The following is an 84,923-nucleotide window of genomic DNA, read 5'->3' on the forward strand; positions in this document are numbered from 1 at the left end:
AAATACAGGGATTGCACGTTTAGAACCTTTATTGATTGGTGGTATTTATCCGCAACATAATGAAGACCGCGTTCTCATTAAATTGAATAAAGTACCAAAAACCCTGATCGAAGCTCTGATCTCGACGGAAGATCGTAACTTCTATCATCATCATGGTCTTTCGATTCGTGGTACTGCCCGTGCTGTCGTGAGTAATGTGACAGGTGGCCGTCGTCAAGGTGGTTCAACCTTAACGCAGCAGTTGGTCAAGAACTTCTATCTTTCACCTGAAAAAACGCTGAAACGTAAAGTCAATGAAGCACTTATGGCGCTATTGATTGAATTACATTACAGCAAAGATGAGATTCTGGAAGCTTACTTAAATGAAGTGAATTTAGGTCAAAATGGTAGCTATTCTATTAATGGTTACGGCTTGGCTTCACAGTTTTACTTCGGTCTGCCATTGCGTGAATTGAATATTTCACAACAGGCATTTCTGGTTGGCCTAGTTCAAGGCCCTTCTCTTTATAATCCATGGCGTAATCCAGAATCGGCGAAGAAACGTCGTGATGTTGTACTAAACAACATGAAAGTGATGGGTTATTTGACCGATGCAGAATATGAAGATGAAATTGCCCGTCCTTTAAATGTGGTCAGCAAGCCAACTTTAGGCCCTGCAAAATTCCCTGATTTCTTGGATATTGTGCGTCGTCAATTACGCACGGAATATCAGGAAAGTGATATTACCAATCAAGGTTTAAGAATTTTCACAACCCTTGATCCAATCGCACAAACTCAGGTACAGAATGCATTTAAGAGTACCGTCAGCCGTTTAGCCAATGCTAACCCGGGCCGTTTAAGAAACCTGCAAGGTGCTGTGCTGGTTGCCCACCCTGAAAATGGTGAACTGGTTGCAGCCGTAGGTTCAACACAGGACTTTACTGGTTTTAACCGTGCGCTTGATGCAAAACGTCAAGTGGGTTCTTTGCTTAAACCGATCATTTACTTGAACGCAATCGAGTCAGGCCGATACACATGGGCAAGCCCGATTGAAGATAGCGCAGTCAATATTCCAATTGATGGTGATAAGAGCTGGACACCGAAAAACTATAGCGGTGGTGAGCATGGTGTTATACCAATGCAACAAGCTTTGGCAAACTCATACAACTTATCCACTGTCCGTTTAGGAAATGAATTTGGTTTATCTGCATTTAGCAATAAATTAAGACAGTTTGGTGTGACATCAGATATTCCTGCCTACCCTTCGATCTATCTGGGCGCAGTAAATATGTCACCGATGGAAGTATTAAGCATCTATAGCAACTTTGCGACAGGTGGCTTTAAATATCCGCCTCGCTCTATCCGTACTGTGGTGGATGCCAAAGGACATTTACTGGAGCGTTATGGCTTAAATGTACAACAGACCATTGACCCTGCTGCAGCCTATATCCTGAACTTTGGCTTACAACAAGTAATGCGTTCTGGTACAGGTCGCTCTGCCTATAACAGCTTACCTGAATCATTAAATCTGGCGGGTAAATCTGGTACCACCAACGACACCCGAGATTCATGGTTCGCGGGTTATTCAGGCAATCATGTTGCAGTGGTGTGGTTAGGTCTCGATGACAATAAAGTCACAGGTTTAACAGGTTCATCAGGTGCACTTCCTGTCTGGACCAATGTGATGAAACAGCTTCGTCAAGAGCCTGTTAATCTGCGCCAGACCGATAATGTGCAATGGCAATGGATTGATAGCGCGAGTGGTGATTTATCTGCACAAGGCTGTGATGGTGCGATGTATATTCCATTACTCCGTCAAACCGTGCCACGTCGTGCAACCTTATGTGGTCAATCTCATTATGAAGTGGAACCAACCTATATTCCACAAACAGATGACACACAGAATGATGAGCATGAAGATAGCATTGGTAACTATATTCGTGAGAGTGAAAACCAGATGGATACAGATTTATCCAATCGTAGCCCTGCACGCGTTATTTCCAGCGGCAGCTATAACGGTAACGGTGAGAACTAAGCCTCAAAAGGATGATTGGACATGATGAAGAAAACAGCAGCGATTATCGGAATGCTTATACTGGCGGGTTGTACGACGGCACCTGAAAAAGCGCCAACCAAGACTTCGCCAACTCACCCACCGAAGAAAGTGACTCAACCTTCTTCTGGGGTGAAAATTACACCTTATGATCAAAAAGAGATTAAGCGTCAAAGCGTTCCTGTGGTTGTGCCTCAACAAAAGGTTCAGCAGAAGTTTAATGATGGTAGTCAGCTACCTGCATTTAAAACCTTGATGCAAAAAACGCAGGTCGCTTATAAACAGCAGCAACTTGCGGAAGCTGAACGTTATGCGCTTCAGGCGCAACGTATCGCACCACAAGCCACCGAAACTTATTTGTATTTGGCAATGATTGCTGATCAACGTAAAGAATATGCCAATGCAGAAGCATTGGCACGCCGTGGCCTCAGTTACGCGCAAAGCAATGCCATGAAAAAGCAGTTGTGGTTAATTATTCTTAAAGCCAGTGAAGCCCGCAATCATTCGGTGAAGGCCCAAGAAGCTCGTAGAGCCCTTCAGGCACTCTAATCCTAGTCAATTGCACTAAACTGACGAATCCCGGCAAGCCCATAAGCATGATGTTTTTGGGCTTGTTTTAATTCAGCAGGTGCAACACCACCTAAAGCAAACACAGGAATATCGCTTGTTCGAGCGAGTTCTTCAAAACCTTCCCAGCCCAATTCTTTCGCATTAGGATGCGTTTCTGTCGCCTGTACTGGACTTAACAAAACAGCATCACAACCAATATGATGGGCATGTTGCAAAGAGACAGCATCATGACAAGCGGCGACAAAGCGCTTCCCAATAACCAAGCCAGCTTTACTTAAATTCATCAACTGTGATTGCTTCAAGTGGATGGTTGAGATCTTATCGCGTAATTCAGCATCCAGTTCCTGCCACAGATCGATATTGATCATCAATTTCTGTAATTGCGCATCGCTCAACCTTAAAAGCTGCTGCTGGATCTGTCCAATATCAGCACAATCAGTACGCCAATATAAGAGCGCCTCTTGTTGCGGCAAAGCATCAATTTGTTCATTAATCTTGATCAGATGAGGCCAGATCAAACGTTGTAGAATGGCATCATTGGCCTTTGGAAAATTTAAATCTGCCAGTTGTTCACGTTTATACCATCCCCACGGTTGATGAATCAGATCAAGCAATTCATCGGGCACATAGGCATGGAATAAATGCAGATTCACAATAATGTCGTCATATTCATGACGGATCACATCAAAAACATGCCAGTCTTTTATACCAATCCCTACTTCTTCATAAATCTCACGGCGACAAGTCTGCTCTGGTGTTTCACCTGCTTCAACTTTTCCACCTGGAAACTCATGTTTATTGCCCTGATGCTGGTTGGCCTGTCGCCAGCCGACCAATACTTTGGTTTTGTGTAATAAAATTGCGATTGCAACATCAACAGTAGCTTTGGTCATAACAGACTAAAATCTCTCATCTTTTATCCCGATTCTAAGGAATTTAAACACGAATTCACATGACCAAAAACAAAATTAATCACTGATTTTGTAAATTCTTAAAATTTCCGTTGACAGGTCTATTCGATAATGATTATCATTTAAAACATTAAAGAACACACCACGGAGCATAACAAATGAACGCACCATTCAACCTATTTACTCGTAGTACAGATGCAGCTCAATCATTGCCAATGTTGCATTCAAACAACCTTTTTGCCTTGGGGCGCGAAATCCGCATTATGCATGCGGGCGAAGAATATCGTTTACGTCTAACGCGTAATAATCGTCTGATTTTAACGAAGTAATATAATAACAACCGCATAATAATAAACGTGGGAATAAGCAGTATGTCAGCGCATGCTGCTTTTTTTTATTTTTACTCATTCGAAAAATTTATGCAGGTAGCTGGATACTCACCTTGAGTCCGCCATAGCTGGATTGAGAAAACTTGATTTTGCCCTGATGCAGTTCAACAATTTTTTTACAAATCGATAAGCCTAATCCCGAACCTTGGGTTTTAGTTCCTAAGGCACGATAAAAACGCTCTCCCAATCGCTCTAGTATGTCGTTGTCCACGCCTTGTCCTTCATTTTCAATCACCAGCGCTATAGCATCTTGTTGCTGCTCCAAACTGATATAAATCTGTCCTTGCTCAATGCTATATCGGATCGCATTATCAATTATGTTTCGGATGCAGGTAAATATGAGTTGTTGATTGGCATGCAGCATATTTGATTGCTCTGTGATGTCTACATGGATTTGAATACGCTTTTCCTTAGCAAATAATGCCAATGCTTGTGTTGCTTCCTGCACCACCTCTTGTAAATCAAAATAAGTTTTGGGTAGATTTTCTGCATGCTCAGGATCTAGACGCGCCAACAGTAATAAATTTTCCAGTGTTTGAATTCCACGGTTCACATCTTGCTGCATCTGAACAAAATCACCAGCCCGTTCAGGATATTTACGCTGTAGTAACTGCAATCGCAATTGAATCGCTGATAAAGGTGAACGCAATTCATGCGATGCATCAGCAGTAAAACGCTGCTCTGCTAGTAAGGATTGTTTGAGACGCTGTAACAGTCGATTGAGCTGCCCCAACATTGGTTGCAATTCTTTGAGTTCGACATCTCCCGCTTGTATCGGGCTCAAATCATCTGCATTTTTTTCTGATATTTCTGAAGATAACTGATGAATCACTTTAAATTGTCGTTTAATCAGGAAATGTAGCATGATCCATTGCATCAGCCACACCAGCATTAAAATCAGTGCATAGCCTGCGAAACTATTCAGCAAGTCTTTAAAACGTTCTCCGAGCGGCTGTAAAATCAGTACTTGCATATGTGCATGCTCATCTTCGCCCGCATAACTCCGCCATAGCTGGCCTTGCTGCCAAATGATGCCATAGTCGCCATGAGTTGCTGCAATCAAGGTGTGATGCTGTGAATCAAGCTGAAAATCCGAGGACTGGGTTAAAACTTGCTGCGAATTGCTCAACTGGTATTGGATATCAAATTCATCACTCAGTTCATCGATTTGTTGCCCAGAGGTTTGGGTTAAATCCGTAATCAGCAACATATCTGAAATCTCGTCCATGATTTCATCTTGTACCTGCATGGTTTGATATACCGAAATCACGGCGAACAAAAGTAATGCCACACATCCAGCAATCATTGAACTTACTAAAGAAGTTTTAACCAGCTTGGTTTGTAATGACACCACTTTCATTCTATTCCCCTTGATGCATGCGATAGCCTAGACCACGAATGGTCTTGATATATTGCCCACCAATCTTTTTACGAATCTGATAAATAAACACCTCGATGGCATTACTTTCAATTTCATCGCCCCATGCATAGAGAGATTCTTCCAGTTGCTCCCGTGTCACAATATGCTCAGGTTTCTGCATCAGCTTATATAGAATCTGGAACTCTTTAGCGGTGAGATTGACGGCTTTACCGTCCTGAATCAAGGTCTTGGCTTGAGGATCAAGTTGTAAATTGGCAAAATGAAGATATTGACCCACTTGAGTCTGATGTTGACGTAATTGAGAACGAACCCGAGCTGATAATTCCTCCAGATTAAATGGCTTGACCAGATAATCATTGGCCCCCAGATCCAGTCCTTCTACCCGATCATGGATGTGATCTTTGGCAGTAATAAAAATAACGGGAGTTTTGGTGTTTTGTCGGCGAATGGTTTTAAGGATTTCATCGCCTGAAGCTTGTGGTAAGCCCCGATCCAGCAGGATACAGTCATATTGATGCTGTTCGGCTGCCAGAATCGCATGATCCCCCCGTTCCACCCAGTCAACGCTATAACCGTCCATTTCCAGCCAGGCTTTGATACTCTCCGCCTGTGAGGCATCATCTTCAGCCAATAAAATTCGCATAAAACAGCCCACTCTGTTGATCTTTCCCATAATCTTAAAATAAATCATAAACAAAAAACCACATGATGATCATGTGGTTTTTTTATTCGTCCATCAATCTTTAGAATTGAACCTGATCAACATCAACTTCAACACGTTTCGCTGGCTTATAGTCAATGTCGATTTCACCAATTAAGGTCACTGGTGTTTTTGCTGATACTGGCTTACCTTGCCATAAATCATCATCAATATCGACTGTCATTGAACCTGTCTGGTCACTAAACTGATATTTCTCATCACCTGTTGCTTTTACCACATAACCTTTCAATTTAACTGGCGTATCATCTTTCAGTGTCAAAGCCTGTTTGACTGTGGTGATTTGAGCTGGTGCCAATGCTTGCTGATTTACGGCAGTAGTATTCGCTACGGCAAAAGTAGTTGCTCCAACCAAGCCAGCAACAACTGCAAATTTAGATAATACGTTCATATGGTTTCCCCTCATCGTGGTTTCATCATTTCGATGGAGTTATTAAAACAAACCAAGATGAGGTGAATCTGAAGATGACGCTGTAGCTTAATTTAATGGCACCACGCGCAATACTTCTTCTAACGTGGTCACACCTTCAATCACTTTACGTGCACCCGCAATCCGCAATGGCTCAATTCCCTCTTTTTTCGCTTGCCCTTTCAAATCATTGAGTGTGCCATGCGCACTGATGATCGACTTGAGCTCCAGACTGACAGGCATAAATTCGTAAATACCGACACGGCCCTTATATCCGGTATGACGACATGCTTCACACCCCACCGCTTTATACATGCTGGTTGGCATATCCATCATATAATCAAAGGTTAGATGTTCCCATTCTTGCTCATTGATTGGCGTTTCCTGTTTACAATGTGGACAAAGACGACGAACTAGACGTTGAGCTAATACTCCCAGAATGGTTGCAGCGGTTAGGAATGGTTGCACGCCTAGATCATGTAAACGCGTCAGGCTCGACGGTGCATCATTGGTATGTAAGGTGGATAACACCAGATGCCCTGTTAATGCAGCCTGAATCGCCATATTTGCGGTGTCATGGTCACGAATCTCACCGACCATGATAATGTCAGGATCTTGACGCATTAAAGCCCGCACGCCATCTGCAAAGCCTAACTCAATATTTGGATTGACCTGCATCTGGTTAAAACTGGGTTCCAGCATTTCAATTGGATCTTCAATGGTACAGACATTGACCTGTTCGGTTGCCAGTTGCTTTAAAGATGAATACAAGGTGGTGGTCTTACCTGAACCTGTTGGCCCTGTAACCAAAATGATGCCATGACTGTGTTGCGTCAACTGCTGCCAGCTCTGTAATAAATGACCTTCAAAACCCAGTTGTTGGAAACTACGCACCAATACTTCTGGATCGAAAATACGCATCACTAGCTTTTCACCGAAAGCAGTCGGCAGAGTCGAAAGACGTAATTCAGTTTCCTGTCCTTTCGGCGTACGGGTTTTTAAACGTCCATCCTGCGGTTTACGCTTTTCCGCCACATTCATGCGACCTAAAATTTTAATACGGGAAATCACCGCCGTTAGTGTATTGGCAGGCATGTTATAGATAGTATGCAACACACCGTCGATACGGAAACGCACCTTACCTTTGTCTTTTCGTGGTTCCAGATGAATATCACTGGCACCTTGCTCAAACGCAAATTGCAGCACCCAGTCCACCAGTTTGACAATATGCTGGTCATTGGCATCAGGATTTTGTGTATCGCCTAACTGTAATAAAGCTTCAACGCCTTTATTTTCCCGGTCATAGATACTGGCATTTTGTGAGGAACTGACCGCACGGCTAACTTGATAATACTCAACAATATAGCGCTGTAACTGTTCAGGATTTAACAGCACCTTTTCAATCTTTCTAGGTGCCAGACTACGTTCCAGATTGTTCAACCATTCGGTGGTAAAAGGCTGATCGGTTCCGATCAAAATTCGGTCTGCCTGTACCTCCACCGCCAGAATATGATTTCTGACTGCAAATTCTTGCGACATGACACTGGTCAAGGCAGCTACATCGGCTTTAAGCGGATCAATGATAAATAAGGGAAGATCGGCTTTTTCAGCCAGCCATTGACACAAACGATTCAACGATAAGGTCATACCCGCATTCAGTTGGTCTTTTAAACTAAAATTGGCAATCCACTGCAAAGGATGCCATTTCAACTGATCTTTTTGGCGATGTGTAGTCTGAACCAGCAATTTATCCCGTTCAGTAATCCGACCATCTTTCAGTAGCTGTTCCAGACACCACGTCACATCAATCGTAAAAGAAAAGTTTGCGAATTTTGCCTGAGCTTGCATAACCGTTCATTCCCCAAATTTTTTAACGAAATTTATATTTTTAAAGTTTTAACTTTGTTCAACTGCAATAACGATGACATCCTGTTCATCGACCGTAAAACGCACATTCAACACTGCAAAGCACATTCCATACACGCGTTCAGCATCATTTTGATACGCAGGTCGAGGATCTAAAGATAACACTTGTTCAAGTTCATCGAATATCTTTTTATCCAAAATTCCCTGCTTTAATAACTGCTGCTGTTGCTGTTGTGCATTTTCCGACCAAACAACCGTTTTACGCTGCGGCTCTTCTTGTGCATATCCACTGATGGAATCAGCAATTGCATCCGAATATTGAATATACGGTTTGATGTCTAAAATTGGCGTCCCATCCAGTAAATCACTTCCCGTGACATAGACACGCACCGCTTTACCATGCTTTTCAACGCGTAAAAATTGCACGACCGATAAACCAATCGGAGATGGACGATACATACTTCGCGTCGCAAAAACGCCTATTTTCTGGTTACCTCCAAGTCTCGGAGGGCGTACTTGTGCACGAAATTTAGGCATTTGATTCAAGGTGTTATCCGATTTTTTATTCTCATGGAACTGCCACAGCAGCCATAAGTGGCTAAAATCTTCGATCCCCTCAAATGCCAGAATATCGCTATAAGCCTCCGTCATCTCTATATAAGACTCGACCTGCACCAGATTTGGCTGGCGTGGGATGCCGAATTTCTCACGGTAAGGCGAACGCATATGGCCAATAATTGGCATCACTACAGAATTGTTCATCACTTTTTCTTATAAACACAATTAAATATATTCAGTTTATCGAGAATGATTTTAGATTAGAATAGCGATCTGTTTCTTTTAACTGTGATCGAGACCTTTAATGGCTGCTTTTAACGTTGAACGCATTACTCATGTTCACCACTGGAATGACACACTTTTCAGTTTTAAAACTACACGCGACGTCAGCTTACGTTTTAAAAATGGTCAGTTTGTAATGATCGGCCTTGAAGTGAATGGTAAGCCTTTGATGCGTGCTTATTCGATCGCCAGTGCGAATTATGAAGAAGAGCTTGAATTCTTCTCTATTAAAGTACAAGACGGTCCATTAACTTCTATTTTACAAAAAGTACAAGTGGGCGACGAAATCCTTATTTCTAAAAAGCCTACAGGCACTTTAGTACACGACGATTTATTACCAGGTAAAAATTTATATCTTTTATCTTCTGGTACAGGCCTTGCACCATTCCTTTCTTTACTTCGTGATCCAGAAACTTACGAAAAATTTGAAAAAGTGATTATGGTTCACGGTACACGTTATGTGTCTGAACTTGCATACCAAGATTTAATCTTGAATGAACTTCCTAACCATGAATTCTTTGAAGAATTAGGAATCAAAGATAAGTTGATCTACTACCCAACCGTGACACGTGAACCGTTCCACACCCAAGGTCGTGTAACTACGGCAATTGAGACAGGCGAACTATTTGAAAAAATTGGTTTACCACGTTTTAACCGTGAAACTGACCGTGCCATGCTCTGTGGTAGCCCTGCGTTCTTGAAAGACGTTGCTGCATTGCTTGACCAACATGGTTTAGTTGAATCACCACGTATGGGCGTTATGGGTGATTATGTAATTGAACGCGCATTTGTTGAAAAATAATTTGAATAAATGCAAAAAGAACCGAGGCTAAAACCTCGGTTTTTTATTTTTAAGTTTTATAAAAATGTAATTTTATTTATATATACGTAATGATTGAAAAACTAAAATAATGAGTGATTATGCAGCATCTAAATGTATCAATCGCTCAATATAATACCAACACTCTTCAATCTCAGCATGATCTTTATTAACCTTTGCATAGGAAGTCATTCCATCCAGAATATTAATATACATGGCAGTTAATACATGAGGCTGATAGACCTGAGCCTTTACAAACAACCCCTCAACCAATGCCATTAACCATTCACGATACTCCATGATTGGTCGAATAATTGAAGGATATTGTTGTAATATTTCTAATGAAGCTTTTTGAAACATACAGCCGTGAAAATCATCTGAATTAAACCAGCCCAAATGCCAAAAATAGACTGCTTTAATTTTACCCAAATAGTCATCTTCTTGTTTGAGGTTAATTTCTGTTTCAATAGCTTCTTGAATGCTTTTGTTCCTTCGAGACAGACACTCTTCAATCAGGTTCTCTTTAGAGGGAAAGTATTTGTAGAAAGTCATTTTGGCAACACCTGACTCACTAATAATTCGATCCACACCTACAGAACTGTAGTTATGACGGTTAAAAAGGTCTAGAGCCGTTACAATAATATCTTCTTTTTTTGACATTTTATTATCCTTTTAGAATTCTATCAAAAAACTTAACGTATTATTAAGACATAGTTTACATGCTGGAAATTTCTGGCCACTATGTATGTTTATCTTATTTTAAGAGCATTATAGAAAAGTCGAATTTTCTTTATTGTTCCTCTTATAGGGTATGAAAAAAAAGGCTTATACACAAGATCATTTGTAAAAAAATCTTTCTATTTTTTAAATAAAAGAATATACCGTGAATCATTTCACCTTTTATTTACAGTTAAGTTAAATAATAAACTTTATTGCCATTTTTTAGCCGTCTTAATAAATTGATTTCACAAAAAAATCATTTTATATTTAAATCATCCAATAAAAAGATGTTTGGTTGTACCAATAGTTATATCCATAATCAACCAAAGAAAATCTAACTAAATAATTGGAAAAGCAATAATATTATTAATTCATCGAGTACAAGACTATGCCAAAAAAATTTGAAAACTTTGATAACCCAAGACAGAAAGCTATTGAAGGAATGAAGAATAGTATTTCTACAGACGTATGGAACAAGAATTTGAACTTTCTGAACAAATTAAGAGCAGAAATTTCAAATCATCCTGTTTCGAGACATCCTGCCATTCAACTTTTAAATGACGGTGTAATTGACAAAGAGGCACTAAAACATATTCATCTCGAATATCGACATGCCATTGTTCAGGTATTTACTGATGCTTTGCTGATGGCACAATTCCAAACTAAACAATTAGAACCACGCTTATTATCGGGTTCAAAAATGTTTCCACGGTTTTTATTAAACCTGAATATTCTGGATGAATTTGGTTTCCGACCTGGTCTGGATCAGGAAGGCTATTATTCTGGTAACCCTGAATACGCGCATTATCCATTGTTCGAAGAGGTTCTCAATGACTTCGAATTGAGCCAGTCTGAACGCAATGACTATCAACCTTCGCTAATCGCTCAACGTGTGCGTAACTATCTGGAGAACTCGTTTAACAGCTATCAAGCCGTTTCTGCTTTGCTTGCTGTGGCAGAAGAAGAAGTGATTTTATTCAGTCCTGCTTTACGTCAAGCGACCAAAGCGGTTGGTTTTGACGTGGATAGCGGCTATTACTATGTTCATGGTGTTTCACATGATGCGACCGCAGAAGCAGCTGATGATGACCATGAAGATGATTTGTGGTTTGTTCTGGCACAAGCCTGCGTTGAGTCTGAATATGATTCAATCCGTCAAATCTGTCTTGAATACTGTGATTTATGGGAACAGTTCTGGGATGAACAAATTGCATACTACGGAAGCTTTAAAAAACTGGCCTAACTTTCTCAGGAAAAGCCATTTCTAATTTTGGAAATGGCTTCCTTTATTTTAATAAATTTCAACTATTTACATTATTAAAACTCAATCATAAGAGAAGAAAAAAGCCCTTTTTAAAATAAACCTCGATAAATTACGATATAATTCAACTTTATTTCCCTCTCCATGCCCTGCGATGTTCTCACAATTCGATATTAATTTAGTGGTTCTGCTTGTCTTATTAGGTTGCGGTATCTTTAGCCAAAACACGGCAGTCACGGTAGCAGCCGCTTGCCTGATCTTGGTCAAACTGACACCTTTAAACCAGTTTTTTCCTTATATTCAGAATCATGGTTTAAATATCGGTATCATTATCCTCACTATTGGCGTACTCGCTCCGATTGCAAGTGGCAAGATCAGTGGTGAAAGCATCCTTAAATCATTTATCAGTATTAAATCTTTGGCTGCAATTGCCGTTGGCTTATTGGTTGCATGGCTAGGAGGCCGCGGAGTCAAGTTGATGAGTAATCAGCCTGATGTCGTCGCAGGGCTTCTGATCGGTACCGTTGCAGGTGTTGCCTTATTGAGAGGTGTTCCCGTCGGCCCACTGATTGCCGCAGGTATTTTGTCTTTGCTGATTGGGAAATCTTAGAACATTTATGATCTGCTTAATCGCCTCATAAAAATAAAGGTAGCCGATTGCTACCTTTATTTTTTAAATTAACTTTAATTAATTTTCGTAATACACAGCACGCATCTTGGAAAATTTTTCAAGCTGCTTGATGAAACCTTCAAAATAATTCTTCTCTTTATCCTCTACCCGATAGCCCGCATACAAAGTACGTCTTAGACCTTCTGGTGCTACACAGTCTAGACGGCGGCTTACCACCCAGCCTTTTTGCTCATATTCATTCACCACCCAATCTGGTAAAGCTGCAATACCACGCCCACTTGCCACCAGTTGAATCAGCATTTGAGTCAGATCCGTGGTACGAATGTGCTTCGGATATACATTGGCAGGAATAAACAGATGCGCCATGATGTCTAAACGATGCTTATCAACAGGATAAGTGATCAGGGTTTCTTCGGCCAGATCCTGCACGCTCACCTGCTCGGCACGTGCCAAAGGATGCGTACTAGAAAGAACCAAGCGTGATTCATATTTGAAAATTGGAAAATATTCAATTCCCTTCAAGGCAATTGGATCGGCTGTGATCAATAAATCAAACTCGGAATTTTGCAACAGCTCATGTGGATTAGACTCAAAACCAGCGGCAAAATCCAAATCTACATCTGGATATTGATGACGATATTGATTCAACAACGGCATCAGCCAGTCAAAACAGCTATGGCATTCCGAAGAGAAAATAATTCGTCCCGTCTGCCCATGCACGATACGGGTAATATCGGTCTGTGCAATCTGAACTTGCGGCAAAACGTCATCTGCCAGTTTAAGCAAACGCTCCCCGACATTGGAAAAGCTGACAGGGCGACTACGGCGATTCACCACTTCTACCCCATACCAATGATCAAGTTCTTTTAATTGATGAGAAATTGCAGACGGTGTCAGGCATAAATCAGTTGCCGCAGCGACCAATGAACCATGTTCTCTTAACGCAAGTAATGTTTTTAAATGACGGAGTTCTAGCACAGCAACAACCAAAATTGAATTTATTTCATCTTAACATAAAATTAATTAGCAAGTCTCAACATGAATTTAATTTCAATCATTTCCTATACAATGAAATTTTCTAATTTAAACAATGTATATTTTTTAATAAAATTAATAATCCTAATCTCAAGGAAAAAATTTATATGACCCCTCATCCTAAGTCTCCCTAAGGGAGAAGGAACTTTGGACACCAATTTTTTGCCAATTATTGATTATTTTTCGACTTTTGAAAAAGCTCTACTCAACCTTAAATGATGAAACAAGGAAAAAGGTTTTAGGCTTTAAAAATTTTCAGCTTGAACTGAGAATATTTCAGTTAATTCAAACGTTTTACCCATTTAAAACTTTTACAATATAAAATTATTTTTATAGACCATGTCGCCTATGACCCGTCAAAGTCAAAAGACGCTTGAACGCCAAAAACTCAGCTTACCCGAAGGACATGACAAGTTACTGCTGCACTCATGCTGTGCGCCATGTTCGGGGGAAGTCATGGAAACCCTGATTGAATCAGGTATCGACTTTTCGATCTTTTTTTATAATCCCAATATCCATCCGGTGAAAGAATATTTGATTCGTAAAGAAGAAAATATCCGTTTTGCCGAGAAGCATAATATTCCCTTCATCGACTGTGACTACGATACCGACAACTGGTTTGCACGCGCTAAAGGCATGGAAAATGAACCTGAAAAAGGCATTCGTTGCACCATGTGTTTTGATATGCGTTTTGAACGGACTGCCCTCTACGCATATGAACACGGTTTTAGTTTGATCAGTAGCTCTCTTGGGATTTCCCGTTGGAAAAACATGCAGCAAATTAATGATTGTGGGCTACGTGCTGCTGCACATTATCCAGATATTCAATATTGGGATTATAACTGGCGCAAACACGGTGGCGCAGTGCGTATGCTGGAAATCAGTAAACGTGAAGAGTTTTATCAACAGGAATATTGTGGTTGCGTCTATTCACTCAGAGATACCAATCGCTGGCGTATGAGCAATGGTCGTGACCGAATTCAACTGGGTGTGAAATTTTATAGCAATGCAATGGATGATGAGTCCAATTAATAAAAATGAAATCGAAATAAAAAGGCTAATTCTAGTGAATTAGCCTTTTCACATCTTAATTTACAGCAACACTGATAATGCTATAGAACTGATTGCTTGGCTTTTGTTTCACATCCACCGTTTCACTCACTTCAATCAAATACTCAGCAGCTTTTGGAAATAACAATTCAGCACTGCCATCCGCCGCCGTTTTCAAGCTGATTCCTTGCTTATCAGTCGCACCTTTAGCACGAATCACCACCTCGGCATTTGCTAAAGCTTTATTGGCTTTCGATACTTTAATTTTTACTGCCTGATTGGCCTTCAACTCGTTTGGATGCGTTAAAAACTCAACCTGAATCGGTGCTGTACTCGCTTGAACGGGAGTATGTTTTTCTTTACTTACATAAGTCAATAACGTCCATTCGCGCGTGATTTCTACTGGGCTAATTTTTTTAGTTTTTAGATCCGCAGGAATTACAAAATCACGCTCAGCTTTTGCAGGTGCTTTATCTGCTGGCATATCAAAGAACATTTTCCATTCTTTTTGATCTTGTACGTATTTCAATGGGTAAGATGCCTTGGTCTGGATGAGATAAGTGCCCGCTTCTGGCAATTTCAAATCAAACACTGTCGCTGAACCAAGTTTGGAATCAGCTTGAATGCTGGTTTTGGTCTTATTCGGCGCAGTGATCTCAAACTTTGCATCTTTCAACGCATATTCACTGTTTAAGGCTTCTTCTGCATAACCAGAAATAATCGCCACTTGTGTTTGTTCAGTTGTATAGGCAATTGGTGCAACATACGGTTCATGTGCAGCGCTATAGCCAGAAACAAGTAGCAATGAACTGATTAATAATTTTTTCACTTTTCCACCCTGAAAGTTGTCATCTAAATATGTATGTTTTGCATTATACATAAATGAAAATAATTATCATTACATAATATCTTTTTTGACCTGAACTTATGCAGAGAATGAGATAAAAATTATGTGCTGTTTCACTTTTCTGAATGCGACTCGAATATAATACGGCGGTACTTTTAGACTCGAGATATTATGTCCTCGCCAAGCTCTCCCTTGCACACATCTCCCTCACACAATTATTCCCTATTTCTGGTTATTTTTTCATTGGCTGTCGGTAGTTTCTGTATTGGAACAACTGAATTCGTCGCTATGGGTCTGATTCAGGAAATCGCCACGGACTTAAATGTCAGTGTTCCTCATGCAGGTTATTTCATCAGTGCTTATGCGCTTGGGGTCATGGTCGGTGCGCCGATTATTGCCATCCTTGGCGCAAAAGTTCCGCGTAAGACATTATTGCTATGCCTGATGCTTTTTTATGGCTTAGCCAATGCAGCGACAGCTTTTGCCACAACGCCAGAAACCATGCTGGTATCCCGTTTTATTGCAGGTTTTCCACATGGCGCTTACTTTGGTGTAGCGGCGCTGGTTGCTGCTGAACTGGCAGGCAAACAACGTCGTGCTACTGCGATTGCCCAAGTGATGATGGGCTTAACTATTGCCAATGTAATTGGTGTACCCATTGCCACATGGCTCGGTCAGCAATTTGGCTGGAAAGCAGGATTCGAATTTTCTGCGGTGATTGCGTTTATTACCCTGATTGGTGTTGGCTTATTTGTTCCGAATATTCCTTTGCAAAAGAGTGCAAGTATCAAGGCTGAATTGGCAGGTCTAAAAAATATCAATATGTGGCTAACACTTGCGGTCGGCGCAATCGGTTTTGGTGGCATGTTCTCGGTGTATAGCTATGTTTCACCGATTCTGACGGAATATACTCATGCCAATATCAGTGTCGTGCCGATTGCTTTAGCAATTTGGGGCATAGGCATGGTCATTGGTGGTCTGGTTGCAGGTTGGCTGGCCGATAAGAATTTGTTTAAAACCATTATCGGAATTCTGATCAGCTCTGCGCTCGCCTTTGTCGCAGCCAGCTTTATGATGTCCAATCTTTATACCGCGATTGCAGCTTTATTCCTGATTGGTTTTACCGTGATTGGTTTAGGCGGTGCCTTACAGACACATCTCATGGATATTGCTGGCGATGCACAAACTCTGGCAGCGTCTCTCAATCATTCAGCATTTAACTTGGCTAATGCTCTGGGTGCATTCTTAGGTGGATGGGTACTCAGTCATAATATGGGCTGGTTAGCACCAATCTGGGTTGGTTTTGTCTTAAGTTTGGGTGGTTTGGCTATTTTATTAATTGCGCTGGCTTATGCCAAATATTCACAAAAAAATGAAATTGCTGCGTCTTAATAGCAGTTTCATTTACTCATCTTCATGCATTAAATTTGCAATCTGTCGATCATGCCACTTTGATAACAATAATAAAGCCATGATCGACCCAATCAAGGCAAAAAACATATCTGATTGCGTATCCCACTCATCCCCTTGAGTTCCGAGGAATTCTTCTGTTCCCTGTCCCAATAACAATGCTGCAGCCCACTCGATCAATTCATAGGTCGCACTAATTGCCAACACAATACAAATTACAATAAAGCTCAGCATTTTGCCTTTGGCTAAAATATGGTTTCGAATCAATATTTCACGAGCTACCATTGCTGGCACAAAACCCTGCATAAAATGCCCAATCTTGTCGTAAGGATTACGATCCAAACCAAACCATTCTGCAATTTCAAAACCGAAAGGCACACGCGCATAGCTATACGCTCCACCAACAATGAGTACAATGGCATGACAGAAAATAAGTACGTACAGCAAATGGGTGAGTGGAAAAGTTTTATAAGTGACAAATAATAACGGTATCGCAATCAGCACGGGCGTGACTTCAAGCCACCAAGTGGTACGATCAAAAGGCTGGATCCCTGAAATGACCAATAGAATGGCTAGAATCGCAGTACCCAAGCTTAATAAAGAAATACGCATCATTTTATAAAAGTATTGATCTCATTATTTATATCATCATATAAAAAACCCGCGGAAAGTCCTGCGGGTTTTTGTTATAAAATCGGCAAATTAGATTTTATTTCACGGCATCCGCAACTTCTTTAAGCATGGCTTTCATGCCGCCCAAGCCATTATTCATCAAATACCAATTACTCGAATCCAGATAAACAATATTGCCGTTTTTCGCAGCTTTGGACTCATTAATAATCTTGTTATTCAATACGCGCTTTGCACCTTCCTGATTTTCAGTAATTGCTGCACCACGATCAATCACAAACAGATAATCTGGATTTTTCTGGGCAATAAACTCATGCGATACCGCCATACCATGCAATCCCACCTTGATTGAAGGATCGGCTGGGGTAAATCCATACAGGTCATGAATATTACCGAAACGCGAACCTGGACCATAGGCAGCAATCTTGCTGTTATTCACCAGAATTACCAAAGCCGTTTTACCTTTGGTCTTATCTTTTAATGCAGCAATATCTTTTTCCAAGCTTTGTAATTGCTGTTCTGCCTCAGGCTTCTTGTCCACCATTTCAGCAATATTCAAGGTTTGCTGTTTAAAAGAATTGAACTGATCGTTGTAATCCACATCGACAAAGTAAGTTGGCGCGATCTGCTTGATTTGACCCACCAGATTTTCCATGCGGCCACTCATCAAGATCAGTTCAGGCTGACTGGCTGCAATTTTTTCCAGATTCGGTTCTTTCACAGTCCCTACATCCAGATATTTACCTTCACTGAAATTTTGTAAAACTTTCGGTAACGGCGTTCCTTTTGGTAAGGCAACCACTTTATCGTCCGCGCCCAAAGCATGAATGGTATTTAAAGCACTGGTATCCAGTACAGCAATACGCGATAAATTCGCTGGAATGGTAATCTGCCCTGCCTTGCTGTTAAAACTTAAGGTTTCATGTGTAGCAGTAGTATTACTGTCCTGATTTGCCGAAGGTGTGTTGGAATTACCACATGCAGCCAATGCCACACTCAGCATCATGACTGGCAATGTTTTTTTGAAACGCATAACGAACTCCTAACTAATAAAATACAAACCTAATTTATGTTGTTGAACCTGCTGGATCGGAATATGGAAATCGAAAATATCTTGCAGAATATGTTCATCCATCAACTGTTGTGGATGCCCTTGATACACCAATTCACCTTCTTTCATAGCAATGATGTGATTGGCATAGACAGAAGCAAAGTTAATGTCGTGAATCACTACAATGATAGATTTGCCATGATTCTCGGCCAAATCTTTTAAGACCCGCATAATCTGTGAAGAATGCTTCATATCCAGATTATTTAAGGGTTCATCGAGCAAGATATATTCGGTGTCCTGTGCCAGAATCATGGCGATATAGGCGCGTTGTCGCTGCCCACCCGACAATTCGCTGATTTGTCGGTGGCGTAAGGCTTCCAGATCCATATAGGCAATTGAGCGATCAATTACCTCACGGTCTTCTTGAGTTAGGCGACCTTGTGAATAGGGAAAACGACCGAAAGCAACCAGATCCTCAATACTGAGGCGCAGCTCGGTGTGGTTAGATTGCTTTAAAATCGCCAGTTTTTTGGCAATGTCAGCACTTTTCATCTGTTGCAGATCTTGCCCATCCAGCAAAACTTGGCCTTGATCTGCTTCAATTAAGCGGCTCATCATCGAAAGTACTGTACTTTTACCTGCACCGTTTGGGCCAATAAACGCCGTAAACTGTCCTTTGGCAATCGTCAGCGAAAGCGCATTTACTACACGCTGCTGTTGATAGCTTTTACTTAAATTCTTAAGCTCTATTGCCATTTTTTATTTTCCTTCAATAAGATCCAGAAGAAATAAATTCCACCGACAAAGTTAATAATCACACTGAGCGTTGTTTTGAAATTCAGTACATGCAGAACCATGAATTGCCCAAGCATCAGACAAAGAATACTGACCAAAATAATGCCAATCAGTAAGATGTGATGTTGATGAGTCTTGAACAGTTCTAAGGTAATGTTGAGAACCAATAAACCGAGGAACATCATTGGGCCAGCTAACGCTGTTGCAGAAGCCAGTGCCAATACCACAAGGATTAACAGCAAGCGGCTGGTCTTGTCATAATCCAGCCCTAAATTCAGCGCATGATCACGCCCCAGTGCCATCACATCGAGCTTGTGATAATGCTTCAGGCTGTAAAATAAAATTGGCACAATGGTCAGCAAGGATAGCCCCACTGTTTCCATTTTCACGACATTAAAACTGGCAAAACCAGCGTAGGCTGCAATCTGAAATTCGTCGGGATCCAACAAAACCTGAAAGAACGTAGTCATGTTGTCGAATAAAGTCGAGCAAATCAGACCAACGAGCAGGAGGAAATAGATATTTTGCTGTGCGACTTTCTGGAAAATAAACCGATACAGCAGCAAGGCAAAGGTCACCATTAACAGCAAACTGATCAGATAATCAGTGACAAAGTTCAGTGACAATAACGTACTGGCACCAAAGAAATAGATAATCGCCGTCTTGGAGAGTTCGTATAACTTATCTAATCCTAGCGCCTGTGGTGTCACTACCCGATTATTCACAATAGTATGGAAAACCAAAGTCGAAACACCGACCGCCACACCCGCCACGATAATGGCAGCAACCGTTTTTAAGCGTAGATTCAAGGCATATTGCCATGCCACACCTAAATTCCAGCCGAGGTACAGTGCAATCGTTGCAATTACCAACACAGCCAAAACAATCAGCTTGGTTTTATGAGGCATAACGATATCTCCTGAGTAGCAACCACAGGAAAATCACGCTTCCCACTACACCCATAATCAGGCTCACAGACACCTCATAAGGGAAAATTACCACTCTGCCAAATACATCACAGAGCAGAACCAGCAAAGCACCTAACAATGCTGTATGCGAAAGCGTTCTACGGATATTGTCGCCCAGATACAGGCTCACCAGATTCGGTACAATCAAACCAAGAAATGGAATCGCACCCACAGTGACAATCACCACACCCGTAATAACCGAGACCAGTAACAGGCCAATAAAAAGAGTCTGCTTATAATTCAGTCCAAGATTCGTCGCAAAATCCTGCCCTAATCCAGCCAAAACAAAACGATTGGCAAAGATATAAATCAGAATCAGAACGGGCACGCTGAGATAAATCAGCTCATATTGACCATTTAAAATGGTGGAAAAGTCCCCTTGCAACCAGCCTGCCAAGTTCTGTAATAAATCCAGTTGCAGCGCAATAAAGGTGGTAAATGCTGAAATGATACTGCCAAAAATCATCCCCACCAGTGGAACAAAAACCGTATCACGATGCTTTAAAGTCGCCAGAATACTCATAAATGCCATCGCACCAATGAGCGTTACGACAATCGCAAAACCAGTTTTAATAAAGATCGAAGCACTTGGCAGTAAAATAATCGAAACCAGTACGCCTAAACGTGCACAGTCATATAAACCTGCAGTAGTTGGAGAGACAAAGCGGTTACGACTTAGCGACTGCATAATCAAACCACAGACACTCAGACCTGCACCCGCCACAATAATCGCCATCAAACGGGGTAAACGACTGGTCCAGAACAACTGCCAGTCTTGAGGATTGCCGACCCAGAGACCAGCAAGGCTCATCTCTCCCACACCGACAAATAAGGAAATAAATGCCAGCGGAAGCAATAATAAAATCAGGTAACGCCGCTTAATCATGTTGGGAGAACTTCATAGGATGCGTAAACTTAAAATAAGCTTAAAAAATACAAAACAGATAATAAGAAACTATCACAAACGAGAAAGATTATTGTTAACTTTTTTAAATGGATTTTAATCTCTGTTAAGTAAAACTTAACACTTAAAGAATTTTCTTTTGGGGTATAAAAAGCGCTAAGTACTAACACACCTCAGTTATAGCGCTCCAAAATTGTTCAGATTTGAAAATGATTAGGAACTTGAGCTTAACCCTGCTCTACATTTTTATAATAAATCTTTGAATTATTCAGATAATTTCTCACCGCAATGTGGACAGAAGCGATAATGCTTTTTTTCCTGCTCTTGGTCTTCAAGTAATTTTTCTCGAACCAGCTGAATGATAATTTCATGGGTTTGTTCCTTAGGCAAACCGACTTTCTTGCGAATCCGTTCAATTTCCACTTGGTCATGTAATAGATCCAGTCCTTTCGCTTGTAGAACTTCACGAAACTCCTGTTCAAGACGCTGATTTCGCATATTCAATTCATTGGCTAGACCTGAGGCCAAAATACCTGCTGGTAAAGCAGCAATCCCCACCCCGAGAATGGTAATGAATGCTCCTAATATCCGCCCCAAATTAGTTACAGGTGTCACATCTCCATAGCCCACTGTGGTCAGCGTTACTACCGCCCACCACATCGCTTGAGGGATTGAACTAAAGGCGTCAGGCTGCGCTTTATTCTCAACCACATAGATTGCAGATGCTGTCATCACGATCATAATCACCAAGATAAAAATAACAGCTTGGAACGAGCCTTTTTCTCGTTGAATGACCCGTAAAAGAATTTGTAGTGACACAAAATAGCGTGTCAATTTCAATAAACGGAATAGTCGTAATACCCGTAAGAAACGTAGATCGAGATGTACGAAGAAGTTTAGATAAGCAGGTAAAATTGCCATTAAGTCAATAATTGCACCGCCACTTCTCATCCAGCGGAGACGCTGTTTCCAAGCGCTCTCTTGAGGGTTTTTCTCAACAATACTCCATAACCGTAATAGATATTCACCACTAAAAATTATGATCGAGAGATTTTCAAAAAAATCGAAATAGACACGATATAGCTTATAAAACTCATTCACCGACTCAAGCAATACCGCTGCAACATTGCCAATGATCAATGCGATTAAGAGATAATTCACACAAGTACTGACGCTACTTTTATAGTCATCGTTATGTAGGTTGTTATAAACAAATCGTCTTAATTGTTGCCATGAAAATTGAGTCATACCGTATTTATTTTTCGATCAAGCAGTTTAAAAATGTAGCACGTTGACTGTGTTTTTAATAAGAAATTTTGTTGGGAACCTCATTTTTACTGCATAAAATAAAATCATTTGCCAAATCATTGACCTATCTCACGCGGTTTCAACAAAACTCTCTTTGAATTTTGTGGCCTCATTCACCGATAATAAAAGCTTAGTGGTTATTTCTTTAACGATTCATTCATAAAGAACTATAAATTTTATTAAACCCGTGACAACAAGGGGAATTTACATGGGATTTAAAGCTCTCCCTACGCTTATCTCTTTATTTATTGCATTAATCATCTGGTTCGTGATTCCTGTACCTGCTGGAGTCGACCCTGATGCATGGCATTTATTGGCAATGTTTGTCGGTGTCATTGCCGCGATTATTGGTAAAGCTATGCCGATTGGTGCAATTGCCATTATTGCCATTACCTTAGTCGCCGTGACAGGTGTCACCAATGACACACCAAGTGGCGCCATTCAAGACGCGCTGAGCAGCTTTGCCAATCCGCTGATCTGGCTGATTGGTATTTCGATCATGATCTCCAAAGGTTTGCAAAAAACTGGATTGGGCGCACGCTTAGGCTATTTATTTATCGCAGTGTGGGGCAAGAAAACCATAGGTATCGGTTATAGCATGGTGCTGTCTGAACTGATTCTTGCACCTGTTACTCCAAGTAATACCGCACGTGGTGGCGGGATTATTCACCCAATTGTCCGTGCAATTTCCACGAGCTATGACTCTGACCCTGCCAAAGGCACCGAAGGACGTATGGGGAAATATTTAGCATTGGTGAATTATCAAGCTAACCCGATTACCTCTGCTATGTTTATTACCGCGACCGCTCCTAACCCATTGGTGGTCGATCTGGTGGCGAAGGCAACCAATAGCCAGATTTCATTGAGTTGGAGTACTTGGGCACTGGCAATGTTATTACCAGGTTTGATTGCCTTGATCATCATGCCATTGATTATGTACTGGATGTATCCACCTGAAGTCAAAGAAACTCCGAATGCAGCTCAGTTTGCCAAAACTAAATTGCAGGAAATGGGGCCTGTCAGCAAAAATGAAATCATCATGCTGGGTATATTTGGGATTTTACTGCTGTTATGGGCAGGCATCCCTGCCATGATTTTTGGCTCAGCTTGGGCAGTTGATCCAACTACAACAGCCTTTATTGGCTTAGGATTATTGCTCATTACTGGCGTACTGACTTGGGAAGATATCCTGACGCAAAAAAGCGCATGGGATACCATTACTTGGTTCGCAGCTTTGGTAATGATGGCGACATATTTAAATAAACTGGGTTTAATCACGTGGTTCTCAGGTGTACTAGAAACTGGTATTGGCCATTTAGGCTTGAGTTGGATGCCTGCCTGTTTATTATTGATGCTTGCTTATCTATATGCACATTATATGTTTGCCAGTACTACGGCACATATCACTGCCATGTTTGCGGCTTTCTATACGGCTGGGCTAGCGTTGGGTGCACCACCAATGCTGTTTGCCTTAATGATGGCGGCGGCTTCGAGCATCATGATGACCTTAACCCATTATGCAACGGGTACATCGCCTGTGGTATTCGGTTCAGGTTACACCACGCTGGGTGAATGGTGGAAAGCTGGCTTTGTCATGAGTGTCGTTAACATCATCATCTTTGTGATGATTGGCGGACTTTGGTGGAAAGTATTGGGTTATTGGTAGGATGATTTAGTTTAAAAAAAGCCCCTTACGAAGGGGCTTTTTCATGTAACTGATTTCAAGAATACTAGGATTAATTATAAGCCCAGACACCGAATAGAATGATATCAGATTAACTAATCTTGCTTGATATCATAAACCCAGTTTCGTGCTTGTTGATCGGTTGTCGTTTCGCAGACATAGTAATCTTGATGCCATGAGTCTTGATGGAAAATTTCCTTTTTGTAGTAGCTTACTTGTTTGCCATTTTCAATACAGATAAAACTGTCACCTTGATCTTTCACAGCGGAACCGTTAAGAAATCCACCAATACATAAGAAGCGAGATTGCATATAAAATATATTAAAATCTGATTGATCATAAATAATATAATTTATGATCAACCAAAAATATTCAATTAAATTATTATAAACATTTCTTAACTAAACGATCCATCTTAATAGAGCTATTATCCTGTACTACAACATCAATCAAGTCATCATAATCACTAGAAATTATATACTCATCCTCCAACATAACACTGTCATTATATTTCTCAATTACTTTCAATTTCAAAAGATTATTTAAAACCACATTCCCACTAAACCCACTTACTTCAGCATTAACTCTTTTCACTTTTTGTGGCTTAAATACACCATTAAATTCAAAAATTTTTAGAATTCTTTCAATTTTCTTACGTATCTTGTCAGATTTATTACCTGAACTATCAAACAAATCTAAAACAGCCTCTTTTAAATTATTATCAACCTTACTACCATCAAACAATGTTGGGGAAATATTATTTTTCTTGGTCGGTCTATTTTTTATATTATTTAAATCACAATTTAAGAAAATAGTTTTCTCATTAAAACCACAATCCCAAAAATAATCATAATTAATAAATTTAGAATCAACAATCGTAAGACCTTCAAAATTAAATGTTATCCTTTTACTTGAATTAAATATTGGCGATATATTTTTCAAACACATACCACTCAATTCATTATTACTCACGAATATATTTTTATTAAAATCATCTGGGCTTCTAGAGTAGACATTAATATATACATATAACAATAAAATAAAAACATTAGACAAATGTATGTCTTTACTCTCATCTTCAATTAATTCTTTAATTGTCTCTAAAAGCAGAATGGTAAATTCTATATAATTTTCTTCTTTACATTTTAGAGAAGATGCCACTCTATCTAGAATTTCTTTTGAGAATGCATTGGCATAACCAACAAAACTAAATAAATTCAGTATATCATTATCTAATTTAGATTCATCGAGACCGATAATAAATTTAGACATTAAGACTTGCATAAAATATTTATTTAAAAAATCGTATTTAAATACTAATGATTCACCAAATTTATCAGCTTTAACCTCTAATAAAAGATGTTCTTTTAATGAAACCACTTTCAAATTATCAATCGAACTATCTAGAAGTGATAACTTATTAATTTGTAATGAACCATCATGATAACTAGCTAACTTTGTTAAAATATCGAGCTGTTTATCTATATCAAAAAATTTATATTTCTTATACTCATGCCCACACAATTTATATATTAAGTAATCATAACTATCAGATTTCAATAATGGAAAATTAATTGATAGGAACAACTCCTCCTGAATATCATCAATATCAGCTTCTTCTGCAATCTCTCGTGCTTCCTCCTCTTTCTTCTCTATTAAATACTTTACTGTATCCAACATAAAAGGAATATAGTAATTTTTTTCTTTATTAAATTTATTTAAAATCTTAATTGCCCGTTTTTCTTTTTTTGAATCATTAAAAGCTAAAGCGAAAAATTTTTCAGCTTGATTTAAAGCAAAAGGTTGTAAGGTTAGAATTGACACACTATTATCTTGATTTAGGTTTAACTCTTCCCAAAATTGATTTCTACATGTAAAAACAATTTTACAATTACCATTATTAAAGCAATATTCATCAATAATAGTATTAATAAAATCCCTAAAATCAAACTTATTTGCCAAATTAGATATTACTTCATCAATACCATCTAAAACTAGTAAAATATGTCCATCATCTAATGTTAAACGTAGTAATTCTCTAGAAAATGATGTTCCTGAATCGCTTGCAACTTTATATAAATCAAATAAATCAATATTCCTATAGTATTCTTCATTATGTATTTTTTTTACAATATTTGAAGAGGTCATATAGAGAATTTTTGTGTTTTTGTTAAATTCAATTAGTTTATTCAAATAATTTTCTAATAATGTTGTTTTTCCTATACCACCTTCACCTTGTATTACTAGAATTGGATTGTAAACTTTTTTCATCCACTCATTTAATATATCATGAGCACCTTTAACTCTACCATTCAATAAAGCATTACTTTGAACATATGAATCTCTTTTTTTAAACTTTTTAAAAACAACATTATCTAATGCATTTTTATAAATGTAATTTAATCCAAAATCTTCTAAAAAAACTGTATTTTTTATTTTTATATTTTGATCGTATAGAGCTTTATCAATAGATTGCAATCTTCTAGAACTATCAGTAATTGGTCTATCTGTAACCACAATAAAATCATGTGATTTTGTGTTAATTTTTTGACTAAGCTCTACCGCCAATTGCTTAAAATTTGAGCTTGAGTGTACATATAGAAAATCGAACTGATGATCAAAGTCATCTTTATAACTATAAACACTACATTTGTATTTAAATTTTCCATTACTTTCTAATTCAAATGGAAATCCTTCAACTATTTTTAAACTCTTTGTTAAAGCTAAATATTCTAGTGCTGTTTTAATATTTCTGCATGAAATTTTAGCCTCTGATATTTTTTCACTATCTTGTAATAAAATACCCATATTTTTTTGAATTAAGAATATTTCATTTTCATCTGCTATATCTATTTGATCTTTTTTCTCACTTAACCCTCTTACAAATATAGAATTTTCGCGACAAATATTTTTCTTATCATGAAATTCTTTAGCTACTTTCAACAATTGTTTTGGTTGTTCTATTTCGAATATAATAATTTTTTTGTTATTAATAACATTTTTATAAATTTTAAAGTCAGGATAAAAATTAAAGAAATTCTCAATTTTATTTTTTAATTGATTTATAAATTTTTCTGTTTCCAATTCTAAAAAATCTATGCCACAAATACTACCATCATCTTTAATTCCAAAAATCAAATATCTATTCTGATTATGATATGCATGATTTGCATTTACTAAAGATGCAAAATCTTTTAAAAATTCCCCCCAGCAATTCAATTTATCAAAATTTTCAATATTCTCGTCCCAATACCACTGACTTTTAAACTCTAAAATCGGACTTTCAGACTTCGATATTAATGTAGTTAGAAATGTTGTATCAAGCATATTTGTACTCAAAAATAAGGGCTGATTACTCAGCCCTTATTTTTAGCAAAAACAATCGATTAGGTCAATTGAGCAGCTTGAATTTTCTTGGTATCAACTTGATCAGCTTCTTTTGTATATTCGCTCATCTTGTCGAAGTTTAAGTATTTGTAGATGTCAGCAGAAGCGCTGTCGATTTGCGACGCGTACTGTTGATATTCTTCTGGGCTTGGTAATTTACCAAGAACCGCAGCGACAGATGCAAGCTCAGCAGATGCTAAGTAAACATTTGCACCTTGACCTAAACGGTTCGGGAAGTTACGTGTAGAAGTCGATACACATGTTGTGTTCGGTGCTACACGTGCTTGGTTACCCATACACAATGAACAGCCTGGCATCTCAGTACGCGCACCAGCACGACCATAGATGTTATACATGCCTTCTTCCATCAATTGATGCTCGTCCATACGCGTTGGTGGAGCCAACCATAAACGAGTAGACAATGAACCACCAGGTACTTTATCAAGTAACTGACCAGCTGCACGGAAGTGACCGATGTTCGTCATACAAGAACCGATGAATACTTCATCAATCTTGTCACCTTGAACGTCAGAAAGAAGTTTTGCGTCATCTGGATCGTTCGGGCAGCAAAGAATTGGTTCTTTGATGTCAGCAAGATCGATTTCGTAAACTTTTAAGTATTCTGCATCAGCATCAGCTTTTAACAAGCTTGGGTTGTCTAACCACTTCTGCATGTTTTCAGCACGGCGCGCCATTGTACGAGCATCGCCATAACCTTCTGCGATCATCCACTTCAACATGGTGATGTTAGAACGTAGGTATTCAGCAACTTTCTCTTCAGAAAGTGTGATTGAACAGCCAGCAGCAGAACGTTCAGCAGATGCATCAGAAAGTTCGAATGCTTGCTCAACAGTCAAGTCATTTTCCATTTCTGATAAATCGATCTCAAGGATACGACCAGAGAAGATGTTTTTCTTACCTTTCTTCTCTACAGTTAAGTCACCCGCTTGAATTGCGTAGTAAGGAATTGCATGTACAAGGTCACGTAAAGTGATACCAGGTTGCATTTTACCTTTGAACTTAACAAGTACAGACTCTGGCATATCCAGTGGCATAACACCAGTCGCTGCTGCGAACGCAACAAGACCAGAACCCGCTGGGAATGAGATACCGATTGGGAAACGAGTATGTGAGTCACCACCAGTACCAACTGTATCTGGAAGTAACATACGGTTTAACCAAGAGTGGATAATACCGTCACCTGGACGTAAAGATACACCACCACGGTTCATGATGAAGTCTGGTAATGTATGGTGAGTTGTTACGTCAACTGGTTTTGGATACGCAGCAGTGTGACAGAAAGACTGCATCACTAAGTCAGCTGAGAAGCCCAAGCACGCCAAGTCTTTTAACTCGTCACGAGTCATTGGACCAGTTGTATCTTGAGAACCAACAGTTGTCATCTTAGGTTCACAGTAAGTACCCGGACGGATACCTTGACCTTCTGCTAAACCACATGCACGACCAACCATCTTCTGAGCTTGTGTAAAGCCTTTGCCAGTGTCAGCAGGTTGTACTGGAGTACGGAATAATGTAGAAGGTGCAAGACCTAATTCTTCACGTGCTTTCGCCGTTAAACCACGACCAATGATCAGGTTAATACGACCACCCGCACGTACTTCGTCTAAAAGTACAGGCGTTTTAAGGTCAGCTTCTGAAATTTGAGCGCCGTCTTTAAATGCAGTTACTTTTGCAGCAGCGTGATCAATTTTCAATACAACTTCGTCGCCCATGTTCATGTTAGCAACGTCGATTTCTACAGGTAATGCACCTGCATCTTCCATTGTATTGAAGAAAATTGGCGCGATTTTAGAACCTAAGCACACACCACCATCTTTTTTGTTTGGAATGTGTGGAAGTTCATCACCGAAGAACCAAAGAACTGAGTTAGTTGCAGACTTACGAGAAGAACCTGTACCAACAACGTCACCTACGTAAGCAACTTGGTTGCCTTTCGCGATGAGTTCTTTAATTTGGCTTAATGGACCAACTTCACCTGGTTTTTCAGGGTTGATACCATCACGTTCGTTTTTCAACATTGCATTTGCATGTAATGGAATGTCTGGACGGCTCCAAGCGTCTTGTGCAGGAGACAAGTCATCAGTGTTGGTTTCACCTGTTACTTTGAACACAGTGATTTTGATTTCTTCTGGAACGTCTGGACGGCTTGTGAACCATTCAGCATCAGCCCAAGATTGTAAAACAGCTTTAGCTGCAGCATTACCTGCTTTTGCTTTATCTGCTACGTCATGGAATGCATCAAATACAAGAAGTGTTTTCTTTAATGCTTCAGCAGCTAGCTCAGCAAGTTCAGCATTATCAAGAAGCTCAACAAGCGGTGCTACGTTATAACCACCAAGCATAGTACCAAGTAAGTATACTGCGCGTTCTTTGGTTACGAGTGGAGAGGTTGCTTCGCCTTTTGCAACGGCAGCTAAGAAAGCAGCTTTTACATATGCAGCTTGGTCAACACCTGCTGGAACACGGTTTTCTAGCAAATCGACGAGATATGCTTCTTCACCTGCTGGTGGATTTTTTAATAAGGCTACAAGTTCAGCAGTTTGAGCATCATCAAGCGGCTTCGGTGGGACTCCGAGTGCGGCACGTTCTTCAACGTGTTGGCGGTAAGCTTCTAGCACAGTGTTATTCCTCTTTTTTAAAAAATTACTTGTAAGTTCCAGCTTTGTACAAGCTTTACAAGCAATGTGGACAGCAAAATTTTACTAGACTTCGCGTCAAATGTTAATGCAACTACCGTATTTCTACGTGATGTCCATTATTTTATAGCGAAATGATCCCCTCTTTTAAATACCGCTTTGGTCTAAGGTTAAAGTCTAATAAAACAATAAATTACATCTATAAAAAAAGACAAACGATGTTGTCTTTTTTATGAACACATTAAAAAAGTTTATAGTTCGGTAGCTTGTCATGTGGCGTAGCCAAGCATTCTTCCATAAATTTTTTCTTTAAATTTTCACGTAATGCTTCTGGATCTTTTTTCAGTTCATCGACTGGAATTGCATAAACTGTATCCAAAATATTAAAGATAAACTTACGTGTCATTTCATCTTCAATTTTACCCGCATGTTCCGTTGCCTGCTTTTGGTCAATTCCATTTTGACGATCTAAAGTGATTGAGCGCGCAGCATTCCCTACACTGACACAGTAACCATGCCATTGTTCTTCGGGAGTTAACGGCTTTTTCTCAGCACAACCAGCCAAAACTAAACCTATTGCAATCAACAAAACTTTTTTCATCTTCATACTGCGGCTAATTTGATGCCCACCATCATACTCAAACTTGTTTGTTTTGCAAAAAGGAAGCGGCTAAAACCTTGCTTTCCGTAATAAAAACATACAAATCATTTATTACAATGCATCTGATTGGCGATCTTTTGACACTTCCCGCCCTTTGCTGAAAGATAAGTTGTTCCTGCGACTAGATGATAAGACTGTCCTTTCATGTCCCAGCAGCGCACCCCGTTACAGCTTTTGATTGAAAAAAGCATCTCCGATGATGCTTTAAGGGTGTTATTTCCTTCAGTCGTGGCAGCTATAGGCTTAGTTTGAATAGATGCTGTTATCTTGGAGTTGACCGCAACATTATGACTCGATGCCGAAATGGAAGGATTTGTCGTCGTAGAGTCTGTAGTCTTTTTTGCAGGATCTAATTGAGGCTCATATCTCTGAACGGGTTGTAGTGTCGCTGAATAGGTCGTCACACCTTTTGCATCCACCCACTTATAGTATTCTTTTGCATGAATCTGAAAGCCAAAACTGAATACGCCTAAGCTCAGCATTGCCAAAAGCTGACTTAAAGTGACAGATTTCATTCAACTTCTCCCAAATTTTTAACAAATATTAATATTTTCAATAGCTTACAATTATTCTACAACGATCTAATTACAAAATAAACAGAAATAAAAAAACCTGCTTTACTTCCGTAAAACAGGTTTTGATTGGTATTGCTAGAAACGCCAGTTGTAGAAAATATCGATGGCTCGTTCTAAAGACTGACTTGCCTCCAGATATAAACGGCGGTTCATTTGATAACGCAAGGTTAACTTGTTCACTGGTGTAAATACCCCAATACCGTAACGAATGAATAGGTCTGGCGTAATATAGCCTGTCAGGCTCACCTGTGTATCGTCACCAGTCCCTTGTGCATCTAGAGCCAAACCACTTAGACCAAAGGTTCTACCAATTTGATTGGTCAAGGCACGTGTACCACCTAAGCCCATACTGATCCCTGCGGCAGCAATGGTGTTATTGACATCGGACTTAAAGCCTTCGGTATTACTTAAACCACTGTTACCTTCATTAATACGACCCGTCAGTAAGGCATTGAGTGCTTCTTGTTCAGATAAGCCAGCATCGTTATAAACCTGAATATTCGGCACGGTTGCTGTACCTGTTACCCGTACACCGACCATACTGCCTTGAACCGGTTTATTGGCATCAATATCCAATGTCGGGTTCGCCAATGGGCCATTGAAACGTGCAATCGCACGGTTCAGGTCAAGGCTTTGACCATAGGCTTCAATCTTCACTTTCTGGCTCACACCAATTGCACCATTGGCACGCATTGCTGTTTCCAGACCACGTTGAGATAGATGCAAACGTCCGACCAGTGGAATGGTACTCTCGAAGCCCTGGAAGATGACCTGATTACCCAGTGTCACGGTCATATCGGCACGAATATCCCACGGTTTAGCTGCTTTTAAAGTCGCAAGTAAATCTTGGCCTTGCTGTACAACGCGTACATCTGGTGACAGATTCACAACCGTAGCAGAGCTTTCTGGCATCGAAATACGAGCACGAGGAACATCAATCTTACCTTTTAAGCTGAGACGCTGATTAAATGGATAAACATCCAGCGTCAGGTCAGGTTCTACAATTGCCGTAATCATTGGCGCCTGACGAATCAGTAGGTTATCGCCTTTTAATGTCAGATTTAAATGTGGATCATTCTTCCAGTCAAAGTTCCCTTTTAAGCGCCCTACACCTTGTCCGCTGTTGAATGCCCCATCAATCGTGGCATAGTCTTGGCGAATAGATGAATAAAGCTGGATATTGCTTAAATTGACTGGCAGCGAAATCATGCTGATTGCGCCATTTTTTAAACGCATTTCACCCGTAATCTGCGGTTGCGTTAAGGTACCATTTACTTTTCCAGCCAGTGACAATGTGCCAGCCATTGAACGTACATCTTTGATAAACGGCTTGAAGACTTTTAACTGCACATCATCAAAGGCTACTTCGCCGCGCATTGGCATATTATTCTGGAATGGATCAATAATCACATTGGCATAGCCCGTCCCGATATCAGGGGTCTTCATATCCACACGGAATAACATTCCCTCACTGATACTTTTGGCAATCAGGCTCAATTCATCGTAGGTGACGGTTGTGGCTGGATCTTGCGGATCATCTGCCGCCAGACCGATTTCACCTTTACGAGTCACTAAACGGGCATCCAGTTTTGGATGACTGCCATTCGCCCAAGAGGCTTTAGCATAACCATTGAGCTGACCTGTCACCGCCAGACCTTCTGGCATAAATGCAGTAAAGTCTTTTAAGTCCAGATTCTTGGTAATTAGTGAGAAGTTACCTTTTGCCTTACTGATGCGTGCAGGCTGATCCAGACATAACTGACTATTGGCACTCTGCCAGCAATGCTGTCCAACATAGAGTTCCTGTTTCGCAGCGGTATAGATAATCGGTGCATTCTGGTTTTGCACTAGGCTGATATTACGTGAAGTAAAGTTACCTTTCTGCACCAGTCCTAACCAGTCATTATTTGGATTAAAGCCACCTGCCAGTTGCACATAGAAATTAGATTGACGATTTTTACTCTCTACTTTCAAGACATGTGCTTTACGTGTTCCTGCCAGATTGACAGTGGCATTCTGGATTTCGCGATTACCATTCCGCAGCTGAGTCAACGTCGCCGTTAATTGAGTTGGTGTAGTCTCAGATGTCGGTAGTTCACCTTGTACGCGTAATGACTTGATACTGACCAGATCATTAAATCCAAAGTCATCGACCGCCATGTTTGCCGTTGCTCTTAAACGCGGCTGTGACTGAACGTTTAAGCTACCATACGCACGCCCACGCAAACCGGGATATAACTCGTACAACGCAGGTGCATTCAGTTTGATTCTTAAGCTTTGTGCATTGCCTGAGGCTTGCAACTGGTTCTGTGCATAGGCAAGGAACAGGTCATTGGCCTCAAATTGCTGCGGTAAAAAACCATCCTGATTTGAATCAAGCAATAAGCTGAGATTACCACGGCCACGAATCGGTTTATTGTTCAAGAAGCCTGCTGCATTGAGCTGACGGATATCTATCCGTTTCAGTTTATCGGACCAGACACCTTGTGTTTTAACATGCCCCGACACTTCACCTTTGACACTGGAAACAAAATATTGTGGTTTAAAACGTACCAGCGAAGCATCGATATCCCAACCAAGCTTATCTTTAAGATTCACGGCACCCGTCGCAAAGACCTTACCCGCAACGCCATCATGCTTAAGTTCATTAATCTTGATGTAATCCGGTGTTCCTGCAACATTGATTTTTAATAGACCATCACCCTGATTCAAGGCATTTAAAGAGCCATTATAGTCCACAGCAAAACTCTTGAATCCGCCACCCGCTTTTTCGTCATGGAAAATTAAAGCTGCTGTACTTTTTCCTTTTAAGGCAATGGTTTCCTGTTGATTGGCTTGGGCAAGCTGGCCTTTCAGATCAATTTGTTCAAGCTGAATTACTTGCTGATTTGGCTTGGCAAAACCGCTTGCTTTAATATCACCATTTAACAAATTAACAGGTGCTGCCGCAGCAACAGTTTGCGGATTAAAATCTTGAGCTTTAAGCTGAGCTTGCCATGACAGTTGCTGCTTTTCAGTTGGCAATTTAACTTTTGCCAGACCAGACAAACTGCCTTTTTCAGCTTGGTAACGGAAATTTTCGACATTTAACAGATTGTCTTTTAAATCGAGTCGCGCTTCATATTTACCTGTTGGTAACAAAGCCTGTTCATGCGGACGCACAGTGGTTGCAACATAAATATCCTGTTGTCCCTCTTTGAGTGCCACATTGGTATGACCTTCCTCACTACTCAACCAGCCAATGTAAGGCATGGCACGATCAATGCCTTTCCATGAAATATCCAGCAGCATAGGCTGAGCTTTATTATTTTTTTCTTCAGCCTGATCAAGTTTGAGTGCCCATGTCTCATATTTATCAAAGGCCACTTGAGCCGTTAGCGCTAAACCTTTTTTCAATGAGCCAGAAGAACTGATATTTGCATCAAGTTTTGGTGGTAAAAAGTCTTGTGCGATCTGCGGTACTGTGGTCTTTTCAGGATCCAGATGATCAAGACGACCTTTAACATCCCAAGATACATGCTCATGCCAGTTAACTATACCATTCAGGCTGACAGCACCTTTCATTAACTGACCATTAAAATCACGGATATTTAACTGATGGGTTAAATCTGTATCCATCAGTGCGGTATATTTCCCTTCAGGAATTTGCTCACCTTTTAAATCCGTATCGAGATTTAAGGCCAGTTTTTGTATATCACCGTTAAATCTGACCACGCCATCTTTAGCAAAGAGTTTCTGGTCTTTTAGTAAAGGCAAATGATAATTTTTTAAAAATAACTCACCTTGCATAGGCACATGTTCACGCACAGGATGAAGCGTTGCCCGACCTGTGAGCAAATCAGGTGTGGTTGTTGCAACGCCTACTCTCAAAGTATCTAAAGAACCACGCGCTGCAACCTTAATCGTTTCAATATCCAGACTTTTTAACGACGGAATAATTAAATCAGCGTTGGCATTTAAAGGATATTTACCACTAAAATCCATCTGACCTGAAGCATTCTGGACAGCTAAATAGCCCATATCCATACGCGAGTCTTCAAATTCCAGCTTAGTCTCAGACCACAACGCATCTTTTAAATAAACATCATTAAAATCAACCTTTGAGGTTGCAGTCTGGATTTCCAGATGATCCAGACTGGCTTCATTGATACGCAAGACAAATGGCAGCTTGATCGGATCAAATCCAAACGGTTCATCTGATGGTGGTTTTTTATTAATAATTTTCAGGTTACGAACATCAGCATGACTCAAATGTACTTCTTTACTTAGAATCGCTCTCCAGCCCAAAGAGACATCGGCACGATCTAAAGAAACATCAACGGCCTGTAACTGCACCAGAATATTTTTCAGGATAATGCCCGATAGCAGATTACCGCCTTCATATTCGTATTTAATAATTTTCTGGCTTTGCAGCACGCGATCTAATAGAAAACGGCTACCTTTATCCGTAGACATCATTACAACTAAAGAGCTGACCAATAATAAAAGAATGATCAGCACGATCAGCACAATATTTCGAACAATATGCCGATTTTTTCTTGGTCCAGCTGGAGGTGTCAGTTGCTGTTCTACTTCCGTCATAATCAACCTGAAATTGTTTTCCCTTTATAGAAGGGTTATAAAAAAGTTTTAAAGTTGTGGACCAATAAAGAAATGCAATCGGATCGGATTATTCTCATTCGAAATACCAGAGGCAATATCGAGACGAATCGGTCCAATTGGTGATCTCCAGCGAATACCGACACCCACACTATATTCTGTTGGATTGCTAAACTGTTTGTCATAGGCATTACCAAAATCTGAGAATACGGCAGCACGCCAGCCATCTTTAAATTGGTAATTATATTCTAATGAACCAACCCCTAAAGCTTGTCCACCCAACTTATAGCCATTTTCTTCTGGAGATAAGCTCTTATAGTCAAAACCACGTAAAGACTGATCACCACCAGTAAAGAAACGCAAGTTATAAGGCACGTTATTAAAATCATCGGTAAAAATATAGCTTGCATCGCCACGACCGACAAACTGGTGATTGTCATTTTCACCCAGTGAATAAATAAAGCGCCAGCCTGCACTCACAATCGCCATATTGGCATCGGACAATAATGATTCTGTACCCAGTTCAACTTTATAGGTTTGTTTAAACCCTTTGGTTGGGTTCAAACGAGTATTACTATTGGTTTTAGAAGCTTCATAGCTCAAGAGCAAAGATTCTTGCTCAGGTTGCGAAACTTTAAAGGCATCTGGAATTTCATCAATATCCACAATTCCTTTTTCAGTTAAACGGTCTAAACGATAACGCAAACCAAAAGTATGTTGCCAGTCGCCGAGTGGATTTTTGATGACACGTTCACCACCCACGACCGCAGACTCGATCAGCAAGTTGACATCTGGCCCAATATCATCACGCGTTTCACGCTCATAACCACCCACAAGGTTGAAATAGTCATTTAACGGATGCTTATAAGGAATGCTGTAACGACCATCAATCGACTGACGGATTTCAGAAACCTCGACGTTGGCATCAAAAGAATGACCATATTTATTGACAATCGCTCGGCGATATTGGGTACGAATACGCGCCCCAGTATCGGTCCCATAACCAATACCCGTCTCTAGACTATTTAAACGGTCCGCATTCAGAGTCACGACCACAGGAATTTTCTGATCGATACGTGCTTGCTCTTCTTGTTTTTGACGCGTTTCATCATCTTCATCATGCGTTGGCATCGGCATTGAACGGGCTAAAGAATAGGTCTGTGCCTGTTCACCGCCTGAGAATTGCGACTCATCCACAACATCCTGAGTGACTTCTTCCGCAGAGGTAATTTTTGCTCGTGCAAGATCAGCCTTTTGCTGACTATTTAACAACTGTGACTGTTGAATACGTTGCTGATCGACCAAAGCTTGCAAATCTGGTGGTAACTCAAGTGGCGGCTGAATGGCATCCGGTTTGATTGTATCCACCAGCGTATAGTTAAAATAACGGGTATTGGTTAAGTTATTGGCCAGAGCATTGACACGCCAGAAGGCATAGTCATCATCTTCATTCCAGGGCGCCAGACTATCCAGCACTTTCTGGGTTAAAGGTAATGGCTTGCTCGGATCACTCATCCGATATTCTACTTTCTTCAGTTTGTAACGATCACCTGTTTCATATTTCAGGTTAATGTCTGCGGTTTTCTCAGGCTGGCTAATCTTCACATCGTGCAAGCGCCAGAACGCATCAAAATAACCGTTATCTGTCGCAACAGTCGTGATTTTGTTTTTTGTCTCTTCATATTTTCCATGGTTAAAAATATCGCCTTCATCCTGTTCTGGAATCAAACGAATCACTTGGAATTGAGGAATGTTTGCACCTGCACCCGTAAATTCAATATTTTGTTCTTTAATTTTGACGGGTTCATTCGGCACCACAATAACCTTAACTTTACTCTCGCTTTCTTTCACAAAAGTATAAGTGGCGTTGTAATAACCCACTGCTTGGGCTGCCTGATTAGTCAAAGCACGTAATTGCGGCAAGGCAACATTAAACTCTTCAAAAGATTCCTGAGTAAAACTGGATAACTTGGCCTTGATATTTGCAGCCAGAATTGGTGGTGCGCCCGTAACATCTGCCGTAATACGAGGTACTTTATCTGTATTCAGCAGATTCTCTGGACGCAAGCGATGCCAGATTCTTTTAAAGAAACCTTCTTTTTCAGCAGTCTGCTCTGTTTGCGTCTGAAATTCAGGTAAGGTTCGTCCCGCCTCATTCGCTTCTACTACAATCTTGCTATCCGTCTGGATATCACGCATCAACTGATCAATATTGACAGGCGCACTTTTAATTTCAGTCAGTTCAGATTGAGAAACATCGCTTACCGAGACTTCAGGGGTTTTAGCAGTATTTTCACGATAGTTCTTTGCTTCATTTTTTGCGTCTTCCGCGACACGAAAGATTTCATTTGCCATCGATTGATCCACAGGAATCACCGGCAAATTCTCTAAATTATCATCCAACTGAATCGGTTTTAACTCATCAATCTGATTTGCTGACTGTTCTTGCTGCTTTAAAGCCGTCAAACTGTCCTGCACAGACAACGAATTTTCTTGATCATTCAAAAGCGCTTGTTGCTGCTTCATCAAAGCAGTCGCCGCATTGGCCTGTTGTTCGGCCTGATCCGCTGTCTGATTTTCAGTCGGGTTTAAAATTTGCTCTTGCGCATAAGCAACTGATATACAAGAAGTAATTAAAAAACCGCTACAAATAAGTTTAGGAAAACCCTGCATTTTAAAAATTAAATGCATAGAATGAACCAGTGTTGACTGTTTAAACTTCGATTTAGATGGCATGTAGAACTCTAAACTTATTTTTTAATTTATCATTTTTGATGGCTGAAACAACTTCAAATCTTTGATTTTTCATCCAATCAGACAGGGATATCATACATGCATTTCATCACATTTTTACAGTTCGTCACATTTTTTTATAAATCACAATGAAGTGAACACACGATGAAACAAGATGAGCGCTTAATGACATCACGTCGGTTTGCCCCGATGTTTTTCACGCAATTTTTTGGAGCACTGAATGATAATGTTTATAAACAAGCGCTTCTGTTAGTCATCACTTATGGTTGGATTCAACAACAAAGTGCGCCCGTCAGTACTTTAAATAATTTAGCAGCGTTACTGTTTATTCTTCCTTACTTTTTCTTTTCAGCTACAGCTGGGCAAATTGCAGATAAATACGAACGCTCACAGCTTATTCGCTTCATTAAAATATTAGAAATCGTCATCATGTTGATTGGTACAGCAGGTTTTTTGCTAGGCAATCTTTGGCTGCTGTTATTTGCCCTATTTTTAATGGGAACACATTCCACCTGTTTCGGGCCGATCAAATATGCCATTCTGCCTGAAATTTTAAAGCCACAAGAACTGATGTCCGGTAATGCCTTATTCCAGTCAGGTACATCGATTGCGATTTTACTGGGGATGATTCTTGGTGGTGCAGTAATTGCTTCTTCTGAAGGCAATCTGCTCTGGATCAGTGTAACTGTGGTAACTATTGCTTGCTTAGGCTATTTGTGTAGTCGTTTTATTCTGCCACAAAAAGTCGCTGCTCCCGATCTTAAAATTGACTGGAATTTTTTTCGTACCAGTTTTCAGACTATTCGATATGCAAAAAGTATCCCGATTGTTTTTGTGATTCTGTTAGGTAATTCTTGGTACTGGTTTTATGGTGCTACCTACCTGACCCAGATTCCACAACTCACACAGCAAAACCTACATGCTTCTGAAAATGTGGTGAGTCTACTTCTGACTTTTTTCTCGGTTGGTATTGGCGTTGGTTCATTATTATGCAGACGTATTGGCGGCACTGAAATCAATATCAAAATGGTGCCCTATGGCGCGATTGGCCTAACTGTTTTTGCGTTGTATCTTGCAGCAAGTCTGACATTTGTACCTGAACATACTGGCGACCTACTCACTTTAAAAGATATGTTTACGCAAGGTGCCGTCTATTATCACGTTATGCTTGCCGTTACTTTACTCGGGATCAGCGGCGGTTTTTATATCGTACCGCTTTATGCCATGATGCAAGCCTACTCACCACGCTCGCACCGGGCGCGTGTTGTTGCAGCAAACAATATCTTAAATGCTGTATTTATGGTCTCTTCGGCAGTTTTTTCAATTTTAATCTTAAGCATTTTAAAAATTGATATTAAAATCTTATTCACCATTACTGCTGTTTTAAGTGCAATTTTCTCATTCTGGTTATTAAAACGACTCAAACCATTATTGGAAAATGCGCCCAATACTTTAGAGGATTAATATATGCGTCAATACACAGGTCTCGATAAACTTATTAATTCTTTTGATCAGGCTTTACGTAGTCTGGTACCTGGAGCGACCAGTGCTCAACGCTCAAATCCAGCCAGTGATGAACCTTCACAACTCTGTGTGAGTGATGCACGCCATGTCGCGGGCTTGATGCGTGTAAACCACAGTGGTGAAGTGTGTGCCCAAGCGCTGTATCATGGACAGGCATTGACGGCAAAGCTGCCACACGTTCGTGAAGAAATGCAGCATGCTGCGATCGAAGAACAAGATCATTTGGCGTGGTGTGAAGATCGTTTAAAAGAACTGGATAGCCACACCAGTGTATTGAATCCAATCTGGTATGGATTGTCTTACGGCATGGGTGCGATTGCAGGCATTGCAGGCGACAAATACAGCCTAGGTTTTGTCGCTGAAACTGAACGTCAGGTGAGCCAGCATTTACAAGAACATCTCCAGCAATTGCCTGCACATGATGATCGTTCACGTAAAATTCTTGAGCAGATGAATGAAGATGAATTGCATCATCGGGATACCGCATTGAATGCAGGCGGAGTCGATTTACCCGTGCCTGTACGCATTACCATGACCGCAATTTCAAAATTAATGACAAAAACCAGTTATTATTTATAAACTCGTCTAGGGAATTATGGCTTCATAATTCCCTTTTTTCTGCTCAATTTTTCATAAAACTATTATAAAAGATCAGCGAAATACAATTTTCCCTTTATCTGTCGAATAACGGTCAGACCAGAAACTTTGTGGTTGCTTTTCCAGATCCGTAAAAATCGTATAGTTAATTTTGCCTTGTCTAAACTCAAACTGACCATTTTTTTGAGTTGCGGCTACTCTGGTATCATTCACCCAGACACGCTGTTGCTGGTCAATTCGAATGGTTGCCAAGGTTGTTCCATCTGATCTTTCAGCAATCCATTGTGGTTGATTGACACCATTCTCAGGCGCCGCAACTGCATCTGGCGCTGTAAATCCAGCCTTCATATTTTCTTCTGCTGTTTTATGAATATCACAACCTTGCGCTTCACTCAGTTGCGTACAGCCTGAACGTTCGAGCTGTTCTCTATATTTGGCATCAATGGCATAAGCAGAGTTCATGACAACACATGCCATCAGTCCGACAGTAATAAATTTGATTTGCATGATGCATCCCTTGCGATTGATCAGTTAAATATTTAAACATTGATCTCGGCATGGGTCTGTAATTTAAATGTTTAATCCCAAAAGCAAAAACAGCCTGTGACCGAAATCACAGGCTGTTTAAAACCATATTTTCAACTTAATTTAGACCATGTTCTGCTTTAAAACGTTCCATGTTTCTCACGGCATCATGATAACGCGATTGTACGCTGCTGCTATTGATCCGTAGATCATATAAACGCTTCTTATAATCATCCCGAACTTTAGAAGAAAGATCGGTACGTTCCAGCTCTTTTAAATACCGATTCATCTCATTCTGTGAACGGCTGAACTCCGAATCAGCCTGATAATATTCGTTGGCAGCCTGATAATAAGGTCGCAGTAATTGGCGTTTTTCAACAGGACAAACTCGGAAATCCCCACGACCTTCTAACGCTTCACTGAAAATATTTTCAGGCTGACAATAATAACCTAGACCTTGTTGATAGCCTTTTTCATAGAGACTCTGATTAGGAACAACATTGGCTTTCTGACAAGATGAATAATACTTATCTAGACGTGATTCATGCCCAGCCGAACCATCTTTTTCACCCACGCTTAACCAGTTGGCAGTTTTACATTGCTCAACACTCATGGCTGCACAACCAGAAAGTAAAACCATCAAAGTCGATAAAATTAAAATATTTTTCATGAAAATGTTCCTAATTATTATGCGATTACATTCAAAAACATTACATTGTAATGACAGGATAGTTTACCTTTTGATCATAGCTTAGATCAGCATGTTGCCATAAATCAAATAGAGGAATTTTCACATCCAATGCTAAAGGTAATTTTTTAGGATTAAACTGCATATTCTCTAAGGTATGTCCCCAAGCAATCACATCAATATCCAGCGTGATCTGATGCGAAGGACGAGTACGCCCTGATTGTTGTTCCAGCCTTTTTAACAGTTCAGTGATTTCATCAATACTAAGTTGACTTGTTAATAGACAGGCCGAGTTCCAGTAATCAGCCCCGATCCCATCTCGACATGGAATTTCATAAATCGGAGAAAACACCACTCTACCGAGTTGAGCAATCTGCTCATAAGCAAAAGTGAAATTTTGTTGCTGCTGGAGATTACTCGCCAGTGCGAGCGCAAAAATTGTTTCTGTTGCGTTCAAGGCGAATTCCTACTGCATTAGCTTGAGCAATAATTGCGGGTTTACGAATCGTGATCGTGATCGACTCAATAGAAGGAAAAGTCGTAAATAGACACTCAAGAACCAACTGAGCAGCATGCTCAATCAGTTTTGGTTTTGCTGTTTGAATCACTTGTGCTGCAAGCTCACAGATTTGAGCATAGTTGAGCGTATCTTCCAGCTCATCCGAGTTTGCAGCCTGACTAAGATCATTATGAATGGTGAGATCTAACGTTAAAGGTTGAATAATCTGGCGTTCCCAGTTGAAACAGCCGATCACAGTATCAACTTTTAACCCCTCAATAATAATGGCATCCATAATGACCTATTGAACCGATAAATAAATTAATGCTTTAAAAAAGAAGCAGGTTCAATATTGTGAACCATTTTCAAACGTTGGTCAGCATAAATATCGGTATATGGTGCAAGAACACGCATGAAACGATCAAAATATAACATTTGCTTGAATAATAACGCGAAGTCACGCGGGAATTTGATGCCATGACGTTCACCCACAGCCACCATATCCATCATGATGTCATTCAGATCTGCTGGATTCGAACTTAGAATTTCTTGTGGATCTGCCAGCAATACACCACTAAACAAACGTTCGAGATCATCGGCCAATACTTGCGTATCAATTTTTTGATGCGTCATGCCCATCTTGAGCATATTCTCAGCCATCGCAACGTAGTTGGTGTGCTGCAACGCATCCATAAATGCCATACATGCCGTCCAAACTTCTGGTTTTAACTGACCGACAATACCAAAATCGATAAAGCCAATACGACCATCTTCAAGCAACATCAAATTGCCTGCATGTAAGTCTGCATGGAAACTCTTACACAACATCAAGCTACCAAACCAAGTATTCATAGCTGTAATCAGAACTTGTGTTGGATCTTTAGCATATTGTTTGACGACGTCAAAGTCCGTCAATGGCACACCATATAGACGTTGCATGGTCAGTACACGGCGGGTTGAAAACTGGTGATACACCTTTGGCGCTGTCGCAGCCTGATTGCCTGAGATATTCAGATACTGGATAAAGTCATCCAGATTTTGTGCTTCTTCGATAAAATCAACTTCACGTACCATGCGTGTCTTAATTTCATCGACAATTTCAGACAGTGAAGCAAATTTGATTTTAGGGACTGCTTTTTCGAGTAATTTGGTTGCCCAATGCACCACATTCAAATCGGTATAAAGAATCGTTTCAACGCCAGGTTTCTGAACTTTTAAAACAACATCTTCACCCGTCACCAATCTTGCTGGATGAACTTGTGCAATCGAAGCAGAAGCTAATGGTTTTTCATCAATAAAACTGAAAATTTCATTGAGATTTCGACCTTCAAATTCTTCCGCCAAAACCTTTTGAATATAGCTAAAAGGTAAAGTCGGCGTTTGATCTAGACAGCCCTGAAATTCCTGAACATATTCTCGCGGGAATAGAGACGGCGTACTGGCAATAAACTGGCCTAGCTTGATATAAGTCGAACCAAGCGACTCAAAGGTCTCACGCATGAGTTTGGCATTGCTTGGTTTTTCAGTTGCATATTTCACACCTGCTTGTGCTGCAACCACCACTGTTTCACCAATACGTGCAACAGAGCGTAATCCATCGAATAAAATATTTCTTTTCATAATCTTTCTTGCCTCACAGATGGCATTAGTTTAGCAAATTTTGCTCATTTTACCGATCAAGTTGCCTGACAAACTGGACAATTTACATCTTTTTCAAATTTAAGAATGCGTTGTGATAGATTTAAGCCATTCCAAAGCAACAGTTTTTGTTTAAGTGGCGTCAAACCTAGCCCTAAAAACAGCAAAGTGTGATGTGCTTGTAATGACGCGATCATTACAGGTGTCGTTGCCAATACGCCTGACTCAGCACAGCGCAAGCCTTCATTGGCATGCTCTTCTTTAGGAAATAAGCATTCATAACAAGCGGAATCTGACTCAACCATAAACATCTGCCCTTCAAAACCAATCGCTGAAGCACTGATAAGTGGCACTTGGTGTGTTTTACAGACACGATTCACCAGATAGCGCGTGGTAAAATTATCGCAACCATCTAACACTACATCCTGATGCTGTACGAAGTCATCAGCATTCGTTTCATCGAAACGTATATTTTGATAGCGGACTTGTATATGTGGATTAATTGCTTGTAGATGTTTTGCCAATATTTCAGCTTTGTATCGGCCTAAATCATTTGAGGTAAATGCAATTTGGCGTTGTAGATTACTCATCTCAATGGTGTCGGCATCGACAATAGTAATTTTCCCCACTCCAGCACGAGCCAGTAGCTCAGCACTGGTACAGCCGATTCCACCTGCGCCGATAATCAGTACATTGGCAAGTTTTAGTTTTTCTTGTGCTTCAATATCCCAACCATCTAATAAAATCTGACGACTATAGAGATGCATTTCCTCATTACTAAGCTCAAATTCGTTTTCAAAATGGTCTGACACGTGGCTACTTCTTTATCTTCAAGATAGTGCTGATTCTAAGTCGATGAAGGATTTGAGGAAAGTAATAAATTTTATCTAAACGCATTTTCTTTCGACCAAGCTTAGTTTTTACCCCAACAATTCGATCTAACTTTAATAGCTTAATAAAATCAAAAATTTATAATATCGACTAAAACTTAAGGTATTTATCCTTTTTTAATTATAACTTTATGTTTTAACGTAAGTTATATATTATATTTTATAGTTGACTACCGTATAGGTAGTTTAGAAGTTTAACCGTGGTGGGGATGGCAAACACATGTAGTTGACTACCGTATAGGTAGGTTAGAAGTCAAACGCTCGCTTTTCTTCATACGTGCATTTGTTGACTACCGCCTAGGTAGATTATGTTCACCCATATAAAAATGACCTTAATTTTTTTGAACGATTAAGGCCATCATTGCGATGATCAGGCAATGATACTTAAGAATAACTTTGCCATAAACTTATCTGCCACCCATTATTTTCTAAAATTCAAATACACTTAAAAACACTACTTCCGATCATGCATCATTTCATAAGATTGCGCTCTTAATACATCTTCTTTAGTTCCAAAAGATTGATTCCGCAATTGATTAATCGACTGTTGTTTACTGGCATCACTCGCATCACTTTTTAAAATCTGGTCGCGCTCAGCCAAATAACCATTAACCTGTGTTTGCCAGCCTGCCTCTTCCTGATCCACTTTTTCCAGTCGATCCGCAGCTTCTGGCCCTAACAGACTTTCACGCATATTCCGAAGCTCTTGTGCAGAGCCACCTTTCTCACGGATTTCCTGCGTCAATTGCTGTAACTCAGCAAATTGCATAGAAACCCGAACACCATCCGACATCGTACTAGGAAGCTGATCAATCAGTTTTGCCAATTCAGCCGCTTTTTGTTGTGCAGTTAAAATCTTATTGGCATGAATACGCATCTGCTCAATATTAAACTGATTTAACTTACGTTCATTACCAAACAAGGCATTGATCTCAGCCGCATTAAAAAACTGCTGCTGGACTTTATACATCTGATCAAGGACTTTCTGAAAACCCTCAATATCACCCGTTTTAAAATTACCACTGGGTTTTAAATTTTTGAGGGTATGACTGTACGCCACATATTGATCTAACAAATAAATCGCATAACTTGAAGCCGTATCAGGTAGTGTTGCTGTTAGATATTGACGAATATCCGCGATCAATTCCGTTTCGGTTTTCTCGCCCAGACTTGAAAAGAAATAATCAAAACAACTACGGATTCCAACTGTCAGTACAAGTTTACCGTTGGCATCTACCTGAATAGGACAATCAATTTCAGTTCCTTGTAATGAAGCCGCTAGAACAGGTAATTTTCCCTTTTGATGATCTTGTGTAGCACCAGCAAAATTATATTCTGAGGACTGGGCTTGAGCCTGCTGGTTCAATGGATGCGAAGTCGTTTGTGCATCTGGCTTAAATATCCAGTAAATCAAAGCCAATATCAGCAATAAACCGATAATTACACACAAACTGATGGTTTTATTATTTAAAAATTTACCGTTCATCATCCCTTGCTCTATTTATCCTTTATTTTTCAATCCATTTTAGCTAAAGGAGCAAATACTGCCCCTTTAGCTTATTTATTATAACCCCTGATTTTTTAAACGATTGGCTTGTGCACGGTACGGCGTGACTGGATTTTGCAAAAACCCTACCAAACCTAATACCTGATTTACCTCATCCAAATGGTTAAATGCATAGTTATCACGAATGACCGTGCCTAAATGGCTCGAACAACGTGGTACCAAACCATCATTTTCACCTGAGATGAGTAAAGAGGTCGCTGTTAAAGCATAGTCCATCGGATCAGCTGCATTGGTAAATGGGCTGGTTCCACTCCATGAATAATAACGAACCCCATTCACCAGTTCAGCACCAGATCCACAGGCTGTGGTTGGTACGCCTGCTGGGAAGCGTTTATTAAAGTCTGCTGAACCGCTGGTCGTGAGTGAGTTTAATCCTGCAATTGCATCTTGATCATAGTAATGACCAGAACCTATGCCGACCAATGAGAAGAAGGCATTTACGCCTGCCGCAATAATAGGTGCAAGTGCTGGGCCAGCAGGTGATTTAACAACTGAATCGACCACATCTGCAACATCTGAACCTTTAGTTGGACCTCCTACTGCTGTCACTGAAGCAATCTTATTCGGCAATAAGCTTGCAACATAACGAACCGATTGTGAGCCATGGCTATGGCCAATTAGATTGATTTTTTCAGCACCTGTAATTGCCAGCACCTGTTTGGCTTGTAGCAATAGTTGTTCACCGCGTACTTCCGATGAATTAAAAGAAGCTTGCTGTGCAACAAATACATTGGCCCCATTTCCAACCAGATCTTCAGTAATCCCGTTCCAGTATTGCAATGGGCCAACCGCTGAGAATCCAGCCATACCATGGGCTAAGAGAATAGGATACTTGGTTTTTGCATAACTGGAGGTGACGTTGGTACTACCACCGACTGAGCAACCGTTCACATTACAGTTTTGCCATGAGGCTTTAGGTGATAGAAAATCAAACAAACCTGCATGAACAACGGTTCCACTACTAATAAACATGCCTGCCATTAACGCCATAGCATTTAAATATTTCTTTTTCACGTTTTTGCTCCGAGCATTTTTCATTTTTATTACAAAGTGTTAGTCCTATAATTTTGTATGTGGAATCATTCCGACCATACAAAAGGGATATCAAATCACCCTCCTTTAATATTGTTTGATTTTTAGACTAAAGCAAACTGCGCCAAAATCATAACAATTCAGGCCAAAATTACGACTGATTGATAAAATTCCGATGAATGTACATACCCAACGCGAATGGAATGGATTTCCACTTTACGCGTTGTTAAAAAGGTTCTACGCGATACACAATGAAAATATAAGCATCGATGTATATGAGAACTTAATATCTGCTTTGAATTTTCACGCAAAAAAAAACACTGAATCATGCTGCCTTTTTTGCTGTAGTGAACATGTTAAATGCAGAAAAATTGAATCTTATTTTTCGAGAGATTATGTAACAATAACCAGTCTTATCATCCAGCTGGATCGCATATGAGTGCTCAAGACATTACAGCCGTTGAACTTTCCAAAGCCTATCGTCTATTAAATCATGGCCCTACTGTTCTGGTATCTGCTCAGCATGAACAGGACGCTGATGTGATGGCTGCTGCTTGGGCATGTGCACTGGAACTTACGCCAGCCAAAGTCACTGTTGTTCTGGACAAAAGTACCAAGACCCGACAACTGGTTGAGCAAAGTGGTTATTTTGCGCTACAGGTGCCCTGCTATGCGCAAATTGATATGGTGCACCAACTCGGTACGATTAGTAAATTTGATCAGCCCACCAAACTGGCAGATTGCAAAACGGAATTGTTTTATCAGGATCCCTATCCAGTCCCGCTGGTCACAGGCAGTCTGGCATGGTTGATTTGCAAAGTTATTCCAGAGCCACATAACCAGCAAGCACACGATTTATTTATTGGATCTGTGGTTGCAGCATGGGCCGATTCTCGCGTATTCCGAGATGGACACTGGCATTTTCAGAACGCTGCAAAAGAGTTGCGAAGCTTGCACTATATTGCGGGTGGAACCTTTTATTTGATTGGTGATGAAGTCAAAGCCAGATAATCAGCGAAAGCTCAGGCAATGATTTTCAGCATTGCCTGTTTTATTTACTCTGCTTTCATCATTTCACGATACAAGGTATCTAGGAACTGCTGCTGTTTCTGATTGTCTTTAAAATAACGCTGATAATTGACACTACAGCTTTCTACATCGGCGATATTGGCTTTATTAAAAGACCAGTCCGTGGTGTCTTTGACTGTAATCCCTAAATCATCATCACAACTCTGCCACAACTGAGCAAATCGACTGCGTTGCTTTGCATCAAGTTGTTGAAAGTCGGCATATACAGAAAAACCATGCATTTCTGAATTAAAAAATTTCGAAATCATGCTCACAGGCACGCCACCCCACATCATCGGTTGATCTTGAGGAAAACGAATATCTTTGAGTTTATCCTCAGACATTATTTTATCTTGCTCGCCTTCCTTTAAAAACTGGGTTTCATAAACCAAGGTTGTGCCTACGGGTACCTGAATTTTTTTAACGATGCGCACTTCGCGAGTTTTATAATAGGGATAATTCGGTGATGAATTTCCACCTGTTGGATTCATATTACCGACACAACCCGTTACACTCAGGCCAAACAATGTAGCAATCATCAGTCTATATTTCATATCTAAATCCTTGAGCTATCGTTATTCTTATCAAGAAGCTGTTTCTTACCTTAGAGTCAAACCCGTCAACACACAATATAAAATTTGAGAGCAAGAATAAAAAACAGTTGCTAGCGCCAAGCTCACAACTGTTCTGTAGATTGATTCAATTTTTTAAAAAAACTTATTTTGGTGCCATACGAATCGCACCATCCAAACGAATCACTTCACCATTTAGATATGAGTTTTCCGCGATATGTGCCACTAATCGAGCAAATTCTTCTGGGCGCCCCAAACGTGAAGGATAAGGGACCATTTGCCCTAAAGCATCCTGTACGTTCTGCGGTAAACCTTTTAACATCGGGGTTTCCATAATACCCGGTGCAATGGTCATCACACGTATCGCATGACGAGCAAGTTCTCGTGCAATCGGCAAAGTCATCGCCACAACGGCACCTTTCGATGCAGAATATGCTGCCTGCCCAATTTGTCCATCAAAGGCTGCAACCGAAGCTGTATTGACGATCACCCCTCGATCTTCATCACCTTCCGCAACGGTATTCTTACTCATGGCATCCGCGGCAAAGCGCAACATATTAAATGTGCCTGTGACATTGATGTGTAACGTTTTCGAGAACATTGCCAAATCATGTACGCCCTCTTTACCCACAACTTTTGCCGAAGGGCCAATGCCCGCACAATTGATCAGGCCATATACACTGCCATGTTTGGCCAACACATCTTTAAAAAACTGTTCCGCAGCTGCTTCATCGGTCACATCCAGTTTTACAAATTCTGCCTGTGCTCCCAATGCTTGTGCTTGTTGTTGTCCTGCTTCAACATTCATATCAACCAAAGTGACTGACGCACCTTTTTCAACCAAATGTTCAGCTGTTGCTGCACCTAGACCAGAGCCACCGCCTGTAATAACAAAATGTTTTCCCTGAATTTTCATTTACGTTTCCTATCAAATTAAAGATATAAATTTTTATAACTAAGCCTAAAGGCAACTTTTTTCCGATACAATTTCAAAAAGTAGCAAAGTTAATGCGACTTTTGAGCAGTCGATCTATTTATTCTCCTGTATTTTATGCTGATATGACCAAAAACCTTACTCACGATCTTAATGCGGCCAAGGATACAATTTCAAATGCTTTAATTCGGGAAGCATTAAGTGTTGCTGCAAGTCGCGGTTTAAATATTGTCAGTATTGCCAATCGGGCTGGCATTTCTGCTGAGTTGTTAACCTCAAGCAAAGCTCGCGTTCCTGTCGCGCAGTGTGCCCAGTTATGGGTAGAACTGGCGGAGAGTATGAATGATGAGTTTCTCGGTATGGATACCCATCCCATGCGCCGTGGTAGCTATCAATTACTGGCAAAGCTTGCCTTTAATACCGAAACGCTGGAACAGGCAATTAAAGAAATTCTAAAGTTTTTAGCACTGATTCTGGATGATATTCGGGGTGAACTGGTTCAGAAAGGTGCGAAAGCCTATCTGATTCTGCATGATCGTGAACAGCCGAAGCGGATGTTTACTTACTCGACCTTTCTGATGCTGGTTCACAGCTTAATGTGCTGGCTCAGCGATCAGCGCATTCACTTTCATAAAATGACGTTTAGATGCCATCCGCCTGTAGAAATACAGGATTATCGTGTCCGTTTTTGTGAAAATATCCACTTCCATGCTGAGCAAAACAGCATCGAATTTGATGCACATTATCTGAAACATAAAATCAAAAAAGATAAACAGGCACTTAATGATTTTCTTAAACATACACCCTACAACCTGATTGTACGTTTCAAGAATGAAAATTCGCTGAGTCTACAAATACGTCGGCAATTGCTTCTACAAGCACCTTCGGAATGGGCAGAACTAAAAGATATTGCGCAGCAGCTCAATATGTCGACAGCCACCATCCAGCGTCGTTTAAAACAGGAAGGTGTCAGCTACCAGCAGCTGAAGAATGACATTCGCTGTGATATTGCAATTGAAAGGCTGAGCAAAACGGATGATTCAATTCAAAGTATTAGTGATGACCTCAACTTTCATGATCCAAGTGCTTTTCACCGTGCCTTTAAAAAATGGAGTGGTGTCAGCCCAGGCAGTTATCGTAAAACCTCTCCATTAAAGAAAAACAAACTGAACCTACTTGATGAGTAAAAGGAATTAAGCCATGTACTTACCTGAAATTTTTGAAGAAAAAGACCCTCAAAAACTCTATCAACTGATTCAGGATTATCCTTTTGCTCCCCTTATCAGCCACAGTTCAGAAGGCTTGGATGCCCATCATCTGCCTTTCAAACTGATACTCGATGAAGAAAATCAAACGGCGACACTGATTGCACACATTGCCAAAAATAATGCATTGCATACGCAAATCCCAAATGGCACAGAAGTCCTGATTATCTTTCAAGGTGAGCAAGGTTATATTTCACCGAACTGGTATCCGAGCAAACAACATCATCATCAACATGTACCGACATGGAACTATCAGGTGGTGCATGTTAAAGGCAAAATTAATTTCTTATCTGATGAAAAATCATTGCGCGGCATTTTGGCAAAACTGACACGGACACATGAAGCGAAACAGCCTGTTCCATGGAAAATGTCAGATGCACCTGCCGAATACATTACTCAGCAATTGCAAGAAATTGTGGGCATTGAAATTCAGATCACCGAGATCACAGGCAAATTTAAATTGAGTCAAAATCGGGAAAAAGTAGATGCTTTAGGCGTGGTTGATGGGCTTGAAAAACACGGCAATCACAATTTAGCAAAAGCCGTACAGCAATATATTAAAGATTAAGCAGACTTTTGACCTAAACTGACCCGATCATTGCCGCCATAATCCTTAATTGTCTGGATTTGCTCAAAACCTTGCTGCTCGAAGACCTGGCGAACAGCTTCACCTTGGTCATAACCATGTTCCAGCACAATCCAGCCTTTTGGTTTGAGCCAGTTTTTACCTTGCTCGATAATGGTTTCGATATCCGCCATCCCCTGACGATCCGCAATCAAGGCACGCTCAGGTTCAGACTTGAGCTTCTGCATATGCACGTCTTCTGGATCAATATACGGTGGATTCGACACAATTAAATCAAACTGCTGCTCATCCAGTGCTTCAAACCATGCACCACAAGCAAATTTCACCTGCATCAGACCATGCCGAAGCGCATTTTCCTGAGCAACCGCTAAAGTTGGCTCATAAATATCAGTCGCCATGACTTGCCATTGCGGACGTTCACTCGCAAGTGCCAAAGCAATTGCACCCGTTCCCGTACCCAAATCAACAATCTTGGCTTGCTGATCCAGTGGCAGCTTCAACACTGTTTCCACAAGAATTTCAGTATCTGGACGTGGCACCAAAGTGTCATGGGTCACTTTCAGATCTAAGGTCCAAAATGGCTGTGAACCAGTGACATAGGCCAAGGGCTCACCCTGCTCAATACGAGCCAGACCATCCAGATAAGCCTGTTTCTGCATGTCTGTTAATTCTTGCTCAAGGCGTAGTTTGAGTTCCAGTGCATTAATACCAAGAAGATGCTCAAGTAGCCATGCCGCCTCCTGACGTTCATAGCTATCAATTTCACCTTTAATCTCTAACGCTTGAGCAATATTCATTAGCCGCCATTTTCCTGTGCAAGCATCGCCAGCTGATCAGCCTGATATTCACGATGCAAGCTGTCCAGTAATTCGGTTAAATCACCTTCCATAATTGCATCTAACTTATATAAAGTCAGGTTAATACGATGATCGGTCATACGACCTTGCGGGTAGTTATAGGTACGAATACGCTCTGAACGGTCACCTGAACCGACCAAATCACGACGCATTTCTGATGTTGCTGCATCTGCTGCTGCACGTTTGGCATTTTCCAGACGTGACACCAACAACGCCATCGCTTTGGCTTTGTTCTTATGCTGTGAACGTTCTTCCTGACATTCCACCACAACCCCAGACGGAATATGGGTAATACGCACCGCAGAATCAGTTTTGTTAATATGCTGACCACCCGCACCTGACGCACGATAAGTATCAATACGCAAATCAGCAGGATTGATTTCAACTGTGGTATCTACATCGACTTCTGGAAGAATAGCAACTGTACATGCCGAGGTATGAACACGTCCTTGCGATTCAGTTGCAGGGACACGTTGTACACGGTGCGCGCCACTTTCAAACTTCAAGCGACCATACACACCTTCACCATCGATACGGCAAATGATCTCTTTATAACCGCCATGCTCACCTTCATTTTCAGAAAGCACTTCAATACGCCAACCTTGGGTTTCAGCGTATTTACTGTACATACGGAATAAATCGCCCGAGAAGATCGCAGCCTCATCACCGCCCGTTCCTGCACGCACTTCAAGATAAGCTGCATTGGCATCGTTCGGATCTTTAGGAATCATCAACACATTAAGTTGATCTTCAAGCTCGACCAGAAGTGCTTTATTTTCTTTGATTTCTTCTTCAGCCATATCTTTGAAATCAGGATCTGATTTCATCATTTCGGCAGTTTCAATATCTTCTTCCGCTTGACGATACTTACTCCAAACTTCGGTGATTTCAGTTAAATCATTATGTTCACGGGACAATTTACGGAAACGTTTATTGTCCGAAATTACTTCTACATCAGCGAGTAATGCAGTCAGCTCTTCGTGACGATCACAAAGTTGATCGAGTCTTAAACGGAGTGATGCTTTCATGGGCGGAATATCTCAAAATCTAAAGACTCAGTGCGATCAAAATAGGGTTTGTTGGCCTTTCAGCCATGCATTGCGTTATCAGCTAAAACAACAGAAACAAGGCATGAAATACAGACAATAGAGACCCAAGAAGCACGAGCAAAATCAAAAAATTGCGCATAGTTTACAGACTCTGCCGCTTAAAAGACATAGTGAAACTGTGGAACTTACTATTCCCCCCTCATTTCATCACAAATTGTTCAGTTTTAGTTTTTACGACTTGTTCTCTGCCGAGTGCTTAGCTATAAATAATGGAGGATAAATAGAATGATAAAACAACAGGATAAACTATGAATAATTTTATTAATCGCCCCACCTCGGCCTTTATTGCAGCAAGTTGGGTTGCCTTAATTGCAGGTGCCGTTGGCTTTATGATTGGATTGTGGAATGCCAATATGCCACTCCATGAAAAAGGCTATTATCTTGTCATTTTACTCTATGGCCTTTTCTCGGCAGCATCCCTGCAAAAAACGGTACGAGATCAACTTGAAGAAATTCCTGTGACTGCCATTTACTACGGACTGTGCTGGGCCTCAATGGCTGTGTGTATCGTGCTTTTATTGGTTAGTTTATGGAACGCCGAACTGACAATGAGTGAGAAAGGCTTTTATATTATGTCCTTCTTATTAAGTTTATTTGGTGTCGTCGCCACACAAAAGAATATTCGTGATCTAAATTATTTACGTCTCCAAACAGAATTTAACCCGCGTCAACTCAAGTTAGAAGACAATTCTGTAAAAGATGAACAACAGGACTAAGTTTTATTTTGAAATAAAGGCTTAAAAATATTTAAGCCTTATCCTCAACAACAAAACCCTAACCATTTGTTTTTAAATCATTATATATTTTATAAAAACCTAATATAAAACAAAAGATTACAATCCAGACACCAAAGAGTAATAATTTAGGCCAGCTTCTCCACACTTTCATTCTCAAACTTTGTTACATTTGCTGCCATTAGAAAGACGTCCGATTTATTGCGGACACGGAGTCAAAAAATGAAATTAAACGCTTGGTTATGTGGTGCAATCTTTGCAACTTCATCACTTGTTACTGTCGCTCATGCTGATAACGCAACTCGTGTTGCAGCAACATCTGCACTCGGTAGTGTCGTTGGTACTGCACTTGGTAAAGAAATCGGTGGCAATAACGGCGCAATGATTGGCTCTGCACTCGGTGGCGCTGGTGGTGCAGCGGCTGCAAGTAGCAAACGTACACGTACTGAAGCTGCTATTGGCGGTGGTTTAGGTGGTGTGGGTGGTTATACTGTAGGTAAAAACCTCGGTGGTACAACAGGCGGTTATATCGGCGCTGCTGCGGGTGCCGCAGGTGGTTCTGCTTTAGGCCGTAAAGTCGGTCAAGACCGTTATTATGACAATCACCAGTCAAAAAAATACAAGAAAAAAAGAAAGCATCGTCATCACTAATTTCTTAGAAAAAGCACCTTCGGGTGCTTTTTTTATGCCCGCAATCTTTCCAGCCTATCGATAAAATCCTGAGCAAAATGCTAGGTTGAATCATTGTTTCGAACTTTCTAGAATAATCCCCTATTTTTTATATGCCTTTTACTGCATGATGAATACCGAATTACTCTCTCCTGCTGGTTCCCTTAAAAACATGCGCTATGCCTTTGCTTATGGCGCAGATGCGGTCTACGCAGGTCAACCTCGTTATAGCTTACGTGTGCGTAATAATGAGTTTGACCACGACAATTTAAAAATGGGTATTGATGAGGCGCATGCCTTAGGCAAAAAGTTTTATGTAGTGGTCAATATCCAGCCTCATAACAGCAAGCTTAAAAATTTTATCCGAGATATCGAACCGATTATTGCCATGCAACCAGATGCATTGATTATGTCTGATCCAGGCTTGATCATGATGGTACGTGAACATTTCCCTGAGATGCAGATTCATCTCTCAGTACAAGCCAATGCCATTAACTGGGCAACGGTTAAATTCTGGAAGGATTATGGTCTAAGCCGCATTATTCTGTCTCGTGAATTGTCGATCGAAGAAATCGAGGAAATTCAGACACAGGTCCCAGACATTGAGCTGGAAGTTTTTGTACATGGCGCACTGTGCATGGCCTATTCCGGACGTTGCCTATTGTCGGGCTATATGAATAAACGCGATGCCAATCAAGGGGCCTGTACCAATGCCTGCCGCTGGGATTATAAGATTCATGCCGCACAAGAAGATGCCAATGGTGATGTGATCCCTGTTCAACAGATCCATTCAGAAAAAACATGTTGTTCTCAAGCCTCAACATCTCATTCCTCAGCACACACTGTTTTAGTACAACGCAACGATGAAGATATGTTTGCGGCTGAAGAAGATGAACATGGTACTTATTTTATGAACTCAAAAGATTTACGTGCCGTGCAGCATGTTGATCGACTTACTAAAATTGGAGTGGCTTCACTGAAAATTGAAGGTCGCACTAAATCCTATTTTTATTGTGCACGCACAGCACAGATTTACCGTAAGGCCATAGATGACGCACTTGCTGGGAAAGCATTTGATACCAGCTTAATGACCCAACTGGAAGGTCTGGCCAATAGAGGCTATACCGAAGGCTTCTTACGCCGTCATGTGCATCGCGATTATCAGAATTATACGGATGGTTCATCTCACTTTGACTATCAACAGTTTTGTGGTGAAGTGATTGAGCGCAATGGCGACTATATTCGTATCGAAGTCAAAAATCGCTTTCTGGTTGGCGATTCACTGGAACTGATGACACCAAAAGGTAATATCAGCTTTATCTTGGAACAGATGCGAGACCTTAAAGGCAATCCGATTGAGAATGCCAAAGGCTCAGGCCACATTGTTGAAATTCCTCTCTCTCCAGAGATTGATATTGCTTATGCGCTGCTGATCCGTAATTTACCTGATGCTGCTGAGCAATTGCATTCAGCAGCTTTAGCCTATTCGGCAGATTAAAATGGCTTTGCTGATTACAGATGCATGTATCAATTGTGATATGTGTTTGCCTGAATGCCCCAATCAAGCGATCGATGAAGGTGCAAAAGTCTATGAAATCGCCCCACTCCGCTGTACCGAGTGTGTCGGTTTTTATGAAGTACCCACTTGTGTGGCGGTGTGTCCGATTGACTGTATCAAACCTGATCCGCAATACACTGAAACTCAAGCTGAACTTTTACAAAAGTTTAATCACCTACAAATTGTATAAAAGACAAAAATAAAAAAAGCGCCTGACGGCGCTTTTTTTAGATATACAAATTAGTTTGCATATACTGGGAATTTTGCACAAACTGCTTCAACTTTTGCTTTAACATCAGCGATCACTTTCTCATCACCTTTGCTATCGATCACGTCAGCGATCCAGCCAGCAAGTTCACGAACTTCCGCTTCACCAAAACCACGTGTGGTCACTGCTGGTGTACCAATACGGATACCAGAAGTCACAAACGGAGAACGTGGGTCATTTGGAACCGCGTTTTTATTTACAGTGATATGTGCAGCACCTAACCATGCATCAGCATCTTTACCTGTTACGTCTTGTTTAATTAAAGACAATAAGAATAAATGGTTTTCTGTACCACCAGACACAACATCATAACCACGTGCGATTAATACTTCAGCCATTGCTTGAGCATTCTTCACAACTTGTTGTTGGTAAGTTTTGAATTCATCAGACATTGCTTCTTTGAAGCAGATTGCTTTTGCAGCAATCGCATGCATCAACGGACCACCCTGGTTGCCAGGGAATACAGCTGATTGAAGTTTTTTCTCGATTTCTTCGTTTGCTTTAGCAAGAATCAAACCAGAACGTGGACCACGAAGTGTTTTATGCGTCGTTGTGGTTGTTACGTCTGCAATTTGTACTGGGTTTGGATATACGCCAGCAGCAACAAGACCTGCAACGTGAGCCATATCAACAAAAAGGTATGCACCTACTTTGTCTGCGATGTCACGGAAACGCTGCCAGTCAACAACTTGGCTATATGCAGAGAAACCAGCAACGATCATGCGTGGCTTATGCTCTAAAGCTAAACGTTCAACTTCTTCATAATCGATTTCACCCGTTTCTGGGTTCAAACCGTACTGGATCGCATTGTATGTTTTACCAGAGAAGCTTACTTTTGCACCGTGCGTCAAGTGACCACCGTGCGCCAAGCTCATACCCAATACAGTATCGCCTGGGTTAAGAAGCGCTAGGTAAACAGCTGAGTTCGCTTGAGAACCTGCGTGTGGTTGAACGTTTGCGTAATCAGCGCCGAATAATTCTTTTGCGCGATCAATTGCAAGTTGCTCGATCACGTCAACATATTCACAACCGCCGTAGTAGCGTTTGCCAGGATAGCCTTCTGCATATTTGTTAGTAAGTTTTGATCCCTGTGCTTCCATCACAGCTGGTGAACAATAGTTTTCAGATGCAATTAACTCAATATGTGCTTCTTGGCGTACGCCTTCAGAAGCAATCGCTTGAGCTAATTCTGGATCAAATTCAGCAATAGAAATATTGGCAAACATTAGCGGAGGGTCCTATAAATTAGGGCTTTTAAGCCGTGCTAAAGATTGGTGCGTATTGTAGCACGAAGTTTAGGGTTTCACAGATTGATATTTATTTAATTATTCGTAAATTTTATTGATTTATAGAGGTGATTGAATCAACCAAAAGCAATAAGTTATTTTTTATACATTTTTATGAGTCAATAGTGGAATCAAAAGCCCAATGGCCTAAATAGGTAAATTGGGCTTGTTTAGATTCGGACTTAATTATTCGCAGGCATCGCCGCTTTTACATCCCTGACAATATTGCTGATATTCAAGTCATAAGCTGTACCGTGATTCCACTGTGTATTCGTAATGTACTGGATGCTTGACCCTTTACTCTGAGCCAGCGCTACAAGTGCATCCGTTGCTGCTTTAGGAACGGTTGTGTCCTGTGCACCTTGATAAATCGTAACAGGCTGATTCAACTTCACTTGAGCGGGCTGTGAATCCTTTTCCAGGAATGTTTTCACCAATGGCACAGCCATAAAATTGGTTTGTGTGCGAGGATAATTGGTTAAATTACCATTGCTCAGTGCATATTTCTGCATGGCGTCTCCAAACTTTTTACCTAGCACATCAAAGCAATCAGTTTCTGCATTGTTAGCGATCCCATCCGTTGGCGACTGGAATACATTGGTATAGCTAAAGCTTGGTTCAAGGTTTCGTAGTCCGGCGGTAATTAAGGCCGTAAATGTATCCAGTTGCGCATACATTTCAATTTTTTGCGGCAAAGGTGCATTTTCAACAGATGCATTCCCATTGACCAAAATAGCCGCTAAATTAGACGCAGGAGCAACAGCAATTGTTCCTTTATAATCCAGCTTGGCACGACTTTGATATTGCGCTGCGCCCAATGCTGCTTGCCCACCTTGTGAATGCCCTACTGTCATCCATTGACGAGATACAACTTTACCTTGTCCAGCTAAATAATATCGTGCAGCAACTACAGCATCGGTAATAGAGAATGCCTCACTCTTAACATTCAAGAATGGATGTAATTCTCGACCACTCGGTTCTCCCAAGCCTTCGTAATCAGGCGCGACTACAACATAACCTGCTGCAAGTAACTGCGTAATCATATTTCCAACCTCAGGGCCAGTTGCATTACGACTCGGCGCACATTGATCTGCTACCCCTGTTGTACCATGCGCCCATGCAACAATTTTCCATCCCCCTTGAGGTGTTGGCCCGCCTGGTACAAACAACAGGCTGGTTGCCATCGTTTCCTTACCATTCTGTCCCAACATTTTATAGGTCAATACCGAGCTTTCCGTAGCCACCGCGCTAAAATCTGTTTTGGTATATGCTACTGGAATCCCCACAACTGGATTTTTAATATTATTTTCTGGAATGTCTGGCTTAGGTACAAACGAAATATCGTTATCATCGTCATTACACGCGCTAAGCAACACGCTTGAACTGATGAGCGCAACCGTTAACAATTTCATATTCATGTCATGTTTCCCTGTTTTTTATCTTTTTCATTTTAATCCCTAGCACACCTTTTACTAAGGCAATTACTTCCATAAGAATGCGCTTAATATCAAATTGTTCAAGTATTTTTTCAATTTTCGATGTTAATTTATCCAAACTCAATTTTATGTTTAAAAAAAATAAAGTGACCTTGACTGATTCAATCCTGTTTCAAATAAATTTCTTGTAAGATATTGGCATTCTCAACTCAGATCAGGTCGACTTTCATGCAAGCCATCATCCTAGATACAGAAACGCATACTTTGAATGGTTTGCCGATTGAAATCGCCTACGCTCCAATTAAAATCGAAAATGGAAAACTCAGTCTGGATAAAAAGCAGATCTTTGACCAACTTTATCAGGTTGGACAACCGATTTCTTATGCGGCCATGGCAGTACACCATATTTTAGAATCTGATCTGGTGGGACAACCTTTTTATAATGAGTTTCAGCTTCCTGCTCAAACCACCTATATTATTGGTCATAACGTTGACTATGATATTGCTGCTATTGCACGTTGTGGTGTCGATGTATCTCAATTAAAGCCCATTTGTACTTTGGCACTGGCACGACATGTTTGGGAAAATGCTGAAGCACATAATATCTCTGCCCTCATCTATCTCATTTCTAAAGGCAGTGATAAAGCACGCGAAATGCTTAAAGGTGCGCATCGTGCAGACGCTGACATTATCTTAACTGCCAATATCTTGATGCACATCATCCATCAACTCAACATTCAAGATATTGAACAACTCTATATTGCCTCAGAAGAAGCCCGTATTCCAAAAAGTATCACCTTTGGCAAACATAAAGGCACTGCCATTCAGGATCTTCCTGCTGACTATATTCAATGGCTAATGCGTCAGGATGATCTAGATCCTTATTTGCGCAAAGCTTTAGAAGCAAAATTAGTTAAATAAGCTTAAAGGGAAAGTCTTTTCGCAACTTCCCCTCTTTATCAAAAAAGGCAGTGATATTTAATAAATTGTTAATATTACTGTCATTTTTCAACTCTATCTTAATCCCCGTCTTATCTTGATTAGGGGGAAATTAAGAGATGTCACATTTTTTTAAAACTGAACTTGGGCAAAGTGCGTTACAGGAACGTCATATAGCTTTAACTGCCCGTCAACGTCGTTTGTTACTTTTAATTGATCACGAAGATTTTAAAGAACTAGATCAAGATTATAAGGATCGCATTGCACCCACTGAACTGGTGCAACAACTGATTGAGATGGGGCTATTGGCACAACACACATCCCCACCAATAAATAAAGAAGAAACAAAAACAGTTTTAACGACAGAAGTTCTTGAAGAAGCACTACCTATTCAATCACTCCCAGTTCAAGAACAAGACATAATTCAACCAACATTAAAAGTTGAAGAAACAGTTGAACTGGAAAAACTTCCTTTTGTTGAAATCCAGCAAGTTATGATTCAAACATTGACCAGCTATTGTGGTCTGATGGCTCGCCCGTTAGTCCAGAAAATTCAGTCGATTCATTCTTTACAGCAACTGAAAGCCTGCCAGATGCAATGGATTACGTCATTACAAGAATCGCGGATTCCACCAAGTCAGTTGAATCAAACGTTGAAATTAATCAATTATTCAGTACAGCATTTATAGTTTTATTCCAGAATTTGACTAAGTCGAGAATAAAATTGATGTTTTAATAAACAAGAAATCGCTTTATTCAAAGGTATATATTTACCTGCCTGTGTTTTTTGCCTATGATGTGGCACGCATGCGCTCATAGCTCAACTGGATAGAGTACAGGTCTCCGAAGCCTGTGGCGTGGGTTCGAGTCCCGCTGAGCGCACCATTGCTTCTTCTTTTTTACCCAAATTCTCATATTTCTATAATCGTTCTGTTTTTAACACGCCATAAACCTATTTTTCTACTTGGTTTATTTATTCATATCGCTCAAAATACCCGTTCTATTTAACAACGTGAGACGTTTATGACTGATGCTTTGGTGTTGAGCGATTTGTCCAAAACTTATCGTAATGGTTTTCAGGCGTTAAAAGGTATTAATTTAACCGTCCCTGAAGGTGAGTTTTATGCATTATTAGGTCCTAATGGTGCAGGAAAATCGACTACGATCAGTATCATTAGCTCTTTAGCCAAAAAAACATCTGGTTCAGTTGAGATTTTTGGACATAACTTAGATACCCATCCTTCTCAAGCAAAACAATGTCTTGGTGTTGTTCCTCAAGAATTTAATTTTGGTCAATTCGAAAAAACTTTCGATATTTTAGTGACCCAAGCTGGTTATTACGGCATTCCTAAAAAATTGGCAGAACAACGTGCCGAACATTATTTAGAAAAGCTTGGCCTATGGGAAAAACGTAATATTCAATCACGTATGCTTTCAGGCGGTATGAAACGCCGCTTGATGATTGCACGTGCCATGATGCATGAGCCAAAGCTACTGATTCTGGATGAGCCAACCGCTGGTGTTGATATTGAACTTCGTCGTTCGATGTGGGACTTTCTCACCGAAATGAATGAGAATGGTACGTCAATCATTCTGACCACACACTATTTAGAAGAAGCCGAAATGTTGTGTCGTCGCATTGCGATTATCGATCGTGGCGTGATTAAAGAAGACACCACCATGAAAGGCTTCCTCAACCAGCTGAATGAAGAATCATTCATTTGTGATTTGGCTGAACCGATTAGTGGTTTTGATCTCAATATCATTGGTTTCAAATTTAATCTGATTGATCCAGTGACGTTAGAAGTGACCATGGACAAAGCCCACAGTATGAATGACCTGTTCCTGATATTGCAGTCACAAAATATTCAAGTGAACAGTATGCGGAATAAATCGAATCGTCTGGAAGAGTTATTCGTGAAAATGGTCGAGAAGAATCTTGCAGGAGCGAATGAATGAACTTCAGTCAATTAAAAACTGCGCTTTGGACTTTAGTTGTTAAAGAAATTCGTCGCTTTATGCGAATCTGGCCACAAACCTTGCTTCCACCTGCGATCACTATGAGTTTGTACTTTGTGATCTTCGGGAATCTGGTCGGTTCACGTATTGGTGAAATGGGTGGCTTTAGCTATATGCAATTCATCGTGCCCGGTTTGATCATGATGGCTGTCATTACCAATAGTTATGCCAACGTTTCTTCGAGTTTCTTTAGTGCCAAATTCCAGAAAAGCATTGAAGAACTGATTATGAGTCCTGTGCCATTACATTTAATCCTGTGGGGTTATGTGATTGGTGGGGTCAGCCGTGGTGTTCTGGTTGGCTTGATTGTGACCATCATGAGCCTATTCTTTACTCATTTAGAAATTTATAATTTATTTGTGACAATATATACCGTCATTATTACGTCATTATTGTTTTCTCTGGGTGGCTTTATTAATGCCGTATATGCGAAGTCTTTCGATGATATTTCGATTATCCCGACTTTCGTATTGACCCCGCTCACCTATTTAGGTGGTGTATTCTATGCCATCAGTGCATTAAGCCCTTTTTGGCAAAACGTCTCTTTAGTTAATCCAATTGTATATATGGTCAATGCCTTCCGTTACGGCATTTTAGGTCACAGTGACGTTAATGTTGCCTTCTCTTTAGGTGTTGTGACACTGTGTTGTGTTGTCCTCTATGCAATTGCATATCATTTATTAGCTCGTGGTTCAGGAATGCGTGAATGAGTGTTGAACTTTCTTTATTGGGTAAAGACACCCAATACCCGACTCAATATCAGCCAGAAGTTTTATTTCCAATTGCTCGTGCTGAGTCTCGTCAACAATATGCGCATATTGAAGGCATTACTCAAGGCAAAGACTGGTGGCATGTTTTTGAAATTTCATGGCTGAATCAGCTGGGTTTACCTCAGGTGGCGATTGGTCGTTTAACGCTGCCAGCAAGCTCACCCAACTTAATTGAATCGAAGTCACTTAAGCTTTATTTCAACAGCATGAACTTCACTCAATTTGAGTCGAAAGAAGCCTTTATTGCAACAGTTGAACAGGATCTGTCAAAAGCAGCAGGTGCAAAAGTTGAACTGCACCTGTTTCAAGTCGATGATTTAGAAATTTCAAAACCTCAAGGCATTTGCATTGATGACTTGATTCCAGAACGTCTTTCCGAACATCCTGATTCGACGTTGTTGCAATTAGATGCGTCTGTTGAAGAAAACGTAGAAATTGAGCTTTACTCTCATCTTTTAAGAAGCAATTGTCCTGTCACAGGGCAACCAGACTGGGGTACGGTTTTTATTCGTTTGCAAGGTAAAAAGCCTTGTTATCGCAGCGTTTTAGCTTATATTATCTCGTACCGTCAGCATAATGGTTTCCATGAGCAATGTGTTGAGCAAATATTTGCCGACATTTGGCAACTTTTGAAGCCAGAAAAACTGATGGTCTATGCAACTTATACTCGCCGCGGGGGCTTGGATATTAACCCATGCCGAGTATCAGATTTGTCATGGATGCCCGAGCCAATTCGCTTGGCACGACAATAAAACGAATAAATTTGATATATAGAGGACGTTCTTCAATGACCAGTTATTTCGGTATTCTTCCGTCAGCAAGTTTGAGTCAGGATATTCAACTTGCACAAGCCAATCGTGACAGTAAAGAGCCTCAATACCCTTTACGTGACAAAATTTCTCTACAGCTTACTGATGAGTTAATTGACACCATGTTGGTTCACCTGGTTCAGCAGTTTCCACCAAGTGACAAGCGAGATACTACCGAAGGTCTAGCGATTAAAATTCGCGGCATTGTTGAAACCCTCATGAAACAGCTTCTAGGCAAAGCTTCAAATGAACAGGTGCTTGAATCTTTAGCCTTTATGGAAAAGAGCCTATTCATTGATAATGACGGTAAACAACGTATCGGTACAGCATTACCAGATAGCCTTGTTGCTGACATGAAAAAGAGCTTTGCTGAAGTAGCTGCTGGAAATGGCAAAGAGCAACGCGATGCTTTAACAAAACAGTTTAAAACATTTGCCGATGCGCTGATCCACCACTTTATGACTGAATATAACAAGACACTTGGTCTTGGTATGGTAAAACGTGGCGTTGCTAGCGTTGCAACAAGTGGTGTTGAAACCGCAGTTCATATCGTGATTAAGAAATTGATTCCTAGCTTAAGCCAAGTTGAACTCGAAGTGTTTACCAAGCATTTCGATCAGTTACTGGTTCAAAAATAAGCTGAAATTCAGCAGAAAGCGACGATTGTAAAATCGTCGCTTTTTTTATGCCGATTTTATGCAAAATTAACTGCTTATAAATGTCACAATTTCTAAAATTGCATTGTCTAAATCGGCGATTATGTTAGCATGCGCGAAGCGTTGATTTACTTGATTTAGAATCGCATGTCTCCAAGCTCACAATACAAATTTTTGCGTCAAGCACCACGTGATGGCTTGAGCACAGCCAATCAACTTTCTCGTTGGCAACAACTTCACCTAGATCCTTGGCTTTGCCTGTTTTTGATCCTGAATGCCATACTCGGCCTGACTGTTTTATATAGCGCATCTGCACAAGATGTAGGACTGGTTACCAAACAGGCGATGAGCTTCGGAATTGGCTTTGCGGTGATGTTTGGTTTGGCCCAGATTCCACCAAAAGTCTATCAGGCATTTTCACCTTACTTTTATGTGTTCGGTGTGTTGTGCCTGATTGCAGTGATGGTCTTTGGTGAAGTACGTATGGGGGCTCAACGCTGGATTGATATCCCGGGCTTCGGGAGTGTGCAGCCAAGTGAGTTTATGAAGATCGGCATGCCGATGATGGTTGCATGGTTCTTGTCTCGCAAAGCCCTCCCTCCTAGCTTCTCTCAGGTCATTCTGTCTTTAATGCTGATTGTGGTGCCTTTTCTCCTCATTGCAGAACAACCTGACCTAGGCACTTCCTTACTGGTACTCGCCAGCGGTATTTTTGTACTTTTCCTCAGCGGCTTATCGTGGAAGTTGATTGCGGCAGCAGCAGGTGCGGCTGGTATTATTATTCCGATCGCATGGGAATTTTTATTACATGACTATCAACGTCAACGGGTATTAACACTTTTTAATCCCGAAGCAGATGCCTTGGGTACAGGCTGGAACATTATCCAGTCCAAAACAGCGATTGGTTCAGGTGGCTTTTCCGGTAAAGGCTTTCTTGAAGGTACTCAGTCGCATTTACACTTTTTACCTGAAGGCCATACAGACTTTATTATTGCAGCGTATTCAGAAGAGTTTGGTCTGATCGGTGTTACCCTGCTGATTCTTCTTTATTGTGCAATTATTTTCAGGACTTTCCAGATTGGCCTGCAAAGCTTCCATAACTATGGTCGTTTAGTAGCTGGCGCCTTTGGTTTGTCATTTTTTGTTTATGTATTTGTAAACGCAGGCATGGTCAGTGGTATTTTACCTGTAGTAGGTGTGCCTTTGCCGTTCATGAGTTATGGCGGAACTGCAATTATTACCCTTATGTCAACTTTTGGACTGGTTATGTCTATTCATACACATCGATAATGAGGAATTTTATAAACTTATGTTTCTTCCTACTTTGAATAAAACTTTTAAATTTTTAACTTTAAGCGCTGGTTTATTCTTGAGCAGTAATTGGGCACAAGCAAATGAATTTTATAATCACCCGAATTACTTTGCTTTTAAACAAAAAGCAATGACAACTTACGGCTTAAGCAGCGAACAAATTGACGCTGCAATGAGCGGCGCACGTAATTTACCTAACATTTTAAATATCATGACACGCCCAGGTGAAAGTAAGCCTTGGTATCAGTATCGTTCTATGTTTCTGGTTGAAGGCACCATTCAACGTGGTGTTCGCTTTAAAAATGAGTATGAAGATGTCCTCAATCGCGCAGAACAGCAGTATGGCGTCCCTAAAGCAGTCATTTTAGGTATTCTGGGTGTAGAGACTGGCTACGGCGCAAATAAGGGCTCTTTCATCACACGTGATGCCCTAGCCACGCTCGCTTTCGGCTATCCACGTCGTGCAGACTATTTTAGTGATGAACTTGCTGCCCTGATTTCGTGGACCTATAAAGAAGGTTATCCAACCAACAGCATCGTTGGCTCTTATGCAGGTGCGATTGGTTATCCACAATTTATGCCAAGTAACATTCAGAAACTTGGTGTGGACTACGATGGTAACGGACATATTGATCTCAGAAATTCTGCTGCTGATGCGATTGGTTCAATTGCAAACTATTTAGCTCAGTATGGCTGGGAGCGTGATCGTCCAATTGGCTTCCCTGCACGTTACTCAGGCAACAATCCTGATAGCATTATTGCCAAGGATCTAACCCAGCCAACACCTTATGGCGAGTTGAAAAGACTAGGAATTACACCTGTTAACCCTTTGGTAAAAATTGATGATCTTGATCTAGTGAATGTCATTCAATTACAAGATCAATTTGGTCCGATCTACTATATTACCTATCCAAATTTTCAGGTGATTACCACCTACAATAAGAGCCGTATGTATGCGACAGCAGTATGGTTATTGGGTACAGAAGTGGCTAGCCGATAGGCTAGCTTTTTTACAAGATTATGAAAAGTCAATAATTTTTTAATAAAAAACGAACACAGAATCAGCAAAATTCATTTTTTGTTACAATATTGATTATTATTTAACCAGAAACTGTAAGTTTTTGCCCTTTTTGTAACTATTTATCGTTAAAGACTAGACACACTTCGTAAGCGATGAATATTATCGCCGCAAGTTAAAAGTAATTGCAAAAGTGAATAATTAGACATGTGCACTATATTTCAGGCAGTTTTACTGAAATAGAAAAGCATGTTCTCTAGGAGTTTATACAATGCAGTTTTCGCTAAAATATATTCTAGCGCTGACGGCAGGCTTAAGTTTAAGCCCGTTACATGCTGAAATGGTACAGTCTTCATCATTATCAAATGATGTGGATGGTTCTAATTTGGCTGCCCGCGTTCTAAGCAAAGATTCTCAAAATTTTAATTCTCGTTTCTCTAACGTTAATAGTCTTTCAATCACTGAGAGTTCAGGTGACAAAGTACGTCGCCAGACGATTGCTGCAAAGATCGATATCCCTGAAGAAGAGCCTTCAGTGATTGAAAAACTGAATACAGTTGCTTCGAACACCGTTCGTAAATTCAGCCAAAGTGGCGTTGCTTCATGGTACGGCCGTCAATTCCATGGTCGTAAAACGGCAAGTGGTGAAACATTCGATATGAATGCCATGACTGCTGCACACCGTAGCCTTCCTTTGAACTGTTACATCCGTGTAACAAACAAAGACAATGGTAAAAGTGTTGTTGTGAAAGTAAACGACCGTGGCCCATTCCATGGTAACCGTGTATTAGACTTATCTTACGGTGCTGCAAAGCAATTAGGTATGTCTAGCGCTGGTACTGGTAATGTAAGCATCGAACGTGTTGATGGTCCTAACTCTTAAGCGTTAACCACAGCATTCAAAAAAGCCGCCTCATGCGGCTTTTTTTATTTTTATCGATTCTCTTTTTTAGGACTTTACGCCCTCTTCGCTTGTTGGTTATATTGAAGCAATAAAAATGAATACAGCGAGGAACGCATTGTGAAATCGATAGACGAATGGTTTGATGAATATAGTGATAGCCACCAAAACCAGACCAACAAGAAAATTCACTGGGTCTGTGTACCTGCAATCTTATTTTCGATTATTGGTATCCTTGCGCACTTTAGCACCTTACTCACAGCTTTATTGCTGGTTTTAACTTTAGTTTTTTATGCGCGTCTGGATATTATGCTGGCGATTGCGATGGCAGCCTTACTGGCAGTGATGGCATGGCTGATTGTGATCTTGCCAGTCGGTGTAGGATTCTATATTGGGGTATTTGTGATCGCATGGATCGGTCAATTTTATGGCCATAAAGTTGAAGGTAAGAAGCCTTCTTTCTTTAAAGACTTACAATTCCTTCTGATTGGCCCTGTATGGTGCATGGACGCTTATTTAGCTAAAGTCCTACCTAAATGGAAAATTCGTCAAAAATTGGCGCTTACAAGCTAATTTAGCGCCTATCTTGCAAGTAACCGATCAAGGAAAAATGCTATTGATACATTTTTCCTTGATATTTTAGCCATCCATCAATGTGCTTTCCGCGTGGATCATGATGCGTCCAGTGAATGACACCACCTTTCTGGCTATATTCATATTCACCATAGAACTCAACGATATCACCCTTCTTCAGCCCCTCAATTCTTGGCGCCAAATCGATATTATGGGCAATGAGAACGGTTAAACCATTATCCAGTTTAAGAATCATTTTCTGGTGTCTTGAGCCTTCATTGTCATCAGGCAAAATGGCTTTCACCGTTCCTTGAGCCTGTACTTGAACATTACTGCGTTGCTGCTGATAAGCTTGCATGATCTTTTGCTGATCATCAACAGAAACCGTATTTCCTGTATTGGAGGTCTGAACGCCAGCACCAGTATTTTGTTTTTGTTTAAGATCCAGACCAAAATAAGCCGCGACCAATAAGACGATGGCAATAATGATCAGATTATTTCTTTGATTTTTCATATTTCCCTTTTATTCAACTCAAGATAGCAAAATGCCAATCAAGGTGATTGGCATTTGGATCATACAATGTCTGACTGGCTTAGAACAAACGATTCATACCATTCAACGCCGCAACACGATAGGCTTCAGCCATAGTTGGATAGTTGAATGTGGTCTCAACAAAGTACTTCAAAGTATTGTTTGGACTATGCATTACGACCTGTCCAATGTGGATAATCTCTGCGGCATTGTTACCAAAGCAGTGAATGCCCAATACTTCTAAAGTATCACGGTGGAATAGAATCTTTAATTCACCAACTGTATCGCCTGTAATCTGCGCACGTGCCAGATGACGGAAAGATGCTTGACCCACTTCGTATGGCACTTTCTCTTCGGTTAACTCTTGCTCAGTCTTACCGATTGATGAAATCTCTGGAATAGTATAAATACCCGTTGGAACGTCACGGATTGGCTTCACATTTTTCTCGCCTACCATGTTCGCACCTGCGCAACGACCTTGGTCATACGCCGCCGATGCCAATGACGGCCAGCCAATCACATCACCCGCCGCAAAAATATTTTCCGCTTCAGTCTGATATTGATCATTCACCATCAACTGACCACGGCCATTTGGCACTAAGCCCACATTTTCAAGACCTAAACCATCGGTATTGCCTGAACGGCCATTACACCACAAGATCGCATCTGCCTTGATCTTCTTACCACTGAGCAAATGTAAAACCACGTGATCATCAAAAGTCTCTAAGCGGTCAATCTGCTCATTGTGACGGATCAACACACCTTGTTCGCGCAAGTGGTATGACAATGCATCGGCAATTTCATCATCCAGATAGCTTAAAAGCTTTTGCTGCGTATTGATCAGATCAACCTTATGATCTAATCCAATGAAAATCGACGCATATTCACACCCGATCACGCCTGCACCATAAATGATGATTTTCTGAATGGCATAATCGAGATCAAGAATCTTGTCTGAATCAAATACACGCGGGTGATTGAAGTCCAAACCTTTTGGTTGATATGGACGGCTACCCGTTGCAATCACAATTTGCTTGCAAATAATGGTGTCTTTAATGCCATCCTGACCAAAAATCAGAACCGTATTCTTGTCTTGAATATAAGCACGTCCATGAAAGACTTCGATTTTATTGCGATCATAGAAACGTGTATGCGTGTCAACTTGCTGTTGAATCACTTTATGCGCATTACGTAATACCTGTTTCATGGTGAATTGTTTCCATTCACCGACTTTTTGAAACATTGGATCACGTTGATAACGAATGATACTTGAAACTGTTTGACGCAAAGCTTTACTTGGAATTGTTCCTACATGTGCGCAGTTACCGCCGAGTTGATCACGAACATCAACGATTGCAACTTTTTTACCTGCTTTTGCAAGCTTCATTGCCGCGCCTTCGCCAGCTGGGCCAGAACCGAGAATTACTGCATCATATTTAACAATATTCCCACCAACGACCTCTTTCTTACGTGGCATTCAAAGCTCCTTTGTCTCTTAACCGTTTTTGCTCTCTATATGATAACCAATATGCAGCGAGATGATGTATTTCACAACTATATATTTTTATATATTTACATTTTCAAAATGAATACCACTTTTCCTGCTTTAATGCAGTAAATTTGACTATAATATTCACATATCTCAAATCAAAGGCTGTAGGAAGTATATGTCTGAACACCGTAAACCTGAACAGGGTATAAAACTTCGTGGCGCGGAAAAAGTCGCAAGAATTCCTGTAAAAGTTATCCCTACGGTTGAAGTACCTCGCAAACCTGACTGGATTCGAGTCAAGATGACCGCTCCAGAAGAAGTTCAGCGTATCAAAACAACCTTGCGTTCACAAAAACTGCATACCGTATGTGAAGAAGCTGCTTGCCCTAACCTGCCTGAATGCTTCGGTGGTGGTACAGCAACCTTCATGATCATGGGCGATATCTGTACCCGTCGCTGTCCATTCTGTGATGTTGCACACGGTCGTCCAAATGCATTGGACCCTGATGAACCGCGTCACATGGCTGAAACCATTTCTAATCTAGGCTTAAAATATGCCGTGATTACCTCGGTTGACCGTGATGACCTTCTTGATGGTGGTGCTCAACATTTTGTGGACTGTATCAAAGAAGCGCGTGCATTAAGTCCAAAAACCTTATTGGAAATTCTGGTACCAGACTTCCGTGGTCGTATGGATATCGCCTTACGTATCATGACTGAATGTCCGCCAGATGTATTCAACCACAATATTGAAACTGTACCTCGTCTTTATAAAGCGATGCGCCCAGGTTCTGACTATCAGCACTCTTTAAACCTGTTAAAAATGTTTAAAGAATACTGCCCTGATGTGCCAACCAAATGTGGTTTGATGGTGGGTATCGGTGAAACTGAAGAAGAAGTAATTTCATTACTGGATGATCTTCGTGCACACGATGTGGATTACGTGACCATTGGTCAATATCTGCAACCGTCTAAGCAACATGCCCCAATTGACCGTTTTGTTACGCCAGAAGAATTCGAGCGTTATGCTGAACATGGCCGTAAGCTCGGTTTCAGAAATATCTGGTCTGCGCCAATGGTTCGTTCAAGCTACTTTGCTGATCGTCAATATCATGGTGAACCAGTACCTGCTGTACGTCGTAAAGCAGATCCTGCCAAGAAAATTGCAGTTCAAGCGATTGAAGCTTAAGGTTTCATAAGGCAATAAAAAAACACCACAATCGTGGTGTTTTTTTTATATTCTAGCCAAAGGCTTAAGCAATATGCTTTTGTACCACAATCGAGCCAACTGAATAGCCAGCACCGAAAGAAGAAATCACAGCGAATTCGCCATTATCTACCTGTTCACCAGTACGATGCATCGCAATAATAACACCCGCAGATGAAGTATTGGCAAACTCATCCAAGATGATCGGTGCACGCTCAAGATCAGCATCTTTACCAACAACCAATTTTAAAATCAGTTCATTCATGTTGGCATTGGCTTGATGCAACCAGAAACGCTTGATTTGCTCAGGCGTTAATTCAAGTTTCTCTAATTGTGCAGAAATGATTTTTGCAACAAGCGGACAAACTTCTTTAAATACTTTACGACCGTCTTGACGGAACAGTTTGTCATCTACAACCGCGTCTTCACTGCGATTTAAGAAACCAAAGTTATTACGGATATTATTTGAGAATTGAGTAAACAAATGAATATCTAAAATTTCAAAACCTGATTTTGTTTCAGTTTCTTCAATAATTGACGCTGTCGCAACATCACCAAAAATAAAGTGGGCATCACGGGTACGATAATCCAAATGACCAGACGTGATTTCAACATTGAGCAATAACACACGGCGAGCGCCACATTTCACTGCGTCATACGCTTGCTTCAAACCGAATGTTGCAGCAGAACATGCCACATTCATATCATAAGCATAACCCTGAATCCCAAGTGCAGACTGAATTTCAATCGCAACTGCAGGATAAGCACGTTGCATGTTTGAACATGCTAAAATCACCACATCGATGTCTTCAGCGGTTACGCCTGCATTTTCCATCGCCTGTTTTGCAGCAATCACGCCCCACTCTGCTTGAAGTGAAAGCTCATCATTGCTACGTTCCTGCAAACGCGGACGCAAGCGTGTTGGATCTAAAATACCTGATTTTTCGACTACATAGCGACGTTTAATCCCTGATGCTTTTTCAATAAATTCAGGGCTTGAACCACGTAAAGCCTCGATTTCGCCCGCTTCGATTTGAGCTGCGTTATCTTGGTTATATTGTTCTACATAAGCATTTAAACTTTCAACCAACTCTTCATTGGAAATAGATTCGGTTGGGTGAAATAACCCAGTACCTGTTATACGGATGCCCATGTAAAACTCCTGTAAAGAATGCTTCTAACTTTCATATTTCTCAGTTTAACCGATTGCTAATCGATCCCATAGTTTTTGTAATCTAGTTGGTGAAATAGGCAGCTTTGTTTTCATCGGTTGAGAAAACAAGGAAATTCTGAGTTCTTCCAACATCAAATACAATTCTTTGATTTTAGGATCTTTTTTAAATTTAAATACTTTGTCCATCCATGGATCGACATCATCAATTGCAGCAAGATCACGTTGTAGATTATTTGGCAATCGGTCTAAACGCAATAGCAGTGCTTTCAAATAACGCGGGTATTCCTGCCAAATCTCAGGTGACTGACTATAAACAAAGTCTGCCAACGACATTAAATCAAGCTGATCTTCAATATCATCCACACTGCGGCCAAAGATACTTTGATCGAGCACCAGCAATTCACGGCGAATTTGCTGCCATTGGGTAAATATTTCAGTTAAATCAGCCAATGTCTGTTGACCATTTGCTAAAAACTTCTTTTTGGTCTCAGTCAATAACTGTTGAAACTCATCGGCATTTTTTGGCAGTTCCTGAATCGAAACCTGTAAGGTTGCATAAACCAGCATTTGTTCCAGTTTTGCCCGTTCACCTAAAGGCGAATAAGCCAAAGCCAGCGGCTTGGAAATCTGCTTTTTCAATTGACGGATTAAATCGCCCAACTGCATATGCACCAGTCGAATCACCCCTTCACGATGTTGCTTGATCGCTTCATCCTGATCATTGAAGGTTTGAATCACCACACCTGACTCATCTTTCGCATCCAGCTCGGCAAACAGCTTGGTTGGCACCAACGCTTGATATTGCTTGACCACGACACCCGTGACTTTTTGCGAAGCTTCAAAAATAAAGTTGTCAGGGAAGGTTTTGAATTCACCTTTTTGCTGTTTCACTGGGCGATGGGTTTCAACACGACAGCGTGCTTTTAGCTCATCCAGATCACGCCCTTGTGCAATCAATTTGCCTTTTTCATCCAGCACCTTAATAAAAGGCACCAGATACTGGTCAATACGCTCAAAAGAAAAATCTTTTTCCGTAATCTGCTCACCACGCAAAGCAAAAGCCAGATAACTAAACAGATGTTCACGTAAATGCGTTGCATCTACGCCCTGCATTAGCTTTCTCGCAGTATCAGGAATTGGCACCAGATTACGGCGCTTATCTTTAGGTAAAGCCTTCAGTAATGCTTCGATCAAGTCTTGACGCCAGCCTGGAATTCCCCATGACCATTGCTTTTCATCGACTTGCGGTAATGCCTGTACAGGAATCTTAACCGTTGCACCATCTTCATCATGGCTTGGGTCAAATCGATAGCTAGCAGCCAAGCGCAATTGCCCATTATGCAAATAGTCTGGAAATTGTTGCGTGGTCGGACGATCATTCATCCATAACGCATTATCTTCGACAAATAGATAACGTGGCTGATCAGGTTCGACGGTTGCACGCCAATCTTCAAAACTACGACGGCTGGCAATTTCCTCAGGCACTTTCGCTGCATAAAACTGATAAATGGTTTCTTCATCCACCACTAAATCACGACGACGCAGCTTATCTTCAACGCGCTCAACTTCTTCAAGTTTAAGGAGGTTGTGTTTTAAAAATGGCGGTGTAATTCCAAGATTACCAGTAGTCAAAGCATCACGTAAAAAGATTTCATGTGCTGCAGGCTGATCGACCTTTTCAAAGTTGATCAAACGCTTCGGCTCAATGATTAAACCAAACAGCGAAATCTGTGCATAGGCATTCACAATACCCGCTTTCTTTGACCAATGCGGTTCAAAATAGTGGTACTTCAATAAATCACGCGCAGCTAATAAAATCCATTCAGGATCAATTTTTGCCAAAGTACGCAGATAGACCTGAGAGGTTTCGACCATCTCAAATGCCATGACCCAAGCGGTATTGGTTTTATGCAAGGTACTGGCTGGGAACACTTTGGCTTTCTGCTGGCGTACTGCCATAAAGGTATTACGTTCATCGGTTTTATTGGCAATGAATGAAAGTAAACCAGTCAGTAAAGCGCGGTGTAAATTTTCATAATTGGCGCCCTTTTCATTAAAACTCAGTTTTAATCCTTCTGCCAACTCGACTAATTGCTGATGGGTCTGTTTCCATTCACGCAAACGCAACCAGCTTAAAAAATGCTGACGTGCAAATTGACGGCGCTTATTTTCCGTCTGCGTATCCGGGCTGGTTTGTATCGTATTCCAGAGCTTTAAATAGAATAAAAAGTCTGAATCCGCTTCTTTGAATAAAGCATGCTTCTGATCGGCCTGCATTTGTTTATCGGCAGGACGTTCACGCGGATCTTGAATTGCCAAGGCACTGACAATAATCAACGTTTCTTTGAGTACGCCAAAATGTGCCCCACCGATAATCATACGAGCTAAACGCGGATCAATCGGCATACGTGCCATCATCTGACCGACTTTGGTCAAATCATTCTTGCGCTCACTCAGTGCACCCAATTCGATCAGCAGTTTACGACCATCATTGACCAAACGAAAATCAGGTGGCTCGATAAAATCAAAATCTTCAAGACTACCTAAACCAAGGCTTTGCATTTGCAAAATCACAGAGGCCAAGTTGGTTCGTTTAATTTCTGGCTCGGTAAACTCAGGACGGCTTAAAAAGTCTTCTTCACTATATAAGCGAATACACACACCCGCCGCAATACGACCACAACGACCTTTACGCTGGTTAGCAGCAGCCTGTGAAATTGCCTCAATTGGAAGACGTTGAACCCGCGAACGATAGTTATAACGCGAAATACGTGCAAAACCGCTATCAATCACATAGCGAATATTCGGAACTGTCAGTGCCGTTTCCGCCACGTTGGTCGCAATAATAATGCGGCGACCTTTACCGCTTGGACTGAAAATCTTTTGCTGTTCAGCCAGTGCCAAACGTGCATATAAAGGCAACACTTCGGTATGACGAGGGCCATACTTTTGTAAGGTTTCCTGTAATTCACGAATTTCCTGTTCCGTACTGGCGAAAACCAAAATATCAGCATATTCAGGATGACCTTTGCTTTCCGCATCAGCAAAACATTCTTCAACAGCTTGTACTACGGCACGCGGTAAATTTTCTTCAAAGTCATCAAACTCATCATCGTCACTGCCAACGATGCTCAGTTCTGAAATTGGACGATAACGCACTTCAACAGGAAAACTACGACCTTCGACTTCAAAAATCGGTGCGTCATAGAAATACTGGCTGAAGCGATTTACATCTAGCGTTGCTGAAGTGACGATCACTTTTAAATCAGGGCGCTTCGGTAAAAGCTGCTTGAGATAACCCATGATAAAGTCAATATTGAGTGAGCGCTCATGTGCCTCATCAATAATGATGGTGTCGTACTTTGATAAGAACCGGTCATTGGTCAGCTCAGCCAACAAGATACCATCGGTCATCAAACGAACAATCGAGTCTTGTGAGCCCTGCTCATTAAAACGGATTTTAAAACCGATTGATTCACCGAGTTTTTCACCGACCTCTTCAGCAATACGCTGCGAAACACTACGCGCAGCCAGACGACGTGGCTGGGTGTGACCAATCATACCCGTAAGACCACGCCCTGCTAGCATGGCAATTTGTGGAAGCTGTGTGGTTTTACCCGAACCCGTTTCACCCGCTACAATAATGACCTGATGTTTTTGAATCGCTTCAATCAAACGATCTGCATATTGGGTAACAGGTAAATCCTGATTGAGTTTAATCGTGGGGAGACGTGCAAGGCGTTGCTTGACCTTGTGGTTAGACTGTTCAAACAGTTTTTCGATGTCTGCTGGTTGTGTTTTTTTATCTTTGCGCAGTCGATTTAAACGGTGACGGTCACGTGCCATAACCAATTGATCTACATTTAAATGACTCTGCACTGAACAGCTTTCCTGAAAAATAAACTAATCGGCTATTTTACGCCTTAAAGCCTTGCTATGCAAAGAAACTGCATCAATCTCCTGCTGATCTTGATACAGTCCCCTCCATTCAGCTTAGGGTTTCGGTGACTGGTCGAAGTGTTTCCGAAAGCGTTTGACATATTTTTTAAACGGCCAAGTGAACTGTTTCACAAAACTATTCGGGATTTTATAGCCCACTGTCCCATAAACACTTGCCAGATGATTCGGCATATACACACTTTTAAACAGCACATCATAAAATGGGATAAATGCTGCATAATTCTTGTCAATCGCAGGTTTTTCAGATGAATGATGCCAATGATGGAATTCAGGTGTAGCAATCAACCAGCGTAAATACGGGAAACAGAAACGTACATTGGAATGAATAAAAATTGCGTGAAATGAAATAAAAATCAGATAGGCAAATACGGCAGACGTATGGAAACCTAATAAAAATATCGGCAAGGTTGCAATAAAGCGGGTCATCAACACTTCAACCACATGCAACCGTGAAGAAGCCAGCCAGTCCATATATTCCGTAGAATGATGAATGGCATGGAAACGCCACAAGAAATTGACCTCATGCATGGCGCGATGTAGCCAGTACACCACGAAATCCACCACAATCAGCAATTCAATAAACTGCAACCAGATTGGCTGCGCCTGCACATAAGGTACGATCGGGTTATTCGGCAAATGAGTAATCCAGTACTGGATCGGCATTACAGTTAAAAAGCTAAATAGTTGAATGCCGATATGACTGAACATAAAATATTTCATATCCGTCACCCAGCCGACTCTCAGGATTTTCTGTTCGGGATTTTTGGCAAAAAAACCTTCCAGAGGAATAAAAATCAGCGCCAGAATCACCAGCGTAAGAACAAAATAATCAATTCCTGCATAAAAAGGCACGCTGGGTAACATCGGCGCCTTGATCACACCACAACCTAAAACCGCAGCGACCAGAGCAAAACATAAACCATAAAAGCCATAGCGGTTCTGACGAATAATGGAACTAAACGCGCCAAAACCAACACTCAGAATGATGCCGCCCATGAGGCTAAAATAAAATACATCATAATTTTTTGCGTAAAATGGTCGTAACTCAGGTGTGGTCATCACCGAAGGAAACAGAAAACACAATGCACCAAATAGGCAAAGTAGGCCTAAAGACAGGGAAATAAACGCACTAATTTTTCCCAAGCCCGCATTGAGTTCCAGATTTTCAAATTTAGCTCTTAATTGATCAGTCATTGTCGGTATAAATTTCACTCTGGATGCCAGCACATCATGCTGATGCATATCACATTATAATTTTTCTCAAATAGATACTATTTAGTATTTCAAAGAGTTACAGCTCATTTTAGACAAACACTTATTGAACCACAAGATCAATCTATGATCGGCTTCCTGTCTTGGCAGCTATTCCTATTCTTAACTCAACAACAAGAACATAAATACATAACATTTTGTGCAGTTTCATCTCTTTCGTGTCTATATCCTTCATTCTCTAAAGCATCCGTAAATATTGGAGAAAGTTTAAGCGTATATCTTGGTTTTTTATATATTTTTAGATTTTTTCAATTTTACCCTTGAATTTTAACAGCGTAGACTTCATGTTGTTATGCACATTAGTTTTCAGATGTTTTGTCATGTTTGCTTCATTTTTATGTCGTCAAATAGAGCAGAAATCTTTGGGTGAAAGTCGTTTTGATTGAGTTATTCAATTTTCCGATTTTAGTCATGTAAAAATACTATTTCCCCAATAACTAAAAATTATTTATTCTAGACCTCGTAAACAAGTAAGGCGTTAGCCTCTCAATAAAACCTCAATCATGGAGACAATGATGAGCTTAATTAATACTGAAGTTAAACCATTTAAAGCAACTGCGTACCACAACGGTCAATTTGTTGACGTATCTGAAGCAGATCTTAAAGGCAAATGGTCTGTTGTATTCTTCTACCCAGCTGACTTTACTTTCGTATGTCCAACTGAGTTAGGCGACCTTGCTGACAACTATGCTGAATTCCAAAAATTAGGCGTTGAAATCTATGGCGTGTCTACTGACACTCACTTCACGCACAAAGCTTGGCACGACACTTCAGACGTTATTGGTAAAATCCAATACCCATTGATCGGCGATCCAACTTGGACGCTTTCTAAAAACTTCGACGTATTAATCGAAGCTGCTGGTCTTGCTGACCGTGGTACTTTCGTAATCGATCCAGAAGGCAAAATCCAAATCGTTGAAATCAACGCTGGTGGTATCGGCCGTGACGCATCTGAACTTCTTCGTAAAGTAAAAGCTGCTCAATACGTTCACGCTCACCCAGGTGAAGTTTGCCCAGCTAAATGGAAAGAAGGCGAAGCTACACTTGCTCCATCTATCGACTTAGTTGGTAAAATCTAATTATTTAGATTAGACCCAATGGTCAGAAACCACCCTTTTTAGGGTGGTTTCTTTTTATTTGCCTTCTTTAAAAATACCCCCTTACTCCCGCCTAAATTTTATAGCTAATTTTTTACAATTCTTATACTTATAAGTTTATAGCCAGCTTCATTTATCAATTGTCAGACGGTTGGAGTTAGAGTACTGTCAATTCATGGAACACCAGAGTTGTTAAATATGTACTAAAAGATCAAATCAATATGGGGACGAATATATGGAAAAATCTGTTGTTGTAACCTCTTGGAAATACGATGTTTCTTCACGCTATTTAAAAATCTTTTATAGCAATGGCTCAGGCGAGCTTTACCATCCCGTTCCAGAGTTTATTTACAATAACTTGCTTCGCACCAATGATAAAACGGCCTTTGTGCATAAATATCTTGAATTTGATCTGCATTTTAAACGACTCTGTATTTCAGCTTAAAGCATAAAAAAATCAGCCCTTATGGGCTGATCTGTTATTTAGCGTTGGCTCATTTAAGCCACATCTTGCTGCTCAGTGTATTTGTCTAACATCTTCTGCTTGGCCTCGGGATATACATTAATTCTATCCAAGTTGCCTAGATAGTGCTGCACCACACGATCATCCATAATTTTTGACCACCATGATGGAATAAATGCGGGCAAAATCATTGCACCATACCCTGCTGGTAATTGCGGCGCATCTTCAAAGTGGCGTAAGGTCTGAAAGCTTCGGGTTGGATTAGCATGATGATCAGAGTGGCGCTGTAATTGGTATAAGAACAAATTGGTCACCACATTATTATTGTTCCAGCTATGCTCAGGCAACGTCCTTTCGTATTGACCATTGGCCTTTTTCTCACGCTTCAAACCATAGTGTTCAATATAATTTACCGACTCAAACAAGGTTATCGCATAAGCCGCTTGCGTCAGTTGAAAAGGCACAGAACGCAGACCAAATTTACTCAGCATCGCCGCATGGTACACAGCCGACATTGCCCAACCATGAATCAACTCATTTTCCTTACAGAAAAAAGGCAATTTCTTACGCTCTAAGCGGTTCTTTTCAATCTCGATCGCCGATTTAAAGCTGCCAACCACAGTACGTGGTAAAAATTTCCAGAAGCTTTCACCAAATTGTGACGATGCAGGATCTTCAGGTGTCGCAACACGACGATGATGCCCATAAGGATGTTCTATTCGGAAATGGTTATAGCCCGATGGCGCTAAAGCCAAATGCGAAAGATAGTGTTCCAGACGCCCTGTTTTATGGCTCAATTCATGTGCGGTATTAATCGCAATGCCATTGACCATGCCCACCAAGGTTCCCAATAACACCTGATCCGCGACTGGGGTATCTTTACGACTGGCAAGATAAGCCCCATAAAGATTTGCAGCGTATTGCAGTGGAATATACAGTTTCACAATTCGTGCGTAATACGGATCAGCTTCAAGACCTGCAATCGCCTCTACGGGTGGGTTTTCCGTATCTTCACCAATGAATTTATCCAGCGTTGGAATGACGCCATGTAAAAACAGCGGGCCAAATGAAGCAAAGAATTTTTTAGTTTTTTTCGGACCAAACTGGTAACCCGCCAAACCACTCATGGCAATCGCTGGAACAGCCAAACCCAATAACCACAAATGACGTTTTTTATCTTTAAATGTTGTCGTTGCTTGCGCTACATCAAGCTGAGTATGCATATTCATTAGAATTCCCTCAATCAAACACATCTGTTTTGCTTAAATTGATTGTGTCCTTTTGCAGCAACCCTATATTATCATTTTAAGACTTGCTATTATCATTTTAAGACTTTACTGAGTTTTTATTGTGCAGAAGCAGCAGATCCCTGTTATTCCATCACGTTATTATTCACGACTGATTGAAATATTGATCGCGACTCATCAATACAACAATGACGTGTTGATCGCTTTGCAGCAACAACTGGCAACAACAGAACTGTTGTCCATTCAACAGATTGAACAATTTATTGAAATTGGTTTAAGTCTGCCCAATACCCAAGATCTAGCCTTTGAACTGGGTAAAAATCTTAAACTCAGCTCGCATAGTCTGGTGGGTTATGCGCTGATGACCAGTCCGAATCTGGAGCATGCACTCAAATTAATTGCCCAGTATTTTAGATTGATTATGCCAAGTTTTAAGCTCAGCATTCAGTTGCCAGCCCATCAACAAAAGGTTGAACTGTTATTTGAACCGATCTTGCAAATGAATAAACAATGTTTGGCCTTTCATATCGAAGCCATTGCGGTAGCCTTTTACTACAGTCTGCTTGAGTTGGCCGGTCAGCAGTTGCAGCGTTATCAAATTTATCTGAGTATCCCCGAACCGAGTTACCAAGAACGTTATCTCTCTTTAATCAAGGCCAATTTTCACTTTAACTATACGTGGCTCTCAGGAATCCGTGTCGTTATTGACCAGCAACAACTTGCACTGCCCTTGCCTTTGGCAGACGCGCATAGTTTAAAAGTAGTTGAACAACGCTGTCAGGAACAAATCCAGAAGATTTATCATCAAGGTGAAATTGTGGAATGGGTCAGTATGATGCTCAGACAAGCCAATCAAGTCCCCACCTTAACTGAATGTGCCAAAGTCTTAAATATTTCTACAAAAACGCTGCAACGCTATTTGCAGCAGCAAGGTGTTGAATTTCATGCATTAAAACAGCAGATCAGCACTGAACGTGCCATTAATTTGTTAGAGAATTCTAGCTTTACCATTACAGCGATTGCTTATGAACTGGGTTATTCCAACCCTGCCAATTTTACCCGTGCCTTTAATAAAGTGATGGGTTGTAGTCCACAAGCATATCGCTTAAACCACCAAGATAAAATCAATTCACTTCAAGATCACCATACATAAGCCCGCACCAATCGGCAAAGTTGTACTCATGTAATGTTCATCATTCTTGATCAATTCCAGAAAGGTTTTTACTTCGGCAGCATGAGAAATTACGTTATCAATAATCAAGGTACTGCCCGCGTTTTGTAATAACCTTTTTAAATCAGCCCAGTAACTCACGTAATGAATACGCTCTGCATCCAGTAAAATAAAATCAAAGGGTTCAGTGGCTTGGGCCAGAAAATCCGCTGCATCTCCTACCCAGAAATCAATTTGCTGTTCTAACTCAAATTCTTCTGCATATTTTTTCGCTTGAGCACTGCGTAAAGGATCAATTTCTACAGTTTGAACGTTGCCATCTACTGCTTGGGCAGCCTCAGCCAACCATAAGGTTGAATAACCAGTAGAAGTGCCGATTTCCAGAATACGTTTTGATTGCTGGCAACGAATTAACATCGCCAATAATTTTGCCGACTCAGCTTCAATATTGCGATAACGACTCAGACGATCAGACTGTTGAGCATCATGTTGCTTGAACTGATCATATAAATCAGAAATACGTTGTAAGAATACACTACTGGTCATCTCTGACTCCCCAAATGCCAAGTCGGCAAATTACGCTTAGGTCGCTTGAATCAATTTAAAACGGGGCTGGATTTGTCCATCAGCCAGTTGAACCGTTTCAGTAAACATTGCCAATGGGCGTACCCACATTGAATAATCGCCATATAAGCATTGATAAACGACCAGCTCCTCTTCAGTTTCACTATGACGAGCAACATGAAAGACCTGATAAAGTTGCCCTTTATAATGTTGATAGATGCCGCGCTGTAATGCCATATTGCTTATCCTCTATTTATGCCACGCAATGATTGCAGTTGTATAACAAGTTTGATTGTACTGTTTTTTTTATCGAAAGATACATTTCAAAATTCAACGGATAAATTAAAAATTCAAAAAACCGATCAAAATAATAAAAACATACTGTTTTACCTATTTATGGTTTTTGCGTACTATAGCCTCATTGAATGAATTTACTGATTTAAAAGTCTTAGGGTTTGGAGTCATACATGTTAGATCAAAATATTAAAACTCAATTAAAAGCTTATTTAGAACGTTTAGAAAGTCCGATTGAACTGGTTGCTGCTTTAGATGACTCGGATAAAGCAGAAAAAATTAAAGAACTGGTGACTGAAATTGCGGAACTTTCTGACCAAGTTACGGCGCGTTTTGACGGTTCAAACGCTCGCCGTCCTAGCTTTGGTGTAGCGAAAGCAGGTGAACAACCACGTGTGTTCTTTGCTGGCTTACCGATGGGACATGAGTTTACCTCTTTGATCTTGGCATTGTTACAAGTGTCTGGTTATGCACCGAAAGTGTCTGATGAAGTCTTGGCTCAAATCAAAGGCTTAAACTTGACTGCAAACTTTGATGTGTTTGTTTCATTGAGCTGTCATAACTGTCCAGATGTAGTACAAGCACTTAACCTCATTGCAATCAATAACCCAAATACTACGGCAACCATGATTGATGGTGCTTTCTTCCAAGATGAAGTGGAAGAACGCAAAATCTTGGCGGTACCTATGGTATTTCAGGACAATGAACATATCGGTCAAGGTCGTATGACGTTGGAAGAAATCGTTGCCAAGCTCGATACCAACTCTGCTGAGAAAGATGCAGCGGCAATCAATGCCAAAGATGCGTTTGATGTATTGGTGATTGGTGGTGGCCCTGCAGGTGGTACAGCAGCAATCTATGCAGCACGTAAAGGCATCAAAACTGGGATCGTGGCTGAACGCTTTGGCGGTCAGGTGATGGATACCATGGATATTGAAAACTTTACTACTGTGCAAAAAACAGTAGGTCCAAAGTTTGCTCAGGATATGGAAGCGCATGTCCGTGAATACGGCGTGGATATCATGAACCTGCAACGTGTTAGCAAAATCACAGGCGCAGATCAGACTGTAAATGGTCTGGTTGAAGTTGAGCTGGAAAATGGTGCCAAGCTTGAATCGAAAACCATCATTCTTTCAACTGGTGCACACTGGAGAGAGATGAATGTTCCAGGTGAAGCAGAATACCGTACTCGTGGTGTCGCATATTGCCCACATTGTGATGGCCCATTGTTCAAAGGCAAACGTGTTGCGGTGATTGGTGGCGGTAACTCGGGTGTTGAAGCAGCGATT

General features: G+C 40.7%; 77 protein-coding genes and 1 tRNA gene (1 of these 78 running past the window's edge). 34 read left to right on the top strand and 44 right to left on the bottom strand.

Going from position 1 to position 84,923, the window contains the following annotated elements:
- Positions 1-2,014, top strand: partial view of a penicillin-binding protein 1B gene (mrcB, locus tag IEV36_RS03315; protein WP_005257983.1) — the 3' portion only. Its footprint begins 401 nt before the window's first position; 2,014 of the gene's 2,415 nt are visible here — the last part of the coding sequence; its start codon lies off the left edge, out of view; its stop codon occupies positions 2,012-2,014.
- Between the two features lie 21 nt (positions 2,015-2,035).
- Positions 2,036-2,581 carry a hypothetical protein gene (locus IEV36_RS03320; RefSeq protein ID WP_004772576.1) on the top strand — a complete coding sequence of 182 codons (546 nt, stop codon included), beginning with the start codon at positions 2,036-2,038 and terminating at the stop codon, positions 2,579-2,581.
- Between the two features lie 2 nt (positions 2,582-2,583).
- Here IEV36_RS03320 and IEV36_RS03325 read toward each other — a convergent pair whose 3' ends face one another.
- Positions 2,584-3,495 carry an NUDIX domain-containing protein gene (locus IEV36_RS03325; protein WP_005257985.1) on the bottom strand — a complete coding sequence of 304 codons (912 nt, stop codon included), beginning with the start codon at positions 3,493-3,495 and terminating at the stop codon, positions 2,584-2,586.
- Positions 3,496-3,671: 176 nt separating this feature from the next.
- Between IEV36_RS03325 and hemP the strand changes: the two genes are divergently transcribed.
- A complete protein-coding gene (gene hemP, locus IEV36_RS03330; protein ID WP_004661888.1) occupies positions 3,672-3,842 on the top strand; it encodes a hemin uptake protein HemP in 171 nt (56 codons plus the stop codon).
- A gap of 88 nt (positions 3,843-3,930) precedes the next feature.
- Here hemP and IEV36_RS03335 read toward each other — a convergent pair whose 3' ends face one another.
- The 5 genes from IEV36_RS03335 to tsaA form a co-directional block, all read right to left on the bottom strand.
- Positions 3,931-5,262 (bottom strand): sensor histidine kinase, encoded by a 1,332-nt coding sequence (locus IEV36_RS03335; RefSeq protein ID WP_005257987.1) that lies wholly within the window; start codon positions 5,260-5,262, stop codon positions 3,931-3,933.
- A 1-nt stretch (position 5,263) separates the two neighbouring features.
- Positions 5,264-5,926, bottom strand: a complete 663-nt coding sequence (locus tag IEV36_RS03340) for a response regulator transcription factor (RefSeq protein ID WP_005257989.1) — start codon at positions 5,924-5,926, stop codon at positions 5,264-5,266.
- A 100-nt stretch (positions 5,927-6,026) separates the two neighbouring features.
- A complete protein-coding gene (locus IEV36_RS03345) occupies positions 6,027-6,392 on the bottom strand; it encodes a NirD/YgiW/YdeI family stress tolerance protein (RefSeq protein WP_005257991.1) in 366 nt (121 codons plus the stop codon).
- An 87-nt stretch (positions 6,393-6,479) separates the two neighbouring features.
- Positions 6,480-8,258 carry a type IV pilus assembly ATPase TfpB gene (gene tfpB, locus IEV36_RS03350; protein WP_005257992.1) on the bottom strand — a complete coding sequence of 593 codons (1,779 nt, stop codon included), beginning with the start codon at positions 8,256-8,258 and terminating at the stop codon, positions 6,480-6,482.
- A gap of 48 nt (positions 8,259-8,306) precedes the next feature.
- Positions 8,307-9,020, bottom strand: coding sequence for a tRNA (N6-threonylcarbamoyladenosine(37)-N6)-methyltransferase TrmO (gene tsaA, locus IEV36_RS03355; protein ID WP_171068032.1), 714 nt, complete (start codon positions 9,018-9,020; stop codon positions 8,307-8,309).
- Positions 9,021-9,138: 118 nt separating this feature from the next.
- On the opposite strand from tsaA, the gene IEV36_RS03360 reads away from it, so the two are divergent.
- The gene (locus IEV36_RS03360) at positions 9,139-9,918 is read left to right on the top strand and encodes a ferredoxin--NADP reductase (RefSeq protein ID WP_004772583.1); all 780 of its coding nucleotides are present in this window, start codon (positions 9,139-9,141) and stop codon (positions 9,916-9,918) included.
- 117 nt (positions 9,919-10,035) lie between these two features.
- On the opposite strand, the gene IEV36_RS03365 is transcribed toward IEV36_RS03360, so the two are convergent.
- A complete protein-coding gene (locus IEV36_RS03365; RefSeq protein ID WP_005257994.1) occupies positions 10,036-10,596 on the bottom strand; it encodes a TetR/AcrR family transcriptional regulator in 561 nt (186 codons plus the stop codon).
- A 448-nt stretch (positions 10,597-11,044) separates the two neighbouring features.
- Between IEV36_RS03365 and IEV36_RS03370 the strand changes: the two genes are divergently transcribed.
- Both IEV36_RS03370 and IEV36_RS03375 read left to right on the top strand, forming a co-directional pair.
- A complete protein-coding gene (locus IEV36_RS03370) occupies positions 11,045-11,899 on the top strand; it encodes a hypothetical protein (protein ID WP_004772586.1) in 855 nt (284 codons plus the stop codon).
- 172 nt (positions 11,900-12,071) lie between these two features.
- Entirely contained in the window at positions 12,072-12,527 is a 456-nt protein-coding gene (locus IEV36_RS03375; protein ID WP_004772587.1) for a DUF441 domain-containing protein, read from the top strand.
- 78 nt (positions 12,528-12,605) lie between these two features.
- On the opposite strand, the gene IEV36_RS03380 is transcribed toward IEV36_RS03375, so the two are convergent.
- Entirely contained in the window at positions 12,606-13,526 is a 921-nt protein-coding gene (locus IEV36_RS03380; RefSeq protein ID WP_005257996.1) for a LysR family transcriptional regulator, read from the bottom strand.
- Between the two features lie 396 nt (positions 13,527-13,922).
- On the opposite strand from IEV36_RS03380, the gene IEV36_RS03385 reads away from it, so the two are divergent.
- The gene (locus tag IEV36_RS03385) at positions 13,923-14,615 is read left to right on the top strand and encodes an epoxyqueuosine reductase QueH (RefSeq protein ID WP_032863925.1); all 693 of its coding nucleotides are present in this window, start codon (positions 13,923-13,925) and stop codon (positions 14,613-14,615) included.
- A gap of 55 nt (positions 14,616-14,670) precedes the next feature.
- Here the strand turns inward: IEV36_RS03385 and IEV36_RS03390 are convergent, their stop codons facing one another.
- A complete protein-coding gene (locus IEV36_RS03390; RefSeq protein ID WP_032864053.1) occupies positions 14,671-15,462 on the bottom strand; it encodes a DUF4198 domain-containing protein in 792 nt (263 codons plus the stop codon).
- Positions 15,463-15,651: 189 nt separating this feature from the next.
- On the opposite strand from IEV36_RS03390, the gene IEV36_RS03395 reads away from it, so the two are divergent.
- On the top strand, positions 15,652-16,872 hold the full coding sequence (locus IEV36_RS03395; protein WP_005257999.1) for an MFS transporter: 1,221 nt from the start codon (positions 15,652-15,654) through the stop codon (positions 16,870-16,872).
- Positions 16,873-16,884: 12 nt separating this feature from the next.
- Here IEV36_RS03395 and IEV36_RS03400 read toward each other — a convergent pair whose 3' ends face one another.
- The 6 genes from IEV36_RS03400 to IEV36_RS03425 all read right to left on the bottom strand — a co-directional run bounded on the left by IEV36_RS03400 (position 16,885) and on the right by IEV36_RS03425 (position 22,486).
- Entirely contained in the window at positions 16,885-17,502 is a 618-nt protein-coding gene (locus IEV36_RS03400) for a DUF2238 domain-containing protein (RefSeq protein ID WP_032863926.1), read from the bottom strand.
- Positions 17,503-17,599: 97 nt separating this feature from the next.
- Complete coding sequence (locus IEV36_RS03405; RefSeq protein WP_005258001.1) at positions 17,600-18,553, bottom strand: siderophore ABC transporter substrate-binding protein; 954 nt, start codon at positions 18,551-18,553, stop codon at positions 17,600-17,602.
- Between the two features lie 9 nt (positions 18,554-18,562).
- Positions 18,563-19,327, bottom strand: a complete 765-nt coding sequence (locus IEV36_RS03410; RefSeq protein WP_005258005.1) for an iron ABC transporter ATP-binding protein — start codon at positions 19,325-19,327, stop codon at positions 18,563-18,565.
- Positions 19,318-20,274: an iron chelate uptake ABC transporter family permease subunit gene (locus tag IEV36_RS03415; protein WP_005258007.1), complete on the bottom strand. Its 957-nt coding sequence runs from the start codon at positions 20,272-20,274 to the stop codon at positions 19,318-19,320. The genes IEV36_RS03410 and IEV36_RS03415 overlap by 10 nt, the downstream gene beginning before the upstream one ends.
- Positions 20,264-21,220, bottom strand: a complete 957-nt coding sequence (locus IEV36_RS03420) for an ABC transporter permease (protein WP_005258009.1) — start codon at positions 21,218-21,220, stop codon at positions 20,264-20,266. Before IEV36_RS03420 ends, IEV36_RS03415 begins: the two co-directional genes overlap by 11 nt.
- 282 nt (positions 21,221-21,502) lie before the next feature.
- Entirely contained in the window at positions 21,503-22,486 is a 984-nt protein-coding gene (locus IEV36_RS03425) for an ion transporter (protein ID WP_005258010.1), read from the bottom strand.
- Between the two features lie 268 nt (positions 22,487-22,754).
- Between IEV36_RS03425 and IEV36_RS03430 the strand changes: the two genes are divergently transcribed.
- Complete coding sequence (locus IEV36_RS03430; RefSeq protein WP_005258012.1) at positions 22,755-24,212, top strand: DASS family sodium-coupled anion symporter; 1,458 nt, start codon at positions 22,755-22,757, stop codon at positions 24,210-24,212.
- Positions 24,213-24,325: 113 nt separating this feature from the next.
- On the opposite strand, the gene IEV36_RS03435 is transcribed toward IEV36_RS03430, so the two are convergent.
- From IEV36_RS03435 to IEV36_RS03465, 7 genes are all read right to left on the bottom strand, one after another.
- Positions 24,326-24,541: a hypothetical protein gene (locus IEV36_RS03435; RefSeq protein WP_005258015.1), complete on the bottom strand. Its 216-nt coding sequence runs from the start codon at positions 24,539-24,541 to the stop codon at positions 24,326-24,328.
- 73 nt (positions 24,542-24,614) lie between these two features.
- Complete coding sequence (locus tag IEV36_RS03440; RefSeq protein WP_005258016.1) at positions 24,615-27,557, bottom strand: RNA-binding domain-containing protein; 2,943 nt, start codon at positions 27,555-27,557, stop codon at positions 24,615-24,617.
- Between the two features lie 59 nt (positions 27,558-27,616).
- A complete protein-coding gene (locus IEV36_RS03445) occupies positions 27,617-30,256 on the bottom strand; it encodes a bifunctional aconitate hydratase 2/2-methylisocitrate dehydratase (protein ID WP_004772603.1) in 2,640 nt (879 codons plus the stop codon).
- Positions 30,257-30,515: 259 nt separating this feature from the next.
- Positions 30,516-30,875, bottom strand: coding sequence for a hypothetical protein (locus IEV36_RS03450; RefSeq protein ID WP_004772604.1), 360 nt, complete (start codon positions 30,873-30,875; stop codon positions 30,516-30,518).
- 104 nt (positions 30,876-30,979) lie between these two features.
- Entirely contained in the window at positions 30,980-31,450 is a 471-nt protein-coding gene (locus IEV36_RS03455; RefSeq protein ID WP_005258017.1) for a DUF4124 domain-containing protein, read from the bottom strand.
- A 135-nt stretch (positions 31,451-31,585) separates the two neighbouring features.
- Positions 31,586-36,091: a translocation/assembly module TamB domain-containing protein gene (locus IEV36_RS03460; protein WP_005258018.1), complete on the bottom strand. Its 4,506-nt coding sequence runs from the start codon at positions 36,089-36,091 to the stop codon at positions 31,586-31,588.
- Positions 36,092-36,139: 48 nt separating this feature from the next.
- Entirely contained in the window at positions 36,140-38,845 is a 2,706-nt protein-coding gene (locus IEV36_RS03465) for an autotransporter assembly complex protein TamA (RefSeq protein WP_005258019.1), read from the bottom strand.
- Positions 38,846-39,007: 162 nt separating this feature from the next.
- Between IEV36_RS03465 and IEV36_RS03470 the strand changes: the two genes are divergently transcribed.
- Positions 39,008-40,327 carry an MFS transporter gene (locus IEV36_RS03470; protein ID WP_005258020.1) on the top strand — a complete coding sequence of 440 codons (1,320 nt, stop codon included), beginning with the start codon at positions 39,008-39,010 and terminating at the stop codon, positions 40,325-40,327.
- A gap of 3 nt (positions 40,328-40,330) precedes the next feature.
- A complete protein-coding gene (coq7, locus tag IEV36_RS03475; protein WP_005258021.1) occupies positions 40,331-40,966 on the top strand; it encodes a 2-polyprenyl-3-methyl-6-methoxy-1,4-benzoquinone monooxygenase in 636 nt (211 codons plus the stop codon).
- A 72-nt stretch (positions 40,967-41,038) separates the two neighbouring features.
- Here coq7 and IEV36_RS03480 read toward each other — a convergent pair whose 3' ends face one another.
- The 8 genes from IEV36_RS03480 to IEV36_RS03515 form a co-directional block, all read right to left on the bottom strand.
- On the bottom strand, positions 41,039-41,491 hold the full coding sequence (locus tag IEV36_RS03480) for a hypothetical protein (RefSeq protein WP_005258022.1): 453 nt from the start codon (positions 41,489-41,491) through the stop codon (positions 41,039-41,041).
- Positions 41,492-41,627: 136 nt separating this feature from the next.
- The gene (locus IEV36_RS03485; RefSeq protein WP_005258025.1) at positions 41,628-42,179 is read right to left on the bottom strand and encodes a DUF2799 domain-containing protein; all 552 of its coding nucleotides are present in this window, start codon (positions 42,177-42,179) and stop codon (positions 41,628-41,630) included.
- Positions 42,180-42,219: 40 nt separating this feature from the next.
- Positions 42,220-42,654 carry a 2-amino-4-hydroxy-6-hydroxymethyldihydropteridine diphosphokinase gene (locus IEV36_RS03490; RefSeq protein WP_005258026.1) on the bottom strand — a complete coding sequence of 145 codons (435 nt, stop codon included), beginning with the start codon at positions 42,652-42,654 and terminating at the stop codon, positions 42,220-42,222.
- The gene (folB, locus tag IEV36_RS03495; RefSeq protein ID WP_005258027.1) at positions 42,611-42,991 is read right to left on the bottom strand and encodes a dihydroneopterin aldolase; all 381 of its coding nucleotides are present in this window, start codon (positions 42,989-42,991) and stop codon (positions 42,611-42,613) included. The genes IEV36_RS03490 and folB overlap by 44 nt, the downstream gene beginning before the upstream one ends.
- Positions 42,992-43,017: 26 nt before the next feature.
- A complete protein-coding gene (locus IEV36_RS03500) occupies positions 43,018-44,316 on the bottom strand; it encodes an ABC1 kinase family protein (RefSeq protein WP_004772617.1) in 1,299 nt (432 codons plus the stop codon).
- 56 nt (positions 44,317-44,372) lie between these two features.
- Positions 44,373-45,101, bottom strand: coding sequence for a HesA/MoeB/ThiF family protein (locus IEV36_RS03505; RefSeq protein ID WP_227610468.1), 729 nt, complete (start codon positions 45,099-45,101; stop codon positions 44,373-44,375).
- 577 nt (positions 45,102-45,678) lie between these two features.
- Positions 45,679-46,710 (bottom strand): lipase secretion chaperone, encoded by a 1,032-nt coding sequence (locus IEV36_RS03510; RefSeq protein WP_005258029.1) that lies wholly within the window; start codon positions 46,708-46,710, stop codon positions 45,679-45,681.
- 78 nt (positions 46,711-46,788) lie between these two features.
- Positions 46,789-47,805: a lipase family alpha/beta hydrolase gene (locus IEV36_RS03515; protein WP_004772624.1), complete on the bottom strand. Its 1,017-nt coding sequence runs from the start codon at positions 47,803-47,805 to the stop codon at positions 46,789-46,791.
- Between the two features lie 453 nt (positions 47,806-48,258).
- On the opposite strand from IEV36_RS03515, the gene IEV36_RS03520 reads away from it, so the two are divergent.
- Positions 48,259-48,834: a flavin reductase family protein gene (locus IEV36_RS03520; protein WP_005258030.1), complete on the top strand. Its 576-nt coding sequence runs from the start codon at positions 48,259-48,261 to the stop codon at positions 48,832-48,834.
- A gap of 44 nt (positions 48,835-48,878) precedes the next feature.
- On the opposite strand, the gene IEV36_RS03525 is transcribed toward IEV36_RS03520, so the two are convergent.
- Both IEV36_RS03525 and IEV36_RS03530 read right to left on the bottom strand, forming a co-directional pair.
- On the bottom strand, positions 48,879-49,445 hold the full coding sequence (locus tag IEV36_RS03525; RefSeq protein ID WP_005258031.1) for a hypothetical protein: 567 nt from the start codon (positions 49,443-49,445) through the stop codon (positions 48,879-48,881).
- Between the two features lie 163 nt (positions 49,446-49,608).
- Positions 49,609-50,379 carry an SDR family NAD(P)-dependent oxidoreductase gene (locus IEV36_RS03530; protein ID WP_004772629.1) on the bottom strand — a complete coding sequence of 257 codons (771 nt, stop codon included), beginning with the start codon at positions 50,377-50,379 and terminating at the stop codon, positions 49,609-49,611.
- Positions 50,380-50,522: 143 nt separating this feature from the next.
- Here IEV36_RS03530 and IEV36_RS03535 point away from each other — a divergent pair, with 143 nt between their 5' ends.
- Both IEV36_RS03535 and IEV36_RS03540 read left to right on the top strand, forming a co-directional pair.
- Positions 50,523-51,584: an AraC family transcriptional regulator gene (locus IEV36_RS03535; protein ID WP_032864055.1), complete on the top strand. Its 1,062-nt coding sequence runs from the start codon at positions 50,523-50,525 to the stop codon at positions 51,582-51,584.
- A gap of 13 nt (positions 51,585-51,597) precedes the next feature.
- The gene (locus IEV36_RS03540; RefSeq protein ID WP_005258035.1) at positions 51,598-52,230 is read left to right on the top strand and encodes an FMN-binding negative transcriptional regulator; all 633 of its coding nucleotides are present in this window, start codon (positions 51,598-51,600) and stop codon (positions 52,228-52,230) included.
- On the opposite strand, the gene prmC is transcribed toward IEV36_RS03540, so the two are convergent.
- Positions 52,227-53,045: a peptide chain release factor N(5)-glutamine methyltransferase gene (gene prmC, locus IEV36_RS03545; RefSeq protein WP_005258037.1), complete on the bottom strand. Its 819-nt coding sequence runs from the start codon at positions 53,043-53,045 to the stop codon at positions 52,227-52,229. The genes IEV36_RS03540 and prmC overlap by 4 nt on opposite strands.
- Positions 53,045-54,133: a peptide chain release factor 1 gene (prfA, locus tag IEV36_RS03550; protein WP_004772635.1), complete on the bottom strand. Its 1,089-nt coding sequence runs from the start codon at positions 54,131-54,133 to the stop codon at positions 53,045-53,047. The genes prmC and prfA overlap by 1 nt, the downstream gene beginning before the upstream one ends.
- A 329-nt stretch (positions 54,134-54,462) precedes the next feature.
- Between prfA and yiaA the strand changes: the two genes are divergently transcribed.
- The 4 genes from yiaA to IEV36_RS03570 all read left to right on the top strand — a co-directional run bounded on the left by yiaA (position 54,463) and on the right by IEV36_RS03570 (position 57,365).
- Complete coding sequence (yiaA, locus tag IEV36_RS03555; protein ID WP_005258039.1) at positions 54,463-54,930, top strand: inner membrane protein YiaA; 468 nt, start codon at positions 54,463-54,465, stop codon at positions 54,928-54,930.
- A gap of 240 nt (positions 54,931-55,170) precedes the next feature.
- Positions 55,171-55,599, top strand: a complete 429-nt coding sequence (locus IEV36_RS03560) for a hypothetical protein (protein WP_004772639.1) — start codon at positions 55,171-55,173, stop codon at positions 55,597-55,599.
- A gap of 148 nt (positions 55,600-55,747) precedes the next feature.
- Positions 55,748-57,115, top strand: a complete 1,368-nt coding sequence (gene trhP, locus IEV36_RS03565) for a prephenate-dependent tRNA uridine(34) hydroxylase TrhP (protein WP_032864056.1) — start codon at positions 55,748-55,750, stop codon at positions 57,113-57,115.
- Position 57,116: 1 nt separating this feature from the next.
- Positions 57,117-57,365, top strand: coding sequence for a YfhL family 4Fe-4S dicluster ferredoxin (locus IEV36_RS03570; protein WP_005258042.1), 249 nt, complete (start codon positions 57,117-57,119; stop codon positions 57,363-57,365).
- A gap of 50 nt (positions 57,366-57,415) precedes the next feature.
- Here the strand turns inward: IEV36_RS03570 and glyA are convergent, their stop codons facing one another.
- Entirely contained in the window at positions 57,416-58,669 is a 1,254-nt protein-coding gene (gene glyA / locus IEV36_RS03575) for a serine hydroxymethyltransferase (protein ID WP_004772645.1), read from the bottom strand.
- A 242-nt stretch (positions 58,670-58,911) separates the two neighbouring features.
- On the bottom strand, positions 58,912-60,147 hold the full coding sequence (locus IEV36_RS03580) for an alpha/beta hydrolase family protein (RefSeq protein WP_005258043.1): 1,236 nt from the start codon (positions 60,145-60,147) through the stop codon (positions 58,912-58,914).
- A 246-nt stretch (positions 60,148-60,393) separates the two neighbouring features.
- Here IEV36_RS03580 and IEV36_RS03585 point away from each other — a divergent pair, with 246 nt between their 5' ends.
- The 11 genes from IEV36_RS03585 to IEV36_RS03635 all read left to right on the top strand — a co-directional run bounded on the left by IEV36_RS03585 (position 60,394) and on the right by IEV36_RS03635 (position 69,161).
- Positions 60,394-61,086 carry a putative quorum-sensing-regulated virulence factor gene (locus tag IEV36_RS03585; RefSeq protein ID WP_005258045.1) on the top strand — a complete coding sequence of 231 codons (693 nt, stop codon included), beginning with the start codon at positions 60,394-60,396 and terminating at the stop codon, positions 61,084-61,086.
- A 137-nt stretch (positions 61,087-61,223) separates the two neighbouring features.
- Positions 61,224-61,793 carry a hypothetical protein gene (locus IEV36_RS03590; RefSeq protein ID WP_005258048.1) on the top strand — a complete coding sequence of 190 codons (570 nt, stop codon included), beginning with the start codon at positions 61,224-61,226 and terminating at the stop codon, positions 61,791-61,793.
- A gap of 120 nt (positions 61,794-61,913) precedes the next feature.
- Positions 61,914-61,989: transfer RNA gene (locus tag IEV36_RS03595), tRNA-Arg, on the top strand.
- A gap of 138 nt (positions 61,990-62,127) precedes the next feature.
- Positions 62,128-63,063 carry an ABC transporter ATP-binding protein gene (locus tag IEV36_RS03600; protein ID WP_004772655.1) on the top strand — a complete coding sequence of 312 codons (936 nt, stop codon included), beginning with the start codon at positions 62,128-62,130 and terminating at the stop codon, positions 63,061-63,063.
- Positions 63,060-63,833 (top strand): ABC transporter permease, encoded by a 774-nt coding sequence (locus IEV36_RS03605; protein WP_004772656.1) that lies wholly within the window; start codon positions 63,060-63,062, stop codon positions 63,831-63,833. Before IEV36_RS03600 ends, IEV36_RS03605 begins: the two co-directional genes overlap by 4 nt.
- Positions 63,830-64,645 (top strand): NADPH-dependent 7-cyano-7-deazaguanine reductase QueF, encoded by an 816-nt coding sequence (gene queF, locus IEV36_RS03610; protein WP_005258049.1) that lies wholly within the window; start codon positions 63,830-63,832, stop codon positions 64,643-64,645. The genes IEV36_RS03605 and queF overlap by 4 nt, the downstream gene beginning before the upstream one ends.
- Before the next feature lie 35 nt (positions 64,646-64,680).
- On the top strand, positions 64,681-65,340 hold the full coding sequence (locus tag IEV36_RS03615) for a hypothetical protein (RefSeq protein ID WP_004772661.1): 660 nt from the start codon (positions 64,681-64,683) through the stop codon (positions 65,338-65,340).
- A 165-nt stretch (positions 65,341-65,505) separates the two neighbouring features.
- Positions 65,506-66,648: a rod shape-determining protein RodA gene (rodA, locus tag IEV36_RS03620; RefSeq protein ID WP_004772663.1), complete on the top strand. Its 1,143-nt coding sequence runs from the start codon at positions 65,506-65,508 to the stop codon at positions 66,646-66,648.
- 19 nt (positions 66,649-66,667) lie between these two features.
- Entirely contained in the window at positions 66,668-67,669 is a 1,002-nt protein-coding gene (gene mltB / locus IEV36_RS03625; RefSeq protein WP_005258051.1) for a lytic murein transglycosylase B, read from the top strand.
- A gap of 289 nt (positions 67,670-67,958) precedes the next feature.
- Positions 67,959-68,570: a septal ring lytic transglycosylase RlpA family protein gene (locus IEV36_RS03630; RefSeq protein ID WP_004772666.1), complete on the top strand. Its 612-nt coding sequence runs from the start codon at positions 67,959-67,961 to the stop codon at positions 68,568-68,570.
- A 138-nt stretch (positions 68,571-68,708) separates the two neighbouring features.
- Entirely contained in the window at positions 68,709-69,161 is a 453-nt protein-coding gene (locus IEV36_RS03635; protein WP_004772668.1) for an Mpo1 family 2-hydroxy fatty acid dioxygenase, read from the top strand.
- 40 nt (positions 69,162-69,201) lie between these two features.
- On the opposite strand, the gene IEV36_RS03640 is transcribed toward IEV36_RS03635, so the two are convergent.
- Together IEV36_RS03640 and sthA are read right to left on the bottom strand one after the other, a co-directional pair.
- On the bottom strand, positions 69,202-69,675 hold the full coding sequence (locus IEV36_RS03640; RefSeq protein ID WP_005258053.1) for a DUF3465 domain-containing protein: 474 nt from the start codon (positions 69,673-69,675) through the stop codon (positions 69,202-69,204).
- A gap of 79 nt (positions 69,676-69,754) precedes the next feature.
- Positions 69,755-71,170 (bottom strand): Si-specific NAD(P)(+) transhydrogenase, encoded by a 1,416-nt coding sequence (gene sthA, locus IEV36_RS03645; protein WP_004772670.1) that lies wholly within the window; start codon positions 71,168-71,170, stop codon positions 69,755-69,757.
- 190 nt (positions 71,171-71,360) lie between these two features.
- Between sthA and lipA the strand changes: the two genes are divergently transcribed.
- Positions 71,361-72,374, top strand: coding sequence for a lipoyl synthase (gene lipA / locus IEV36_RS03650; protein ID WP_004772671.1), 1,014 nt, complete (start codon positions 71,361-71,363; stop codon positions 72,372-72,374).
- A gap of 64 nt (positions 72,375-72,438) precedes the next feature.
- On the opposite strand, the gene IEV36_RS03655 is transcribed toward lipA, so the two are convergent.
- From IEV36_RS03655 to IEV36_RS03665, 3 genes are all read right to left on the bottom strand, one after another.
- Positions 72,439-73,545, bottom strand: a complete 1,107-nt coding sequence (locus IEV36_RS03655) for a beta-ketoacyl-ACP synthase III (RefSeq protein ID WP_004772674.1) — start codon at positions 73,543-73,545, stop codon at positions 72,439-72,441.
- 45 nt (positions 73,546-73,590) lie between these two features.
- Positions 73,591-77,445, bottom strand: a complete 3,855-nt coding sequence (gene hrpA / locus IEV36_RS03660) for an ATP-dependent RNA helicase HrpA (RefSeq protein WP_005258063.1) — start codon at positions 77,443-77,445, stop codon at positions 73,591-73,593.
- 114 nt (positions 77,446-77,559) lie between these two features.
- Positions 77,560-78,720: a sterol desaturase family protein gene (locus tag IEV36_RS03665; protein WP_032864057.1), complete on the bottom strand. Its 1,161-nt coding sequence runs from the start codon at positions 78,718-78,720 to the stop codon at positions 77,560-77,562.
- A 593-nt stretch (positions 78,721-79,313) separates the two neighbouring features.
- Between IEV36_RS03665 and ahpC the strand changes: the two genes are divergently transcribed.
- Both ahpC and IEV36_RS03675 read left to right on the top strand, forming a co-directional pair.
- Positions 79,314-79,877 (top strand): alkyl hydroperoxide reductase subunit C, encoded by a 564-nt coding sequence (ahpC, locus tag IEV36_RS03670; protein WP_004772679.1) that lies wholly within the window; start codon positions 79,314-79,316, stop codon positions 79,875-79,877.
- Between the two features lie 253 nt (positions 79,878-80,130).
- Positions 80,131-80,340 carry a KTSC domain-containing protein gene (locus IEV36_RS03675; protein ID WP_003652651.1) on the top strand — a complete coding sequence of 70 codons (210 nt, stop codon included), beginning with the start codon at positions 80,131-80,133 and terminating at the stop codon, positions 80,338-80,340.
- A 53-nt stretch (positions 80,341-80,393) separates the two neighbouring features.
- Here the strand turns inward: IEV36_RS03675 and IEV36_RS03680 are convergent, their stop codons facing one another.
- Positions 80,394-81,587, bottom strand: coding sequence for an alkane 1-monooxygenase (locus IEV36_RS03680; protein ID WP_005258067.1), 1,194 nt, complete (start codon positions 81,585-81,587; stop codon positions 80,394-80,396).
- A gap of 121 nt (positions 81,588-81,708) precedes the next feature.
- On the opposite strand from IEV36_RS03680, the gene IEV36_RS03685 reads away from it, so the two are divergent.
- Positions 81,709-82,758, top strand: a complete 1,050-nt coding sequence (locus IEV36_RS03685; RefSeq protein WP_005258069.1) for an AraC family transcriptional regulator — start codon at positions 81,709-81,711, stop codon at positions 82,756-82,758.
- Here the strand turns inward: IEV36_RS03685 and IEV36_RS03690 are convergent.
- Positions 82,735-83,322: an O-methyltransferase gene (locus tag IEV36_RS03690; RefSeq protein ID WP_005258071.1), complete on the bottom strand. Its 588-nt coding sequence runs from the start codon at positions 83,320-83,322 to the stop codon at positions 82,735-82,737. The genes IEV36_RS03685 and IEV36_RS03690 overlap by 24 nt on opposite strands.
- Positions 83,323-83,358: 36 nt before the next feature.
- Positions 83,359-83,577 carry a DUF1653 domain-containing protein gene (locus tag IEV36_RS03695; RefSeq protein WP_004772684.1) on the bottom strand — a complete coding sequence of 73 codons (219 nt, stop codon included), beginning with the start codon at positions 83,575-83,577 and terminating at the stop codon, positions 83,359-83,361.
- A 230-nt stretch (positions 83,578-83,807) separates the two neighbouring features.
- Between IEV36_RS03695 and ahpF the strand changes: the two genes are divergently transcribed.
- Positions 83,808-84,923: alkyl hydroperoxide reductase subunit F (gene ahpF / locus IEV36_RS03700; RefSeq protein ID WP_188393541.1), on the top strand; the 1,116-nt coding region annotated here is incomplete at its 3' end.

Origin of the sequence: Acinetobacter vivianii (assembly GCF_014635885.1) — a bacterium.
Classification (GTDB): Bacteria; Pseudomonadota; Gammaproteobacteria; order Pseudomonadales; family Moraxellaceae; genus Acinetobacter; species Acinetobacter vivianii.

Excerpts from the sequence above, each read along its gene's own strand:
- IEV36_RS03320 (WP_004772576.1), top strand. The coding sequence starts at position 2,036 with ATGATGAAGAAAACAGCAGCGATTATCGGAATGCTTATACTGGCGGGT.
- IEV36_RS03325 (WP_005257985.1), bottom strand. The coding sequence starts at position 3,495 with ATGACCAAAGCTACTGTTGATGTTGCAATCGCAATTTTATTACACAAA.
- hemP (WP_004661888.1), top strand. The coding sequence starts at position 3,672 with ATGAACGCACCATTCAACCTATTTACTCGTAGTACAGATGCAGCTCAA.
- IEV36_RS03335 (WP_005257987.1), bottom strand. The coding sequence starts at position 5,262 with ATGAAAGTGGTGTCATTACAAACCAAGCTGGTTAAAACTTCTTTAGTA.
- IEV36_RS03340 (WP_005257989.1), bottom strand. The coding sequence starts at position 5,926 with ATGCGAATTTTATTGGCTGAAGATGATGCCTCACAGGCGGAGAGTATC.
- IEV36_RS03345 (WP_005257991.1), bottom strand. The coding sequence starts at position 6,392 with ATGAACGTATTATCTAAATTTGCAGTTGTTGCTGGCTTGGTTGGAGCA.
- tfpB (WP_005257992.1), bottom strand. The coding sequence starts at position 8,258 with ATGCAAGCTCAGGCAAAATTCGCAAACTTTTCTTTTACGATTGATGTG.
- tsaA (WP_171068032.1), bottom strand. The coding sequence starts at position 9,020 with ATGCCAATTATTGGCCATATGCGTTCGCCTTACCGTGAGAAATTCGGC.
- IEV36_RS03360 (WP_004772583.1), top strand. The coding sequence starts at position 9,139 with ATGGCTGCTTTTAACGTTGAACGCATTACTCATGTTCACCACTGGAAT.
- IEV36_RS03365 (WP_005257994.1), bottom strand. The coding sequence starts at position 10,596 with ATGTCAAAAAAAGAAGATATTATTGTAACGGCTCTAGACCTTTTTAAC.
- IEV36_RS03370 (WP_004772586.1), top strand. The coding sequence starts at position 11,045 with ATGCCAAAAAAATTTGAAAACTTTGATAACCCAAGACAGAAAGCTATT.
- IEV36_RS03375 (WP_004772587.1), top strand. The coding sequence starts at position 12,072 with ATGTTCTCACAATTCGATATTAATTTAGTGGTTCTGCTTGTCTTATTA.
- IEV36_RS03385 (WP_032863925.1), top strand. The coding sequence starts at position 13,923 with ATGTCGCCTATGACCCGTCAAAGTCAAAAGACGCTTGAACGCCAAAAA.
- IEV36_RS03395 (WP_005257999.1), top strand. The coding sequence starts at position 15,652 with ATGTCCTCGCCAAGCTCTCCCTTGCACACATCTCCCTCACACAATTAT.
- IEV36_RS03400 (WP_032863926.1), bottom strand. The coding sequence starts at position 17,502 with ATGCGTATTTCTTTATTAAGCTTGGGTACTGCGATTCTAGCCATTCTA.
- IEV36_RS03405 (WP_005258001.1), bottom strand. The coding sequence starts at position 18,553 with ATGCGTTTCAAAAAAACATTGCCAGTCATGATGCTGAGTGTGGCATTG.
- IEV36_RS03410 (WP_005258005.1), bottom strand. The coding sequence starts at position 19,327 with ATGGCAATAGAGCTTAAGAATTTAAGTAAAAGCTATCAACAGCAGCGT.
- IEV36_RS03415 (WP_005258007.1), bottom strand. The coding sequence starts at position 20,274 with ATGCCTCATAAAACCAAGCTGATTGTTTTGGCTGTGTTGGTAATTGCA.
- IEV36_RS03420 (WP_005258009.1), bottom strand. The coding sequence starts at position 21,220 with ATGATTAAGCGGCGTTACCTGATTTTATTATTGCTTCCGCTGGCATTT.
- IEV36_RS03425 (WP_005258010.1), bottom strand. The coding sequence starts at position 22,486 with ATGACTCAATTTTCATGGCAACAATTAAGACGATTTGTTTATAACAAC.
- IEV36_RS03430 (WP_005258012.1), top strand. The coding sequence starts at position 22,755 with ATGGGATTTAAAGCTCTCCCTACGCTTATCTCTTTATTTATTGCATTA.
- IEV36_RS03435 (WP_005258015.1), bottom strand. The coding sequence starts at position 24,541 with ATGCAATCTCGCTTCTTATGTATTGGTGGATTTCTTAACGGTTCCGCT.
- IEV36_RS03440 (WP_005258016.1), bottom strand. The coding sequence starts at position 27,557 with ATGCTTGATACAACATTTCTAACTACATTAATATCGAAGTCTGAAAGT.
- IEV36_RS03450 (WP_004772604.1), bottom strand. The coding sequence starts at position 30,875 with ATGAAAAAAGTTTTGTTGATTGCAATAGGTTTAGTTTTGGCTGGTTGT.
- IEV36_RS03455 (WP_005258017.1), bottom strand. The coding sequence starts at position 31,450 with ATGAAATCTGTCACTTTAAGTCAGCTTTTGGCAATGCTGAGCTTAGGC.
- IEV36_RS03460 (WP_005258018.1), bottom strand. The coding sequence starts at position 36,091 with ATGACGGAAGTAGAACAGCAACTGACACCTCCAGCTGGACCAAGAAAA.
- IEV36_RS03465 (WP_005258019.1), bottom strand. The coding sequence starts at position 38,845 with ATGCCATCTAAATCGAAGTTTAAACAGTCAACACTGGTTCATTCTATG.
- IEV36_RS03470 (WP_005258020.1), top strand. The coding sequence starts at position 39,008 with ATGAAACAAGATGAGCGCTTAATGACATCACGTCGGTTTGCCCCGATG.
- coq7 (WP_005258021.1), top strand. The coding sequence starts at position 40,331 with ATGCGTCAATACACAGGTCTCGATAAACTTATTAATTCTTTTGATCAG.
- IEV36_RS03480 (WP_005258022.1), bottom strand. The coding sequence starts at position 41,491 with ATGCAAATCAAATTTATTACTGTCGGACTGATGGCATGTGTTGTCATG.
- IEV36_RS03485 (WP_005258025.1), bottom strand. The coding sequence starts at position 42,179 with ATGAAAAATATTTTAATTTTATCGACTTTGATGGTTTTACTTTCTGGT.
- folB (WP_005258027.1), bottom strand. The coding sequence starts at position 42,991 with ATGGATGCCATTATTATTGAGGGGTTAAAAGTTGATACTGTGATCGGC.
- IEV36_RS03500 (WP_004772617.1), bottom strand. The coding sequence starts at position 44,316 with ATGAAAAGAAATATTTTATTCGATGGATTACGCTCTGTTGCACGTATT.
- IEV36_RS03505 (WP_227610468.1), bottom strand. The coding sequence starts at position 45,101 with ATGCATCTCTATAGTCGTCAGATTTTATTAGATGGTTGGGATATTGAA.
- IEV36_RS03510 (WP_005258029.1), bottom strand. The coding sequence starts at position 46,710 with ATGAACGGTAAATTTTTAAATAATAAAACCATCAGTTTGTGTGTAATT.
- IEV36_RS03520 (WP_005258030.1), top strand. The coding sequence starts at position 48,259 with ATGAGTGCTCAAGACATTACAGCCGTTGAACTTTCCAAAGCCTATCGT.
- IEV36_RS03525 (WP_005258031.1), bottom strand. The coding sequence starts at position 49,445 with ATGAAATATAGACTGATGATTGCTACATTGTTTGGCCTGAGTGTAACG.
- IEV36_RS03530 (WP_004772629.1), bottom strand. The coding sequence starts at position 50,379 with ATGAAAATTCAGGGAAAACATTTTGTTATTACAGGCGGTGGCTCTGGT.
- IEV36_RS03535 (WP_032864055.1), top strand. The coding sequence starts at position 50,523 with ATGACCAAAAACCTTACTCACGATCTTAATGCGGCCAAGGATACAATT.
- IEV36_RS03540 (WP_005258035.1), top strand. The coding sequence starts at position 51,598 with ATGTACTTACCTGAAATTTTTGAAGAAAAAGACCCTCAAAAACTCTAT.
- prmC (WP_005258037.1), bottom strand. The coding sequence starts at position 53,045 with ATGAATATTGCTCAAGCGTTAGAGATTAAAGGTGAAATTGATAGCTAT.
- prfA (WP_004772635.1), bottom strand. The coding sequence starts at position 54,133 with ATGAAAGCATCACTCCGTTTAAGACTCGATCAACTTTGTGATCGTCAC.
- yiaA (WP_005258039.1), top strand. The coding sequence starts at position 54,463 with ATGAATAATTTTATTAATCGCCCCACCTCGGCCTTTATTGCAGCAAGT.
- IEV36_RS03560 (WP_004772639.1), top strand. The coding sequence starts at position 55,171 with ATGAAATTAAACGCTTGGTTATGTGGTGCAATCTTTGCAACTTCATCA.
- trhP (WP_032864056.1), top strand. The coding sequence starts at position 55,748 with ATGAATACCGAATTACTCTCTCCTGCTGGTTCCCTTAAAAACATGCGC.
- IEV36_RS03570 (WP_005258042.1), top strand. The coding sequence starts at position 57,117 with ATGGCTTTGCTGATTACAGATGCATGTATCAATTGTGATATGTGTTTG.
- glyA (WP_004772645.1), bottom strand. The coding sequence starts at position 58,669 with ATGTTTGCCAATATTTCTATTGCTGAATTTGATCCAGAATTAGCTCAA.
- IEV36_RS03580 (WP_005258043.1), bottom strand. The coding sequence starts at position 60,147 with ATGAATATGAAATTGTTAACGGTTGCGCTCATCAGTTCAAGCGTGTTG.
- IEV36_RS03585 (WP_005258045.1), top strand. The coding sequence starts at position 60,394 with ATGCAAGCCATCATCCTAGATACAGAAACGCATACTTTGAATGGTTTG.
- IEV36_RS03590 (WP_005258048.1), top strand. The coding sequence starts at position 61,224 with ATGTCACATTTTTTTAAAACTGAACTTGGGCAAAGTGCGTTACAGGAA.
- IEV36_RS03600 (WP_004772655.1), top strand. The coding sequence starts at position 62,128 with ATGACTGATGCTTTGGTGTTGAGCGATTTGTCCAAAACTTATCGTAAT.
- IEV36_RS03605 (WP_004772656.1), top strand. The coding sequence starts at position 63,060 with ATGAACTTCAGTCAATTAAAAACTGCGCTTTGGACTTTAGTTGTTAAA.
- queF (WP_005258049.1), top strand. The coding sequence starts at position 63,830 with ATGAGTGTTGAACTTTCTTTATTGGGTAAAGACACCCAATACCCGACT.
- IEV36_RS03615 (WP_004772661.1), top strand. The coding sequence starts at position 64,681 with ATGACCAGTTATTTCGGTATTCTTCCGTCAGCAAGTTTGAGTCAGGAT.
- rodA (WP_004772663.1), top strand. The coding sequence starts at position 65,506 with ATGTCTCCAAGCTCACAATACAAATTTTTGCGTCAAGCACCACGTGAT.
- mltB (WP_005258051.1), top strand. The coding sequence starts at position 66,668 with ATGTTTCTTCCTACTTTGAATAAAACTTTTAAATTTTTAACTTTAAGC.
- IEV36_RS03630 (WP_004772666.1), top strand. The coding sequence starts at position 67,959 with ATGCAGTTTTCGCTAAAATATATTCTAGCGCTGACGGCAGGCTTAAGT.
- IEV36_RS03640 (WP_005258053.1), bottom strand. The coding sequence starts at position 69,675 with ATGAAAAATCAAAGAAATAATCTGATCATTATTGCCATCGTCTTATTG.
- sthA (WP_004772670.1), bottom strand. The coding sequence starts at position 71,170 with ATGCCACGTAAGAAAGAGGTCGTTGGTGGGAATATTGTTAAATATGAT.
- lipA (WP_004772671.1), top strand. The coding sequence starts at position 71,361 with ATGTCTGAACACCGTAAACCTGAACAGGGTATAAAACTTCGTGGCGCG.
- IEV36_RS03655 (WP_004772674.1), bottom strand. The coding sequence starts at position 73,545 with ATGGGCATCCGTATAACAGGTACTGGGTTATTTCACCCAACCGAATCT.
- IEV36_RS03665 (WP_032864057.1), bottom strand. The coding sequence starts at position 78,720 with ATGACTGATCAATTAAGAGCTAAATTTGAAAATCTGGAACTCAATGCG.
- ahpC (WP_004772679.1), top strand. The coding sequence starts at position 79,314 with ATGAGCTTAATTAATACTGAAGTTAAACCATTTAAAGCAACTGCGTAC.
- IEV36_RS03675 (WP_003652651.1), top strand. The coding sequence starts at position 80,131 with ATGGAAAAATCTGTTGTTGTAACCTCTTGGAAATACGATGTTTCTTCA.
- IEV36_RS03680 (WP_005258067.1), bottom strand. The coding sequence starts at position 81,587 with ATGAATATGCATACTCAGCTTGATGTAGCGCAAGCAACGACAACATTT.
- IEV36_RS03690 (WP_005258071.1), bottom strand. The coding sequence starts at position 83,322 with ATGACCAGTAGTGTATTCTTACAACGTATTTCTGATTTATATGATCAG.
- IEV36_RS03695 (WP_004772684.1), bottom strand. The coding sequence starts at position 83,577 with ATGGCATTACAGCGCGGCATCTATCAACATTATAAAGGGCAACTTTAT.